Below are 102081 nucleotides of genomic sequence, written 5' to 3'. Positions count from 1 at the left end.
TACAACGGGTGTATATGCAACAGATTCAGCTAATGTTAAAGTCCCAACGGCTGGTAACTACGCAAGTAGCTTCCAGTTTGCAACGCCGAACGTTGGTACAGCGATTAGTGTGACTCCAATCTTGGTAAGTGGCGCAGGTAGTGCGGTTGCTGGTATGAGTTTAGGTGGATCAGCAGCTTCGAACTACTACATTGCTGGAATCACACCGCCACAGACTTTGGCAGCTAATATTACACCGGCACCTTTAACGATTAGCGGTTTAGTTGCTAAGAATAAGGTTTACGATGGTAATACGGCAGCTGTTGTAACGGGTACACCGAGTATTGCTGGTTTATTAGGTTCAGATGCCTCTAGTTTGACGGGCACTGTTCTTAGTGGCACATTTGCAACTTCTCAGCAAGGAGATAACATAGTTGTTACAGCGAATTTGAGTACCTTGACAATAGGTAATACCAACTACTACATAGCTGGTGTGACCTTCCCATTGATGGCGAATATTTATAGCGCGGTAACTCCTGTTGTTATGCCTAGTATTACTCCTCAGGTAACTCCTGCACCGGTCTTTAAACCGACTGTTCCTGCGAAAGTACAGATTGATAACCGCACTCCAGCTGCAACTTTGGTCATCCTGCACGATATTGACGAAGCTAAGCATGATTTGTTAGCTACTTTCAATGCAGATAATGTGAAATATAATATTCCTAGTTCTGTATTAGTTGACACAGTATTGCCTGAAACTGCTAAACCAAGGTATGTTGCAACATTGCTTAATGGTGATCCATTACCGAGTTGGCTGAAGGTTGACCCTGAAACGAAGGTTTTAACTTCTGATAATGTCCCTGTATCAGCATTACCAATTCGGATTAAAGTGAAGACCTTATTGGATGGTAAAGAGATTAAGGAAACGATCTTAACAGTGAAGGCGATGTAAATTGGTGTTAACAAGCTTTTTCTGCAGTGTACTTTATAGCTTAATTGATTTTAAAAGCATCACTCGTGAAAAAGTTTAAAAGGTATTTCCTCGTTGGCATGATGCCCCTCATTTTGATGGGGCATCATACTTTCGCTAATGATCTGGAAGTTTTAGGACTAGTGAATGGTCAAAAAATTTATGTCAAGCAGTTAGACGACTGGCTTAAAAACACTCCAAATCAAAATACTCAGGACTTATTAACTCTTCGTCAATCGATTTTGAATGAAATAGTCAGTCGTACTTTGATTTTGCAGGATGCCCAAAAAAATCTCCTAGAAGAACGTCCTGAGAATCAATTTAAATATCAAATTGCTAAAGAAAATCTAGTGATCGACATGTGGTTTGATGATTACTTTAAAACTCATCCAGTGAACGAAATGGATATAAAGCAAGAGTATGAACGTCAGAAGGCGACCACAGAACCAGGCGAAATTAACGCAAAACAATATAAATTTTCTCAAATTATCGTCAAATCTGAACCTGAAGCCAAAGAGATAATTCAAAAGTTACGGTCCAGAGCAGATTTTGCACAACTTGCTCAAACAACATCTTTAGATGAGATGAGCAGCAAACAGGGCGGGCAAGTTGATTGGCTTTTACTCAGTCAACTGCAAAAATCACTGATTCCGGTGATAAGAGAGTTAAAAGTTGGTGAAATTACCTCGAAACCAACGAAAACGCAATTTGGTTGGCATGTTTTTCGAATGGATGAATTAAGAGATTATGAAATGCCATCTTTCGAGACGGCAAAGCAGGGGATTTTTCAATCACTAGTTCAAGTGAGACGCCAAGAAGCAGTTGAAAACTTGTTAAAAAATGCAAGGATTGAGCAACCAAAGCGGTAAATCTTAGTATTTGGAATTTCGTTCATTGACTAGGACTTTAGTCACAACACGTATTTTCTAAATAGATTATTGAGGTGTGATTTAGGTAATAAATCATATTGTTTGAGTATTTAAAGAGACAAATTAGAAAATAAATGTTCATACAGGATCGAACTATTCGTGGAGAGGCATTAAAACTTGCCAGAGAAAAAGCTGGTTATAGCGAAAGTGAATTAGCTACCCTTGCGACACTTTCGACAAAACAACTAAGTCAAATAGAAAATGGTGGTGATAAGAGTTTTTATTCACCAGCTATTAAATTCAGAGCAGCCCAAAAAGTAGCTGAAATACTCAAGCTTTCAGATGATGAATGGTGTAATCGAAGTAGTTAAGATCAATTAGTATTCTTGAAAAAGAACCACTGAATTCATACACGCAGTAAGAACTCACAGAAGGCGGTCATCTTTTCGTGCTTTATTTCAGTTGTCTTACTGGGTGAATGAATTTTCGGTATCAAACTTTGAACAGAGGATGGATTGCGTTCAGCATACATGCTTAACTTAATATTTGACAATGCTCTGTTAGCGCAAATCAGAGTTAGAGTCTACGATATACCTAGGTGTTTTATCTAGTATGCTTTGAGTTGATTTTTTAACCTGAAAAGGATGTTTTGAGTTATATTTTATTAACTAGGAATAATACTGAATAAACTAATTAGATAACCATAGGAGATAGTATGAAGATTAATCCATTTTTTCGCACTTCTGTTTTAGCATTGGTTTTGGGGGTTTTTACTCTCCAAGGATATGCTGCTGATCCAATTTTGATTGGCTTATCGATTACACGCTCTCCACCAGGTTCTGTGATTCAAGGTACACAGATTAAAGATGCAATGGAAATTTATGCAGATATGATCAATGCTAAAGGTGGAGTTTTAGGTCGTCCCATTAAGTTATTGATAGAAGATAATCAAGGTTTGCCTGAGAAGGGTAGATCAGCAGTTGAAAAATTAATTACTAAAGATAAAGTGGTCGCGATTACTGGTGCACATCAAAGCTCTGTCTGCTTAAGTGAAATTGAAGTTGCTCACCGTTATCAAACTCCGTATGTGAATACTAATTGCTGGGCTGATTCAGTTAGAGTTAAAGGATACCCAGAGGTTTTTAATACTTCACCTTACAACTTTGTTGTTGCTCAATCGATGGCTCAGACTTTAGAAGCCATGAAGGTTAAAAGGGTCGTCGCTTTTGCTGAAAATACGGATTATGGAATTGGTTTGGCAAAAGGAGTTGGTGAGGCTTTAAAGTCAAAAGGCTCTAATATTGAGTACAAATTTGAGACGCTAGATCGCGCTAGTAAAGATTTTACCCCAGCGATCCTTTCATTAAAGTCAAATCCCCCAGATGTTGTTGTGTTGACGATGCTGCCACCAGGGGCTTACATTGCTTTAAATCAATTGTATGAACAAGGTGTAGCAGCTTCACCAAAAACCTTGGTTTATGACGGCGCAGGAATGGCAGATTACCCTGACTTTTGGCAAAACGTCAAAGATGCGGGGAAATATATGATGACAATTGGGATGTATCATCCGGATATGAAGCTCAATGATTTGTCTAAGCAAATTGCGGTTGAGTATAAAAAAAGAACCAATAATGATCCTAACCGTTTAATTTATCAAGCAGTTGATTCTTTGTTGGTTGTCACTGAGGCGATTCGTCAGGCTGGTTCTACCGATTCTGCTAAGATTTTAGAGGCAATGCGTAAAGGGAAGTTTGATGGTGCTCGGGGTGTAATGACTTTTGACTCAACGCCTGGTGTTGCTTTTCAACAATGGGCTGCAATCCCTTATGTTAATTACCAATTAACAGATGTCAATCAAGCTGTTGGGAAAACCACCTTACTGCAAGGTCCTGGCTTACCTTTGAATACTACAAAAATAACCTTTCCCAAAAATTAAAAAGTAATTTAATCGAATATTGACGGAAAGTTTTCCTTGTTATTTCTTGACTTAACAATAAACGGGCTCATTATGGGCCTGTTTTATGCATTGATGGCAGTAGGTTTATCCATGATTTTTGGCGTGTTGCGAATCATCAATTTTGCACATGGCGAATTTTTCATGGTTGGTGCTTACACTTATGCATTAATTTCAACAAGCTTTGGAATTAATCCCTGGTTTACACTCCCAATGGCTGCGATGGGTGGTGCCCTTTTGGGGATGATTGTTGAACGCACTTTGATTCGACCTTTATATGATGGCTATCGGAGTTGGTCATTTGTTAAAGATGAATATGCTGTTGTTGTGACCTTCGCCTTATCGTTGTTATTAGTTCATACAGTCGATAAAGTAATCGGTCCTTCGCCTTTTATGGGGCCTAGTCTTTTTGATCTTAAACGGATTGCAATTGGTCCCATTATGCTCAATGGACAAAAGCTCATGGCAGCAGGTGTATCCATCTTTTTATTAATTGGTTTAGCAATCTTTATTAAGAATTCTTTATGGGGCAAACAAATCCAAGCAGTTGCTCAAAATCGTTTTGGTGCTGCTTTAGCTGGCATTGATCCAATTAAAACGACTTCCTTAATTTTTGCTATAGCTGGAGGACTAGCAGCTTTATCTGGTGCTTTACTTTCTCCAATTGTCAATCCATCTCCGGATATTGGCTCATTTCCTGCTATTAAATCTTACATTATTGTTGTCCTTGGTGGACTTGGATCGATTTGGGGTAGCATGTTTGCAGCCTTAATCCTAGGTGTGTTGGAGTCTTATTTTGCAGTCTATCTCTCTTATGACTACCGAGATGCTTTTGGTCTACTGATTCTGATCGTGGTGTTGATTTTTCGACCTCAAGGCTTAGCAGGACAAAAAGGAAGGGAAGTTTAACTACATGAATTCCAGTTCTTTAAAAAATAGTCGTCTTTGGAGAAATCGCTTGGCGTATGATTTCAAGTGTTTCTTTGTCATTATCTTTTTTCTTTGTCTATTACCTTTATTGCAATTAAGTGATTACACCTTAGGCATCTTAGTTGTTGCAATGTATTTCGGCATCGTAGCAATGGCCTGGAATTTTTTAGCAGGTTATTGTGGTCAGTTTTCAATGGCACCTGCTGCTTTTGCCATGCTTGGTGGTTACATAGTGGGTTTACTTGATTTTCATGCGCATATTTCTTTATGGGTTTCAATGCCCTTAGCTATTGTAGGTACTGCTTTATTAGGTCTTGGTTTGGGTGGGTTAGTAATGCATCTAAAAGGTCCCTATCTTTCATTAACCACCTTATCTTTCGCTGAAATTTCTCGTGTCATCATTTCTAATTCCCATGAATATACCCGTGGTGATCAAGGATTAAATGTTCCTACTTTGATGACGGACCGTATCTCTTATTATTATTTTTTTATAGTATTAGTTGTTTTAGTCGGTGGTTTTATTTATTCACTGATGCGCTCAAAATTTGGTGGTTTTTTATTAGCTATTCGAGATGATCAAGAAGGCGCAGAAAGCAGAGGTATAGATGTCACGCGGATCAAATTAATTGCGTTTGCTATTTCTTGCGCCTTATGTGGTTTTGCTGGAGCAATGTATGGTTCTTTTAGTCAATTGGTAAGCCCTGAAATGGGTCTATTACAACAAACAGGCTTAGTTATTTCAATGGTTGTCATTGGTGGTGTAGGCTCTGTCACGGGACCTTTAATTGGGGCTCTAATCGTTTATCTTGGTTCTGAGTGGTTAAGAGATGTGGGTAATATCCAAATGATTGTTTTTGCAATTATTGTGATTGTTTTTGCCCGATTTTTTAGAACGGGCCTATGGGGATTATTTTCACAACTCATGCAACGCTATTTAGGTAAGTCGGCATCCTCATGAACCAATTATTAAAAATTCAAGATTTATCTAAATCTTTTGGTGGAAATCAAGCCGTAGACCATGTCAGTTTTAATATTTCTCCAGGAAAGATCATTGGTTTAATAGGTCCTAATGGCTCTGGAAAAACGACTGTACTGAATATGCTTTCAGGTATATTAATCCCCGATCAAGGCCAAGTATTCATTGAGGGACGAGATATCACTAATTTAAAGCCCTCTAAATTAGCCAAGTTAGGTGTCATGCGAATGTTTCAAATGACTCGGGTGTTTCCAAGAGTAAGTGCCTTTGATAATTTATTGATTGCTGGATATGCCAGAGATCTAAGTTTCGAAGAGTCTGTTGAAAAAGCAGATGCCCTGATGCAAGAGCTTGAACTAGATCATGTTAAGTTTCTTGATGCTGGAGAACTTTCTGGTGGTCAAAAAAAGTTACTCGAATTTGGCATGTGTTTTATGCGTAGTCCAAAATTAGCACTTTTGGATGAACCCTTTGCCGCAGTTCATCCCAAAATGCGAGAAATTATGGTGCAGTTTATTTCTGAAAGGCATCGCCAAGGACATACGTTTTTAGTGGTTAGCCATGATATGCCGATTGTGAAACAACTTTGTGAAGAATGTGTTTGTATGAATAATGGTCGGGTCATTGGTAATGGACTTACCAAAGAAGTTTTAGAAAGCCCTGAAGTTATAGAAGCATATTTAGGGGGGCATCATGACTGAGCCATTGTTGTCATTAAAGAATGTGACTTCCGGTTATGCCAAAGATATTGACGTTTTAGTCGATGTAAATTTAGAAGTCTTCGCTGGACAAGTTACTGGTTTAATAGGACTGAATGGTGCAGGTAAGTCTACTTTAATTAAAACAATCTGCGGATTTTTAAAGCCTAAAATTGGTGAAGTCTTTTATCGCGGAAAGAGTTTAAACGCGATTCAAGCGCATGAATTAATTGATTATGGCATCAGTTGCATTCCACAAGAATCTAGTTTATTTCCATTTTTAAGCGTGCAAGATAATCTCCTATTGCCTGTGCGATCTAGAAAATCTATGCAGGGTTGGCAACAGCGTTACGAAGAAGTGTTAGAACTGTTCCCCATTCTTAAATTAAAACGAAATCAAGCCGCTGGGGAGCTTTCAGGAGGTCAACAAAAGCAATTAGAGTTTGCCAAAGTGTGGATCTTACAACCCCAATTATGTTTAGTTGATGAGCCTAGTATTGGTCTCTCACCCAAAATAGCTGAAGAAATATTTATTTGGTTAGAAAAATTTACTCAAAATGGCATGGGCGTGCTATTGATTGACCATAATGTCAGAAGAGTGGTGCAAATGTCTCAATTTCTGTATGTATTAAGCCTCGGTAAAATTTCAGCCTCTGGCCCTCAAAGTCAGTTCACTGGAGATTTACATGAACAAGTAAAAGAATGGCTGGGGATTAATTTCTGAAAGCGTAATTAGTCCAATATATAGAGACTAAACAGTTCAATATGAATGGTTTAATCATTCTATTGAATGCTAAAATGACATCACATTTTTGGGTGTTGCTCTAAACTTCCTATTGTTTAGCGATTGACCCTATTGAGTAGAAAAATTTAGAAGAGCCCTCTTTCATTAGTAGTTGGCTGGTTTAAATTTCGACTTCCTAAATTTACGATTAGGCCTTACCAATGAAAGTACTAAGCCTCATTCCACCAATGACGCAGTTGAATACGCCTTACCCCTCAACAGCGTACCTCACCGGATTTTTAAGGTCTCGCGGCATTGAGGCAGTTCAAGAAGATTTAGCCTTAGCCTTAGTCCTCAGCTTCTTCAATCCTTTGGGATTACTAGAGGTCAAAAATCAGGCCATTGACATGCCTGAGGCCTACAGAAGTAGTAGCGTCAACTTTTTTCTTGATTTCTTTGATGATTACCATTCAACCATATCATCGGTAATAACATTTTTACAAGGTAAAGACAGCACCCTAAGTCACCGAATCAATTCTCGTGATTTTCTTCCTGAAGGTCCAAGATTTTCCTCATTAGAAGCTTTTGATGATGAGGATTCTGGAGATCCATTGGCTTGGGCTTTTGGGGCACTTGGATCACAAGATAGGGCACGTCACTTAGCAACTTTATACCTTAATGATCTATCAGATGTATTACGTGATGCGGTTGATAGTCGTTTTGAATTTGTGCGTTACGCCGAGTCTTTGGCCGGTAGTCAGCCGACTTTTACGCCGCTGAATGATGCCTTGAATGCCAAACCGAATTTAATGGATTTACACCTTAGTCATCTAACCCTTGAAGCGCTTAATCGTCATCAACCAACCTTAGTCCTCCTATCAGTTCCTTTTCCAGGTGCGATGTACGCCGCACTGAGGATTGCGCAAACGATTAAGAATACTGATCCAAAAATAAAGATTGCTCTTGGGGGTGGATACGTTAATACAGAGCTGCGCGAGATGACTGATCCTCGTGTTTTTAATTACTTAGATTTTGTTACTTTAGATTCAGGTGAGCGCCCTTTATTAGCATTGTTAGAACATTTAGCAGGAAAACGCTCAAAAAGTCGATTAGTACGCACCTTTATTAAAGGTGAAGATGACACCGTTGAATTGATTAATTGGCAAGAGCCTGATATTCCGTTTGAAGAGGTTGGAACTGCAACCTGGGATGGTTTACCCCTCGACTCCTATTTATCACTTTTGGATATGCTCAACCCCATGCACCGTCTTTGGAGTGATGGGCGTTGGAATAAATTAACAGTAGCGCATGGTTGCTACTGGAAAAAATGTAGTTTTTGTGATGTCTCTTTAGATTACATTTCTCGATATGAGACCGCCTCAGCAAGTTTACTCGTCGACCGGATTGAACAAATCATTCATGAAACTGGGCAGACAGGCTTTCATTTTGTAGATGAAGCGGCTCCGCCAAAAATCTTAAAGGCCCTCGCAGAAGAATTAATCCGAAGAAGAGTAGTGATTTCTTGGTGGGGAAATATCCGCTTTGAAAAAACCTTCACCCCTGAATTGGCTAATTTGCTCGCTAAAAGTGGTTGTATCGCGATGTCAGGTGGCCTAGAAGTTGCCTCTAATCGTTTACTGAATTTGATGAAAAAGGGAGTGTCTGTTAATCAGGTTGCTCAAGTAACGAAAGGATTTTCTGATGCAGGTATTCTAGTGCATGCGTATTTGATGTATGGTTTTCCTACTCAAACGGTACAAGAAACAGTCGACTCTCTTGAATATGTTCGGCAACTCTTTGAACAAGGTTGTATTCAAAGTGGTTTTTTTCACCGCTTTATTTGTACTGTTCACTCATCAGTTGGGAAAAATCCTGAGGAGTATGGCGTTCAATTGGTGCCATTACCTGAGATCAGCTTTGCAAAAAACGATATTAGTTTTATTGATCCAACGGGAGTTAATCATGATGTTTTGGGTCAAGGTCTTAAAAAAGCCATTTACAACTATATGCACGGAGTAGGGCTTGAGGAAGACGTGCGTTCGTGGTTTGAAAATGTTGGCAGTAAAATTCCCAAGACAACAATATCCAAACACCATATTGCTAAAGCTTTAGATTAATCAGCGCAAATTTAATTCAATTTTCTAGGATTATCAATAGCTTTAACTCTATTAATATCAGCAATTGAAGTTAAATAATAGCTGTTTTGATGAGTTCATTTTCCTCATCAATGTCACTTAGATTAACTACTGATAAACCTCATCGATTCTTTCGACTAGTTAAAAAATACATTTTTTAATTTGCTATATCATCCACTCAACGAGGTTTTTAGAATAAAACCTCAATTCTATTTTTTAATAGTTGATATCAATCGGCTAAATACAAAAAATTTCTCCAAATTTCTTCAACTAAATTTCATTGATAAATTAAAACGGGTGTGGAATAGTTGTCTCTCTGATTATTTTACTGTTACATTTAACAATTCTAAGGCTGTTATCAATTGGAAAAACTTAAGGCTGTATTATTACTTTTTCGAGCAGAGAAGGTACAAGAAGGAAATTCGGTACTTTCAATATTGATTTTGATAACTGTTTTGACTTTTGAAAAAAAGGGTATTGATTTAACTCTAAAGAATCTTTATTTAGAATTAGGACAATTTAGTGACGTAACGATTAGAAAAGATTTAAATAGATTATGTTTAGGCGGTTTTTTAACTTTAGAAGTTAGAAAAAAGGATTTACGAACCAAAGTAATCAGTTCGACACCTCGCTTGAAAGAGATAGAATCAAAAATTGCTGACCTCAATCGTGAGTATTAATTGGTAATGCAGACTACTTGTGTTGAATAACTTATCATCCAAGTATTAAATAACTTGTTTAATCGATATGAAAAAATTTATTGGAATTCAAGGTAATGATCGGGGGCATTGGGTCGGTGACGGTTTCCCAGTGCGAACCTTATTTTTTTATCAACATCTCGGCAAGCAAATGAGTCCCTTTTTGATGCTTGATTATGCAGGCCCTCATGAATTTCCCCCTACAACGGAACGCAAAGGCGTTGGTACTCATCCGCATAGAGGTTTTGAAACGGTTACGATTGTTTATGAGGGTGAAGTATCCCATAAAGACTCTACTGGTGAGGGGGGGACGATTGGTCCCGGAGAGGTGCAGTGGATGACGGCCGGCGCGGGCATTTTGCATGAAGAATACCACTCTGAAAACTTCGCAAAGACTGGTGGAAACCTAAGGATGGTACAACTCTGGGTTAACTTACCCGCCATCCATAAGATGACCAAGCCAGGCTATCAAGCAATCTTTAATCAGCAAATCCCTAACTTTTCTTTAGATAATGAGGCCGGTACTGGTCGTGTCATTGCTGGAAATTATTTACACTATCAAGGACCTGCGAACACATTTACGCCGATGAATGTAATTGACTTTACCTTGAAAAAAGGAACAAGCCTCACAATACCTGCCCCAGAGGGGTGGAATACTTCTCTAGTCATTATGCAAGGCGCAATTCAAGTTCAGGAAGGCTCGATCGCTCGGGATGCACAGATGCTAATGTTTAGTTCTGATGGTGAGGGAATTTCGATCACTGCTTTAGAAGATTCAGTGGCTTTATTTTTAAGTGGTGAGCCTATTGACGAACCCATTGTTGGTTATGGACCCTTTGTAATGAATACCACAGCAGAAATTGAGCAAGCCGTAGACGATTTCAACAATGGTAAATTCGGCCGAATTTAGTCCTTTTTTTCTTCACTTTTAGTCTTCGTATTTATCTATTTAGACTTTGCTCTCATGTTAGGATATTGTCTATAACAAAAAAGTGGAGACATCATGCAGGAAAAAAAAGAGATTGGTTTGGCCATTGTCGGCTCTGGAAAAATTGGCACCCTTCGTGGGAAACTCGCCAAAATGCATCCATCAGTCAGGTTTATTGCTGTATCAGATGCCAACCCTGAAGCCGCTGAAAAATTGGCTAAAACGATTGGTGCTGATTATTGGACTACTGATAATTTAGAAGTGATGTCCTTGCCAGAAGTCAATGCAATCAACATTGCAACCAGTGAACATGAACACACTGCTCCATTATTAGCAGCTCTTGATCGCGGCGTACCTGTCTTAGTCGAAAAGCCCATTGCCCTGTTAGAAGAAGATGCTAAACAAGTCATCGCCAAAGCAGAGCAACTCAACAGTGATTTACATATTGGTTATAGTCGGCGCTACAAAAACCGTTACTTGATTGCCAAAGAACAAATTATTCAGGGTAGGTTAGGGGTGATCACTGGTGCATGCGCGCGCTTGTACAACTCTCGTTCACAGTGTTTTGCCATGTTAAAACGTAATAAAGGTGCGACCCCTGTCGTCGACGCACTGACTTATTATGTTGATTTGATGGGTTGGCTATTAGCTGACAATCCGGTGGTAGAAGTCTTCGCCAAAGGTCAAAAAGGAGTTATCCACGCTGCTGGTTATGATACTGAGGACGTTACTTGGGCTATTCTGACCTGCCAGGACGGTGCTGTGCTGAATTTGGGGGTAAGCTACGCTTTGCCAGAAAAATGGCCTTCTGTCGGCCACTCGGCAAGAGTAGAGTTGTTGGGTACCCATGGCACGCTTTTAATTAATGATGATCATACCGATCAAATTATGCAAACTGATCTTGGCTTTCCGCATGTGTACTTAACTGATCATAAAATCGAAACCGTTTTTCTAGAAAGCTCAACCCCAGGTGATTGGGCATTAGGGGATTTCTTAGGTCCAATTGCTGACGAAACAAGGGCGTGGCTAGATTATCTGTCCACCGGTAAGCCATGTAATTTAGCTAAACCTAGAGATGCGATTAGGACCTTAGCCGTGACTTTGGCTATTGAAGAGTCGGCTAGAACTGGCAAAACTGTTTATTTAACACCTCATTAAGCCATGATGAAATTAAATAAAATATGGCTTGCAATAGCCATCTTTATTCTGGGGATGCACTCATCCATCGTCTTTGCACAGTACCCAGATCGTCCAATTAAAATGGTTGTGGCCTATCCACCAGGTGGTGGCACAGATATTATTGCTCGCTTAATTGCCCCAGAACTTGGCAAGCAATTAGGTCAAAATATCACGATCGAGAACCGAGGAGGTGCAAGTGGCAATATCGGTACCGATGCAGTAGTTCACTCTCCACCGAATGGATATACATTACTAATGGGCAATATTGGCCCCAATGCTATTAACGTGAGCATCTTTAAAAAGATGCCTTACAACCCAGAGAAGGATTTAGTGCCGATTGCGCTCGTCGGGATTACCCCCAATGTTTTAATTACTGCCCCAGAATTTCCAATTAAAAATATTCCTGATTTAATCAAACTAGCAAAATCACAACCAGGTAGGATCAATTTCCCATCAGCCGGTAATGGTACGTCTTCCCATTTGTCAGGTGTTCTCATGAATTCCATGGCGAATATCGACATGGTTCATATTCCCTATAAGGGTGGTGGACTTGCCATTACCGATTTACTCGGTGGACAAGTACAGGTTTATTTTGCAACGATTCCAGCTGCGATGCCCTTTATTAAGTCAGGTAAAGTCAAAGCAATTGCGGTGACTTCTGAGACCAGATCGAGCGCCTTGTCGGATTTACCAACGATTGCTGAGTCAGGGCTTCCTGGCTATAGTGCTTCGACTTGGTATGGTCTGTACGCACCGAAGGGTACCCCGAATGAAGTGATTGACCAAATTCATAAAGCCCTGATGGAAGTTTTAAAAAATCCGAGTGTGAAAGAGCAAATGTTACAAAGAGGCTTTGAAGTTGCGACCACTTCACCTGCTCAATTTGCCACGTTTATACACAGTGAAATTGCAAAATGGGCCAAAGTCGTGAAGCTTGCTGGCATTGAACCAGAATAAAAAAAGCCTAATTTAAGTGAATTGACTCACATAAGTTAGGCTTTGAAGTTTAATTTATCGTTTTAGTGTTAAACCATTAAAGCTTTTTTTACTCTTTCAGGTCCTAAAGGATATTGGCGAATACGAACGCCTGTAGCATCAAATACGGCATTGGCAATCGCTGCAGGAATACTAACCAATCCAGGTTCAGCAACACCACCGGACGCTTTATCCGGGCGATTAAGAAGAATCAAATCCACTTTTCCTGGAATATCTTTAATCGTTGCAATTGGATAGGTATTCCAGTCCAAACTAGTTACCTTATTTTCATCAAAATGGATTTCTTCATACAGTGCGCGGCTAATGCCTTGCATGATTTGTCCTTCAAGTGCCGCGTTGACACCCGCCGGATTAATGATGAGTCCACAATCCATCGCAATCACAATTTGACGTACCCAAATTTTGCCGGTCTTTTTATTGACTTCGACTTCACAACCAACCGCAGCGTAAGACTGATAACCGTTATATAAAGCGACACCACGACCAACTTGTAAATCTCCAGAACTTTTCCTATTGGTTTTTGTGGACCAATTAAATTTGTCAGCTACCGCCTTCAGAACATCTTTTTCACGAGGCTCCTGAATATGCTTCATTCTGAAGTCAACGGGATCAATTTTCGTAGCATGCGCAACTTCATCGATAAAACACTCTTGAGCAAAGCGGGTTTGCATTTCTTGAGGTGCTCTTAAGTGAGCTGTTCTCAGCGGGGATGCTTGATTTAAATAAGAGGGTACTGTTTCCCACCAGTGGACATGATTTGGGAATTTATAACTTTCTTCCGGAATGTTAAAGTTAAACGCAGTCCATTTTTTATGGCCTGTTTGCATTCCAACTAATGTATGCTCTGGACTCTCGGCATTAAATTTCACATCCCAGCCATTGAATCCTTTCGCCTTAAATAACCAAGCCGTTATCTCATTATTGTTTCCAATACCTGCTTTCATTGACATAATTGCGGCTGGTGCTTTCGGGTCCCAGGCTGTTCCTTCCTCCCTAGACCATTGAACTCTCACTGGTTGTCCAAAGCATTTGGATAAGAGCGCTGCTTCATATGGAGCCTCATCTGCGTCACTTCGCCCATATGAGCCCGCACCATGCATCCACTTCGCTTCTACCGTTTCAGGAGCAAGCTTTAAGAATTTGGCTATACCTTCTCTTTGATAATGTGGTTTTTGTGTATCTGTCCAAATTTGCGTTTGATCTTTCTTCACATCAACGACACCACAGGAAGGCGCAAAACGAGCATGGGATTGAAAGGGTGCAAAGTACTCCGCTTCAATCACTTTGGCGGAGGTCTTTAAGGCCGCTAAAGTTGGCTCGGCGTTGAATTCTTTTTTACCGAAAAACATGGGTACTGCATTTGTGAAGGTTGGTTTTGCATCTTTAATGTAATTGAAGACATTTTTTTCTCCACCCGGGAATGGATGATTGACTTCAGACCACTCAATCTTTAATGCTTTTGCAGCTCTGACTGCATCCCACTCCGTCTTTGCAACTACCGCCACAAAGCTACCTTCACGAAATACTCGAACACCCGGAATGGACGCTATCGATTTTTCATCAATCATGATCGGGGAGGAACCTGCTACGGGTGGTCGAATACCTCTAGCATGCAATAAATTATCGGGTCTGATATGTGCCGTAAAGTGCTCTGAGGCATTGACCACATTCAGAATATCTCTTCTGCCGTGTGATTGACCCACTAATTTGTACTCACTAGGAGACTTAGGCTTAGCTAGACCAGTGACATTCATGTCATTGCCAATCCGTTTGTTCCATTCTAGAGAGGTTGAGAAATTTTTATTGCCGATAAGTTGAGCATAGGTAATTTGTTGAGAAGGATTATTTTTATTGAATACTTTGCCAGCAACTACTTGCAGTTGATCAACTGGCGTATTGAGTTCCTTCGAAGCAAGTCCAACTAAAATACGCTTTGCTTCAGCTGCAGCGTTACGAATCGGGACCGCACCTTGGCGGATTCCAGACGAGGCGCTACCGCCACCTTGATTCGCGGATATTCTTGTGTCGCCAAAATTCACCATAACACTACTCAGTGGAACATCTAATTCCTCAGCTGCAATCATGGCATAAGCAACATCTAAGCCTTGTCCACAGTCCATTTTTCCGGAATTAATGATTACATTCCCATCTGCACCAATTTTGATCCAGGTATCTAAAGCGGATGGATTAGGTCCGAGTACTTTAGGAGCAGCTTGATTTTGCGCATTAGCTTCGATACTTGGCAAGATTCCCGAAACACCAATGACTAAAGCGGATGAGCTTTGCAAAAATTCACGACGATTTAATTGAAAATTTTTCATGATTTATCCTTAAGCCATTGCCATTTGGTCACGCGCTTTTTTAACGGCTCTTAAAATAGCGATTTGCGTGCCACAGCGGCACTGAACATTGGATAAACCATTGATGATTTGCTCATCTGAAGCTTTGGGATTGTTTTCGAGGAGTGCGATGGATTGCATGATCCAACCATTGGTGCAATATCCGCATTGCGCAGCATTCTCTTCAACAAAAGCTGTTTGCATGGGATGAAGTTTGCCATTTTTAGCTAAACCGTCCAGTGTTCTGATTTTGCTATTCGCCGCAGTACTTGTCGGCATCACACAAGATCTCACTGCATTACCGTTAATGATTACGGTACAAGAACCACACTGAGCTAGTCCACAGCCAAACTTAGGACCTTTCATTTTTAGTTGGTCGGTAAGGGTATAGAGTAATGGTTGATCAGCAGGTACTTCGACTGCTTTAAGATTCCCATCGATATTAAGTTGATACTTCGGCATATTGTCTCCTTTGAATGTCTTTACGATACAGGATGAAAAGCTTGCTAGCCATGAGGATTTTCCCCATGGCTGCCAATTAATTATTGGAAATTGGGTGGTGATACTCTGCGATGAGACGCCTTTTCATAAGCAGATGCAATTTCTAAAAGCGTATCTTCCTTACCGGGCTCTGCTCTAAATACGAGAGAAAATGGCAAGCCAGGGTAGGGGATTTCAGTTGGTATCTCGACAGATTGGCCAACATATTTCTTTTTATCAGGACTGAGTTGAAACTTTGCATCGTAGGCTTGTCGGACGTAACCAGCTGGGACCAAAATTTCCGTTAAACCCGCATTCGGTCCAAAGGTAATTTCATTACGCAGGTGGTTAATCAGTCCAGGTTCATCTGGCCAGCCAATTTTGGCTGGAGGTAATGCAGAGTGCAGTCTGACAAATACATCTAATTTATTTTCTAAAAGGACCATCATATCAACGCGTCTGAGTAGTTCTCTGAGCATAATACGTTCATCAATTCCTTGGCGGCCACCTAATGGATTTCTAGGATCTGACGTTTCTTCCCAGTTCTTGAAAGCACTGCGTTGATCATCACCCCAATATTTAGAACGCTCATTCAGATGTGCCCAGTTATTCAATTTTTCCGTATAACCTTGGTCTTTCCAATCTTGAACACGTCTACTTAAGTACTGGCTGATATGAAATCTAAAGCTATTTGCCAAAATTTCATCTTGAACCGTAGCAATCGTTAAATTCTTCGGAATAGCAATGTTTAAATCTGCCAACAGAACTAAGTAATCCATTGGATCTAAATCACCACTACCAAAAAATTGACCTGGTGCAAATTCAGTTTTTTTAATTGCGCTTGCAAACTCTGGAAACAACGGTTCGCCTGAAGGGGTTAGTCGAAATAGAATATCCGGCATAAAGATTGGTACGAGTCTGGCCAAAGACTTTTGAAAATCAATGGTCATCTGCTCACACTCTGGATCAGGAGTCCATAGAGCATCGCGAGACTCGACTAAGGTTGCACCTAATTTTTTACCCAGTACATCCTTAATTTCTTGACTGACAGCTGTAATGATGGGCGTTACAGCTAAGATCCCCGGATTTAGCATGGATTCTCGAATGACGCCAATACGTTTACCAGCAAGTTCTTGATCATGAACTTCTTTTTTAATAAATGGCGAATAAGCAGGTAAAACGCTCGAACGGGGGACAGTTGTGTAAGGATCTCTTGGATCGTAATAACCATTTTCTGGGTCTTTTAATGCATCCAAAATCCTTGCACAGTCGTCTAAAGATTTAGCAAGGATACCTGTCCTGTCACAATAAATGTCAGCACCAATGGCTCCACCATCAAAGCCAAGCATGGCTTTATGTGGCAGGATAAGTGCTACAGAATTATGATTGGAAGGACCTCGGGTAGATTGCCTTGTCTCTTCACCAAGGCTTGCTGTTACTAAATTCGCACTTACAGATACACCTGACCCAGAGCTTGACCCTAAGGAGGCTGACCTGGTCGTGTCATAAGGGTTCGAGGGATTACCAGCCCATGTTGAGCGCTGATAACCAAGTACGGATGGTAAGACTTTTTCAGGAAAGTTTTTACCCCCTGGATCACCAGCACGGCCGTTGTATTCAGTCATGGTGGCTTTGGCGTAAATAATAGCGCCTTTTTTCCTTAACTGGTCAACCAAAATGTGATCTTTGGCTGGAAAATCGATGTCATATTTTGCGTCACCACCACCCGTTGATCGCATATCTTTGGTATCGAAAGCATCTTTAAAAGAGAACACAACGCCGTAAAGTGGTAGTTGATCTAACGGTGGATTACTGCCGTATTGATCATCTAGAGCCTTTGCTTGCTCAATGGCATCTGGAAAGTGACGAAACATTTCACAAACAGGAGGCGCGCCAGGTGGCAGACTACCTAAACTTGGATGTAAGTCAAACTCTCCCTTACAGGTAACAGAGCGCTCGCCACGAATATTTAAGGTGGCCAAGGTATTTAATTGACCTGCATTATCTTTGCCCACAATCATGCCAAATTGTTGTACAACTTGATGATCTGAAGCTGTTGACTCCATGCGTCCAAACTCTAAGGGTGGACCTTGATATTCATCCAAATTAGGTAATAATTCTGAGGCTGCGAGTGTTTCAAGGGGGAACTGAATAGGACTTCCAGCTCTTGTTACACCCTGTTGTGGCGATAGCTTAGCACCATCTTTTGTGACCAATAAGCTAGAAGGGCCATTGTATTTTTTTGCTCTTTCAATATACTGCAAAACGATTTGAGTGCAAGTCACTTCTCCTGCACAAATTGCTTGTTGAATATCCGCAATACTGGCTTCAATAACGCTAAATTGCTTTTTTTCCATCTTGTCTCCGATTATTTTATTTTTTAACTCTTAAATAAGAGTGTAATACCAAGCAAAAATTTTGGAGACAAATTCAGGTACGGAATAGTGAATATTCCGTACTTTGGAAATTACTTACTTTTTAATTTTGCAAAGGCACTGGCCATCGCGCTTTGTTGTTGTGACGAAGGCATAATTTTGGGATTTTTTAAATCTTTTTTGTAATTACCATTCTGGTTAGATTGATTATTAGAACCAACCTGATTATTTTTGAATTGAGCAGAGCTGTCTGCTAAGCGCATTGTTAAAGCAATTCTTTTCCGTGCAATATCGACTTCAATCACTTTGACTTTGACAATTTGTCCTGCTTTAACAACGGTGTGAGGATCTTTGACAAAACTATTGGATAAAGCGGATACGTGCACGAGACCATCTTGATGAACACCGATATCTACAAAGGCGCCAAAGGCTGCGACATTGGTGACGACGCCTTCTAAAATCATATCGACTTTGAGATCCTTCATTTCTTGGACAGAGTCATCAAACTGCGCAGTTTTAAATTCGGGACGAGGATCTCTGCCTGGTTTTTCTAATTCAGCTAAGACATCCAATACAGTCGGTAAACCCCATTGCTCAGTGACAAACAATTCTGGGGATAAAGCTTTTATTTCGCTCGCTTTACCCAAAATTTCAGATAAGGGACGATTGATATGACGAATAATGTTTTCAACCAAAGGGTAGGATTCTGGGTGGACAGAGGAGGCATCTAAAGGATCAACTCCGTTCGGAATTCTTAAAAAACCAGCCGCTTGTTCAAAGGTTTTATTGCCTAAACGTGGGACTTGATGCAAATCACTTCTACTTTTGAAAGCACCATTCTGATCCCGATATTGCACAATACTCGAGGCTAGTGAGTTGTTTAAGCCCGATACTCTTGCTAGTAAAGGAATTGAAGCAGTATTCACATCAACCCCTACCGCATTTACACAATCCTCAACAACTGCCTCTAAGTTTTTAGCCAGTTTAGTTTGTGAAACGTCATGTTGATATTGGCCCACACCAATCGATTTAGGATCAATTTTTACTAGTTCAGCTAAGGGATCTTGGAGTCGTCTAGCAATTGATACAGCACCCCGGATGGAAACGTCTAAATTAGGGAATTCTTTGGCTGCAAGTTCTGATGCGGAGTAGACCGAAGCACCAGCTTCTGAAACAACAATCTTACTTAACTTTAAGGAAGGGTGTGTTTTGATTGTATCCAGCACCAACTTATCGGTCTCACGACTAGCGGTTCCGTTACCAATGGCAATCAAGGTTACATCATGCTTCGCGCAAAGTTGATGAATGGTGTGAATCGAGCCGTCCCAATCTTTTCTGGGTTCATGTGGGTAAATGGTGGATGTATCAAGTAACTTTCCAGTAGCATCGACGATAGCAATTTTGCAACCGGTCCTAATGCCTGGGTCAATCCCCATGGTTATATGCTGACCAGCAGGTGCTGCAAGTAGTAGATCTTTTAAGTTTTGGCCAAAAATTCGGATCGCTTCTTCTTCAGCACGCTCTTTTAATTCACCCATCAAATCAAGTTCTAAATGGATAGAAACTTTGACCTTCCAGGTCCAACGAACAGTATCTGCTAGCCATTTATCAGCAGGTAATCCTTGTGCTCGAATCCCGAATTGTCTGGCAATCATTTGCTCACACGGATTCGCTTCTTGTTTACGGAGCTCATCAAGTTCAAACGGAAGCACTAAGCCAACCTTTAAAAATCCCTCATTTCTACCACGAAGAAGTGCTAGCGAGCGATGCGAGGGAATTTGTGAATAGGACTCAGAAAAATCAAACCAATCTTGGTATTTAGCACCTTCGACTTCTTTTTCTTTCACTAACTCAGACCGAATTAAACATTGATCTTTATAAAATTGGCGTAGTTGACCGATTAATTTTGCATCCTCGGCAAAGCGCTCCATGAGGATTTGACGTGCGCCATCTAGTACCGCTTTAACATCACCAAAACCTAAATCCTCACGAATATAGTTCAGTGCAGCTTCTTCGGGAGTTAGGCTCGGATTGGACAATAAATCTGTTGCAAGAGGCTCTATGCCTGCTTCTTTAGCAATTTGCGCTTTTGTTCTACGTTTTTGCTTATAAGGTAAATAAATATCTTCAAGATCTTGTTTAGTTAACGCATTCTCAACTTGATCTTTTAATTCATCTGTTAACTTGCCTTGTTCTTGAATGCTATTGATCACGGTCACACGGCGATCTTCTAACTCTCGCAAATAAGTTAATCTTTCTAGTAGTAAACGTAATTGCGTATCGTCTAAACCTCCAGTAACTTCTTTACGGTATCTTGCAATAAAGGGCACAGTTGCTCCCTCATTTAAGAGTTCAATTGTTGCAATTACTTGAGCAGGGCGCACAGCTAATTCGGTGGCAAGACGTTGTTCAATTGGAGGAAGCATTTTATGGTCTTTTAGAAAAAAAAATATTTTACACCGATGAAAATAGTGAAATGATCAAAGGTGAAACGGTGTTTAAATGAGATAAAGTTTTTGATACTTCTATCAGTAGAGAATAAAAAACAGAAATCACCAAGAATGGAGATCTCTGTTGATCAAAATGATTGGGCTGGTATTAAAACTCGAAACCAATTCTTTTTCTGACTTCTGCAGAACCCGCACCGGTCAGAATATCAGCAAGTTGTTTAGCTAATTCAGGGTTTTTTGCATTGGTACAAATACCCAGCGTGTAATCAGTAGCAAGTTCGAACTCTGGAGGCAACAATCCAATTAGTTCGCAACCCGGCGTGATGTTAATTTCGGTTACTTGAGTACTTCCAACCAGATTATCTTCGTCACATGCCGCCATCGCTGCCATTGCGACAGCCCCGTTCGGATAAGTTCTAAATTTATCGCTATGGGTTTTATCGAGGCCAAGCGCTTTTAATACACTCATTACATGAATACCAGCCGTTGCCTTTTCAGGATCTGGGAAGTAAATTCCTTTGGCTGATAAGAAGGTTTCTAATAATTCCGCACGTGTTGAAATAGCTGGAGCAACACCACCTGATTTAATTGCTACGCCAGTTTTAACTAAGCCTAAGGACTGTTGTGAACCAGCGATAACATGACCTGATGTAATGAGTTGATCAATTAATTGTTTAGTTAAGATGATCAAATCACATGCATCACCAGCGAGAAGTTGATTACGCATTTGACCAACGGCATTAAATGTCGCATTGATTGAGCAGGAAAAGCTTTTTTCAAAGTCTGCTTGTATTCCTCTTACAACTCCAGCAGCAGCGCCGCCACTCAGTATTACTAATTCCACGTGTAGATCCTTTGATAATGAATTAATCAGGTTTAATTTGCGCTGACTTTACAATTGCAGCCCATTTTTGAATATCAGCTTCTAAATATTTATTAAATTCAGCAGGGGACATCAATAGGGGTGCAGCACCTTGCTTAGCCCATGCATCACGAACTTCTTGTGAGGAAATGATTTTCCGAATTGCAGCATTGAGGATGTTCACGATTTCTACAGGAGTTCCCTTTGGAGCCATAATCCCCAACCAAATCGTCGTTTCAAATTTTGGCACACCATCTTCAGCAACGGTCGGTATATTCGGCGTAATATTGGATCTGGTTTTTCCAGAGGTTGCCAAGGCTCTCACTTTATTTTCTTTGACAAACTCGTTCATCGTCGTTACCGCATCAAACATCATATCGACTTGACCACCAATCACATCTGTTCTAGCTCCAGAACTTCCTTTATAAGGAATATGCGTGATGTTGATACCAGCCAGAGCGTTGAATAACTCGCCCGCCATATGATAGGGAGTGCCATTACCAGAAGAAGCAAAGTTTAATTTACCAGGCTTTGATTTAGCTAATGCGATTAATTCAGGTACGGTTTTCACAGGAACGCTAGGATTGACGACTAAGATCAAATCAGAAAAGTTAATCGGTGCAACGCCAACAAAATCTCTCATTAAGTTAAAAGGCTTGTTGGGGATCAATGACTCATTAACAGTTTGGGTATTTGACATCATGAGTAGGGTATAGCCATCATTCGGAGACTTCGCCACGAAGTCAGTGCCAATAATAGAACCTGCCCCAGGTCGGTCTTCCACAATAAAGGATTGCTTTAATTCGTCTTGGAGACGCTGTGCCATAAAACGAGCATAGTTATCTGCTGGACCACCCGCAGCGAATGGAACGATTATTTTTACAGGTTTCGTTGGATAATTTTGAGCAGAACTGTTAAAACTAAAAGCAATAAAAGCAATTGCTTGTAGACTTAGCAATGTATGCAAAATTTTTCTTAGATGGTTCATGGCTGTCTCCTGATTGAATAGGTATTTTCAGAAATAACTATTAACTAAACCATTTTAAATTGCTTTTACAATCTAAGTGATAAAGTTTTATCACTCTCAATTCTGATAACCTTGCAATATGGAAATATGTCTTCGCCAATTAGCATTAAATCATCTTGCTCTCAGCTCGCCAGCTGAGAAAATTGGCGCAGTATTTCAATTATTTGATGATTTCAGAATACATCCTTTTCTGAATACTAATCAAGTTTATGATGCGTCCCATTTGACAGTTCCAGGTAAACCTGAAAAACCTGATCTTGTTCCTCCATTAGCTGTAAAAAGGAGGGCGATGCATACCGTGGAAGGTCGGGCAATTGCGATTCATGCTTTAGCCCATATTGAATTTAATGCGATTAACTTAGCTTTGGACGCCATTTGGCGTTTTCCTGATATGCCAGATTTGTATTATCAAGACTGGTTAATGGTGGCGAAAGAGGAGTCGTTTCATTTTTCATTACTAAACAATCATTTACATTCACTAGGATATCAATATGGAGATTTCCCAGCTCATAATAGTTTATGGGAAATGGTTGAAAAAACTAAAGATGATGTTTTAGCGAGAATGGCACTTGTTCCTAGAACAATGGAAGCTCGTGGGCTGGATGCGGTCCCGATTGTGAAAGATCGCTTTATTCAAGTAAAAGATGTTGAGATGGTGAAGATTTTAGAAATTATCCTCACTGATGAAATTGGCCACGTTGAAATAGGGAATCGGTGGTTTAATTACTTATGTGCAGAACGTAAGTTAGATCCGATTGATGTTTTTAAAGAACTCTGTTTGCAATATAAAGCACCTACTTTAAAAGGACCGTTTAATCTTCCAGCAAGGCTGCTCGCAGGTTTTACAGAAAATGAATTAGAAGTCCTTCAAAATCAAGCTATTACTTAAAGGAGCAATTGGATGCTGACAACTCGCTTCAAAGACCTTTTAGAGTTGAAAGAGTCAATTGGTAGGGAAGTTGGAGTGAGCGATTGGTTATTGATTGATCAGGACCGAATCAATCAATTTGCCAAGGCTACCGACGATCTACAGTGGATTCATACTGATCCAGTAAGAGCAGCTAAGGAGTCCCCCTTCGAAAAGACGATTGCACATGGATTTTTAACGCTATCCCTCATTCCACATTTTATGTATTCCTGCTTATTCTTTGAGCACTCTAAGTTAACAGTGAACTACGGTCTCAATAAAGTTCGATTTACTTCTCCAGTATTAGTTGGGAGTAAATTACGGGCCATTTTTAAAACAATCCAAGTCACCGATGTCAGTAATGGTGCTCAGATTGAATGGCAGGTGACTATGGAGATAGAAGGACAAGAAAAACCTGCGCTAGTCGCAAGTTTTTTAATTGTGGTGTATCACGAATAGCTTGTCTTGCTTTAGATATTTATTTGGGTAAGGACAAAACTTGTTCCCAAGCAAGAATCGCAATCGGTTTAGCTTTGCTGCCTGCTTCCAGTGCTTTTTCACTAGCAGCATTTCCTTGTAATGCCCTAAAAAGAACGCCTTGCAAAATAGCCGCCATTCTAAACATATTAAAAATAATGTAAAACTCCCAATCTTTACTATTTTCAATCTGCTGACCTGTTTTAGCCAAGTATTGTTCTAAATACTCTGACTCAATTGGGATACCGAGTTCTTCAAATGAACTACCGGCCAGACCACGGAATAAATCAGGCGCAAAACGCCAAGTCATCATATGATAGGCAAAATCCGAAATAGGGTGACCTAATGTAGATAGTTCCCAATCGAGTAAAGCTAGAACTTTTGGCTCAGTTGGATGAAAGATCATATTATCTAAACGGAAATCGCCATGAACTAGGCGGGTATCGTCATAGCTAGGAATATTCTTTGGCAACCATTCAATCAATTGATCCATCGCGGGAATGACTTCAGTGGCTGAAGATTGATATTGCTTAGTCCACCGTGCAATTTGACGAGGAATATAACCACCAGCTCTACCATAATCACTTAAACCAATTACATCGGTATCTAAAGCATGCAATTTAGCTATAGTGTTATTCATTTCATTGAAAATGGCGGATCTTTCCGACGGATTTAAACCAGGCAAGCGAGGATCCCAAAAAATACGACCTTCCACAAAATCCATTAAATAAAACTCAGCACCAATTACCTCGGTATCAGTGCAGTAAGCTAAGGGTTTTGCAACGGGAAAGCTAACATTATCAAGTGCCTTAATCACTTTAAACTCCCGATCAATTGCGTGCGCACTAGGCAATAAATCACCTTCGGGTTTTTTGCGTAAGACAATTTTTCTTGATCCAACAGTAAGTAAAAAAGTGGGATTAGACTGACCACCTTCGAACTGTTTAACTTCTAGTGATGTAACTTCGCTTATTCCTTCTACATGCTGAATCATCCAATCAAGCAATTGCTTTTGCTTGAAAGTAAAAGGGGTGCTGGGATTACTAGAAGTCGTCATCGCAAAATTTTAAAGGGGCTTGGCTTCGATTAAACGAAAAGTTCCCATTGATTTGGCTAGGATATCTCCAGACTCATCGTAAGCTGTAGCTTCACAAAATTGGATTGCTTTACCAGACTTTAATACTGTACCGTGGGCTTTGACTTTTCCTTTGGCAGCTTTCATAAAGCTGGTTGACATATCGATCGTCATGGCAGCACCATCATGATTCATTTTTACTTTAGCCGCCATCGCCATTGTGAAATCAAGTAATGTCATCATCACGCCACCGTGAGAAACACCAAATGAATTGGTTTGCCAAGGTTCAATATTGATCGTCACTTCAACCAAATCCTCTGAGATTTTTTCGGCTTCAAAGCCCATTTTTTCGATAAAAGGAATTTCAATTCCAAAGTATTTTTTTGTCATAGTTAATAATTAATTAGTTGTTAAGTTAAATTCTAATCACTCCATCGGAATGTAGCTCTGGAATAATATTGTATAGATTATGCCTTGCTACAAAATGGGTTTCATGATCCCAGGCACGCTCAATCATCATTTTCCCTACTCGTGCATTCGATAAAATATCGACCGCATCACCACTTACATAGACTTGCTTGGCTGCAATCGCACTATCTGTGAAGTGAATTTCTGGGCCGATTGATGATTGCATTAAAGCCTCAACAAAAGCTCCGGCACCATAAAAATCCTCCAAATTAAAGCGATTATTAGATCCGGCGCAGACAATTAAGATGGTTTGCTCAGAGTGCGTGGAAATAAGTCTTTCTACAATAGCTTGAGTATTCAATAAACTACCTACATAAACCTTCTTTGCCAGCTTACTATCATTTAAAGCCACTGTGCCATTAGTAGTGCAATACACTAAATTGCGATTCTCAATCTGGGCATTACATAATGCAATTGGTGTCGGTTGAATAAAACCCTCAAGGGTATCAGCGTTAATTTCCCCTGAATAAAGGTGATTTTGAAATTCGGCTTGGTCTTTGAGTTGTAATGCCTCATTAACATTGCGAACTGGGACAACAGATAAACATTGATGTGCAAAAGCCGTTACGATTGAGCTTGTGGCAAAAAGGATGTCGAGCACAACGACGATCTTATCCTGAAGAAGAGTTGGATTAATTTCTGCTTTCGTAGTGAGGACATGTACTTTCAAGATTTACCCACATCTCTTAAATTTTTCAAAGCAGTGAAGACACCATTTGTTTTTAGAATCAAGCGTGTACCCACCCATAAGTTACATTGGGCAAAACTTATTCTTGACCCCGCTTTGGTGAGAATAAATTCAGAATGAACCCAATCCCCAGGTTTTGGGCTAGCAACAAAATCTGCATCTAAATGAACGGTGACAAGATTCTGTGGCGGGTTAGCACAACGGGCTAAGTTATAACCTAAAGCAGAATCGGCCATAGAAATAAGCATTCCGCCATGAGCTGAACCCCATATATTGGTATGTTTATCTTCAATTGGCACACCAAAGACTCTCTCTGAGAAGCCATTGGCATGTTCTACTTGTTTGAAATACCATGGACCAAGCATAGTCAGAAATTTTTCTGACTCAGGTAACAACTCATGGGATTGAAATTCAGCAGGTATTGAACTTTGGATTTTAGTCATGATTAGATTGTATTCAATCTTAAGGATTATTAAAAATTCTTAATTATTTCTTAATTTTGACCGAACTTGATAAAATGGCGGAATGTATACAATTAAAGAAATTTTTTCTACCTTGCAAGGCGAAGGTAGTCACGCTGGTAGGGTAGCAGTATTTTGTCGTTTTACAGGATGTAATTTGTGGTCTGGACGTGAGGAAGATCGTGCGACTGCCCAATGTCGCTTCTGTGATACTGACTTTGTTGGTACCGATGGACTTTTAGGTGGTAAATATCCCACAGCTTCTGAACTAGCAGACACCATCGAAAAAGAGTGGCTCACGATGAATCCCTCAGAATCCCATCGTTATGTGGTTTTTACCGGTGGTGAACCACTTCTTCAGCTAGACCCAGATTTAATTTCGGCTCTTCACCAAAAGTCTTTTGAAATTGGTGTGGAAACGAATGGAACCATTAAACCACCCAATGGCATTGATTGGCTATGCGTCAGTCCTAAAGATGGTACTGAACTTGTCTGCCTTGTAGCCGATGAGATTAAGTACGTTGTTCCTCAATTCAACGGAGAAATTGATAAGAAAGCGATTTTGCAACGATTAAAGCGTTTTGAGAACATGAATTTTAAAAATTTCTTTATTCAGCCAATGGACGGTCCTCATCGTGATCTCCATTTGCAATTTGCAATCTCACTTTGTAAAGAGCGTCCAAAGTGGCGTTTGAGTATTCAGCAACACAAATATATCAATTTGCCTTAATCTTTGAAAGATTGCATGAAATTTTTTGAAATCACACGTCATTTAGAGTTTGACGCCGGCCACCGAATCCCCAATCATCTGGGTCAATGTCGCCATTTACATGGACACCGTTATCAAATTGAAGTGACCTTAAAAGGCGAACTCTCTGAGGTTACTGGCTCCTCAAATGAAGGCATGATCATGGATTTTGGTGATATCAAACGAATTATGCAAGAGACCATCATCGAGCCATGGGATCATTCTTTTTTTGTTGCAAAGTCGGATACTGTAATGGTGGATTTTCTAAAGACTATCCCAGGACACAAAACAACCCTGATTGATCATATCCCTACCGCTGAAAACCTTGCAAAGTATGCATTTGAATTATTAGCGCCCATCTTAAATAGTCAATTTGACGGCAAAATCAAACTGCAGCGTTTAAGGTTGTACGAAACTCCAAACTGTTGGGCAGATGTGATTGAAGATTGATATTGCTACTTCTCATGAGCATTGGATGCGCTTGGCAATGGAGCAGGCCGAGCTTGCTGCTAATAAAAATGAAATTCCAGTTGGAGCTGTGATTGTTTATCAAAATGAATTAATTGCTCAGGCTCACAATCAGCCTATCCTTGATTCAGATCCCTCTTCGCATGCTGAAATGAATGCTTTACGAATTGCAGGAAAAAAACTTTCTAATTATCGATTGCCAGATTTGGACTTATACGTTACTTTAGAGCCTTGTCTGATGTGCGCAGGAGCAATCATGAATGCCAGAATTTCAAGGGTATTTTTTGGCGCTTTCGATCCTAAAACTGGTGTAGCAGGATCGGTTTTAAATGTATTTGAGGAAACCAAACTGAATCACCATACAGACGTTCAAGGTGGTATTTTGGGTGACGATTGCGCCCATCTGTTAAAAACCTTTTTTAGAAATAAACGCGCAAATACCTAAAATATCTTTAGCCTATGTCACCAATTACCCATCCACAGACAGAGAATTTAGAAATACCTAAGACAGTTTATTGTTTCGCACCTTCTGGTCGATTAATGAATCCATCAGATACGCAAAAGGGTGTGACATTTTTAGAGCAACAAGGTTTTAAGGTTCTAAATACAGAAATCTTTTCTAGACAATTTCAACGTTTTGCTGGATCAGCCCAAGAGCGAGCAGACGAAATTAATTCGCTTGCAGACAAAGTGGATCAATATGGCCCTATGATTGCGTTAGCCACCAGGGGTGGATTTGGGCTTAATCAAATCATGCATCTTATTGATTGGCAAAAACTCGGCCGAGCAGTAGAAAAGGGTTTAAGAATTGTGGGACATAGTGACATTACGGCTCTTCACTTGGGTTTATTAGGAATAACCAACACTAGCAGTTTTGCCGGTCCAATGATAAATTTTGATTTTGCACGTTCAGATATCCAATCCAGTGACTTTACTTATCGTCACTTTATCGAAGCGGTAATCAATCATTCATTTGATATTGAGGTTTTAGGTTATCAAGAGTTGGTCGATCAACCCCATCAAATAAATAATGCCATGATTTGGGGCGGGAATCTTTCACTCGTTCAAAACTTCATTGGAACCCCTTATTTTCCGAAGCAGATTGAGCAGGGGATTCTTTTCTTGGAAGATGTAAATGAACATCCTTACCGTATAGAGAGAATGCTTTGGCAATTATTAGATGCTGGTGTTTTAAGTTCTCAACAAGCGGTAATCTGCGGTGATTTTTCTGATTATCGTTTAACTGATTTAGATCAGGGCTACGACTTGAATATGGCGCTGGCTAATATTCAAAATGAATTAAAAACCCGTGGCCATAAAACCTTGATTCTGACAGGTTTACCTTTTGGACACACTCCCAAAAAAGTGACGATTGAAGTCGGAAGTGATGTTGATTTAACGCTGAACTCAGATGGATTTCGCCTCACCAAAGCGAGTTAAGCTTTGATTCTTTGATGAAAAAACGGTAAAATATTGCTTCTCTGAAGCTGTATTTTGCTTCATCATTTCGTTCATACGGGTATTTCACGTGCTATCAACATCAAACATTACCATGCAGTTCGGCGCCAAGCCGCTTTTTGAAAATATTACCGTTAAATTTGGTAACGGAAACCGTTATGGCTTAATCGGCGCTAATGGTTGCGGTAAGTCAACTTTTATGAAGATTTTGGGTGGTGAGCTTGAACCTAGTTCTGGTCATGTCATGTTGGAACCTAATATTCGTTTGGGTAAGTTAAGACAGGACCAATTTGCTTACGAGGACATGCGGGTTTTGGATGTGGTCATGATGGGTCACAATGAAATGTGGCAAGCCGCACAAGAGCGCGATGCAATTTACGCAAATTTAGAAGCGACTGAAGATGACTATATGCACGCGGCTGAACTTGAGGCAAAGTTTGCTGAGTATGGTGGTTATACGGCAGAAGCAAAAGCAGGGGAGTTGTTACTAGGTGTTGGGATCTCGATTGATCAACATCAAGGACCCATGAGCGCTATTTCACCGGGTTGGAAGCTCCGTGTCTTGTTGGCTCAAGCACTCTTCTCTGATCCAGATGTTTTGCTCTTAGACGAGCCTACCAATAACTTGGATATTCATACGATTAATTGGTTAGAGGACGTCCTCAACGAAAGAAATTGCACCATGGTGATTATTTCCCATGATCGTCACTTCTTGAACTCTGTTTGCACCCATATGGCCGATATGGACTTCGGCACCTTACGCGTCTATCCAGGTAATTACGATGATTACATGTTGGCATCTGCACAAGCTCGAGCCCAACAAATGTCCGACAATGCCAAAGCCAAAGACAAGATTGCTGAATTACAAGACTTTGTTCGTCGATTCTCGGCTAACAAGTCAAAAGCTAGACAAGCAACTTCACGTCAAAAGCAAATGGAGAAAATTGAGGTGGCCGATATTAAGCCGTCTTCACGTCAAAATCCTTACATTCGTTTTGAAGTTGAAAAGGTTTTACACAATATTGCTGTCGAATGTGCCGACATCACTAAAACCTATGATCGCCCCATCTTTAAACAGTTCAATCTGACCATCCAACCAGGTGAGCGGGTCGCTATTATTGGTCAAAACGGTGCTGGTAAAACGACTTTACTCAATAGTATTCTGAATGAACGTTTTAATGGTGTTCCAGTTGATCACGGTAAGGTCAAATGGGCTGAACATGCCAACGTTGGGGTAATGCCGCAAGATACGAGTGAATGTTTCCCGAAGGATACTAATTTATCTGATTGGATGGGAGAGTGGGCAAAAGCAGGTGACGATGATCAAATTATTCGTAGTACCTTGGGTCGTTTACTGTTCTCCGGACCAGATATTACTAAGTCTGTCAAAGTTTTATCTGGAGGAGAAAAGGGCAGAATGATTTGGGGTAAGTTGATGCTTGGCAAACACAACGTACTAGCATTAGACGAGCCGACCAACCATATGGATATGGAATCGATTGAAAGCTTACAGATTTCTCTTGAGAAATTTACTGGAACCTTGATCTTTGTATCTCACGATCGTGAATTTGTATCTGGACTAGCTAATCGTATATTAGAGGTTGGTATGGATGGACAAATCTCTGATTTTTCAGGCAGTTATGAAGATTATTTAAGTACAAAAGAAGCTGCAAAAGTTTAAAAAATCCCCAAGTTGATACTTGGGGATTCACTTTATTTTTTCCTCTATTCTCTACTCTAATTAGATAGAGTCCTTAAACCGCATCGCCGTACCTTCGTTCGTAATTCTTTCCCAAACTTTTCTCTTCTCTTCAGCGTCCATCGCCACCCAAGTTGAAACCTCTAAGATCGTACGTCCACAACCTTTGCAGACGTCATCAAATAGAGTAGAGCAGATACCAATGCAGGGAGAATCAACCGTATTATCTTTTAATTGAATACTCATGAATTCGTGTCCGATCCATGAGTTCCTAGCTGGATGAGTTCAATTTTGTAACCATCAGGATCCTGTACAAAAGCAATCAGAGTATTTCCACCTGCCACAGGTCCAGCTTCACGCGTCACTTTGCCGCCATGCTGTTTAATCGTCTCACAGGTTTTATAGACATCCTCAACCCCAAGGGCTATATGTCCATAGTAACCGCCATGTTCATACTGATCAACGCCGTAGTTATAAGTCAATTCAATCTCAGCTTGTCCAGATTGATTCCCTTTTTCGAATCCTAAGAATGCCAAACTATATTTTTGACTTGGACGGTCCGTAGTTCTAAGAAGATTCATGCCTAACACCTTGGTATAGAAGGTGATGGATTCTTCTAAATTCTTTACTCTTAACATCGTATGTAGCATTTTCATCTAGATAATTCCTAATAACATATCTTGTTTAACATAATAAATATTATACGCACAATTATTTATATCAATAATTAAGGCTGTGGCAAATTATCCACCAAAGGCTCGTATGGCACTTTATACAACTTAAACCAGCGAGATTCTAAACCCCTGGCTATTTCACTCTGGTTATACATCTTTGCAAAGTCTATGGGTGTTAAGTCTTGTTTATTAACGGCAGATAAATCTGCTCCTTTATCTAAAAGTAACTTTACAACCCGAATGTGCCCATAACGTGCCGCATACATTAAAGGTGTTGATTCGTTCGGTGACAATGCATCGATATTTGCACCTGCATTAATTAAACTATTCATGATTTCAAGATCACCACGAATGGCCGCATAATGAATTGGACTCCAACCATCTTTATTGACCGTTGCCTTGCGATTTTCTAATAAATACTTCACGAGTTTGGTATTCCCCATGAAAGCTGCCATCATCAAAGGATTTTCTCCAAAATTATTTTCATTATTGATATTGAAATCAATGCTTTGAGAAAGGTAATACGACACTTTTTGAGAGTTTTCTTGAATAGCATAAACAAGTGCTGAATTACCGTATTTACTTTTAGTATTGTTTATAAGATATTGTTTATATTCTATTTTTTTAATTTCTTCAATATCATCTAGTTCAATAGCTTTATAAAAACGATCAATTTCTTTAATCACAAATTGATCTTTATTTGAAGCATTTAACACTTTAAAGTCATATTCTTGAAATGAATAAGCAGGCGTTGAAATGATATTCAATACAGATATTAAAGAAAGGGATAAAAGTCGAATCTGCATTAGGGTGAAACGTTAAATAATTGATAGAAATTATTACTCGTTACCCTTCCCACCTCTTCTACATTACTGTCTTTTAGGCTTGCAATATAACTAGCAACGTAACTTACATAACCAGGTTCATTCGTTTTTCCACGGTAAGGGACTGGAGCTAAATAGGGTGAGTCTGTTTCGATTAACATTCTGTCAAATGGCACGTATTTGCAAGTCTCTTTGATTTGCAGGGCATTTTTGAACGTAACGATACCTGAAAAAGAGATATAAAATCCCAAATCTAAAGCCTGTTTAGCCACTTCGATACTTTCAGTAAAACAATGCATCACACCATTGACCTGCCCTTGTCCGGATTCTCTTAAAATCGAAATCGTGTCAGCAGAGGCTTCTCTAGTATGAATAATTAAAGGTTTCTGGGTGATTTTAGAGGCTTCAATATGGACTCGAAAGCGCTCTCTTTGCCATTCGAGCTCTTCATAGGGTTTGTGTGCCATTCTGTAATAATCCAGGCCAGTTTCTCCAATACCGATAACCTTGGACTCTTTAGCCTCCTCTAATAACCAATCTAAAGTGGGTTCCGGAGTATCCTCATAGTCAGGATGAACACCAACCGTGGCATACAAATGGGAATATTGTTTTGCTAAGGCAAGAACCTTAGGAAAGTCGGGAATATCGACACTAATACAAAGTGCTTTAGTTACCAATTGTTTTTCCATCGTTTCTAAAACCTCAGGAAGGCGGTTCTCAAAATCGGGAAAATCTAAGTGGCAATGTGAATCAATGAACATAAGATGGACTTAAAGTTTATTTAACTTTTAAAAAGTTGAGCATATTTTGATAAAACAGACTCTAACTGTACTTTTGGAAACAAGGGATGGGAAGATAATTTTAACTCCTGAATCAGAATTTTTAAAAATTGATTTAACCCAATAATGTCGATATTGTTAGCCTTTTGGCGCAACACATCTACCCTACTTGGAAAATACCTAGGTAAAATTCCCGAATAAACCATGTAGAGATCAATACACCACTTTTGTAAGCATCTTAAGATATCCGCTAATTCGGCGTTACTTAAAAGCTCAACACACTTCGTATGATCGATTCCACTCGGATTGCTAAGTTCATCCAACATTTGAGAGCTATTGAAAGTCTTTCCCTCTAAGGCCTGAAGAACCTTTAAAGGAGACCTTTCCATCTCAAGAAATTTTGCTTCCAATTGAACACGCGATTGATTAGAAAGTTGACTGTGTTTGGCCATCCAATCAATCGATGCATCTTGTGATGGCTTAGGCAGAGCTAACAAGCGACAACGCGAACGGATCGTGGGTAGGATGCTTTCTAAACGATGACTTACTAATATGTAAAAAACATTTGGCGCAGGCTCTTCTAAAGACTTAAGTAAACAATTAGCAGCTTCTATTCTCATTGCCTCTACCGGGTAAATCAGGATAACCCGCATTCCACCGCGGTATGAGCTTAACTCATTGACCGATAAAATATCTCGAACTTGATCTATGCGGATGTATTTACTTTGTTTTTTATCCTCAGACGAGCTGCTGACAATATTTTCTGGATTGACCGTAAATGGCAACAAATCATATGAATCTTCCGGAAGGATAGGAAAGAAATCTGGATGATTGGCCATGGAATACCATTTACAGGCTTGGCATTCAAAACAGGGATTACCATTTTTTTTATTTTCACAAAGAAGGTAATTGGCGAGATAAAGAGCAAAGTTTAATTTACCAATATCTTTTTCACCATAAATTAGTAGTGAGTTCGGTACACCCGTATCGACAAAATTTTGATAAAACTCTTCAAACCAGGGATATAAATCTAAGCCCTGCTCGTAAGTTTGCTCCCCTTTTTTACTAGCAAGCACCGCAGTCATAGAAGTCCAACTTCTAAATCCATGATTTTTTGAATGTCATCAATACTTAAACTTGCATCAATAATTTTTATCCGATTTTGAAAAACTTCTGCTCTACGTAAATATTCATTACGAACTAGATTAAAAAAGTTGGTATCCAATTGCTCAAACTTATCTGGAGTTCTTGTTTGTTCCCTTCTTTTTTGAGCAATTTCAACTGATAAATCAAACAAAAAAGTTTTATTAGGTTGTATTTCGTAAGCCTGACCGTTGATCGTTCGTCCTTGGACCCAGTTTTCAAGAGTGTTTAATTGAGTAACTGAAATTCCACGACCACCACATTGATAAGCAAATGAAGAATCGGTAAATCGGTCTGAAATCACAATGTCTCCACTCATTAAAGCAGGCTCGATAACTTGAGCAAGGTGTTCCCTCCTTGCGGCAAACATCAAAAGTACTTCTGTTTCAGGATGCATTGGTTGATTCAATAACTCAGTACGCAGTTTTTCACCTAGATCTGTTCCGCCAGGTTCACGAGTTAAAATGATCTTCTTGTTAGGATATTTTTCTTGCAATTTTCTAGCAAAGTGATTGATGTGCGTACTTTTACCAGCACCGTCGATGCCTTCAAAAGTAATGAAAATTCCTGGGTAAGACTGTGCTTGTAGATTCATGGCATTTTGTAAAGTTTTAAAGTATTCTATCAAGGTATTGACCTTAATTCTTAAGTCTTTATTTAAACACAAACAGCTACCAATCCTTTTTTAAAAGCCCAGATGAATATAAGTAAATTTGCATTGTTGAATGATTTAAAGATCATTCGTGTTCTTGGAGTTGACGCAAAAACCTTTTTGCAAAATTTACTTACCTCAGATGTTCACAAAACGAACACCGCTGTCGGTACCTTATCAGGATTTTGCTCCCCCAAGGGACGGCTGCAGGCTAGTTTTTGGTTGACTAGCCCAACACCTAACGAATTTTTGTTGTGGATAAGTAGTGATATTTCATTCGAGTTCTCTAAAAAACTCTCCATGTACAACTTACGATCGAAGGTTGAAATTCAGTTACTCGATGAATCGTGGAAGATCTATGGAAAGATTCACGATCTTGACTTGGAGCAATCTCCAGAAATTTCTTTTAGATGTGAGTTACCGCTGGTTCAATATTTAGATGTTCAATATCAAAGAACCCTTATTGCTAGTAATCAATTGAACTTAGACGCGCAAGCTATTGATAATAATACAAATTGGCAGCTACTTGAAACAATCAGTGGAATTCCAAGAATCACAAACGGTACAAAAGATCTGTTTGTGCCACAAATGGTTAATTTTGAATCGGTTGGTGGCGTTGATTTTAAAAAGGGGTGTTACCCAGGGCAAGAAATTGTTGCTCGAAGTCAATATTTAGGTACCATCAAAAGAAGATTGATGATTGGTTTCATGACGGCTACTCTTGATTTGGGTCCCCACTTGTTGCCAGGAACCCTCATTTACTCATTTGATGATCCAGAGCAAGAAGTTGGCGTCATCTTGTTATCTGCATTTGATGAAGAAAGACAGGGTTATTTTCTTCAAATTGAAGTAATGCTAAACTTTGTAGATAAAGTTTTAATGATTCGTAATGATGCATTTGGCTTATTACAAATTACTGAAATCTTTAATCCCCCTTATCCACTGTTAGAGATTTAGTCCCAAAGATTGTATGTGTTTAATTTTATTTGCTTGGAATTCTCATCCTGAATATTCATTGGTAGTAGCTGCCAATCGAGATGAGTTTTATGAAAGACCCACTCATCCTATTGGCTATTGGAGTGACGCACCTCATATTTTAGGTTCAAGAGATGCTGCTGATGTTTTAGGTATTCCAGGTACCGCATTGGGTTTATCTATGCAGGGTAAATTTGCCGCTGTCACCAATATTCGTGCGCCTAGTGAAAAAAATCCTGAAATGCGCACTCGTGGTGAGCTGACCGCTAAGTTTTTGACACACGCGAATAGTACTCAAGATTTTATTGCGCAAAATGAAAAGTCCTTTTTGCAATATAACGGGTTTAATTTACTGCTAGGTGATATTTCACTGGGCGAGAAAAGTCATTTGAGTTGGTTGAGTAATCGACTCCTCGTCGGTGGCAAAATTAGACATAGAAAAGTAATGAATCCAGTTCCCGTGAACCCCGGCGTTTACGGCTTATCCAACGCAATGCTAGACACACCTTGGCCAAAGGTTCGCAGTGGAGTAGCCTCCTTTGCTCAAGCATTGGCAATGGATACAGGTAAATTGAATCATCCTGAACATTATTTTCGCTTATTAAAAAATGACAACCGTCCTGGCGACGATGAACTTCCATCAACTGGCGTGAATATCGAATGGGAAAGAGCCCTCTCACCTATTTTCATTAAAACTGAAAATTATGGAACGCGCTCAAGCTCTTTACTTAGAGTAAGAAAAGACGGTACTTTTCAGATGATAGAGCGAACTTATGATGCTCAATCGAATGAAGAAACATCAATTTTTGAAGGTCAATTTAGTCAATCGACGCAAACAAACTAAATTGATAGTTGATCCTCTTTAACAACTCTTGCACCATTGGCATCTCTACTCGCCATTTTTTTAAAGTATTTGAAGGTGCCGGTTGCTAAGCAACAAACTTTATTGTTTTCATCGTAGACTTTCGCTTCACAAAAAGCCATCGTGACAGAGCGTTGTACGATATTTCCCACAACTCTGATAGTTCCCGTCGGAGTCAACATAAACATATTCTTTAATTCAATGGTAACCACACTTCGATCATCAGGATCCCCCGCCCTAGCTGCGATTGCCATCGCCGCATCGGCTAATGTTAACAACGCTCCACCGTGTACGGTTCCCCAGGTATTCAAATGCTTTTCTTCGATCGAAAGACTAACAACGCCCTCACCTTCCGACATTTTATTCAGCTTTACACCTAATAATTTTAAAAATGGTACTTCTATATCTATTGGGTTGTGAGTAGTTTCGTTAGAACCGATAGTGCTTGTCATTTTGGCTGATATCTCAATTTAAAAAGTTCTTTATTTTAACGTTCTTATTATGAACGCTGTTTCTTCTGAAACATGTATGGATTCATATTTAAACAGTATCCTTTAAATATCCCTCTTGTTGAAATTTCAACCTACACGAAAACTAATATAATGACAAAGTCTTTCATCAACTTAATGAGTTTTACTATGTCAAAGAAATTGAATGAGCAATACAAAGCAGAATTAAGTCCTATTGAGTATGCAGTTACAAGAGAAGCCGCTACAGAAAGACCATTTACGGGCAAATACTGGGACTTTTGGAGCAAGGGAACTTATCATTGTATTTGCTGTGGCACTCCTTTGTTTGAGTCCGAGGCTAAATTTGACGCTGGATGTGGCTGGCCAAGTTTTTTTGTGCCAAAAGAGCATGCTCCTATTGAGGAAATTAGAGATAATTCACATGGAATGATCAGAACGGAAGTGCGTTGCAAATCTTGCGATGCACATTTAGGGCATGTTTTTGAAGATGGACCCGAACCAACCGGTTTACGTTACTGCATTAATTCAGCCTCACTCAAATTTGATTCGAATGATTAATGATTAAATTACTATTAGAAATCCTCCCTATTGCTGCATTTTTTGTGGCGTTCAAGTTATTTGATATTTTTATTGCTACGGCAGTGGCGATGATTATCAGCCTTTTGCAAATTTTTTGGCTTAAATATCAAAAACAAGACGTCCCTAAAATGCAGTGGTTTAATTTAATCATCATTATGGTTTTTGGTGGCCTAACCCTAGTTCTTCATGACAAAAGTTTCATCATGGTGAAGCCGACGATTTTATATTGGTCTTTTGCTTCAGTTTTGGCGATAAGTTGGTTTGGATTTAAGAAAAATTTAATTAAAGCTGTTCTCGGTAAAGAGATTTCACTTCGACCAGAAGTTGAAAATGCAGTATGGTTTAAGCTGAACTTAGGATGGGTAATTTACTTTACTATTTTAGGTTTTCTCAATTTATGGATTGCCCATCATTTTTCTGAAGAAACCTGGGCTGACTTTAAGCTGTCAACCATTGGACTATTATTCATTTTTGTTATCTGCCAAGGAGTCTGGTTAAATAAGTACATTGATCACGATTCAACTAAATCCCCTTCCTAATTATTCCTATGCACCCAGACATTGAGCGTTACCTTACAGCCTTGGCCAAACTTCAACCCACCGCAATTGAATTTCTCGATGATTCTGCTGATCATGCTGGGCACTCAGGTCATCATGGCGATGGCCCAAGTCATTTGACACTAAACATTACAAGTGAAGTATTTGGCGGATTAAACCGAGTCTCACGGCACCGCCTAGTGTATGATATCCTCAAAGATTGGATGCCAAATCCAATCCACGCTCTAGTTATTAACGCAAAAACCCCAACTGAAAAATGAAAATTATATTAAAAACTACTATCGCTATTTGCTTACTCGGTTCTTACACACTAGTTAACGCTCAAAATGCAGCTGTCGTCAATGGCAAACCCATTTCTTCTGCCAAATTAAATCGTTTAATTGAACAGTCTGGCCAACCTAACTCTCCTGAATTACGTGAAAAAGCACGTGATATTTTGATTACTAAAGAATTAGTCTTACAAGAAGCTGATAAGAGAGGAATTACGAAAAGCCCTGAAATTCAAGAAGCAATTGAACAGGCTCAATTATCTGTTTTAGTATCCGCAGTCTTTGAAGACTTTGTATCTAAAGAAGGTATTTCAGATGCAGAATTACAGCCCGTCTATGAATCAATGAAAAGTCAAATGGGTGGCAAGGAATATAAAACCCGCCATATTCTAGTCAGCGAAGAAAAATTAGCCAAATCTCTTTTAGCCAAGATTAAAGGAGGTGCTAGCTTTGCCGAATTAGCAAAAGCAAACTCTAAAGATCCCGGATCTGCAGTAAAAGGTGGTGATTTAGATTGGGTATCAGCCAATAGTTTGGTTCCTGAATTTTCTAAAGTGATGACTACTTTGTCAGCCGGTCAATTAGCTCCAGAGCCCGTTAAAACAGAATTCGGCTGGCACATCATTCAAGTGGATGAAATTAGAGAAACACCGATTCCAACCTTGGCTGAAGTAAAGCCAAAGTTAGTTCAAATGCTAACTCAAGATCAAAATTGGCAGAAAGCTAAATTTGCTGAAATGATGGAAAAATTTAAATCTAAAGCAAAAATTCAGTAAAGAATTTAGTTTGTTTAGACAAAAAACCTTTCTAAATAGAAAGGTTTTTTTTCGGCTGAAGATTGTTTCCCTTAATGGACTCAACCCATCCTTCAGTTGGTAATTTCCAACACTTTTGAACATCCACTGCCCGGCGCTCTAAGTCATCCCAAGATACTTCAAGATGTGGGCCTTTAAAGGCAATGGCCACGACATTGTTATCGTGGACTTCTTTAAATAACAATACCCGATTATCGAAAGCGTCGCACAAGTTATTAATATTTTTTTTGTAACTGGAGTGTCGACTAAATAGGTTTACGGTTAAAACACCTGGTCCTTTGAGTACATCAAAACATCCTTGATAAAAGGACTTAGAACTTAAGGAGGGGCCAGAGGCTTCGCCATTAAATAGATCAACTGCTAGGACATCAAATTGATCATGGTTTTTCTGGTTCTGAACAAAATCTAGTGCGTCGGCCTGTAGAATCAACAATCGTTGGTCCATGGTGTTTAGTCCGAACATGGATTGTGCAGCAACGATCACAGATGGATTGAGTTCAACTGCAGTCGCTTTAATTGTACGATCAAGACTAAGAGAAAACTTGGTAATTGAACCTGTCCCTAAACCTAGTTGCAAAGTATTAAATGAGGGATTTGGCTCTAAAAATAGCAACCAAGCCATCATTTGTTGAGCATACTCTAACTCTAGCAAATCGGGTTTTTTAATCCGCATCGCTCCCTGAATCCAAGGTGTGCCAAGATGTAAATAACGAACTCCGTCAATTTCAGAAAACGTGACAGGTTCAAATCGATGCTTAATTTTTTTCTTTTTCAATTGATCGCTTTTCTTGCATTTCTAAACATCCGCATCCATGGACTTAAACCGTCCTGGAAGTCGGCCCAAGAAGACGGGGCCCAACTCATTTGCGCCGTTCTAAAGACACGCTCAGGATGAGGCATTAAGATTGAGAATCGACCATTCTCAGAAGTCACTCCAGTAATTCCATCTACAGAGCCATTTGGATTGAATGGATAAGTCAGAGTAGGTTTACCCTGATGATCAACATAACGCATAGTCATTAATTGTTGATCTTTTAAACTTTGTAAAGAACCCTTCTCACTGAAATTGGCATAACCCTCTCCATGAGCAACAATAATTGGCAATTGGCTTCCTGCCATACCAGAGAAAAAGAGACTCTTTGATTCTAGAATTTCAACTTGCACTAAGCGAGACTCATACTGCTCGGAAACATTGCGCGTAAATTTCGGCCAAGCCTGCGAACCTGGAATGATTGGAGACAAATTACTCATCATTTGGCAACCATTACAAACTCCAAGAGCGAAGGTTTCACTTTGATTAAAAAAGGCTTCAAACGAATCTCTCAAACTAGGATTGAAAAGGATGGTACTGGCCCAGCCCTCACCCGCTCCCAATACATCACCGTAACTAAATCCTCCACAAGCAATAAATCCTTGAAATTGATCTAGAGTTAACCGACCTGAGATTAAGTCTGTCATATGGACGTCAATCGATTCAAAGCCAGCTAGGCTCACTGCTCTTGCCATTTCGATATGAGAATTAACACCTTGCTCTCTTAAAATAGCTACCTTCGGTTTTAAATTCAAGGATAAATAGGGGGCTGCTGGATTCTCATTCGGATCGAAAGTAAGTATCGGTGAAATACCAGGATCAGTACGATCATTTACGATATTTTTCTCTGATGCAGCGCATTCAGGATTGTCCCGCAGTGAGGCAATGATTGAGCTATTTTGTTCCCATAGCGTTTGTAATTCAATACGAGATTTTTGGAAAACAATTTTGGCATCACGCCAAATTTCAATTGCATCAGAAGTGTTGATTTTTGCAATGACGTGAGAGTTGGCGCTCAATCCGAATTTACGCAAGTTTGCAAATACTTGATCACGTTGTTGACGTTGAATCTGAATGACTACGCCCAACTCTTCGTTAAATAATGCTTTGATGGTACTTTCATCACGTCGGCCAGAAATCTGTGATGCCCAATTCTTGGCATCACCATAATCTGATTCATGCCCTTTTTCCATCACAAGTAAATCAATATTAATGGACAAACCTACTCTTGAACAAAATGCCATTTCACACAAGGAGGCAAATAAACCACCATCTGAACGATCATGATAAGCCAGGATTAACTGCTCATTTTTTAAAGCTGTGAGGGCTTCGGTAAACCGAATTAATAAATCGGGAGATGCCAGATCTGGACAGTTTGAGTCTTCTTGATTAGTAATTTGAGAAAGAACACTGCCTCCCATCCGATTTTCTTGAAGGCCTAAATCGATAAAGATGAGTTCAGTATCTGGATTTTTTTGCAATAAAGGCGTTAATGTTTTGCGCACATCAGATACTGGTGCAAAGGCCGAAATAATGAGTGATACAGGAGAGGTTACACTCTTTTTTTGATCATCAGCTTGCCATTGTGAACGCATCGATAAAGAATCTTTGCCTACCGGTATAGAAATACCTAAAGCAGGACATAGTTCCATACCCACAGCTTTAACTGCTTCATATAATTTAACATCTTCCCCTTCGGTGCCACAGGCGGCCATCCAATTTGCAGAAAGTTTCAAATGAGAAATTGATGCAATATTAGCACTCAATATATTCGTTACCGCCTCACTAACCGCCATTCTTGCGGCTGCTGCGGAGTTATAAATGGCAATCGGAGATCTTTCCCCCATGGCCATCGCTTCGCCTTGATAACCTTGATAGTCCATCATCGTGACGGCACAATCTGCCACTGGAACTTGCCATGGACCAATCATTTGATCACGATGGGTTAACCCTCCAACAGATCTATCTCCAATCGTGATTAGAAAAGACTTACTCGCAACGGTAGGATGAGAAATTACAGAGTGAATCGCATCACCTAAGGCAATTAAACTCCAATCCGAAGCGTGTTGTGGAATGATTGGAGACTTAACATCTCGGTGGGTCAATGGAGGTTTGCCCAAAAGAACTTCCATTGGAATATTAATCGGAGTGAACTGACTATCTGTTGACTGATATTTAGTATCTTTCAGAAGTAATTGACGCTCTTGAGTAGTTTTGCCAACCACGGAAAATGGACAACGTTCTCTTGCACAAATCTCTGAAAAAAGAGCAAGGCTCTCTTCTTTGATTGCTAGGACATAACGTTCTTGCGATTCGTTACACCACATTTCAGCAGGACTTAAGCCCGACTCCTCAATTGGAATCTTGCGCATGTCAAAAATCGCGCCGAGCCCTGCACCATCTGCAAGTTCAGGAAATGCATTGGATAGGCCTCCTGCCCCCACATCATGGATAGATACAATCGGATTATTTTCCCCCATATGAATACAGGAGTTAATGACTTCTTGAGCACGACGTTCAATTTCAGGGTTACCACGTTGTACAGAATTAAAATCTAAATCACTTGCATTCGTGCCAGTAGTCATGGAGCTTGCTGCGCCTCCACCCATACCGATTTTCATGCCAGGTCCACCCAATTGAATGAATAAATCACCACTGGTAATTTCTTTTTTATGGGTATGAATATCATCAATGGAACCAATCCCACCAGCAATCATAATCGGCTTATGGTAGCCCCATCTCTTACCGTGAATAGTTTGTTCGAAGACTCTGAAGTAACCACCTAAAATTGGTCTTCCAAACTCATTATTAAATGCTGCCCCGCCGATTGGACCATTAATCATGATCTCAAGTGGGTTTGCGATTAAGTCAGGTTTACCAAAGGATGGCAGTTCCCAAGCGTTGGTAAAGTTAGGGATTTGTAAATTGGAGACAGAGAAACCAGTTAAACCTGCTTTGGGTCGACCGCCAATACCTGTTGCACCCTCATCTCTAATTTCTCCACCAGCTCCTGTTGAAGCACCTGGAAATGGGGAAATTGCGGTTGGATGATTATGGGTTTCTACCTTCATTAAGGTATGAATTAAGCGAGATTTTTCTTCATACACTTTTGTTTCAGGATTGGGAGAATATACCTGGCTTTCGACACCCTCCATAATGGCGGAGTTATCAGAGTAGGCAACAATGGTTCCAGTTGGATGTAATTGGTGCGTATTACGAATCATGCTAAACAGGGATTTTTCCTGTGGAACACCATCAATGGTCCAGCTAGCATTAAAAATTTTGTGTCGACAATGCTCACTATTTGCTTGCGCAAACATAATCAGTTCTACATCGGTAGGGTTTCTTTTTAGGAGCTGGAAATTTTCATCCAAATAATCTATTTCATCTACCGACAATGCCAACCCCAACTCAGTATTTGCTTTGATTAAGGCTTCTTTACCTTCCGTAAATAAAGCAATTTCATGAAATGGCTTATCTGGTAAAACTTGATATAAAGTCTCTATTTGAGCCAATTCATCAAAAACCGATTCTGTCATTCGGTCATGGGTCAAACGATACAAACTCATCAATTGTTCTGCTGTTAATTCCTTGCTAGTTTCGTAGGTAAAACAAATTCCTCGCTCTAAACGAAGGGGATCAATTTGACAAATTTTTGCGATATCAGTAGCTTTACTTGCCCATGGAGAGATGGTCCCAAGTCTTGGCGTAATAAAAAACGACTTTTGTTTTTTATTTTTTACAAACAACTCCTCTTTAGGACTTTTTAATAAACTCTTTAATTGGTTCAAGGTGTCTTCAGAAACATCACCTTCGGTCCAAATAAAAAACTGATATTGAGATTCGATTGATTTAATCGGTAATTGATTTGCTTTAAAAGAATCAAGAAGTTGAATTTTTCTAAAGTTGGAGAGAGCAATAGCTCCGGGTAAATGATGAAATTTAGGCATTTGTTAATTATACGAAATGCGCAAAGTAAAAGGTTTAAATTAAGATAGGTTCATCAGAAAGTTCATTGGGTGTAATCTCAGAAGCTGGATAAAATTTACGTAAGATTTGATCAATTTCATGGATACCTGTTAAAACACCCTCCTCAAAATCACTGTTTTTAAGGTGTAATTCCATCTTTTCACACACTTTTTTCCAGAATTCATCCCCTACCTTTTGGTGAACTCCACGATCGGCAATAATCTCAAATGCATGGTCTGCCATCAATAAATAAATCAAGACACCATTGTTGTTTTCTGTATCCCATATTTTTTGTAAGGAAAACACCTCAATAGCTCTTTCACGGCTAGATTGTTGATGCCATATGGCATAAGGTGATAAGGTGGTTTCAATAACAACTCTAATTTGACCAGAGTGACCAATTTCACTCTCTGCAATCCGATCTTCAATCAGTTGAAGTCCAGACGAGGGAAAGTACTTTTTCGTTTGTCTAGTGGTTGCAAATAAATGTTTAAATAATCGTGAAAAATGAATCATCACCAACTCCCAGAAGAACCACCACCACCAAAACCACCACCTCTTCCGCCTCCGAAACCACCACCGCCGCCGCTAAATCCTCCACCCCCACTAAATCCTCCAAAGCCTCCTAGGCCTCTACCACCCAGTCCACCCATCAGGGTTGCAAAAAATCCAATTACCGCAGCAATAATTGCAATCCCAATAGTACCGGTAATTAACCAAGCCAAAATACCCGTAATTCCGGCAGTTAAACCACCACCGAGTAAATTACCGAGAAGTTTTTTCAAAATAGAACCAACAAAAATTGCCACCATAAAGGCAATCATCAGTACGCCTTCAAAACCATCGTTCTGAGAATTTGCGGAGGCGTTGTTTGCTGGTGGTGGTAAAGCTTCACCATTAATAATTTGCATCGATTTAGCAAGGCCAGAAATAATACCCTCGTAAAACATGCCTTGTTTAAAGAAAGGGGTCATCACTTCACTAATGATTCTTTTCGTAGTCACATCTGTAAGGGCTCCTTCTAGACCGTAACCTACTTCAAAGCGTAACTTTCGATCATTCTTGGCAATAATCAGTAAAAGACCATCATCAACCTTCTTACGTCCAAGCTTCCATTGATCGACTACTCGAATTGAAAATTGCTCAATAGCTTCTGGTTGTGTAGTTGGAATAATTAATACAGCAATTTGCGTTCCACGTGACTTTTCGTAAGCATTTAATTGATTTTCTAGGCTACTTTTTTGCTCAGGCGTTAAGGTATTAGTTAAGTCCGTTACTGAGCTGGTTAATGGAGGAACTGCAATCAGTCCATCCACAGCATCATTGGTTTTACTATTACAAACCAATGTTGAAAAGAGTAAAACGAGAAGGAGCGTCCATTTGGAAAAAACAGACGCTACCAGGGTGTTATTCATTTTTTACTTCGAAGAATTAAAGTCAACGGTTGGCGCCTTCGAAATAGCTGCTTCATTTTCAACCGTAAAATTAGGTTTAGCTTTGTAACCAAAAATCATTGCCGTCAAATTATTCGGGAAAGTTCTAACATTCACGTTGTATTCCTGAACAGACTTAATGTACCGATTTCTAGCAACCGTAATGCGATTTTCAGTGCCTTCTAATTGAGCAGAAAGATCTCTAAAATTCGCATCTGACTTTAATTGAGGATAGTTTTCTGAAACGACCATCAAACGAGACAAGCTACCTTTTAATTCGTTTTGGGCGGATAAGAATTTCTTGAAAGCCTCTGGATCATTCACCAGTTCAGGACTTGCTTGAATAGTACCAACCTTCGCCCTTGCTTCCGTCACTTGCGTTAGGACATCCTTTTCCTGTGTAGCATAACCTTTGACGGTATTAACTAAATTAGGGATCAGGTCAGACCTTCTTTGATATTGATTGATTACCTCAGCCCAATCAGCTTTAATTTGCTCATCAGATGACTGAAAACTATTGTAGCCACAACCAGATAAAACAGATGTCATCAATAACGTGAGGCTTAAAGCACGTAATGTTTGAATTAAGTTCATATTTCGTTCCTTTTAAATATTAAAAACTAAGGTTATAAAAAGCTTTGCGATTAATCTTTTTTTAGACACTCACTCATAAACTCAGAGAAATCAGCTTTTACTCTACCAGCACCTCTTTTTGAACATTCTTTCATTTTTAAATTCTGTGAAGTCAATTGTTTGCCATTTTTATCAAGGTCGTTTGGGCCAGGTACTAACTCACCAATCTCTCTTCTGGCAGCAGCACCTTCTGCAGCAGCTTTGCCTTTTGGTTCTGCAGTAACTTTTTTATCGCTGGAACTTGACTTCGTTGCAGGCGCCTCTTTAGGAAGTGACTTTTCTTCTGCTAGACGTTCTTTCTTTTGTGGGGCAGTTTCTTTAACTGATTTTTCAGCTTTTGCATCATTTGCTGGAGCAGTTGGCTTCTCATTTACCTTCTCAGTTGCTTCAACTTTCTTTTCTTCTGCTAAGCGTTCCTTCTTTTGAGCTGCGGTTTCCTTAGCTGGTTTTTCAGTTTTCACATCGGCTGAAGTGGCTGTAATACTAGCTGTTTTTTCTTCAGCTTTAGCTTTCTTTTCTTCTGCCAAGCGCTCCTTCTTTTGCGCTGCGGTTTCTTTAGCTGGTTTTTCCGCTTTCACATCGGCTGTTGTACTAGCTGTTTTCTCTTCAGCTTTTGCTTTCTTTTCTTCAGCTAGGCGCTCTTTTTTCTGTGCAGCTGTTTCTTTCGGGGTCTTATCATCTTTAGCGGAAGCCGATGCCTCGGATTTAGCTTTTTTCTCTTCTGCTAGCCTAGCCTTGCGCTCTGCCGCTGTTTCTTTTTTATCTGTTACGGTAGCCTCAGAACTTGAAGTTCCAGAGCTTGCTTGGGCGAAAACTTGTTGTTGATGTGTAAATATAAAGAGTGTGAGTATCAGACCTAAAAGACTTTTCATGATTAATCCCCTGAATCGTGTTAAAAATATTTATTTATTAAACTAATGTACCACTATTTAATTGCAATATCCTGTCGCATTGTTTCGCCAAATCAAGATCATGGGTCACTAAAATAATCGTTGTCTTGAATTTCTCATTTAACTGAAATAACAAATCCGTTACAACACTACCATTTAGTTCATCCAAACTACCCGTTGGCTCATCAACGAATAATATTTCAGGATCATTAATAAAGGCTCTTGCTAATGCAACTCTTTGTTGTTCGCCACCAGATAAAGTATTAGGGTAGGCTTTTACCCGATTACTCAAGCCCACTTTTTCTAATAATAGTTTCGCTTTAATTTCAAAATCACTATTTAATTTGCCCCCAATTTCAATGGGTAGTAATACATTTTCCAAAACGTTTAATTCTGGAATGAGTAAAAAGTTTTGAAATAAAAATCCAACTCGGTTTTTTCGTAGGTTGGCTCTCTCATCCTCATTTAATTCAGAAAGTAATTTCCCAAATAACCTCACTTCACCCGTATAGTCAGAGTCTAAACCCGCTAAAATACTTAGTAAGGTTGTTTTACCCGATCCTGAACTTCCTAAAAAAGCAATTTTTTCTCCAGGTAATATTTCTAAATTGATATCCTTGAGAATTTCAATTTTTCCAGTTCCTTGCTTTACTTCCTTAGCAAGATGTATTGCTGAGATATATGAATTGTTCATGTTTGATAGGATATTAATTTAAGATAAGGTATTAGGGATGTTAAACAGATTTTCATATTCACTCATTGTATTGCTAAGCTTTATTATTCCATCTTCCGAAAATTTTGCCCGAGAAGTTCAGGCAGAAAAATCATCGATTTTGGTACTTGGCGATAGCATTTCAGCAGGTTACGGTGTGATTACGGGTAAAGCTTGGGTTGATTTAGTACAGCAACAAATAATGGCCAAACAATTACCCTTTGCGATGGTTAATGCCAGTATTAGTGGTGACACTTCATCTGGTGGGTTATCACGAATTCGTCCCTTATTAGAAAAGCATCATCCGAAAATTGTGATTCTTGAATTAGGCGCAAATGATACATTGCGGGGATTTCAGATTGAGCAAACTGAGGGTAATCTGCAAAAAATCATCGACCTCAATAAACAATATCAAGCTAAAACAATCTTAGTCGGCATGAAAATTCCGAATAATTACGGTGCAAAATATACCGAAAGCATCGAACAAATGTATCAAAGGCTGGCTAAACGGAATCAATTGGTATTTATCCCGTTTTTACTTGAAAAATTTGCCCTAAAAAGAGAGTTTTTCCAAGACGATGGTATCCATCCTACTACTTTAGCTCAACTAATGATCGCCCAAACCGTAACTGAAAAATTGTTACCAATGTTGAAATAGTTTAGAAGTTAGTTTTTAGATATTTAACCGTTGCACGTTCTTTGATGTTGTCCAAATAAGCAGAAATCTCTGCTTGATTAGTTAAAACACCAATCTGTTGATACTGTTGCAACAAAATATTGGGATTTGACTTTTCACCAGGACGTACTTGATTTATCTTGTAAATTGCAAAACCACTACCAGGAATGTTACTGGAGACTACGAGTGGAAAACTACCCTCTTTGGCATTAAAGATTCTCTCAAATGGCTCACCTGATAAATCTGCAGGACGATTTCTAGAGACCCAAATTGGTTTTGAGAATTCCTTAGAATCCACTTTTTGGATAGGATCTTTTTGTAACTTAGCAAAAACATCCATACCCGTTTTTATTGCTATTTCCTCAGCTTTTTTAAGAGTCACGATCTTTTCAATATCGTTTTTAACCTTGTCAAAAGGAAGGGTTGAAGCTGGGCGACTTTGCTGAACTCGTGCAGCTACTAAAATGCCTGGACTAACTTCAATAGCTTCAATGTTCTTACCTGATTTAATTGCATCCTCTTTAAAAAGTGCCTGTAGTAGTTTTGGCTGATTTAAAGGATGCGTTTTAGGAAGGCTCGTGATACCTGTAGATGTAACATCTGCCATCGTTTCAATTTTTAGCTTAAATGTATCAGCAGTTGCCTTTAGGCCATCAGCTTGTTCATAGACCATATTGGCAAATTGATCTGCTTTTTTGGCGAAGGACGTTTCATCTTCACCTGTTTGCTTGCTTAAAATAATGTATTCGACATCAACTGATGGAATTGATTGAAATTGTGCAGAGTTCGCCTGGTAATAATCAGATAAATCATTCGCTTGAATTTGGACGTTCTTTAAATATTCATTGGAAGTAAAGAACATCGCTTGAACTTCTCTTTCCGAACTCATGGCTGTAATAATTTGGTCAGAAATTTTACTAGAAGTAATCATCTGTCCATTGCCACTTAAAGCATTTTGCAATGAAATATTCATGATTTCACCACGTTTAATTGCTTCAAATTGCGAAACCGTCAAACCATTTCTTTCCAGCAACTGACGATATTGATCTGCATCAATAGAACCATCACTTTTTTTCAGAGCGATAATTTCAGGAAACTTAAGTAACTCTTTTGCCAACATTTCCTGAGATACTTGTAAATTCAAATCCTTAACATCAAAGGCCAATAGTTTTTGCTGAATTAATTGATTAAGTATGGCATTTTTAAACGCCGGAGTTTGGGCAAGGTTTTGATTTGAGCCTAAGCGACTTGATTGACTTTTTACGGCATTATCTAATTCAACTTGAGAAATAGAGAGGCCACCAATCTTAACAATATCACTATCATTCGTTGAAAAGCCCTTGTAACTTTGAATTCCAAAAAAAACAAAAGAAGGAAAAATTAAAACCAGGAGAACTGCTTGTAGAATTTTTTGGTGTTGACGAACGGAATCAAACATAGGGATGAACTTAATTATTTAGTAAATTGATGGAACAAGAATATTTGGTGGGTGCTGACGGGATCGAACCGCCGACATTCTGCGTGTAAGGCAGACGCTCTACCATCTGAGCTAAGCACCCTTGTCTACTGATTGTTAAATTAATTGTAAAAGATTGATGATACATGAACTCGCAATTGCACCAAACTTTTTAATTATTTAATCTTGAGATTGGAATAACTAAGAAAAATATTATACCCCAATCTCAGTCAATAAATCAATGCTTAATCACTCCAGTTTCATCTTTAATTACTGGCGCGTCTTTAGTAATTGCCGCAACCTCTTCTGGAAGTGCTTCCGGTTTTCTTTCTAAGGCTTTTTCAAGTACTTTATCAATCCAACGTACTGGAATTATTTCAATAGAATTTTTAACGTTATCTGGAATCTCTGTCAGATCTTTAACGTTCTCTTCTGGAATCAAGACAACCTTAATGCCACCTCTATGAGCTGCTAACAGTTTTTCTTTAAGACCACCGATTGGTAACACTTCTCCTCTTAGAGTAATCTCACCCGTCATTGCCACATCTGCGCGAACGGGAATACCGGTTAGTATTGAAACTAAAGCAGTTGTAATAGCAATACCTGCGGAAGGACCATCTTTCGGAGTAGCACCCTCTGGAAAGTGAATATGGATATCTTTTTTCTCAAATAGTTCTTCTTTGATCCCTAACTCTCTAGAACGTGATCGCACCACAGAACGAGCAGCTTCGACAGATTCTTTCATGACATCACCAATCGAGCCGGTTCGAGTAATAACTCCTTTACCAGGCATCAATGCAGCTTCAATCGTTAACAAATCTCCACCGACTTCAGTCCAAGCCAACCCGGTCACTTGACCAAGCTGATTTTCTTTACTTGCAAGTCCATAGTCATAACGTTTTACCGATAAGAATTTTTCTAAATTATCTGAATTAACAATAATTGGAGCAAGTTCTGTCTTCAATAAAAGCATTTTTACAACTTTACGACAAATCTTACTAATTTCTCTTTCTAATGAGCGAACTCCAGCTTCACGAGTATAGTAACGAATAATGTCTAAAATTGCTGACTCTTGAACTTCAATTTCATCTTTTCTTAAGCCATTATTTTTGATTTGTTTTTGCAATAAGTATTTCATCGCAATATGCGTCTTTTCATCCTCGGTATAGCCTGATAGTCTAATCACCTCCATACGATCTAGTAACGGAAGAGGAATATTCAAGGAGTTTGAAGTTGCAACAAACATTACATCAGATAAATCAAAATCTACCTCAACATAATGATCTTGAAAAGTATGATTTTGTTCCGGATCTAATACCTCTAACATGGCACTAGCTGGATCACCACGGAAATCAGATCCCATCTTATCGATTTCGTCGAGTAAGAATAATGGATTTCTTACACCTGACTTGGACAGGCTCGATAAAATCTTACCTGGCATAGAGCCAATATAAGTTCTCCGATGTCCACGAATTTCAGATTCATCACGAACACCTCCGAGCGCCATGCGAATAAATTTACGGTTTGTCGCTTTAGCAATGGATTGCCCCAAAGAGGTCTTACCCACGCCTGGAGGACCGACTAAACAAAGGATTGGCGCTTTTACTTTATCAACGCGTTGTTGAACTGCTAGATATTCAAGAATTCGTTCTTTTACCTTATCTAAACCATAATGATCATCATTCAATACATTTTCTGCATTGACTAAATCATTATTCACTTTACTTTTCTTTCTCCAAGGCAAATTAATTAGCGTATCTAAATAATTGCGAACCACCGTTGCCTCAGCTGACATTGGAGACATTAGTTTTAGTTTTTTAAGCTCAGACTCCGCTTTTTTCAAAGCCTCTTTAGGCATCTTTGCAGCGATGATATTTTTTTCTAACTCTTCGAGGTCAGCACCCTCCTCGCCATCACCTAACTCTTTTTGAATGGCTTTTACTTGCTCATTGAGATAATATTCGCGCTGACTTTTTTCCATCTGACGTTTTACACGACCTCTAATCCGTTTTTCAACTTGCAGAATATCAATTTCACTCTCAAGTTGACCTAAAAGACTTTCAAGGCGCTTAATCACATCAGCCATTTCTAAAAGTAGCTGTTTTTGATCAAGCTTAATCGGAAGATGGGCACAAATTGTATCTGCAAGGCGACTAGCATCATCAATACTACTTAAAGAGGCCAATATTTCTTGAGGAATTTTTTTATTAAGTTTTACATATTGATCAAATTGAGCAACGATTGCTCTTTTCAATGCTTCCGTTTCCGATTGATCAACAACTGTCACCGAATGCGGCGTTGCCTCGCAACTAAAGTAACCTAAAGAATCTTCGATATGATTAATCTGGGCACGTTGAGTGCCTTCAACTAACACTTTAACAGTTCCATCAGGGAGCTTGAGCATTTGTAAAATGTTAGCTATGCAACCTACTTCATAGAGGTCAGCAACGGTTGGCTCATCCTTAGAGGCTGTTTTTTGGGCAACGAGAAGAATGCTTTTACCACTTTCCATGGCAGCTTCCAGAGCTTTAATGGATTTTGGTCTGCCAACAAACAAAGGCATAACCATATGTGGAAAAACCACAACGTCCCTTAAAGGTAATAGGGGCAATTGAATAGGTTGAGAAGGTAATAACAAGTTGCCTGGCATTTAAATCTCCAAAAGTCGGATTTTTGTAAAAATATTGAACTTGCTCTATAAAGTATGGTCAAAATTGGGGATTACAAGTATAGAATACACTTTTTTATTGAATATTAAAATTATGGAAGCTTTATTTTGATGCTTTTAATATTAAAAAGAGGCTATGCAACTGAGCTAGCTGATTTGTAAACAATTACCGGATCGCCACCTTCAATACATGGAAGATCAATCACAACTTTTTCCACGTCTTTTTGGGAAGGCAAATCATACATGATATTCAGAAGAGTAGCCTCAACAATCGATCTAAGTCCTCGAGCGCCAGTATTTCGGACCATCGCTTTTTTCGCAATAGCATGAAGGGCCTCATCTCTAAACTCTAAGGCAACTCCCTCGAGATCAAACAAGGCTTGATATTGTTTTACAAGTGCATTTTTTGGTTCGGTTAAGATTTGAATCAACGCCGCTTCATCGAGTTGCGTAAGAGTAGCAGTTACCGGTAGGCGGCCAATTAATTCTGGAATTAAGCCAAACTTAATTAAATCTTCTGGCTCAACATTTTTAATCAACTCACCAAAGTTTTTGACATCTTTGCTTTGAACTTCAGCGTTAAAGCCAATGCCTGTTTTCGTATTACGTTGGTTGATGATCTTTTCAAGTCCATCAAAGGCACCGCCACAAATGAACAAAATATTCGTGGTATCAATTTGTAAGAACTCTTGATTAGGATGTTTTCTACCACCTTGTGGTGGAATCGATGCCATCGTGCCCTCAACTAGCTTCAATAAAGCTTGTTGAACACCCTCACCAGATACGTCTCTAGTAATTGATGGGTTTTCTGACTTACGTGAAATCTTATCAATTTCATCAATGTAAACAATACCCTTTTGGGCTTTTTCTACATCATAATTACAAGCTTGTAACAGTTTTTGTATGATATTTTCTACATCTTCACCAACGTATCCTGCTTCAGTCAGAGTCGTTGCATCAGCCATTACAAAAGGAACATCGAGCATTCTCGCAAGGGATTGCGCTAATAATGTTTTACCTGAGCCTGTTGGACCAATCAATAAAATATTACTTTTGGCTAATTCAACGCCGTTAATCATGGCAGATTTTTTTACAACGGGAGCATCTTTTGAGTCTTTACCATCCTTGGACTCATTTTTTTGCCCTTGAGATGCAGCTATTGGCTTTAGATTATTGAGTCTTTTGTAGTGGTTATAAACCGCTACTGCAAGCGTTTTCTTGGCCTGATTTTGACCAATTACATATTGGTCGAGATTATTTCGAATCTCTTGAGGAGTAGGTAAAGCTTGACTTTGACTACCATTGTTTAGATCGGCATCAGCATTTTTTTTACCGCCCTCAGCAATCACTTCGTTGCATAAAGCAACACATTCATCGCAAATAAAAACTGAAGGTCCAGCAATCATTCGAACAACTTCATCGTGGTTTTTGCCACAGAATGAACAAATTAAATTACTATTTGAATTATTAGATTTGTTACTCATTGAATCGTATCAATTACCTAGAAGTAATAACTTTGTCAATCAAACCATATTCTTTTGCTTGTTCAGCAGACATAAAATTATCTCTATCCGTATCTTTAGCAATAGTTTCAATGGTTTGGCCCGTTCTGTTGGCAAGAATTCCATTCAGTTGCTCGCGAAGATATAAAATTTCTCGTGCTTGAATTTCGATGTCGGAAGCCTGCCCTCTTGCACCGCCCAAAGGTTGATGAATCATCACCCTAGAGTTTGGTAGCGCGAAACGTTTTTCTTTAGTTCCAGCACAAAGTAAAAAAGCGCCCATACTTGCTGCCATTCCCATACACAAAGTACTAACTTCAGGCTTAATGAAATTCATGGTGTCAAAAATTGCTAAACCTGCAGAGACTGACCCACCTGGAGAATTAATATAAAGTGAAATATCTTTCTCAGGATTTTCACTTTCCAAAAAGAGCATCTGAGCGATCACCAAATTGGCAGTTTGATCATTTACTTCGCCTACCAAAAAAATCACTCTTTCACGCAATAAGCGAGAGTAAATGTCATAAGCGCGCTCACCCCTACCTGACGTCTCAATAACCATTGGCACAAGGCCTAATGCCTGAGGTGATTGGTAAAAATCTTGATAGTTATTTGAAGTCATGTTAATTTCCGAGTAAATAATATTGTAATAGTAGTAACTTTAGCACTATTAATTACTTCAATTGACTGAGCTCTTCAAAAGTAACTTGTTTGTCGTTCACTTTTACTTTATCCATGACATATTTCACAACATTGTTTTCTAGAACCAAAGATTCAATATCAGCTAAACGACTTGGATCGCTATAGTACCAACGCATTACTTCCTGTGGATCTTCGTAACTCGCTGCTTGTTCTTCAATTTCAGATTTGATTTGTTCCGGCGTTGCCTTTAAATCAAATTCTTTAACTAATTTATTAAGAATCAAACCTAGTTTTACACGTTGTTGTGCTTGTGGAGTAAACATCCCTTCTGGGATTGGTGCGTTTTTAGCGTTTGGAACACCACGCTGCTCGAGATCTTTTCTAGCTTGCTCGATTAAACGCTCTTCTTCTTGAGAAACTAAAAACTTTGGCAAATCAAACTGGCAGGCATTTGACATCACATCCATTGATTGATTTTTTAAGAGAGATTGTTGACGACGAGTAATCTCTCTTGTTAAATTTTGGCTAATTTCTTCACGAACTTTAGCGATACCACCTTCAGTAACTCCTAGACTCAAAGCAAAATCATCGTCTAGAGTTGGTAAATGGGGCCACTCAACTTTTTTCATTGTGATAGTAAATTCAGCTGTTTTACCGGCAACTTCTTTGCCGTGGTAATCAGCTGGAAAACTCAAAGGAAATACTTTTTCTTCACCGACTTTTAAACCCAGTGAAGCTGTTTCAAACTCAGGCAACATCTGGCCTTGGCCAAGTACAAAAGTGAAATCATCAGCCTTACCACCAGCAAATTCAACACCATCAATTTTTCCAACGAAATCAACGATAACTTGATCTCCGCTTTGTGCACTTTGATCACTTCCACCATCGCCATGCTCACCAGCTTCTCCGCGTGGATGATAGTGGACACGCTGCTTAAGCAACATATTAATTGTTTTGTCAATTTCAGCTTCAGTCACTTCAGTGGTGTAATTTGTAATTTCTGCGCTTGTAATATCACCAATTACTACTTCTGGAAATACTTCAAAAAAGGCGTCAAATTCGATATCGGCAGCAGAGATCTCACTCTTTGGCTCTAGTCTTGGTTGACCAACTAACTCAATTTTTTCAGTTTTAGCAAATTCAAAAAACTTCTCGGAAGCATAATCAAACGATAGTTCGAAATCGACTTGCATACCGTATTGTTGTTCGATCATTTTAGTCGGCACTTTGCCTGGTCTAAACCCAGCCATTTTCATATTTTTACCGAGCTGCCTTAATTTAGCCTCACGTTTTGGCAAAAGATCTGCTTTGGAAAACTGTAAAGTGATTTTGCGCTCAAGGGCGCCAAGATTTTCAATAGTTAGGGACATAGTAAAAATTAATAAAAATAGCTAAAAAAAAGGAACTTAAACAAAACTGTTTAACTTCCTCACTAAACAATACCTTCGTATTGCTAAATACTGATACTCGTGTAAAGCAATTCAACTAGTGTTTCAGTTAGAATTTGGTGCGAGGAGGGGGACTCGAACCCCCACACCATTTACGGCGTCAGGACCTAAACCTGGTGCGTCTACCAATTTCGCCATCCTCGCATCTTATTTCAATTAGGTAATCCAATATTTTAACTCAAACCATCCTTTGAGCTGTGAATTGTTATGGAAGCACTTATAACAAAGCTATTTAGCTGGCTTAAATACCCCATCGACTGATAGCCCTCAAGAAATTTTTGCAATTAAAACAGTTGTTTGCGTTTCAATCGCCAGATATTCTCCTAAATACCCCAGGCCCTCGTTCGTTTTAGCCTTTAAGTTAATTTGTTCTGCATTCACTTTAATCAGACTCGCAATTCGATCTTTCATAGCACTTAAATAAGGCATTAATTTGGGTTTCTGGCAGATAATAGTGGCATCCAAATTGACTAATTCATAGCCAGTCTCTAAAACTTTTGCATATGCATGTTGTAAAAGTACTCCACTATCTGCTCCCTGAAAAGCGGGATCTGTATCAGGAAAATGCTGACCTATATCGCCAAGTCCTGCAGCACCCAATAATGCGTCGATGATAGCGTGTAGTAAAGCATCCGCATCGGAATGTCCTAATAAACCTTTTTCATAAGGTACTGTTATCCCACCTAAAATCAAAGGTCGACCATCAACTAAACGGTGAACATCATATCCCTGGCCAATTTTGAAAAGACTTTTGTTCAATAATCGCTCCATATTCATTAAATCCTTTGGGTAAGTCACCTTAAAATTTTGAAAATCACCTTCAATCAGCAATACCGAGTGACCACAATTCTCCATCGCGCTTGCTTCATCTGTTACATCTAATGACTGTTCAAGTGATGTATAAATAGATTTTCTTAAATCATTGATTTTAAACATTTGTGGAGTTTGTGCTACCCACAAACCCGTGCGATCAATTGTGGACTCAGATCGATTTAAACTAGTATCAGAAGATGATTTTTTCACAGTATCGGCAATAGGAAGTGCCAAAATCCCCCCTGCCTGCTTTGATTGACTGACCACATCAATTAATTGTTTGACGAACTTGGCTTGAATACCGGGTCTTGCAGCGTCATGCACTAAGACCCAATCATTTGCAAAAACAGCATCTGTGTTTTGTGACAACAAATAATCTAAAGTATTTAAAACCGTCAGCGCCCTAGTTTCACCACCGGTTACACAAAGTCTTAACTTTGGGTGCTTCGGAAAGACACTTCTCAACTCTTGATTTTGGAAAATTGATTCAGACAACCCAACCCATACCGTTTTAATCTCAGGCATGTTTAAAAAAATATTGAGACTATATAAGACAATCTCTTGATGATGCAGTTTTTGAAATTGTTTAGGTATATCTCCACCAATTCTGGTTCCTGTTCCTGCGCAAGGTATTAAAACGTGAAAATTTGAACTCATAAATTGAAAAAAATAATTATCATTGCATTCATCTTAAAGCAAGTCTCCTCCTTATAATGTTGCAAATGCCAAAAAATTCTAAAGCCCTCGATTCTCTGCAACCAATCAGCGCACTTGTTGATACCTTTCCTGAGCCAAAAATAGGGAATAAATTTACTTGGACTGATATTGTTGGTTCTGCAGATGCAGGAATTATTGCTCAGCAAGCTAAACATTACGAAAATGCATTTTCAGTAATGATGATTATTTGTAGTGATTCAGCATCAGCTCAACGACTTGCCCTAGAAATACCTCAGTTTGATGCTTCACTTCGAGTTAGTGTTTTGCCAGACTGGGAAATTTTGCCCTATGATCAATTTTCACCTCATCATGATCTCATTTCTGAACGCTTAAAAACACTTCACGAACTAAGTTTAGGCCAATTAAATATCGTTATTGTGCCTCTTTCAGCTGCAATTCAAAAGATTTCACCACCGCAATTTTTAGCGGCGAACACTTTTTTCTTTAAACAAGGCGAAGTGATCAATGAACAATCCCTTCATCACCAATTGCAACAAGGGGGATATGATCCTGTCTCAGCCGTTGTGCGGCCTGGAGAATATAGTATCCGTGGAGGCCTGATTGACCTTTTTCCCATGGGTGAACCACTGCCCTTTCGAATTGACTTATTTGGTGATGAAATTGATCAAATTAAAGTTTTCGACCCGGATACCCAGCGTAGCCTCTACCCTGTTAAGGAAATTAAATTATTGCCGGGTCATGAGTTTCCTTTTACTGAAAATGCTAGAAAAGATTTCAGAGGAAAATGGCGCGAAGTTTTCGAGGGAAACCCCGCCAAATGCCCTCTTTATAAGGATGTTGGCTTAGGCATTCCTGGTGCTGGTATTGAGGCTTATCTCCCGTTATTTTTTGATGCACTTGCAACTATTTTTGATTACTTACCCGTTTCCAATCAGCCAGCATGGATTTGGACACATGGCAACTTGCAAGAATCAATTAATGAATTTTGGAAAAGCGTTAAAGAGCGCTATCAATTTCTTTCCCATGACACAGAGCACCCTCTTCTTCTTCCCGAGGAGTTGTATCTAAAGGAAGATACTTTTTTTAGTCTCTTAAAACCATTTGCAAAAGTTGCTCTAGAACAAAAAAAACAAGTCATCATAGATTCTATTTTCTTACCTCCTCCCAATGTTTCCGTTGTTCGTAAAGAAAAAGATCCGGTTGCTTTACTGAGAAATTTTTTGGAAACCACCAAGGAAAAAGTTCTAATCTGCGCTGATAGCGCTGGCAGAAGAGAGTCGATCAAACAGTTATTAGAGGATGCTGAATTTTTAGGCAGCCATGCCAAAATTCACTTTTCTTATCCTCAGTCTATTCAAGATTTTTTGAAGGGTGATGCACAACTTGGGATGGTCGTTGCTGCTTTAAATGATGGCTTTTATTCAAAACTAGGCCAGATTTACTTCCTGACAGAGTCGGAAATTTTTTCAAGTTCCGCAGATCAAAGAAAAGCCAGGAAATTAGGTAAAAAAGACCAAGTAACTAATATTGAGGGGATGGTCAGAGATCTGGCGGAACTTCAAGTTGGTGATCCAGTCGTGCACTCTGAGCATGGCATTGGTCGTTATAAGGGGCTCATCATGCTGGAGCTAGACGGCATTGAAGATGAGTTTTTATTTCTAGAGTATGCCAATAGTGCTAGTTTATACGTACCAGTCCAACAGTTGCACTTGATTTCTAGGTATGCTGGATCAGATCCAGAATCAGCTCCGCTGCATAACTTAGGTTCTGGGCAATGGGAAAAAGCAAAACGCAAAGCAGCCGAACAAATTCGTGATACCGCAGCAGAACTTCTTAATATTTATGCTAAACGTGCACTTCGTAAAGGACATGCCTTTGAATATTCTAGTCATGACTATGAGGCCTTTGCAGAAAGTTTTGGCTTCGATGAAACGCCTGACCAAATGTCCGCTATCACTTCTGTAATTGAAGATATGACAAGTGGTAAACCTATGGATCGATTGATTTGTGGGGATGTTGGCTTTGGTAAAACGGAAGTTGCTCTGAGAGCTAGCTTTGTGGCAGTCATGGGAGGTAAGCAAGTAGCAGTTCTAGCACCTACCACTCTTTTATCAGAACAACATGCAACTACTTGGAAAGATCGATTTGCAGATTGGCCAGTAAAAATCGTTGAAGTTTCAAGATTTAAGTCAGGTAAAGAAATCTCTAGTGCTTTGAAGGCTTTGGAAAGTGGTGACGCAGATATTATTATTGGGACGCATAAACTCCTATCTCCAGATATTAAATTTAACCGCTTAGGCTTAGTCATTATTGATGAGGAACATCGTTTCGGAGTTAGGCAAAAGGATGCTTTTAAAGAACTCCGGGCAGAAGTTGACGTCCTAACCTTAACTGCCACGCCCATTCCAAGAACACTTGGTATGGCTTTAGAGGGTCTTCGAGAACTCTCAGTCATTGCAACGGCACCGCAAAAGCGTTTGGCTATCAAAACATTTGTCCGCCGTGAAAGTGATGGCGTTATTCGTGAAGCGATTCTAAGAGAAATTAAACGCGGCGGTCAGGTTTATTTTTTACATAATGAAGTGGAAACCATTCAAAATCGTCGCTTTGCACTCGAGGAATTGGTTCCTGAGGCACGTATTGGTGTGGCCCACGGGCAAATGCACGAACGTGATTTAGAGCAAGTAATGCATGATTTCGTGGCGAAACGTTGTAATGTCCTTCTTTGCACCACCATTATTGAAACAGGAATCGATGTACCTACAGCGAATACCATCATCATGCACCGTGCAGATCGATTTGGTTTAGCTCAATTACATCAATTGCGAGGCCGGGTTGGAAGATCTCATCATCAAGCCTATGCCTACCTATTAGTTGCTGACCCAGAAGCGCTATCCAAGCAAGCTAAATTGAGACTAGATGCCATCCAATCGATGGAAGAATTAGGCTCAGGGTTTTATCTTGCTATGCATGATTTAGAGATTCGAGGCGCTGGAGAAGTCTTAGGAGATAAACAGTCTGGTGATATTCATGAAATTGGCTTCCAACTCTACACAGAAATGTTAAATAAAGCAGTTTCTGAACTCAAAAAGGGCAAAGAGCCTGACTTATTAAGTCCGATGCATGCCATTACAGATATTAATTTAGGGTGCCCTGCCTTATTGCCAAATAATTATTGTCCAGATGTTCACGAGCGACTTTCACTATACAAAAGACTATCCAGTGTCCAAGATATTGAGCAAGTAGAAGATTTGAAAATGGAAATTATTGATCGTTTTGGCGACCTACCAAATCAGTCGATAACGCTACTCGAAAATCATCGCTTACGGATACAAATGGAAACCTTAGGCATTAGTAAAATTGAGGCAAGCATAGAAATGCTAAAAGTCCAATTTATTCCCAACCCGCCCATTGATTCTTTAAAGATTATTAAGTTAATTCAAAATGATAAAAAGGTGCAACTGTTTGGTAAAGATCGTATAAAAATACTCCCCTCAAATCCCCAAGGCTTTATTGAACTCAATCAACGGATTGAAGCGATTAAGCGCTTTATCGCCTACTTAAAAAGTTAAATAAATGAAAATGATCATCCTCCATCAAATGCAAATTCCTAAAGTTTTCTTGCAGGAAATTGCAGATAAATATCCTATCTTAGAAAGTAAGGAGTATTCGCTGAAGGCCATAGAGATTCAACTTTCTAAAAATCTTAGCCCGCAGGATAAAGAGCATTTTCGCAATCATGCGGCCCTGCACGCTTGTGACCTTATTTTTCCAAAGCCTCATTTTGATTTTCAACAAGTCAAAATGATTGCATTTGATATGGATTCCACCTTAATTAATATTGAATGTATTGACGAAATTGCGCGCGCTGTTGGCAAGATGGATCAAGTTTCAGCGATTACAGAGGCTGCCATGCGCGGCGAAATTAAAGAATTTTCCAAAAGTTTAATAGATCGGGTGGCACTTTTAGCAGGAACCCCTGAAAGCGTTTTAGAAGATGTTTATCAAAATCGTTTGCGTTTAAATCCTGGCGCCTTTGAACTGCTAACGAGTGTTAAAAGCTTGGGTTGGCATACTGTATTGGTATCAGGTGGTTTTACTTACTTTGCCAATCGATTAAAAAATCATTTAAATATGGATTTTGCTCAATCAAATACTTTAGAGATTGAAATGGGTTACTTGACTGGTAAAGTCATTGGTCATATTGTCGATGGTCAAGCCAAGGCACAGATCGTTTCGAATCAGGCACTAGAACATGGTATTCGACCAGACCAAGTCATTGTGATGGGAGATGGCTCTAATGATTTACCAATGATGGCTTATGCTGGATTGTCTATTGGTTATCGAGCGAAGCCGATTGTCAAAGAAAAAGCCGACGGAGCTTTCGATCACGTCGGCCTTGATGCTATTTTAGATTTACTAAAATAGTTTCTAAAAATTATTACAGACGCTCGAAAATCACTGCAATACCTTGACCACCACCAATACACATAGTTGCTAAAGCATAACGACCATTTGAACGGTGAAGCTCATAGATTGCTTTAGTAGCAATTACTGCGCCAGAAGCACCAATTGGATGACCAATAGCAACAGCACCGCCGTTGACATTCGTCTTGGATAGATCTAAACCTAAACCTTTTGCAACAGCTAAGGACTGAACAGCAAAGGCCTCATTAGATTCAACCACGTCTATTTGATCAATTGTTAATCCAGCACGACTTAAAGCGAGCTTAGAGGCCGGAATTGGACCTTCACCCATGACATCATTAGGAACACCAGCAACGGCGTAAGACACAATTCTAGCTAAGGGCTTTTGTCCTGCTTTTGCAGCAGCATCAGCAGATGCCAAAACAAAAAAGGATGCGCCATCATTAATCGATGAAGCATTACCAGCAGTAACCGTGCCATTTTCTTTCAAGAAAACAGGTCTTAATTTTGATAATGATTCAAAAGTTGTTTCAGCTTTTACGCCTTCATCACTCTCAAATACGATGTCCCCCTTACGAGTTTTGATGGTAATCGGTACGATTTGAGATTTAAAACGGCCCTCAGCTTGCGCTGCTGCAGCTTTACGATGAGAATCTGCAGCAAAAGCATCTTGCTCTTCGCGTGTAATGCCCCATTTTTTAGCTAAGTTTTCTGCAGTGATACCCATATGACCAACTCCAAACGGGTCAGTTAAAGCAGATACCATTAAATCAATCATTTTTGTATCCCCCATACGAGCACCAGAACGCATCGCAGGAGATCCATACAGACCTCGAGACATCACTTCAACACCGCCACCAATTGCATAATCACAATCACCAAGCATAATTTGCTGGGCAGAGGTCACAATGCCTTGCAGCCCAGAACTACACAAACGGTTTACAGCCATTGCGACCGATTGCATTGATAAACCCGCCTGAATGGAGGCAACTCTAGCTACATAAGGATAGCGATTTTCCGTTGGAATACAATTTCCAACGGTGACATAATTGATGAGTAAAGGATCAACATTAGACCGAATTACGGCTTCCTTCATTACCATGCCACCGAGTTCAGCTGGCTCAATAGTACTCAAAGATCCATTAAAAGATCCGACTGCTGATCGCACTGCACTTAACACTACAACATCTTGGCTCATAAATCCCCCTTGTTAGAAATATTAATTACTGAAATACAAAATCAATAGTGTATTGCGGACATTTCTATTTAAGAAACATTCGCTAATAAATCATGTCCACTTACATCTGAAATATTTACCTTTACAAACTCACCCATACGATATTTCTTAGAAATCTTTTGGGCTGGAGCGACAAAAATTACTCCATCAATCTCTGGAGCATCTGCGTAAGACCTTGCAACACCGCCTTGGGTGTTTTGGCTATCCACAAGCACTCGTGTTTTTTGTCCAATCCGTTGCTCTAATTTATCAACCGAAACCCGCTCAGCAATTGCCATAAAGCGTTGCTGACGATCTTCACGGATCGTTTGTTCAAGGGCACCTTCAAGCTGATTAGCCGTTGCTCCTTCAACTGGAGAATAGGCAAAGCAACCCACTCTATCCAATTTAGCAGTCTGGATAAAATCTAATAAATATTCAAACTCTTCTTCTGTTTCTCCAGGAAAACCAGCAATAAAGGTACTCCGAATGACGATATCTGGACAATCAGAGCGCCATTTTTCAATCCGATGCAAGGCTTTTTCGCCACCAGCAGGACGTTTCATCCGCTTCAAAGTATCTGGGTGAGCATGCTGTAATGGAATATCTAAATAAGGTAATAATCCATTACCATGTTCAAAAAAATCACTCATTAAAGGAATGATTTCATCTACAGATGGGTAAGGATAGACATAATGTAATCGAACCCAGGCATCGAATTGCCGAGCTAAAATCTTCAATTCGTTGGCTAGCTCAAATAAGCGTGTTTTGATGGGGCGGCCATTCCAAAAGCCTGTCCGATACTGAATATCAACTCCATAAGCACTGGTATCCTGTGACACCACCAACAGTTCTTTCACACCAGATTGAAATAGTTGTTCAGCCTCTTTGAGAACATCTGCAATAGGCCTTGAGACTAAATCACCACGCATTTGGGGGATGATACAAAACGTACAAGAATGATTACAACCCTCAGAAATTTTTAAGTAAGCGTAATGCTTTGGCGTTAGCTTGATACCAATTGGAGGGATTAAATCGACAAATGGATCATGTGGTTTGGGCAAGTTCAAATGAACTGCATCTAAAACTTCATTAGTGGCATGAGGACCGGTCACTGCCAGTACCTTGGGATGGTGTTTGAGAACCATATTCTCACCATTTTGCTCACTTTTGGCACCAAGACATCCCGTCACAATTACGCGACCGTTCTCAGAGAGCGCCTCACCAATTGCGTCTAAACTTTCTTGCACTGCAGAATCAATAAATCCGCAGGTATTAACAATGACTAACTCAGCATCTTCGTAATTTTTAGAAATTTCATATCCCTCAGCACTCAGGCGCGTCAAAATAGACTCTGAATCAACCAAAGCTTTGGGACAACCAAGCGAAACAAAACCGACTTTAGACAAGGGATTCCTTTTTGAAAATAGAACAATGCTCCATTTTAGTTTTATTTTTTAAATGGAAAGGAATTTATTACTCCAGATGACTGGGACTGTATCTGTTCGAGTATTTTTGAACCCGTTTCAAATAGAAAACTCATTGGATGGGTAAATTCCACCGTATTTTGCTTATTCACAAAACTGACCCAAGTTTCTGGGCTGACTAAGCCACCCACTTTTTGACAGTGAGCAACATATTGATTTTGCAACTCAATAAATTGATTGAGATTTTGCTCTAAAAATGGCGACATCATCCCCTGTAAGGAATTACCATAAAAACGGATCATCTTGAGTAAACTTTGTTTAGAAAGAATGGGCTGTCCCCCAGACTCCTCTTCTAAGATAATTTGCATCAAGATACTTCTAGTTAAGTCTTCTCCCGTTTTTGCATCTACCACATGAAACGGAATATTCGACATGACTAAACCTTTAATATCAAACAGCGTTACATACGTACTATGAAGCGTATCGTAGAGACGACGGTTAGGATATTTTTTAATAATTCTGGATTTGGATTGTGTTGAGCTAGAAGGAGTCTCAGAATGGCTCGGAACGAATGGTTCACTATCAAGATTCGGCGGAGTAACTGCTTTAACGGACTTTTTGACTCGAAAAGTTTCTGAACTCGTGGTTTTTTTTACGGCAGGTTTCTTAACGCTGGGTTTTTCTGAAATCGAATTTGTTTTTTTAGTGGTAGCCATAATAAATAAGTAAGGAACATGCTGAAAGCATATTCCTTACTATCATAGTAGATATTACTTAAAATGTATCAATTTAGTGGTTCAATGCGGGCACTCTTCCATCAAATTCAGCGCCCGTGTAGTTAACCCATATGTAAACCACCATTTAATGAGAAGTCTGCACCGGTTGAAAAACCAGACTCATTTGAGGCTAACCAAGCTACGATCGATGCAATTTCATTGGGAGTTCCCAAGCGTTTTACTGGAATCGTTTCGATAATTTTATTAAGAACATCCTCACGAATCGCTTTAACCATGTCAGTTCCAATATAACCAGGTGAAACCGTATTAATGGTTACTCCTTTAGTTGCAACCTCTTGAGCAAGCGCCATAGTAAAACCTCTCAATCCAGCTTTTGCAGTTGAGTAGTTAGTTTGTCCAAATTGGCCTTTCTGGCCATTTACAGAGGAGATATTAATGACTCGCCCCCACCCTTTTTCGACCATACCGTCAATCACTTGTTTGGTCACATTAAATAAAGAATTCAAATTGGTATCAATCACTGCACGCCAATCTTCAGGAGTCATTTTTCTAAAAACAGTATCTCTAGTAATACCAGCGTTGTTCACCAACACATCGACTTGACCAATCTCTGCTTTTACTTTATTGAAAGCTTGGACCGTACTATTCCAATCACCGACATTGCCTTCGGAAGCATGAAAATCAAAACCTAGAGCTTTTTGTTCAGCTAACCAACGATCTTTTCTAGGTGAGTTTGGACCACACCCAGCAACCACAATAAAACCGTCTTGATGAAGTCTTTGACAGATTGAAGTTCCAATTCCACCCATACCACCAGTTACATAAGCAATTTTTTTAGACATTTTATTTCTCCCGTTTTAAATTTAAATCTTGCTAGCTTTTTCTTTGACAAATGATCCAGGGGCTGGCTCTATTACTTTAAAGTTAGAGTTCCCTAATTTATTTGGAGCTTTAATCTGTTTACCACTTTGGGTAGCGAGCCAATCTCTGAAATCACCCCACCAACTTCCCTCAATTGACTTCGCACCATTGAACCAAGTATCAGGGTTCTTGGTTTTTATGTGATTAACCCAATAATTCCGTTTATTTTTCTTTAATGGATTAATCACTCCAGCGATATGTCCCGAGGCACCTAGTACAAATCTATTTTTCCCTTTCAGGATTTGAGTACTGGTAAAAGCTGATTTCCAAGGGACAATGTGATCTTCTTTAGAGGCGTAAATATAACTAGGACAGTTGATTTTAGATAAGTCAACTGGTTGATTACAAATCAAAAGTTTCCCTGAATCCTTTAACTCATTGTTGAGGTACATGTGCCTTAGATACCAAGAAAACATTGGACCGGGCAAGTTAGTTGAATCACTATTCCAATACAGCAAATCAAAAGTGGGTGGTGTTTTTCCTAAAAGATAATTACTAACAACATAATTCCAAACTAATTCATTAGGACGCAAAAAGGAGAAGGTATTTGCAAGTTCAACACCACTCAGTAGTCCAAAGTTACCCGTTTTACCACCAATGGTTTTTTCTCTCATATCCACCATGGTTTCATCGATAAAAACATCTAAAACACCGGTATCTGAAAAATCTAAGAATGACGTTAGTAATATCAAACTTGCTGCAGGGTGAATTCCTTGATTGGCTAACACAGCAAGTGCACTGGCCAAAATTGTGCCGCCAACGCAAAAACCTAAAACGTTAATCTGAGGAACCTTCGAAATCTCAATGCAAACTTGCATTGCCTTGATTACACCAGTTGCCACGTAATCATCCCAAGTTACGTGACTCATCGATTCATCAGCATTTTTCCAAGAAATCATGAAAACAGTGAATCCTTCTTCCAGCAAAAAACGCACCATTGAAGACTCGGGCTTTAAATCGAGAATATAAAATTTATTGATGCAGGGAGGCACCATTAAGATTGGCTTTTCAAAAACCGTTGCTGTTAAAGGTTTGTATTGAATTAACTGAAATAGTTCATTTTGAAATACAACACTACCTTCAGTAGTTGCTAAATTCACTCCCACCTCAAAAGTATCGGAAGTAGTTTGGGAGATTTTACCCTGCTGCATATCTGCTAATAAATGCGTTAGGCCATTCGTCAAGGACTGACCACGAGTAGCAATTAACTCATTAATTGCTTCAGGATTCGTTGCTAAAAAATTACTAGGTGCCAGCGTGGAGACTAATTGCTCGGTTGCAAAAATAATCTTATTTTTTACTTTAGGCTCAGCCTCAACCGCATTTGCGAGAGACTTTAGATGTTGGGCATTGACCAAATAGGTTTGATAAACAATTTCAGACCAACCCTCATTCCAGATATTCGATTTAAACCGGTTATCTACTTCTATCTCTGGCTTTTTGCCACTCCATACCATCAACATATCAGCCAAATATTTTTTTTCAATGGCGGCTAAACGCTCTGGAGGGATTAATGTCATATCTGTTGGTGATAAACGAGGTATCGACCAATTTGGCGGCATAACAAATCCTTGGTTTGACAAATTTTTCTCCATAAATTAATCCTTAAGGCTACCAATTTAATCTTTAAAAGTCAAAAAGGTCATGGGGTTATACCCTTAGAAGCAACAAAAAACCATGAAACCTATTCCATCCAGATGCAACTAGCGAAGCGCCCGGTTATTGTTTCTCTTCGGTATGAGTAAAAATATTCAGATTGATTATATGAACATAATTTTTCGGTATGCACTTGATAGATACCAATCTGGTTCAATTTTGCAGTAGCTATGCCAAAAAGATCCGCATAGTATTTATTGGTTTTTTGACCTGTGGTAAAGAGGGAATTCAGTAAATCGACCCGAAACCGAGAATCTCTACTAAATGGATCTCTTACTTCCTCCCCCACCTCATAGTTGAACTGACTAATAGCGGGTCCAATATAAACGTGCAGCCCTTCAATAAATTTCTTAGCGGAATCGGGTTGCATCCAGTTCACCATTGCCTGAATGGTCTTATCAATGACCCCATTTGCTAGCCCTCGCCACCCAGCATGACAAGCAGCAATTAAATCCCCTTTGGCATCGCACAGTAAGATGGGTAAACAATCCGCTGTCAGGATGGCCAAAAAGTGGGAATCTAAACTGGTAATGACCCCATCCACAGTAGGGGTTATTAATGAAGAATCGTTTGGGGTGGTAAATGTTGAGGGGGTTAATGAAAATACATCCGTACCGTGGACTTGATTTAAGAAAAAAGCCTCTTTACCGATTTGATTACTTAGTAATTGACGATTCTGAGTTACGGTATTGACCTCATCGTCAACATGTAAAGCCAAGTTCCAATGATTGTAAGGATGATGACTTTGCCCCCCTTGTCTGGTTGTCACGAGCGCTTTGACATGCTTTGGGATATCCCACTTTGGGACATGAACTTGGCAATTCTCAAGTCCCGTTTGTAAATTCAAACCAAAAGATGCTGCCATGCCTGCTCCTGAATGCCAAGATATCCCATCAATTTTAAAAAAAGTATAGGGGGTGGACAGGACCATTTTACTTCTTGGCCACTTTCAGGATGCGTTAAGCCAAGTTGCGTCGCATGAAGCATTTGTCCAGGTATTACATTTTGTTGATCTGTACCATAGGTGTCCATTAAGACTTTTTGTAATTGTAGGGGTGCTCTTAATTGATAAATAGGATCATTTAATAGCGGAAAACCAAGATGTTGGAGATGCACTCGTATTTGATGTGTTCTTCCTGTCTGTAATTTACATTCAATCAAACTAATCTCTTTGTTTTCATAATGTACCGTTTGCAGCACTTTAAATGATGTAATCGCCTCTTTTGCGCCTTGCGCTTCAGTGACTGCCATTTTGAGACGATCCCTAGGGTCGCGACCTATCGGTGCGTTGATGACTTTATTCATCGGTGGTTTACCCCAGACTAGTGCTAAGTATCTTCTTGAAACAGTTCTAGATTGGAGTTGTCGAACTAAGTTTGTTTGAGCAATGATGCTTTTAGCTACGACCAATAATCCCGAGGTGTCTTTATCTAAGCGATGCACAATACCCGCTCTTGGCACTTGATCACATTCGGGGAAGTGGTATAACAAAGCATTAAGTAAAGTCCCGCTCCAATTACCAGCAGCAGGGTGAACTACCATACCTGCTGATTTATTAATCAGGGCAATTGATTCGTCTGAATAAATGATTTCTAGTGGAATATTTTCCGGCTCAAAAGCTTTATTTTGCGGATCTTCTGGAATCGTTACTAATAGAATCTGTTCACCCGTAATTTGGTCTTTGATTTGAGCAAACTTACCATCAAGATACCTTACGAGCTTTGCTTCAATCCAGCTTTGTAATTTGCTTCTCGAATACTGAGGCATACAAGCAGCCAAAGACTTATCAAGTCGATCACCACGCCATTGTGAAGGAATTATGACCCTTATTTCATTACTTAACGGGATTTCTTCCGTTATCTCAACTTCATCGATATAATCTTCACTAGACATAAATATTGTCGTATTTCCCAACCTAGTTTATTAAAAAAGAGAACTAATTTGTCTTCTATATCTTTCAGTTTAAAACGCCTTGTAAGATTTTCTTTGTTTTTTATCTTTACCTTAGGTATTCCTCAATTTTTGTCTTCATGTGCAAGCTCTGAAGCCGATATTACCTCAGGCTGGTCGCAACAAAAATTAATGGATGAAGCGAAAACAGCCTTGGCAGATAAAGACTATGCCAATTGTGTCAAGTATCATGAAAAACTGGAATCAAGGTATCCATTTGGCCCTTCCGCAGAACAAGCACAATTGAACACAGCTTACTGTAATTGGAAAAAGAATGATATTGAACTAGCTTTAGTCTCCATTAATCGTTTTATTCAATTACATCCAGGTCATGCTGACATAGATTATGCCTACTACTTAAAAGGTTTAATTACATTTAACGATAATTTAGGGTTTTTTGCTTCATTCTCTGGTCAGGACTTAAGTGAGCGTGATCCTAAAGCGTCAAAAGATGCTTATGAGGCATTTAAAATCCTCAGTACGCGTTACCCAAATAGTAAATATACGCCAGATGCAATCGATCGGATGCGTTACATCGTTAATTCCTTAGCAGAAAGTGATGTTAATGCTTCCCGTTTTTACTTTCGGAAAGGTGCTTACATCGCATCAATAAACCGCGCTCAAAATGCGATTAAGGAATATGACAGAGCACCAGCGATTGAAGAAGCTTTATATTTAATGGTGAAGTCTTATGACGCCCTCGGCATGAAAGATCTAAGTGAAGATACTATGCGTGTTTTTAACACCAATTTCCCTGATAGTAATATTTTTAAAACAGGTAAACGTGTCTCTGTAACAGCTAGAGAAGGCTCTTGGTGGCAGATTTGGAATACTCAATCCCCATAAACTCTAAGGTGCTGAAGTCTTTAAAACACTACAGCACCTTCATTGGCACGCGTTGTGTCACGGCACACATCAGTTCATAGCCAACCGTATCGCTAAACATTGCTACATCATCGATAGGATTATTTGCACCCCAAAGTTCCACTTTAGTTCCAATGCTTGCTTGAGGAATGGTCGTTAAATCAATCGTGATCATATCCATGGATACACGTCCAATTAAACCCACTTTGACCCCGCTTTGATGATCAGTAGGACTTGGCAAATGGACCCATACAGGAGTACCCTCTTTGGCATGCCTTGGATAGCCATCGGCATATCCACATGCTACGATGCCGACCCTTGTGTTTTGTTTAGCAACAAACCTTGATCCATAACCAACGGTATCCCCTTTTGTGATTTCCTGAATAGCTATAATCTCCGAGCTTAAAATCATGCCAGGTTTTAGAGCTAAATGAGCAATATCTTGATGTTTTCCTGTGGGAGAAGCGCCATACAACATAATTCCAGGCCTAACCCAGTCTGCATGAACATGAGGGGAATTTAAAATTGCTGAAGAATTAGCTGCAGATTTAAACCCATCCATCCACTGTGTCGTATGTTCAAAAATTGCCCATTGATCTTCAACTGTTGGAAAAATGTTAGCTTCATCAGCATTTGCAAAATGAGTAAGGTGATGGACTTTGAAACCAAGATGAATTAAATGGTTATATGCTAAGCCATACTCGCCCGATTTAAAGCCTAGTCGATTCATCCCAGAATTTAGTTTTAACCAAATTTCTACTTTGGATTTAAAGTTTTCAGCCTCTAGCGAAGACAAGTTAGAAAGATATTGTTCAAGCCATTCTAGTTGTAAAAACTGATGCACTACAAGGTTACATTCATGTTCGATAACTTGTGGTATTTCATGGGCAGAAAAAATGCCTTCAAGTAGCAAAATTCTCTTGGTCCACCCCATTTCACGGAGTGCGTGCACATCTTGAAGATCCAGCAAGGCAAGACCATCTGCTTGGGAAAACCCATCAATAGCAGATTTTATAGAATGCCCATAGGCATTAGCCTTGATAACAGCCCATACAAATCGTTGATTTGTGATGTTCTTCACTATATTCAAGTTATCTTTTAAATTCTGTGTAACAATCGCTGCTAGTATTGGTCGATTCATCAACTTCCGTTTATCATTGAAAATTAGTTTATAAATAATATTGTACGAATGAAACCTGGATTTTACGCAATTATGTCAGCACAGTTTTTTTCCTCACTGGCTGACAATGCTCTCTTAATCGCTGCTATCGCGCTTCTATTACAGCTAGACTCGCCAGCTTGGATGACGCCTTTATTAAAGTTGTTCTTCGTCCTATCTTATGTTCTTTTGGCTGCTTTTGTTGGAGCTTTTGCCGATTCGAGGCCAAAAGGCAAGGTGATGCTAATGACTAATGCTATCAAATTATTTGGTTGTTTAGTAATGCTTTTTGGGGTTCATCCTTTGGCAGCTTACGCGATTGTTGGATTTGGCGCAGCTGCATACTCTCCAGCTAAATATGGCATATTAACAGAGTTACTGCCCCCTGAAAAGTTGGTTGCCGCCAATGGTTGGATTGAGGGACTGACAGTTGGATCTATTATTCTAGGCACTGTTCTTGGTGGTATCCTCATCAATCCTTCTGTTGCCGCAAGTCTTTTAGCAATTGACATACCGGTATTCGACTCACATATTGATACCCCTCCTGAGGCGGCTATTACCATCATTATGTTTCTTTATTTCATTGCCGCCTTAATCAATTTAAAAATCCCTGATACCGGTGTGGTTTATGAAAACATCAATAAAAATCCAATCAAATTAATTCTGCATTTTTCATATTGCTTTAAGGTTTTATGGAAAGATCGACTAGGTCAAATTTCTCTCGCTGTCACCACTTTATTTTGGGGAATTGGTGCTACCCTTCAGTTCATCATCCTTAAATGGGCTGAAAGTGCCCTGGAAATGGATTTATCTAGAAGCGCCATATTACAAGCAGTAGTTGCTCTTGGCGTAGCTGGCGGCGCAATTTGGGCGGCAGCAAGAGTACCGTTAAAGAACTCTTTAGTTGTTTTGAAGTACGGTGTGATTATGGGATTTTTTGTGATTACACTGGCTGCTTTTCAAAAGCATCAGTTCGGTGATTATGTAATTCATTTGTCCTTTATTCATGTTCCGGCACACTTGCTCTTTATTTATATTTTCTTGTTTACGATTGGTTGGATGTCTGGCTACTTTGTAGTGCCGATGAATGCACTTTTACAACATCGAGGCCATGTTCTCTTGTCTGCAGGTCATTCGATTGCTGTCCAAAATTTAAATGAGAACTTATCAGTATTAGTCATGTTAGGAATATACTCATTGCTCATTTCTTTGAACGTTCCTGTTCAAGTGGTTATCTTATGTTTCGGCTGCTTTGTCATTATTTCTATGGCATTGGTCATTCATTGGCATAAATCTAATCAAAAAGAATACGATTCCTTGCATTTAATTGGTGAGGAAAAACACTAGTAGTAATCAACTCAGGGTTATCTTTTGAGTCTCAGTGCATTTCTAAATATACTGAGCGGGCCATGACTAAGTCATCCCATACTTCTTTTTTCTTGATTGGGGTATTCCTTAACACCTCAATATCATGCGTAATGATGACCGGAATATCATCACCTGTATGGTTTTGAGTTTCAAAAATAATTTCTCGAAGTTCTTGTGCTGAGGTGGGTTCGTTTGAGAAAAACTGAGCGGCACCGTCACCGAACGCAATCACTAAATCCCCCTGCACAGCTTCGGGTCGCCAATTTGATGGATTCAATTCTAAAGTTAAAGTATCAACGCCAAACTTTTTAATCGTCGCAATAATTTTAATGAATATGGGAGTTTGAATCACGTTGGCTTTAGCCACAATAATCCAGGTAGGTTTAAGCTCTTTGGAAGGCATGATATTTTGTTTAGATAAGGTTGGAGAAACCGGTTTGATGAGTTGAGGCGCATCAGATTCAGTCTCTTGAGACGGCTTAGAGTCAGGAGTTTTTAAAACCCAAGGTGTAACTCCTAATTCTTTTAGTATTTGAGTACGGTTCATGAAAGATCGATTTTTGTTGTTAAGGTTTTCTGCATCACAATTGCATCTTCTCTAGCATTTTGTTGATGAGTCAATGGTAATGGATAATATCCCTTTCTAATACCGACCTGCTGAAAACCTACAGCTTGATAAAGAGAAACTGCTTCTACATTACTTTGTCTAACTTCTAAAAGAATACGGCCAAAATTTCTCTCAATGCAAGTTTGTTCAATAGCCTGTAGCGCTTTTTTAGCAATCCCTAATCGTCGATAGTCTGGATGAATCGTAATATTCAGCAAATGTGCCTCTTCAAAGCCTGGCATTACTACACAGTGTCCGATTAAAGCAAATGGCGCATTGCAATCAACCAATACATAATTCCAATAATTTGAGTCGATACAGTCTAAAAAATGAAGCTCTTTCCACGGTGTCAAATGGGAACTTGTCTCAGTTATTAAGACCTCTTCTAAATCATCTGCTTGCATGATTCGAAATTGAAAATTCACCATGGTTGAATTAAGACAAATTTAGTTGTGTTCGTTCAAGAGTTGTTTGAGCAACCTTATCACGAACATAGATTGGCTGACAATATTCGGGTGAATAACTCTCTAGGTTACTCAATAAACTAGCAAGGTAAGCAATCCCAAGGGCATGCGGCGTAGCTTCAATTACCGATTTAAATGCTGATCCAAATAATTCATATTGGGTGCACTGATAAGAAACCAGTAATTTATGATCAGATTGGGATTGAGCAATATCATCCTGTATTTGAATAGGACCAATACAATGAGGAACATCTCCTTCATATTGCTGATATTCACCTGTATACATTTGATTCATGCGAGCATCAATTGCAACTGTCACAGGCTGATTTTGGAATAACTCTGGCTGAGTAAGCCATGTATGGGCAAGCATCCCATCAAGACTAGAAATGGGAATCAGGGGTTTATTTTGCGCAAAGGCGATACCTTGCGAAACACCAATGCCTAATCTAATGCCAGTAAAGGCCCCAGGTCCTTGAGAACAAGCAAAGGCAGAAATATCTTCTAGTGTGAGCTGTGCTTGATCAAGAACGTCTGCAACAAAATCGAGCAATCGTTGACTAGCTGTATTGCCGAGTTGCTCATGCTTAAAAAAATAATTCTGTTGATCCAAGTAAATAGCCACCGAACACCATTGTGAGGTTGTATCGATGGCTAAAATGGTCATTACAGCGGTTGTTTACTTAGATTTCTTCGTATAAAGGTAAGGTTAAGAACTCTTCGAAATTCTCGCCCGTAGACATCACATCAAAAATTGCTGCAGCACGCTCAAAGTGTCCAATAGCACCTGATGCAGTTATTTTTGCTAACTCTTCTGGAATCATTGATTTAACTAATTCAGCAGTGACTTTACGACCATCATCCAAGACACCCTTGGGTGAACGAATCCATTGCCAAACTTGTGAGCGACTAATTTCAGCAGTCGCAGCATCTTCCATCAAGTTATGAATCGGTACGCAACCGTTACCAGCCAACCAAGCGCCTAGATAATGAATACCGACGTTAATGTTCATCCGTAAACCAAATTCAGTAATCGGCGCCTCAGGTTGGAAATTCAATAAATCAGCTGCAACAACTGATACTTCGGGCTTTTGCTTTTCAAACTGATTTAATTTGTCGCCTAATACCTTCTTGAACTCAATCATGGCAGGCTCAACGAGTCCTGGATGAGCAACCCAGCCACCATCGTAGCCATCTTCAGCATCACGTTTCTTATCAGAAATAATGCCACCCATCGCAATTGCATTTTTCTCTGGATCATTTTTGATCGGAATTAAAGCACTCATACCGCCAATCGCAGGTGCACCACGATGGTGACAAGTCTTTAATAAAAGTAAGGCGTAAGCACGCATAAACGGCGCTGTCATTGTGACTTTTGCGCGATCCGCTAAGCAGAAGTTTTTGTCGACTTTGAACTTTTTAATGCAAGAGAAAATATAATCCCAACGTCCTGCATTTAAACCTGCGCTATGCTCACGAAGTTCATAAAGAATTTCATCCATTTCAAAAGCAGCAAGAATCGTTTCAATCAGGACAGTTGCTTTAATAGTTCCTTGTGGTAAACCCATTTCATTCTGAGCCATCACAAAGATGTCGTTCCATAAACGCGCTTCTAAGTGACTTTCCATTTTTGGTAGGTAGAAATAAGGGCCTGCTCCGCGAGCTAATAGTTCACGAGCATTGTGAAATAAGAACAAGGCAAAATCGAAAATACCGCCAGAGACTCTCTTACCATCAATCGTTACATGCTTTTCATCCAAATGCCATCCACGTGGACGAACTTGAAGCACTGCAATTTTGTCATTTAAAGCATATGTTTTGCCATTTTGCTCGAGCGTCAATTCTCTTTTAATGGCACTTCTTAAATTAATTTGACCTTGAATTTGGTTCGACCAGCTTGGGCTATTCGAGTCCTCAAAGTCAGTCATGTAGGAATCTGCACCGGAATTGTATGCATTAATGACCATCTTGGCATCAACTGGACCAGTAATTTCAACTCGACGACATAAAAGTGCCTCAGGAATCGGAGCAATTTTCCAATCACCATTACGAATCGCTGCTGTTTCAGGGAGAAAATCAGGAATTTCACCAGCATCTAAACTTTTTGTTCTCTCAACACGCAACTGAAGTAACTCTTGGCGACGAGGTTCAAAAGTATGGTGTAACTTTGCAACTAAAGCTAGAGCTTCTGGGGTCAAAACTGTTGCAAAATCAGGGGTGACTTCAGCGTGGATTTGCATTCCGTTTGGCAATTGGGACATTGTTTCTCCTAAGTTGAGCAAAAAAATAATTATAAATCAAACTTCAATTATGCCTTGAGTCATTATGCTTGGTGGCTATTGATGACCTCTTCAGGAGCTTGCACCAATTCAATCAATACACCACTGCCTGAAATAGGGAATTCATCATTACTTTTTGGGTGAATAAAAATGATATCGTGACCATCTCCACCACGCCGAATCCCCCCAGGAGCAAAACGAACACCCTGCTGGGTTAACCACTCAACGGCGACAGGTAAATCGTCGACCCATAAACCGATATGATTAAGGGGCGTTAAATGAACCGCAGGCTTTTTATTAGGATCAATGGGTTGCATTAAATCAAACTCGATTGGATGAGCGCCGCCACCCAAAGTGTAAATGTCCTCATCCACATTTTCGCGTTCAGATCGAAAAGTAAGCTTATAGTCTAAACCCAGCATATCAGCCCATAAGGTTTTTAAATGGTCTTTATTTTCGGCACCAATTGCTACTTGTTGAAGCCCTAGTATTTTGAATGGTCGTTGATTCATAGATTTTCAGTTTTTTCTAGTTTAGTTAAATTGAATAATAGGTTGATCGACAGCAAGACTTTCTCCTTGATTAGCCAAAATATCAAGCACCTCAGCATCTTGAGAAGCAAATAAGACATTTTCCATTTTCATCGCCTCAATGGAGGCTAATCGCTCACCTGCTTGTACTTTCTGTCCTTTTTTAACTGCGATATTCACTAGTAAGCCAGGCATTGGAGATAGTAAAAATTTTGATAAATCAGGTGGAGCTTTAAATGGCATTAACTTTTGGAGATTTGCTGCAGATTTACTCATCACCATGGCATTAAATTGCATACCAGAATGACATAATTGATAGAACAGACCAAACCTTTCAACTTGCAAGATGACAGGATGGGCATTTACAGTGCCCTTAAAAATGAGCTCCCCTGGATTCCAATTCGATTGAATCGCAAAATTTTTGTTGGCAATATTGACCTCAAAAACTTCACTCTTCACATTCCTAACAGCGGGAGTATAAGACTGTTTACCATTCTCGCCTTCGACTACGACAAATTCATTCGGTATTTGAAATTGATGCCCATCTAACTGACCTGAGATATTTGCAGCTCTGGCAAGAAAGGCTGTATGGATAAAAGTAGATATGGCGCAAAAGAAATCATGAAAACCACTGTCGATCTCTGCTCCCTTAAAGCCATTTGGGAAATGGTTCGCAATAAACCCAGTATGAAAATGACCACTTTGAAAATCTGGATGCTGCATGAGTGCACCCTGAAAAGGAATATTCGAATGGATCCCTTTAATGACAAATTGATTTAAAGCGTCTTGCATTTTTAAGATGGCTGCTGGTCTGTTTTCAGCGTGTACGATCAATTTTGCAATCATCGAATCATAGAACATGGGGATTTCACCACCTTCGTAGACACCTGTATCAACCCGCACCCCGCCTTCTTCTGGAGGAGGAGAATACTTTACCAGGCGTCCTGTGGAGGGTAAGAACTGTCGGTAAGGATCTTCTGCATTAATACGGCACTCCATTGCCCAACCATCTCTCTTTATTTCGTCTTGAGTAAAGCCCAATTTTTCACCCGCCGCAACTCGGATCATTTGCTCTACCAAATCTAAGCCTGTAATGAATTCGGTAACTGGATGTTCAACCTGCAGACGAGTATTCATTTCTAAAAAATAAAAAGACTGGTCTTTGCCGACCACAAATTCTACTGTGCCAGCGGACTGGTATTGAACCGCCTTAGCCAAAGCAACTGCTTGTTCGCCCATCGCTTTTCGTGTTTGCTCACTGATAAAGGGCGAAGGAGCTTCTTCAATCACTTTCTGATGACGTCTTTGAATCGAGCATTCTCTTTCCCACAGATAAACCACATTACCAAAACTATCACCTAGGATTTGAATTTCGATGTGACGCGGTTCTTCAACAAATTTCTCAATAAAAACTCGGTCGTCGCCAAAGGAGTTTCTTGCCTCATTTTGACAAGCAGAAAAACCTTCAATCGTCTCTTTATCTGAGTAGGCAACTCGAAGACCTTTGCCACCACCACCAGCAGATGCTTTAATCATCACTGGATAACCAATACTATTCGCAATTTGAACTGCTTGTTCGGTAGATTCAATGACATCGTTGTAACCTGGAATGGTATTTACTTTTGATTTCATCGCCAATTTTTTAGAAGCAATTTTATCGCCCATTGCGGCAATTGAAAAATGCTTGGGACCGATAAAAACTAAACCCTCCTCTTCAACTCGTTTTGCGAATTCTTCGTTCTCTGATAAAAAACCGTAGCCTGGATGAATGGCATTAGCCCCTGTATCTTTACAAGCTTGTAAGATATTATCCATCACCAAATAGGATTCTCTGGAAGGGGCTGGACCGATATAAACCGCCTCATCAGCTAATTCAACATGTTTGGCTTCACGATCAGCATCTGAATAAACAGCTACTGTTTTGATGCCCATTTTTTTTGCTGTACTAATAATTCTGCAAGCAATTTCACCGCGGTTGGCGATTAAGATTTTTTCAAACATAAATTGATCCTTAATTAATATGCATCAAAGAGGAATGTTGTTGTGTTTACGCCAAGGGTTTTCTAGTTCTTTGCTCTTCAGCATCACTAATGATCTAGAAATTCTTTTACGAGTCTCATGCGGCATGATCACATCATCGATGTACCCTCTTCGGCTCGCTACAAAAGGATTAGCAAATTTACTCTTATACTCGGCTTCCCTTTCAGCTAGTTTTCCTGGATCACCTTTTTCTTCTCTAAAAATAATTTCAACGGCACCTTTAGGACCCATAACAGCAATTTCAGCAGAAGGCCATGCAAAGTTCACATCGCCCCGTAAATGCTTAGATGACATCACATCATAGGCACCGCCGTATGCTTTACGTGTAATTACAGTTATTTTGGGAACTGTACATTCCGCATAAGCAAATAATAATTTAGCTCCATGCTTGATAATTCCACCATATTCTTGAGCGGTTCCTGGCATAAATCCTGGCACATCTACAAAAGTCACAATCGGAATATTAAAGGCATCACAAAAACGGACAAATCTGGCTGCTTTAATTGAGGACTTAATATCTAAACAACCAGCTAGAACGAGAGGTTGATTAGCGACAATGCCAACTGTTTGACCATCAACTCTTGCGAATCCAATAATGATGTTTTTGGCATAGTCAGGTTGAATTTCAAAAAAGTCAGCATCATCTATTGTTTTATGGATCAACTCCATCATGTCATATGCTTTATTCGGATTAGACGGAACTAATGTGTCTAAGGAATAATCTAAACGCTCTGAAATAGAGGTACTAGGACGATGCGGTGCAGATTCTCGATTAGAAAGAGGCAGATAATTGAAGAATCTTCTCAACATCATGATCGCTTCAATATCGTTCTCAAACACGCGATCACAGACACCTGACTTTGTCGAATGAGTTAAAGCTCCGCCCAGCTCCTCGGCAGTCACTTCCTCATGCGTCACTGTTTTAACAACTTCTGGGCCAGTTACAAACATATAGGAGCTATCTTTGACCATAAAAATAAAGTCTGTCAGTGCTGGAGAATAAACAGCTCCACCGGCACAGGGACCCATGATCAAAGAAATCTGAGGAATCACTCCAGAAGCCATTACATTACGTTGAAAGATTTCAGCATAACCACCAAGCGATGCAACTCCTTCTTGAATCCTAGCACCACCTGAATCATTAAGACCAATGATGGGAGCTCCAACTTTCATCGCTTGATCCATAACCTTACAAATTTTTTCGGCATGCGCCTCAGAGAGAGAGCCTCCAAATACAGTGAAATCTTGTGAGAAGACAAATACTAAGCGACCATTAATCATGCCGTATCCAGTGACCACGCCATCACTGGGAATAGTTTCATCTGCCATACCAAAATCAGTACAACGATGCTCAACAAACATGTCCCACTCTTCAAAGGAACCCTCGTCGATTAATAGTTCAATTCGCTCACGAGCGGTTAACTTACCTTTGCTATGTTGAGCATGAATCCGTTTTTGGCCACCGCCTAAATAGGCTTGTTCTCTTTTAGCCTCTAATTGTCGAATAATATCGTTCAATCTATCTCCTCCTAAATTATTTACTTTTTAATGCTTAAAAATTTCTAATAAACTTCTCGCAGCAACCGATGGATCTAATAAACCTAAATGAACATCCGCTTGATACTGCAAGTATTTATCTTGCACGCCGGGATGCGTTTTAAATAAAACTTTTAAGCTTTGATTAATCTGATCATCTAACCATGCTAAAGATTGTTGAGCTCTTCGGGCTGTGAAACGACCATTCTTCTTTTGAATTTTTTCAAAGTTAAGAATCAACTGCCAAAATGAATCAATTTGCTTTTCATCTAAGGCACTAATACACATCACATCAGGATGCCAAACCTCTTGATCATGCAACTGATGGTGGGGGTTGCCTTGATAACCAAAAATTCGCAGAGAGCTTTTGATATGGGCTTGCGCACGAGTTGCCGCATTCAAATCAATATCAGATTTATTAATGAGCACCAAATCTGCTACTTCCATCACCCCTTTTTTGATGGCTTGTAGATCATCACCCGCGTTGGGTAATTGCAATAAAACAAAAATATCTGTCATTTTTGACACGGCGATTTCACTTTGACCCACTCCAACAGTTTCTACAATGATGAGGTCAAAGCCTGCTGCTTCAAGCACCAGTATTGCCTCGCGGGTCTTTTCTGCCACCCCTCCTAAATTTCCAGAGGATGGACTAGGACGAATATAGGCATGCTCGTTAACAGATAGTTTTTCCATTCGGGTTTTATCACCGAGAATAGATCCACCCGAAATGGTTGAAGATGGATCAATTGCAAGTACAGCTACCTTAAAACCTTTTTCAATTAAATAAATACCAAAAGTTTCAATTAAAGTAGATTTTCCAACACCAGGAACTCCTGAAATACCAATCCTTAAGGATTTGCCAGTCATTGGTAGCATTCGCTGTAATAAACCATCGGCTCTTTTTCGATGGTCCAATCGGGTAGATTCAAATAAAGTAATTAATTTTGCAATAGCTCTTCTTTTCAGCAGGATACTTTTGGTATCTTTACTGATTAGTTGCGAAAACAACTCTTCGTCTGTTAGGAGCATTCGATTGATAGGCTGTTAATTAATCTAAAGATTGTTGGCTAACTAGATGTTCTCGAATTCTTTCTAAAACATCTTTTGCTGAAGCCGGTATCGGAGTACCTGGCCCGTAAATTCCCTGAACTCCTGCTTCATATAAAAATTGATAATCCTGCCTTGGGATAACTCCGCCCACAAAAACCACAATATCCTCGCCGCCTTGACGCCTTAATTCAGCGATGATCTCAGGTACCAATGTTTTGTGACCAGCTGCTAAAGTCGAAACTCCGACAGCATGAACATCATTTTCAATTGCTTGTCTTGCACATTCTGCAGGGGTCTGAAATAGAACACCCATATCCACATCAAACCCTAAATCAGCATAAGCGGTCGCAACTACTTTTGCGCCACGATCGTGCCCATCTTGCCCTAGTTTAGCAATCATCACCCTTGGCCTGCGACCAAAATCTTCTGCAAATTGGTTAATTTCTTGTTGTAGCTTCTCCCAACCCTCAGCAGAATCATAGACTCTAGCGTAGACTCCAGTGACCTTTTGTGTATCAGCCCGGTGTCGTCCATAAATTGACTCAAGTGCATCTGAAACCTCCCCAACTGTAGCCCTCAGTCGCATCGCCTGCACGGTTAAATCTAATAAATTACCATCACCACTTTGAGCAGCTGAGGTTATTGCCTCTAAAGCTTTTTCCACAGCTTGACTATCTCTGTTTGCTTTGATTTCTTTCAAGCGAAGCACTTGGGATTCACGAACTTTATTGTTATCAACTTCTCGTACTTCAAGATCATCTTGCTCTGTTAATTGATATTTATTAACCCCAACAATCACATCCTTACCTGAGTCAATATTGGCTTGCTTTTCAGCTGCAGCAGCTTCAATTTTCAACTTAGCCCAGCCGCTATCCACCGCTTTAGTCATACCACCCATTGCCTCAACCTCTTGAATAATTTCCCAAGCTTTATCTGCCATTTCTTGGGTTAACTTTTCCATCATATAAGAGCCAGCCCATGGATCTACAACGCTGGTAATGTGTGTTTCTTCTTGAATAATTAATTGTGTATTTCTGGCAATACGAGCAGAGAATTCTGTTGGAAGTGCAATTGCCTCATCAAATGAATTCGTGTGCAAAGATTGTGTTCCACCAAAAACAGCAGCCATCGCTTCAACGGTTGTCCTAACGACATTATTGTAGGGGTCTTGTTCGGTTAAAGACCAACCAGAAGTCTGGCAATGGGTTCGCAACATTAAAGACTTAGGATTTTTAGGAGAGAATTCACTCATAATTCGCCACCAAAGTAACCGAGCCGCTCTCAACTTTGCTATCTCTAAATAGAAATTCATGCCAATGGCAAAGAAGAAAGATAAACGACCAGCAAACTCATCAACATCCAATCCCTTAGCAAGAGCCGTCTTAACGTATTCTTTACCGTCTGCTAGAGTGAATGCAAGTTCTAAAGATTGATTCGCACCTGCCTCTTGCATGTGATAGCCAGAAATCGAGATGGAATTAAACTTTGGCATTTTTTGGGAAGTAAATTCAATAATATCGCCAATAATTCTCATTGAAGGTTCTGGTGGATATATGTACGTGTTACGGACCATAAACTCTTTCAAAATATCATTTTGAATAGTTCCTGAAAGTAAGTTTATCGCTACGCCCTGTTCTTCAGCGGCCACAATATATCCAGCTAAAACGGGTAGAACTGCCCCATTCATCGTCATTGATACTGAAACTTTATCTAATGGGATTTGATTAAATAAGATTTTCATATCTTCGACGGTATCGATGGCTACACCGGCTTTACCAACATCTCCAGTTACTCTAGGATGATCTGAGTCATATCCCCGGTGAGTTGGCAAATCAAAAGCGACCGATACCCCTTGACCACCTGCCGCAAGAGATTTACGATAAAACTCGTTTGACTCTTCTGCAGTAGAAAATCCCGCGTATTGGCGGATTGTCCAAGGACGAACGGAGTACATGGTTGCTTGGGGACCTCGAATAAATGGAGCAAATCCGGGTAAGGTATTTGTAAATGGTAGGTCTTGAGTATCTTTAGCTGTGTAAAGCGCCTTTAAATGAATGCCATCGGGGGTTTGCCAGCCTAATTGTGATGAGTCTTGATTGGGGGCTGATTTATTGGCTAACTTCTTCCAATCTTCCACTTTTACACCTTCGACCTTAGGCCAATCCCGTGAAACACCGTCATCATTACTCATAAAACCCTACCTTTTAAAAATAGTTAATTTTCATTTATTCCTCTAGGATAACATTGACAGACAAGAAAAGAAATAGCAAAATGAATTCATAATTATGCATTCAAAATTGCTATTCAAACTTCGTTCAACGAAACTCTACCAAAAGGAATATAAAAATGAGTCTTTCATCAAGACCTCTTTATCTTGATATTGCAGATGTAATTCGTGAAAAAATATTTCAACATCAATTAAAACCTGGCGCCTGGATCAATGAAAAAGAGATTACTCAAGAGTTAGAAATTAGTCGCACGCCCCTGCGAGAGGCAATTAAGGTTTTAGCTGCAGAAGGCTTAGTGACCATGAAACTAAGACGTGGTGCTTACGTTACTGAGGTAGACAACCAAGACTTGGTGAATATTTTTGAGGTCATTTCAATCCTGGAGGCTCAAGCCGCATTTGATGTTGCAAGCAATGCAAATGAGAGCGAGCTTGAACAATTAGATAAATTACATACGCGTCTAGAAAAGGCAGCCGCTGATCGTGATATAGATGGGTTTTTTGAGTTAAATCAAGAGTTTCACGATTTAATACAACAAATAGCAGGTAATCCTTGGATGAGAAAAGTAATTCAGGACCTCAGGCAGGTTCTGAAATTACAAAGAAAAAATTCGCTAAGAAAAATTGGCCGAGTAGAGCAATCTTTGCTGGAACATCGGAAAATAATGTCTGCATTAATTGACCGAAAACCAGAAGAAGCAAAATCACTAATGAAGAGCCACCTTTTACAGGGACAAAAAGCAGCTGGTTAAAGCAGTTGGTTATAGCACCTGATTAAAGCAGCTAGTTAAGGAAGGCACATTACCTTCCTTGATTAGCAAATTTACTTTTTAACGACGAAATCGCCAGGTAAGGAAGCTATATAAGCAGCCAGATCTTTCAATTGCGCTTGTGTAAATTGCTTAGCTTGACCACCCATGATGGCGTTGGCCCGACCGACATGAGGATTATTTTCCACTTGATAAGACTTTAATGCGTAAAAAAGGTAATCTTCGTGTTGACCAGCAATCTTAGGATAACCGGGAGCAATAGGTTGCTTTAAATCAGGACCATGGCAAGAATTACAATTATTTTTTGCAACTAATTCTTTTCCTGCTGCAATATTTCCTGCAAATACAGGAGTTGCTATGAAAAAGGAGGCTATCAAAGTAAAGATGATTGAATTTTTCATTTTGGGGCTTTCTTAATTCTCGTAGATTATTTTAGTTTGTTGGGCTTTGTGTCTAAATTTTGTGCTGAATAATAAACAGCAATATCAGCCATATCTTGATCAGATAAAGAACCAGCAATACCCCTCATGGTTGGGTGCTTACGCTCCCCTTTTTTGTATGCGCTCAGTGCTGAAACGATATAAGAGGCAGACTGACCACCAATCATCGGCACTGAGTAAATTTCAGGAACTGAAGAGCGATAACCAGGAATTGCATGGCAACCGGCGCATAAACTTACTTTAGTTGCACCCTTTTCAGCATCACCTTTGACATCTTGTTGAGCAAAAGCATTTGAGGAAAGCGCGAAGGTAAACAAAATCAAGCTAGTTAAGCGCAATTTGTCTTGAGAACATATAGTTTTTGTCATAATAAAAAGTGTGTTGTAGTGTAAAAAATCTGTAACGAATAATAGTATAGTGGACTATCTTTAATTTATTGTTGAGTTATTGTTAATAATCAGAATTGAACCAATTTATTATTATAAAGATAAAGGTGCTAAATATTTTTATTACGACAACTATTTTTTACAACATTATTTTTTAAATTATGAATAACCCCGACCAAACTCCAACCCATCGTTTTAGTGGTTCAGAGCAGTACGTAGCCACGGATGATTTGCAACTTGCTGTCAATGCAGCAATGATTTTACAAAAGCCTCTTCTGATTAAGGGAGAACCGGGCACTGGTAAAACGATGTTAGCTGAAGAAGTGGCTAATTCGCTTGGGTTGCCATTATTACAATGGCATATTAAATCCTCGACGAAAGCGCAACAAGGGCTCTACGAATATGATGCTGTGAGTCGTTTGAAGGACTCACAACTAGGAGATGCCAAAGTACACGAAATTTCTAACTACATTGTTAAAGGTGTTCTATGGCAAGCTTTTGAGGCAAACCAACAGACCGTTCTTTTAATTGACGAAATTGATAAAGCAGACATTGAGTTTCCCAATGACCTATTAAGGGAAATTGATAAGATGGAATTTTATGTCTATGAAACGCGGCAATTAATTCAAGCGAAATTTCGCCCGATTGTGATTATTACCTCGAATAATGAAAAAGAATTACCTGACGCTTTTTTAAGAAGGTGTTTTTTTCATTACATTGCTTTTCCAGACGCAGTAACAATGCTTAAAATTGTCGACGTTCATTATCCAAATATCAAAAAAGACCTTTTATCTGCCGCTCTGCGAATTTTCTATGAAGTTAGAAATATGCCCGGGATTAAAAAAAAGCCCTCTACCTCCGAATTCATTGATTGGCTAAAACTTTTAATGGCCGATGATATTCCTTCTGAACTTTTACAATCAAAAGAACAAATGAGTTCTATCCCTCCTTTACAAGGAGCCTTATTAAAAAATGAGCAGGACATTCGACTTTTTGAACGTTTAATGATGATGAATAAAAACCATCGGTAATCATGCTGATTGAATTTTTCTTTCAACTTCGAAATCAAAAAATCCCAGTTTCTATTGGTGAGTACTTAACCCTACTCAGCGCATTGAAGAATGAAGTAATCCCACCCTCGATTCAAGATTTTTATTTTTTAGCTCGACTGACTTTAGTCAAGGATGAAAAATTTTTTGATCGATTTGATCAAGTTTTTTCAAAATACTTTGCGGGGGTTGAATCGATCATTGAGTTGTCTGGGCAGATTGAAGATGATTGGTTAATTAAGCAACTCCAAAAAGAATTAACGCCTGAGGAAAAGGCGAAGATTGAAAAATTGGGCGGTTTAGATGCCTTAATGAAACGACTTGATGAATTGATGAAAGAACAAAATAGTCGTCACGAAGGCGGCAGTAAATGGATCGGCACGGGTGGATCGTCTCCCTTTGGTCATAGCGGCTATCACCCTGAGGGCTTTAGGATGAAAGGTGAAAGTGCTGGAAATCGAACAGCCCTAAAGGTCTGGGAAAAAAGAACTTTCCAAGATTATGATGATCGGCAAGAGTTAAATATACGTAATATTAAAATGGCTTTACGACGTCTGCGCCAATTTACTAGAACAGGCATTGCCGATGAATTTGATTTAGATAATACGATTCATTCGACGGCAGCCAATGCAGGCTACTTAGATATAAAAATGCGCCCTGAGCGTCATAACAATATTAAGGTCATCTTGTTAATGGACGTAGGTGGCTCGATGGATGATCACATTCAACGTGTTGAAGAATTGTTTTCAGCAGCAAAAACTGAGTTAAAACACCTTGAATATTATTACTTTCATAACTGTTTATATGATTATGTTTGGAAAAACAATCAAAGAAGACATTTAGAAAAATTCGATACGATGGATATTCTTAATAAGTATAGTTCTGAATATAAAGTCATTTTTGTTGGTGATGCGACGATGAGTCCTTATGAAATTTTATCTGTTGGTGGATCAGTTGAGTACAGCAACAGTGAAGCTGGCGCAACTTGGATCAATCGAATCCTTGAGCACTTTAAAAAAGTAATTTGGTTAAATCCTGAACCAGAAGGAGTTTGGCAATACCGCCAATCTGTTGGTATTATCAAAGAATTAATGCGTGGAAAAATGTATCCCGTGACCTTAATTGGTCTTGAAACTGCCATGAATGAATTATCCAAGTAGTCCTTTATAATATGAATGACAAATATTAAGGTTGATATATGAAAAAAATAATGGTCGACACACATTCACAGATTTCCAAACGCCTTGAAAATCTTGGCATTGTTTTAACAAAGCCCTCGGCGCCCGCAGCTTCTTATGTCATGTCAACCCACGTTGGTAACCTAGTCTATTTATCAGGACATATTGCTAAAAAAGACGGTATTCCTTGGGTTGGCAAGCTAGGACGGGAATTAACTACTGATGAAGGTAAACTCGCCGCAAGATCAGTTGCAATTGATTTGTTAGCAACCTTAGAAAAGCATTTGGGAGATTTAGATTCTGTCCAACGCATTATTAAAGTAAGTAGTTTCGTCAACTGTACACCAGAGTTTACCGAACACCATTTAGTTACCAATGGCTGTTCCGAACTTCTCGTCGAAGTGTTCGGAGACGCAGGCAAACATGCCAGAAGTGCTGTGGGAGTAAATCAGTTACCGATGGGAGTGTGCGTTGAGATTGAACTCATTGCAGAAATTTCGAAACAATAATCAAATATCATTAATGACGATCAGTTCATCCTGAAAAGTTAAGTTCAATCAAACCTAACTTTGTTGAACTGGATGAACTGATTTAGTTAAGCTAAGTTCAACTAACCGATTAGACTGGCTTCAAGACTGCTTCTTTTAACCTCGGCTCGACAAATTGACCTTTTTTGGCTCTTGAAGTCTTATAGGTCAACAATGTCTTCATGCTTAATGTTACTGAGCTTGGCTTATTAGCGCGACCTAAACCTTCTATTAACAAGCCTTGTTCATCAAAGCAAATAGCACTTAATAATTGTGCTTTGTCACCTAAATCCATCAAAATAACGCCTTTTCCTCCAGACGGTAATCGTTTCAATTCGGTAAGATCGAAAGTTAGTAATTTCCCGTCGGATGAATAACATGCAACCTGCTTCATCGAATCACGTATCTTGTACAGGGGCAGAATACTATCTGCTGGTAAAAACTTCTCGTTAAGCCCTACAAAGGATTTACCTGCTTTATTTCTGGTAACCATATCAGCAACATTGGCTAAAAACCCATTACCAGATGACATTGCGATAAGAACTAAATCATCTAACTGACCGGCATAAAAAGAGACCATTTGTGTCCCTGAAACCATACTGACCAGTGATGTCATCGGTACACCATCTCCTCTAGCACCGGGCAGATCGGAAACAGCCACGCTGTATACGCGGCCATTACTGCCCATACCTAAGATAAAATCGACCGTTCGACACTCAAACACGGCGTATAAATTATCACCCGCCTTAAATGAAAATTGGAGGGGATCATGTCCGTGACCTAAACGAGATCTTACCCAGCCTTTTTGAGAAACAATCACCGTCACAGGCTCATCTATCACTTTGGTTTGAATAATAGAACGTTTCTCTTCTTGAATTAAGGTTCTTCTGGAGTCGCCAAACATCTTACTATCAGCTTCAATTTCTTTGATGATGCGACGACGCATCACAGAATCATTACCTAATAAATTGGTTAAGTCTTCCTTCTCTTGATTCAACTGACTTAGTTCTTGTTCAATCTTAATTGCTTCAAGTCTTGCTAATTGACGTAATCGAATCTCGAGAATGTCATCCGCTTGGCGCTCAGATAAATTAAAAGCCTCCATCAAATCTTTTTTAGGCTCGTCACTCGCACGAATAATTTGAATGACTTCATCAATATTTAAAAGAATTAATTGACGCCCTTCTAGGATGTGAATACGATCTTCAACCTTCTTTAAGCGAAAAGCAGTTCTTCTTGTAACCGTCTGAATCCGGAATTGGGCCCATTCCTGCAGAATGGCCAACAAACCCTTTTGTCTCGGACGACCATCGGTTCCAATCATGACCAAATTAATGGACGCATTCGACTCAAGAGAGGTGTGAGCAAGTAAAAAATTAGCAAATTCATTTACATCAATATTTTTTGATTTAGGTTCAAAAACCAAACGAACAGCAGCATCTTTACTCGACTCATCGCGAACGCCATCAAGCATGGCTAATGCGGCTTGCTTTAAGGAGTTTTGGTCAGCAGATAAAGATTTTTTACCAATTTTTACTTTTGGATTCGTTAGTTCTTCGATTTCTTGAAGCACTTTTTGAGTAGAGGCATTTGGAGGCATTTCTGTAATAACAAGCTTCCATTGTCCACGGGCTAATTCTTCAATGTTCCAACGTGCTCTCATTTTGAGACTGCCACGACCTTGCTTATATATTTCTTGGATTTCTTGAATTGGCGAAATAATTTGTCCACCACCCGGAAAATCAGGCCCAGGAATGATATTTAAAATTTCTTGCTCAGAAATTTTAGGGTTTTTTAAGATTGCTACGCTAGCTGCCGCTACTTCTACTAAATTATGTGAGGGAATTTCTGTTGCCATCCCAACAGCAATTCCGGAAGCACCATTTAACAAAACAAAGGGTAGTCGTGCCGGGAGTAAAGCTGGTTCAGTAAAAGAGCCATCATAGTTTGGAATGAAATCAACTGTACCTTGATCAAGCTCGTCTAATAATAAACTCGAGATTTTCGTGAGTCGAGCTTCTGTATATCGCATTGCTGCGGCACCGTCGCCATCCCTTGAGCCAAAATTACCTTGCCCATCAATAAGGGGGTATCGAAGACTAAAACTTTGTGCCAATCGCACCAATGCATCATAAGCAGATTGATCGCCATGCGGGTGAAACTTACCCAATACATCCCCAACAACCCTTGCACTTTTCACGGGTTTAGAGTCAAACCTTAGACCCATTTCGCTCATTGAGTAAAGAATTCTTCTTTGAACAGGTTTTTGACCATCAGCCAACTCAGGTAATGCACGACCTTTAACTACGCTAATTGCATAATCTAAATATGCTTTTTCAGCAAAATGTCCCAAAACCAAAGAATCATTAGGATCCTCTGGTTGGATATTTGAAAAAAGATCTAATTCATTATTTGCCATAACTTAAATATCCGCCTCTACTTCGTTACCACGTTCCTCTAACCAAGACCTGCGAGCCGATGATTCTGATTTACCCATCAGCATATCCATCAACTTGTTTGTGTCTTCAAGACCTAAGCTACCAGTTAAGATAGGTAGCAATCTTCTAGTATCAGGATTTAATGTGGTCTCCCATAACTGTTCAGGACTCATTTCACCTAAGCCTTTAAACCTTGAAATTTGCCAACTACCAACTTTTAGGCCATCTTTAATTAATTTGTCTTCAATACTTTTTAATTCAGGGTGATCTAAAGCATAAATCTTTTGAGCAGGTTTTTTTCCTCTGGCGGGCGCATCTACTCTAAATAAGGGTGGTCTCGCTACATAAATATGACCACGTTCAACTAATTTGGGGAAGTGTTTATAAAATAGCGTTAATAAAAGAACTTGAATATGAGAGCCGTCAACGTCAGCATCGGACAATATACAAATTTTCCCGTAGCGAAGATTCGTTAAATCAGGATCATCACCAACTCCATGGGGATCAACACCGATTGCCACTGCAATATCATGAACTTCATTATTAGCAAATAATCTATCTTTATCTGCCTCCCAAGTATTGAGAACCTTTCCTCTTAAAGGTAAGATCGCCTGATACTCTTTATTTCGCCCCATCTTGGCAGAGCCACCAGCTGAATCGCCTTCTACTAAAAAGATTTCATTGATGATGATATCTTCACTTTCACAATCGGTTAACTTGCCGGGAAGAACAGCAACGCCAGATGATTTCTTCTTCTCAACTTTTTGACCAGCCTTGGTTCTTGCCTGCGCTTGCTTAATTACTAAATCGGCAAGTTTCTTACCCAAATCAACATGTTCATTTAGCCATAAATCCAGTGCCGATTTTACAAATCCAGAGACCAGACGTACTGCATCTCTAGAATTTAAACGTTCTTTAATCTGTCCTTGGAACTGAGGATCCAGAACTTTAGCTGAAAGTACAAATGATGCCCTTGCAAACACATCATCAGGCATTAACTTAACGCCTTTTGGAAGTAAAGCGTGCATTTCAATAAAAGACTTCACAGCGTTAAAGAGTCCTTCACGCAAACCACTTTCATGGGTGCCACCAGCTGTTGTAGGAATTAAGTTAACATAACTCTCACGCACTGGATTACCGAACTCAGTCCAAGCCACCACCCAAGATGCACCCTCACCCTGAGCAAAACTTTCTTCACCTATAACATCTGGATGTGCAAAATGCTCACCTTCAAATGGAGGAATAATCGATTCACTATGACCCAGTTGAACCATTGCCTCATCGAGATACCCTCTTAAGCCTTTTTCATAAATCCAGGATTGAGTATCATTGGTTTTTTCGATGGTTAAGTTAACCTTAACACCCGGCAGCAATACAGCTTTTGATCTCAACAAACGCTGTAATTCATTCAATGGAATAATCGCGGAATCAAAGTACTTTGGATCTGGCCAAACACGAACCTTTGTACCGTTTTGTTTACTTCCCTTAATAATCGGATTTGACTGAATGTTTTCGACTAAAAAGCCGTTTTCAAATGCCAAAGTAGAAAAAAACTTTTCTCTACAGACTTGAACTTCGAGACGCTTTGATAATGCATTCGTAACTGAAACACCAACGCCATGAAGCCCACCCGAAAATGCATAAGCACCAGCAGAGCCTTTTTCAAATTTTCCACCAGCGTGGAGTTGGGTAAACACAATTTCAACAACTGGTTTTTTTTCATCTGGGTGCATTCCAACAGGAATACCCCTGCCGAAGTCTTCTACACTGATACTGCCATCAATGTGGATCGTCAATGAAATTTCCTTGCCATGACCTCCTAATGCTTCATCGGAGGCGTTATCAATGACCTCTTGAATAATATGCAAAGGATTATCTGTCCGCGTGTACATCCCTGGTCGTTGTTTTACCGGCTCAAGGCCTTTTAACACTTTGATGGATGATTCGCTGTAATTTTCTTTATTTGTTGCCATGGAAATAACTAAGGTAGCTTGCCGTATTTGAATGATTGAATTTCAAGATGATATTCTAAATGGATAACCATCTTATCAATATTCAAAACGAATTATCACCATTTATCTTTACAAAATCAGACTTTTTTAAACTAAGCTATTGATCTAAAGAGGAAATAATTTTTTTAACTTAATTGAAAATTAAATATTTTCAGCATTCATTGTAAAATCAAGTTACCTCGCCGTAGTTCAATGGATAGAACGTATGCCTCCTAAGCGTAAGATACAGGTTCGATTCCTGTCGGCGGGACCAAATTTTAAAATAATTTCCAAGAAAAAATCATTCACTTTTTTACGCATAAATTATTTTTTTATCATTGTCAATCTTTTATGTTTTTTTTAGAAGAGAAACTTATCCACAAGTTTTGTGGATAAGTAGCATAAAATAGTCAAAATCATTAGATATGGTAGGACATGGGCTGACTTGCACAATTTTTAAGCACAGTCGATTCCCTCTAATGGGGGTAGGGAAAATCCCAATTCAATTAAAAGTATTGTGAAAATGAATCAGAAAATAGTTTAATCATTAAATCGACTGCGAGTCGAGCCGTCATAACCGAATTTTTAGTATTACATTTCCCCCTAAAGTGGGCATTGAAAAAATAAATAATTTTTTAAAGAAATCTGTATGGACAATAAGATATGAAATTAAATTATGTAATTTCTGAATCGACTCAATCAGCCCTGATGGAAATCATTGAAACTGCTTATCGTTCAATCCCTAATAATTTCCCCCCTGTCTTCTACAACAATCAAGTAATAGGATGCATCTCTCCAACGTGCTTAATGTATATTCAGGAATTGTTAGACCAAGATCAAAATGAGTTTTTCTTGATACAGGTAACAAAAGATGCACTTATATTATCCAATGCCTCTTCCCATGATTTAAGTTTAGAGCTGAAAATTCTTGCTGAATTTTTACGTACAAAAAAAGTTTTTTCACACTGGCGTAATGAAAATTTTTCATTCTTAAGAGAAGATTCTCATGAGGCATTTCAATTGGAGCGAGCTGCTTTTAGAGGCTTCGGATTGATGAGTCATGCTGTTCATATCAATGGCTATACTGAAAATGGTCTACTTTGGTTAGCAACAAGAAGCGATAATAAAAAGGTAGATCCAGGATTGATGGATAACATGACTGCTGGTGGGATTAGCGCCCAAGAAACTATTCAAACTTGTGCTATTCGAGAACTTTGGGAAGAAGCAGGTGTGACTTCGTATCATCTAAAAAATCTTTATCCTATTGGATCGATCGAAATCAGAAGACCATTACCACCAAATGAAGTCCATCATGAAAAATTATTTACTTTTGACTTGATTGTCGAAGATGACTGGACTCCAAGCAACAATGATGGCGAAGTCCATCATTTTCAAAAATGTACTTTAGAAGAAATTGTGAATCTAATATTTGAAGAAAAGATGACTCAAGATGCTGCTGTCGTTACAGCAGACTTCATCTTGAGACACTTGAAAAAAGAAACGCTTTTTTAAAACTTAGAAACTGAATCCATAACCAATTAAAGCCATTTTTGAATCGTAGCTATAGTTGAGGTTATGAGTTGCAGTAGCGCCGTTGATATATGTTGTTGGATATGAAGTTTGATCTCCATATACTGAATAATTTACTTCACCAAAAACATACATATTTGGATCAAGTGCATATTTGTATCCTGCACCAAAGGTGTAACCTTTGAAATTAATCGTATCACCTAATAATTCAGCCCTAGAGGATGATAAGCCGAACTTAGCATAAGCAAGACCATCGTTACCAACCACATAACCCGGTGTTAAAAAGAAATCATAAGAGTTCTTTTTGACATAACCACCGATAATTGCTGTGGTATTTCCAGTACTGATAGTTGCATCCTGTTTTGGCACTGCAATCATGACGTTGTATTCAAAACCAAGACCTAAACGAATTTTCGGATCAATAACATAGTTGTAACCAACTGCAATAGACTCATTGAAATTATAGGCTTTACCAATGTTGTAATTGCCATAGACAGTACCAATATTGCCAGTTGAAGAACCTGTTGCAGATGGGGAGGCTCCATCATATCCAATTCCAATTTGACCGAATAGGCCCGAAAAAGGTAACTTTTGAGCATATAAATTGGCAGATATGGTTAGAAGACAAATAAGAGCTAATTTAGCGGAGGTCTTTTTCATGAAATGATTTTAAAGTTTAAAAGAATAGTAAAAATTCGGAATTTATTTTAATTCATATTACTACAAATATTCTCTCAAGTTAATGAATTTATTGAAACATTCTTCAACAATTGGAGCAATTTATGGATCTCTTCGGCAAGTTTGGAGAATACACAATATCGATTAGCAGTAAATCCTCTTCAAAATGCTTTTTCGACTAACTTCAATTTATAAATTGGTAGGAATTTGCCTGGAGACTCTTATTACCGTAGATGGATTGTACGGTTTAAGCAAAGAGAAGATCTTTTCAAGCACCATCAACTTGTATTCCCCTTTCTTTTACTAACTTCTTCCATTTATTTAAATCTTTATCGATATAAGTTGTAAATTGTTGGGGAGTCATTGGCATTAGAGTAAGGGTCTCTGCTTCAAACCTTGCAACGATTTGAGGTTCCTTAAGAATTCGATTAATTTGACTATTTAAGTTATTCACGATTTCAACTGGTAAACCTGCAGGACCTGATATTCCATACCATTGCAGGCTTGAAAATTCAGACATACCAATTTCTGTAAAAGTTGGTACATTAGGGATTTGAGGCATTCGAGATTGAGATGAAACGGCAAAAGGTTTTAAACGACTACCTTTAATAAACTGTAAAGCAGCTATCAGGCCGGGAAAAGCAACATCAACTCTACCGGCCATGACATCCACCATAGCAGGACCAATCCCTCGATAAGGAGCATGTAAAAAAGGAATACCAGTTGCTACACTCAGCTCTTCAACCAGAAGATGTGAGGAAGTACCTGGACCAGCTGAGCCATAACTGATTGGCCTTCCTCTTTTTTTGAACTCCATCAATAAAGCCTCTAAAGAGTCAAATTTACTAAACTCTGGTCCGACTACTAGAACATTTGGGGACCCACCCACCATTGCTATGTGGGTGAAATCTTTCATTGAGTCGTAGGGAAGATTTCTAATTGCCGGGTTAGTACCATGGGTACTAATATTAACTACCATGAATGTCTGACCGTCTGGAGTGGCTCTAGAAGTTGCAAGACTTGCAATTGTGCCCCCACCCCCGCCAATATTCTCTGAAATAAAAGAAGTTCCAGTGGCTTGGGAGAGCCTATCTGCCATAGTTCGAGCAATTAAGTCCAAGCCACCGCCAGGTTGTGCAGGAACAATCATCTTAATTGGCTTTGTGCTAGGCCATGCATCCTTAGCAAGTAATTTCTCACTGGTAAAGAATGAAGAACCCAAAGAAGCAATCACAAATCGCAATAGAGTTCTTCTATTCTCAGAAATACGTGGCATCTTATCTCCCAAGTGCTTCAATATTTATTAAGCTAATACTTCTCCATGAACTCCGGCAGCTAAAGTTTCAGCTTCCCAACGTTTCATAGGCACCACTTCAGCTACTGGTCCGCCTGGTGATCTAAACTTCACCGGCAAATGGCCAGGCTCAGTTAGGATTTCTCCACCACTGTCTTTAACCCCTTGAATAAAAGCATCTAAATCTTCAACTTCCATACCAATATGATGAATACAAGGAGCTGGACCAGCAAAATTTGCCTCATCAGCATCATCAGATTCATAATGAATCAAGGTTAAGTCCATATATCCATCGGTCATATGGCAAGAAATATGGTCGCCATGCTTGCCTTTACGCAATACAGTATTTACATGTTTGTAACCAAATACCGTTTCATGGAATTTTTTTGATTCTTCAATGTTAATGACTCGCATTGCAATGTGTTTGATTAAATTTGGCATCGTTTTTTCCTTATAAAAGAGTTAATAATATTTAATCATATTAATCATATATATGATTAATATGATGTCAAGAACTATTTTCAATTAAAATTACAAATAAACCACCTTTTTAAAGGAACGTTTTGATGATTAAACGCGGCAGTTTAGATCAACCCCTATACAACACAGTGAGAAGCCTCATTCTGATTAAACTCAGAAATGGCGAATGGAAGCCGGGAGATAAAATTCCGACAGAGCCTGAGTTAGCGAAACTATTTTCTGTCAGTGTTGGAACAGTTCGAAAAGCGGTTGAAGATCTTGTTTCTGAACAAGTACTAATCAGACGAGCCAGGATCGGAACCACCGTTTCTACACATGAAAAACATAACCAATTTAGTACTTTCTTTAACTTTTTTAATCGTTCGAATAGCGAAATGCTTGTAGAACCCAAATTGCTTTCCTTTAAGAAGGTATTGGCAAATAAAGAGATTGGAACAGCATTAGGTGTTATGGGTGGTGAGGGATTGTTTGTAATTGACAACCTTAGACTCATTGAAGGCAAAGCTGTCATGTTTGATCGTATTTGGTTGCCTCAAAAGAAATTTACGAAGCTCACTGAAAATGGCTTTACAAATAGAAAAGGTTCCATTTATTCACTCTATCAATCACAATTTATGATGACTATTGTAAGGATCAATGAACAAGTCGAAGCGATTCAAGCTCCTGAGTTTGTGAGATTAGAATTAGGTCTAAAAAAATCAGATCCAGTTTTGAAAATTAGCCGTTATGCATACACTTACGGCGATGAAGTTGTTGAATTTCGAAATCGATACGTTAATACATCGATTTGTCTCTATCAAAATGAAATTGGGCTTAGAGAATAATTCAAAGACTGAGTTATAAGCTAAAAAGAGTTAGCTTTGGATAGACAAAATGAATAAATGAATCCTGTTTGATTAATGCTCGTCCACCGGTTATAGTTGAAGAGCCGAAACATAGAATTGCAAATAAAAAAACCACTTTTAGAAAAGTGGTCTCTTTACAATAAAAATCTGGCTCCCCGACCTGGACTCGAACCAGGGACCTGCGGATTAACAGTCCGTCGCTCTACCGACTGAGCTATCAGGGAACAGTTGAGTATTATAGCTTTATTTTTAATAGGATTGCAAATAAATAATCAAAATGTATCAATATATTTTTAAAACTTGGGAAGAAGCCCATCTACTAGCCTACCCAATCAGATATCAAGTTTTCGTTATTGAACAAAATATTCCTGTTGATTTAGAAATTGATGAGCATGATCCCGCTGCTCAACATTTGATCCTTCTATTAAATCAAACGCCAATTGGTACAGCCAGAATTTTCAAAGCAAATAAAAGTGAAGATGAGCATTTTAAGATTGGTAGGCTTGCAATCTTAAAGGAACACCGTCGTCAAGGATTGGGGTCAAAAATGATGGGGGGATTATTGAATTATGCAGAAAAACTTCAAGCCAAGAAAATTACACTGCATGCACAGCTTGATGCTTTGAGATTTTATGAAACGTTTGGATTTATTGCTGAAGGTCAAGACTTTGATGAGGGAGGCATCTTACACAAAAAATGTATCAAATTAATCAGTAAAACAAATTAAAATTTCATAAATAAGATTGCGGAACAACTGAAATTGCCAAATTCTATTGAAAATTCATTAAACTAACATCACTTTTTATTGTTTATATTGTAGAATAACCCTAACATTTAAAGCTTTGAATTCAAATATCCCAATAAAACATATAAAGTGATAATTTAATTTATAAGAAATTGAGCTTTTTTGGTCTTCTATGTCCAATTCGAGCAATTTCTTAAGGCTTTTGACTTAATTTTCATGTAAATTAGTGCATTAGTGTTTAAATTTATTTAACTTTTTTCATCAATGGAAGATTGCAATGTTTAGTCCAAAAAAAATTGATTATCGTATTACACGTCAAAGCTCACGTCTTTGGAGAAGCCTTTTAACAGCCTTCGCGAATGAATTTGCAAGCAATCCAAATGCCGGCAATATTAATGAAACGATGTATAAAATTGGTTATCGTTTTGCAACCCAGTCTGCACTTCCAACTTGTAATTCACTAGATGAATTCAAAACAGCGATGAATTCAGTTTGGCAAGATCTGGATTGGGGTTGGGTCGATTTAGAAGAAACTCCTTCTTCACTGCGAATTATTCATCATCAATCAACCAATGCATCTTTAATTAATGATGTATTTGGTGATCAAACTAAAGCTTGGGGACCAACAATTTTGGAAGGTGCTTACCAAAAATGGTTGTCTGCAATGGGGGCTGGCACATCGTTGAAAGTAACCCAATCAGATCCAACTGATGAGTTTGGCACAACTGAATATCAACTTAAAGCGTAAATTATTGGCAATAAAGAACTAATGGCTCTTCATTGAGCCATTTTTTTTGTGAGTATTTCATTACGCACCCTAGTTTAATGACAATTCAATCTTGTTTTGATTCTATAAATAAGATTTAATGAAATCTTTATTTCTTCATTTATCTCACTCATATGTTGCAACATTTTATTTACTAATTTAAATGGTCAATTACTCCACCATAAAAGAAAATAAGCTTTTAATAAAGATTGGGGTTTTGACTGCCCTATTTTTTGTATTTATGGGTAGCACTATCTCTTTACTTTCCTATGAAAGTAATATTAAAACTTGGCAGAGTGAGTTGGATAGTTTTACCCTCGTAAATAGTGAACACGCTAGTCAAATTTTGCAAAATGGCAACCGGGTTTTAGAAAACTTAATAGATGTCCTCGAAGTATCAAAAATAGAGAATGAAAGACAGTACCTTCAATTTGCAGCAAACTATAAACAGTTCAGTCTTTTAAAAGAAAAAACTCTTTCTAATGCCATTATTGACGTAGCTACATTCGTAGACAGTCAGGGTAATGTGATTAATTTTTCTAGGGCTTATCCTCCACCAAAAATTAATTTATCGGACCGAGATTACTTTGTTTATTTAAAAAACAATAATGATCTGAATATTTTTTATAGTGCCCCTGTTCAGAATCGAGGAACTGGTAATTGGGTTTTTTATCAAGTAAAACGAATCAATGATAAAAATGATCAATTTTTGGGAGTTGTTTTAGTTGGTATTTCTTCGAAGGTGTTTTCGGAATACTATGAGATTTTAGCTAACAACTTCAATTCTAAAATTGCTTTTGGTCTATACAAAAGCGACCACAAGTTAATGACACGATATCCATTTAGAGAAAATTTGATTGGAAAAGCCAATCTTGAGGGAGGAGCTAAACATATTTTAGACCTAGGAATACCATTTGGTAACATGATTGTAAAAAGTCCAAGGTTTACTGAGAATAATGCTATCGAAGAAAGGTTCGTTGGTGTAAGAAAATTAGAAAAGTTTCCCTTTTATGTAACGGTTACAGCTAATAAAGATATTTATTTAAAATCTTGGGTTAATTCCTTATGGTGGATTTGGGGATTAACAGGGAGTGGTGTCATTCTTGTTGGATTAGCTGTGGTACAAATTTCAAAAGCACAAAAAAATCTTCAAGAAGAGTTAATTACCAGGAAAGCGATTGAAAAAGAACTTTTCAAAGCCAAGGAAGAACTTGAAATTAGAGTGAAGTATCGAACGAATGAACTCACCAATGAAATCTCAGAAAGAAAACTTGCACAACAAGAACTACTTCGGATTAATTCAAACATCGCCTCAATCTCGCGCCGAGCAGGGAAATTAGAAGTAGTTAATAGTATGTTACACAATGTCGGTAATGTTTTAAACAGTTTAAATATCTCAATGGGTCTATTAAGAGAGAAATTAAAAGATACACCTATCAAAAATCTGCCCAAGCTAAATGAGTTAATCCAACAAAATAAGGGAAATCTACCCGAATTTCTAACCAACGAGGAGAAAGGTAAACAAATCCCAGATTTCATCAATGAAATGACCTTGCAATGGCAAAAAAACAATGGGGTTATTACCAAAGAGGCTAATAATGTAATCGAATCGATTCAGCACATTAATGAAATCATTAGTCGATATAAATTAAAAGATTTTGATGGTGAAGCAGAGTTAGGTGTTCAAGAGCAATATATATTGAGCGAAGTAATTGACAGCACATTATTGATTACATCACCCGGACTCATGAAAACAGGTATTCAACTATTTCTGGATTATGAAACAAAAATTAACTGGGTGGGCGATCGGGTGAAGCTTTCTCAAATCATTCTCAACTTAATCTTAAATGCAAGCGAGGCTTTGTTATTTAGTGATAGGACTGATAAAAAAATTACGATTAGTTCTGAAATAAACGAAAATCAAATCATTGTCAAAGTAAGTGATAATGGCACAGGAATTAACCAAGAACTTCTAGATAAAATATTTACCTATGGATTCACGACAAAACCGACAGGCCATGGCTATGGTCTTCACTCTAGTGCCCTCGCTGCACAAGAAATGGGTGGCAAACTTGAGGTACATAGCCTTGGAGTGAATCTTGGTGCGGAATTTACATTAACACTCCCACAAAATACAAGCATTATTAAATGAATAATACCCTCTTAAACCCAGAAAAAATATATAGAGTTCTTGTTGTTGATGACAATGAAATGATTTATGAGGACTTTAATAAAGTATTAGTTTCGAGTTCTGAAAATAGCGTACAGTTAGATCAACTTATCTTAAATCTGTTTGGGGAATCAAAAACCAATTTATCAAATATCAAATATAAAGTTGATTTTGCAATTAACGGTCAACTAGGTTTAGATTTAGTAAAAAAAGCTTTAAATGAGAACAATCCTTATTTAATGAGCTTTATTGATATGCGTATGCCCAATGGTTGGAGTGGTCTTAAAACTATTCAAGAAATATGGAAAGTTCAGCCTAATCTAAATATTGTTTTATGTACTGCACACTCTGATATTTCTTGGGACGATATCAATTCTTCTTTGCCCA

At 39.1% G+C, this 102081-nt stretch carries 95 protein-coding genes and 4 tRNA genes (1 of these 99 only partly in view); 42 read left to right on the top strand and 57 right to left on the bottom strand.

The features are described from left to right. From AOC35_RS05270 to AOC35_RS05210, 13 genes are all read left to right on the top strand, one after another. Positions 1-931 (top strand): YDG domain-containing protein (locus AOC35_RS05270; RefSeq protein ID WP_245898436.1); only part of this gene is annotated, 931 nt, incomplete at its 5' end. Between the two features lie 65 nt (positions 932-996). Then, positions 997-1818, top strand: coding sequence for a peptidylprolyl isomerase (locus AOC35_RS05265; protein ID WP_159077488.1), 822 nt, complete (start codon positions 997-999; stop codon positions 1816-1818). A 134-nt stretch (positions 1819-1952) separates the two neighbouring features. Continuing rightward, a complete protein-coding gene (locus AOC35_RS05260) occupies positions 1953-2189 on the top strand; it encodes a helix-turn-helix transcriptional regulator (RefSeq protein ID WP_108646096.1) in 237 nt (78 codons plus the stop codon). Between the two features lie 344 nt (positions 2190-2533). Next, on the top strand, positions 2534-3754 hold the full coding sequence (locus tag AOC35_RS05255; RefSeq protein WP_108646095.1) for an ABC transporter substrate-binding protein: 1221 nt from the start codon (positions 2534-2536) through the stop codon (positions 3752-3754). A 36-nt stretch (positions 3755-3790) separates the two neighbouring features. After that, on the top strand, positions 3791-4681 hold the full coding sequence (locus AOC35_RS05250; protein ID WP_108646094.1) for a branched-chain amino acid ABC transporter permease: 891 nt from the start codon (positions 3791-3793) through the stop codon (positions 4679-4681). Between the two features lie 4 nt (positions 4682-4685). Then, a complete protein-coding gene (locus AOC35_RS05245) occupies positions 4686-5660 on the top strand; it encodes a branched-chain amino acid ABC transporter permease (protein WP_108646093.1) in 975 nt (324 codons plus the stop codon). Then, positions 5657-6379 carry an ABC transporter ATP-binding protein gene (locus AOC35_RS05240; protein WP_108646092.1) on the top strand — a complete coding sequence of 241 codons (723 nt, stop codon included), beginning with the start codon at positions 5657-5659 and terminating at the stop codon, positions 6377-6379. Before AOC35_RS05245 ends, AOC35_RS05240 begins: the two co-directional genes overlap by 4 nt. Next, complete coding sequence (locus AOC35_RS05235; protein ID WP_108646091.1) at positions 6372-7100, top strand: ABC transporter ATP-binding protein; 729 nt, start codon at positions 6372-6374, stop codon at positions 7098-7100. Before AOC35_RS05240 ends, AOC35_RS05235 begins: the two co-directional genes overlap by 8 nt. Before the next feature lie 221 nt (positions 7101-7321). Beyond that, positions 7322-9217 carry a B12-binding domain-containing radical SAM protein gene (locus tag AOC35_RS05230; RefSeq protein WP_108646090.1) on the top strand — a complete coding sequence of 632 codons (1896 nt, stop codon included), beginning with the start codon at positions 7322-7324 and terminating at the stop codon, positions 9215-9217. 380 nt (positions 9218-9597) lie between these two features. After that, a complete protein-coding gene (locus tag AOC35_RS05225; protein WP_108646089.1) occupies positions 9598-9915 on the top strand; it encodes a hypothetical protein in 318 nt (105 codons plus the stop codon). A gap of 67 nt (positions 9916-9982) precedes the next feature. Beyond that, entirely contained in the window at positions 9983-10843 is an 861-nt protein-coding gene (locus AOC35_RS05220) for a pirin family protein (protein WP_108646088.1), read from the top strand. Between the two features lie 93 nt (positions 10844-10936). Then, entirely contained in the window at positions 10937-12019 is a 1083-nt protein-coding gene (locus AOC35_RS05215) for a Gfo/Idh/MocA family protein (RefSeq protein ID WP_108646087.1), read from the top strand. Positions 12020-12022: 3 nt separating this feature from the next. Then, positions 12023-12997: a Bug family tripartite tricarboxylate transporter substrate binding protein gene (locus AOC35_RS05210; protein ID WP_108646086.1), complete on the top strand. Its 975-nt coding sequence runs from the start codon at positions 12023-12025 to the stop codon at positions 12995-12997. A 68-nt stretch (positions 12998-13065) separates the two neighbouring features. On the opposite strand, the gene AOC35_RS05205 is transcribed toward AOC35_RS05210, so the two are convergent. The 6 genes from AOC35_RS05205 to AOC35_RS05180 all read right to left on the bottom strand — a co-directional run bounded on the left by AOC35_RS05205 (position 13066) and on the right by AOC35_RS05180 (position 22530). Beyond that, complete coding sequence (locus AOC35_RS05205) at positions 13066-15357, bottom strand: xanthine dehydrogenase family protein molybdopterin-binding subunit (protein ID WP_108646085.1); 2292 nt, start codon at positions 15355-15357, stop codon at positions 13066-13068. 9 nt (positions 15358-15366) lie between these two features. Further along, positions 15367-15837, bottom strand: a complete 471-nt coding sequence (locus tag AOC35_RS05200) for a (2Fe-2S)-binding protein (protein WP_108646084.1) — start codon at positions 15835-15837, stop codon at positions 15367-15369. Positions 15838-15917: 80 nt separating this feature from the next. Then, on the bottom strand, positions 15918-18212 hold the full coding sequence (locus tag AOC35_RS05195) for an amidase family protein (protein WP_108646083.1): 2295 nt from the start codon (positions 18210-18212) through the stop codon (positions 15918-15920). A 110-nt stretch (positions 18213-18322) separates the two neighbouring features. Further along, positions 18323-20656 carry a Tex family protein gene (locus AOC35_RS05190; RefSeq protein WP_108646082.1) on the bottom strand — a complete coding sequence of 778 codons (2334 nt, stop codon included), beginning with the start codon at positions 20654-20656 and terminating at the stop codon, positions 18323-18325. Between the two features lie 172 nt (positions 20657-20828). Then, positions 20829-21524 carry a molybdate ABC transporter substrate-binding protein gene (locus AOC35_RS05185; protein ID WP_108646081.1) on the bottom strand — a complete coding sequence of 232 codons (696 nt, stop codon included), beginning with the start codon at positions 21522-21524 and terminating at the stop codon, positions 20829-20831. A 22-nt stretch (positions 21525-21546) separates the two neighbouring features. Continuing rightward, on the bottom strand, positions 21547-22530 hold the full coding sequence (locus AOC35_RS05180; RefSeq protein ID WP_108646080.1) for a tripartite tricarboxylate transporter substrate binding protein: 984 nt from the start codon (positions 22528-22530) through the stop codon (positions 21547-21549). A gap of 118 nt (positions 22531-22648) precedes the next feature. Between AOC35_RS05180 and AOC35_RS05175 the strand changes: the two genes are divergently transcribed. Then, positions 22649-23458 (top strand): ferritin-like domain-containing protein, encoded by an 810-nt coding sequence (locus AOC35_RS05175; RefSeq protein WP_108646079.1) that lies wholly within the window; start codon positions 22649-22651, stop codon positions 23456-23458. A gap of 12 nt (positions 23459-23470) precedes the next feature. Continuing rightward, positions 23471-23935: a MaoC family dehydratase gene (locus tag AOC35_RS05170; protein ID WP_108646078.1), complete on the top strand. Its 465-nt coding sequence runs from the start codon at positions 23471-23473 to the stop codon at positions 23933-23935. Positions 23936-23954: 19 nt separating this feature from the next. Here the strand turns inward: AOC35_RS05170 and AOC35_RS05165 are convergent, their stop codons facing one another. The 4 genes from AOC35_RS05165 to AOC35_RS05150 are packed head-to-tail and all read right to left on the bottom strand — an operon-like array spanning position 23955 to position 26627. Then, positions 23955-25010: a phosphotransferase gene (locus AOC35_RS05165; protein ID WP_108646077.1), complete on the bottom strand. Its 1056-nt coding sequence runs from the start codon at positions 25008-25010 to the stop codon at positions 23955-23957. Between the two features lie 9 nt (positions 25011-25019). Continuing rightward, positions 25020-25418, bottom strand: a complete 399-nt coding sequence (locus AOC35_RS05160) for a PaaI family thioesterase (RefSeq protein WP_108646076.1) — start codon at positions 25416-25418, stop codon at positions 25020-25022. Positions 25419-25443: 25 nt separating this feature from the next. Beyond that, positions 25444-26166 carry a 2-phosphosulfolactate phosphatase gene (locus AOC35_RS05155; RefSeq protein WP_159077487.1) on the bottom strand — a complete coding sequence of 241 codons (723 nt, stop codon included), beginning with the start codon at positions 26164-26166 and terminating at the stop codon, positions 25444-25446. After that, entirely contained in the window at positions 26163-26627 is a 465-nt protein-coding gene (locus AOC35_RS05150; protein WP_108646074.1) for a PaaI family thioesterase, read from the bottom strand. The genes AOC35_RS05155 and AOC35_RS05150 overlap by 4 nt, the downstream gene beginning before the upstream one ends. Before the next feature lie 82 nt (positions 26628-26709). Between AOC35_RS05150 and queE the strand changes: the two genes are divergently transcribed. From queE to AOC35_RS05125, 5 genes are all read left to right on the top strand, one after another. Beyond that, a complete protein-coding gene (gene queE / locus AOC35_RS05145; RefSeq protein ID WP_108646073.1) occupies positions 26710-27375 on the top strand; it encodes a 7-carboxy-7-deazaguanine synthase in 666 nt (221 codons plus the stop codon). Between the two features lie 15 nt (positions 27376-27390). Next, the gene (gene queD, locus AOC35_RS05140; RefSeq protein WP_108646072.1) at positions 27391-27843 is read left to right on the top strand and encodes a 6-carboxytetrahydropterin synthase QueD; all 453 of its coding nucleotides are present in this window, start codon (positions 27391-27393) and stop codon (positions 27841-27843) included. Further along, a complete protein-coding gene (gene tadA / locus AOC35_RS05135) occupies positions 27833-28306 on the top strand; it encodes a tRNA adenosine(34) deaminase TadA (RefSeq protein WP_245898434.1) in 474 nt (157 codons plus the stop codon). Before queD ends, tadA begins: the two co-directional genes overlap by 11 nt. A gap of 14 nt (positions 28307-28320) precedes the next feature. Further along, positions 28321-29301, top strand: coding sequence for an LD-carboxypeptidase (locus tag AOC35_RS05130; protein WP_108646071.1), 981 nt, complete (start codon positions 28321-28323; stop codon positions 29299-29301). 88 nt (positions 29302-29389) lie between these two features. Further along, positions 29390-31000: an ABC-F family ATPase gene (locus AOC35_RS05125; protein WP_108646070.1), complete on the top strand. Its 1611-nt coding sequence runs from the start codon at positions 29390-29392 to the stop codon at positions 30998-31000. A gap of 60 nt (positions 31001-31060) precedes the next feature. Here AOC35_RS05125 and AOC35_RS05120 read toward each other — a convergent pair whose 3' ends face one another. The 6 genes from AOC35_RS05120 to tmk all read right to left on the bottom strand — a co-directional run bounded on the left by AOC35_RS05120 (position 31061) and on the right by tmk (position 35033). Then, positions 31061-31264 carry a DUF1289 domain-containing protein gene (locus AOC35_RS05120; protein ID WP_108646069.1) on the bottom strand — a complete coding sequence of 68 codons (204 nt, stop codon included), beginning with the start codon at positions 31262-31264 and terminating at the stop codon, positions 31061-31063. Next, entirely contained in the window at positions 31261-31674 is a 414-nt protein-coding gene (gloA, locus tag AOC35_RS05115) for a lactoylglutathione lyase (protein WP_108646068.1), read from the bottom strand. Before gloA ends, AOC35_RS05120 begins: the two co-directional genes overlap by 4 nt. A gap of 71 nt (positions 31675-31745) precedes the next feature. After that, on the bottom strand, positions 31746-32459 hold the full coding sequence (locus AOC35_RS05110) for an ankyrin repeat domain-containing protein (protein ID WP_159077486.1): 714 nt from the start codon (positions 32457-32459) through the stop codon (positions 31746-31748). A gap of 38 nt (positions 32460-32497) precedes the next feature. After that, positions 32498-33277 carry a TatD family hydrolase gene (locus tag AOC35_RS05105; RefSeq protein WP_108646066.1) on the bottom strand — a complete coding sequence of 260 codons (780 nt, stop codon included), beginning with the start codon at positions 33275-33277 and terminating at the stop codon, positions 32498-32500. 20 nt (positions 33278-33297) lie between these two features. Further along, positions 33298-34380 carry a hypothetical protein gene (locus AOC35_RS05100; protein ID WP_108646065.1) on the bottom strand — a complete coding sequence of 361 codons (1083 nt, stop codon included), beginning with the start codon at positions 34378-34380 and terminating at the stop codon, positions 33298-33300. Further along, complete coding sequence (tmk, locus tag AOC35_RS05095; protein ID WP_108648728.1) at positions 34377-35033, bottom strand: dTMP kinase; 657 nt, start codon at positions 35031-35033, stop codon at positions 34377-34379. Before tmk ends, AOC35_RS05100 begins: the two co-directional genes overlap by 4 nt. A 102-nt stretch (positions 35034-35135) precedes the next feature. Between tmk and ygfZ the strand changes: the two genes are divergently transcribed. Together ygfZ and AOC35_RS05085 are read left to right on the top strand one after the other, a co-directional pair. Further along, positions 35136-36047: a CAF17-like 4Fe-4S cluster assembly/insertion protein YgfZ gene (gene ygfZ, locus AOC35_RS05090; protein ID WP_108646064.1), complete on the top strand. Its 912-nt coding sequence runs from the start codon at positions 35136-35138 to the stop codon at positions 36045-36047. A gap of 13 nt (positions 36048-36060) precedes the next feature. Further along, positions 36061-36909, top strand: coding sequence for an NRDE family protein (locus AOC35_RS05085; RefSeq protein WP_108646063.1), 849 nt, complete (start codon positions 36061-36063; stop codon positions 36907-36909). On the opposite strand, the gene AOC35_RS05080 is transcribed toward AOC35_RS05085, so the two are convergent. Continuing rightward, a complete protein-coding gene (locus AOC35_RS05080) occupies positions 36906-37379 on the bottom strand; it encodes a PaaI family thioesterase (protein ID WP_108646062.1) in 474 nt (157 codons plus the stop codon). The two genes, AOC35_RS05085 and AOC35_RS05080, sit on opposite strands and share 4 nt — an antisense overlap. A gap of 186 nt (positions 37380-37565) precedes the next feature. On the opposite strand from AOC35_RS05080, the gene msrB reads away from it, so the two are divergent. The 4 genes from msrB to AOC35_RS05060 are packed head-to-tail and all read left to right on the top strand — an operon-like array spanning position 37566 to position 39578. Beyond that, a complete protein-coding gene (msrB, locus tag AOC35_RS05075; protein WP_108646061.1) occupies positions 37566-37955 on the top strand; it encodes a peptide-methionine (R)-S-oxide reductase MsrB in 390 nt (129 codons plus the stop codon). Beyond that, complete coding sequence (locus AOC35_RS05070) at positions 37955-38515, top strand: septation protein A (protein ID WP_211307477.1); 561 nt, start codon at positions 37955-37957, stop codon at positions 38513-38515. Before msrB ends, AOC35_RS05070 begins: the two co-directional genes overlap by 1 nt. A gap of 8 nt (positions 38516-38523) precedes the next feature. Further along, positions 38524-38793 (top strand): BolA family protein, encoded by a 270-nt coding sequence (locus AOC35_RS05065; RefSeq protein ID WP_108646060.1) that lies wholly within the window; start codon positions 38524-38526, stop codon positions 38791-38793. Then, complete coding sequence (locus AOC35_RS05060; RefSeq protein ID WP_108646059.1) at positions 38790-39578, top strand: peptidylprolyl isomerase; 789 nt, start codon at positions 38790-38792, stop codon at positions 39576-39578. The genes AOC35_RS05065 and AOC35_RS05060 overlap by 4 nt, the downstream gene beginning before the upstream one ends. A 31-nt stretch (positions 39579-39609) precedes the next feature. Here AOC35_RS05060 and AOC35_RS05055 read toward each other — a convergent pair whose 3' ends face one another. From AOC35_RS05055 to AOC35_RS05025, 7 genes are read right to left on the bottom strand one after another with little or no spacing between them, the layout of a single operon-like run. After that, positions 39610-40392, bottom strand: a complete 783-nt coding sequence (locus AOC35_RS05055; RefSeq protein WP_245898433.1) for a spermine/spermidine synthase domain-containing protein — start codon at positions 40390-40392, stop codon at positions 39610-39612. Beyond that, positions 40389-44378 carry a phosphoribosylformylglycinamidine synthase gene (gene purL, locus AOC35_RS05050; RefSeq protein WP_108646058.1) on the bottom strand — a complete coding sequence of 1330 codons (3990 nt, stop codon included), beginning with the start codon at positions 44376-44378 and terminating at the stop codon, positions 40389-40391. Before purL ends, AOC35_RS05055 begins: the two co-directional genes overlap by 4 nt. Positions 44379-44412: 34 nt before the next feature. Continuing rightward, positions 44413-44913 (bottom strand): TPM domain-containing protein, encoded by a 501-nt coding sequence (locus AOC35_RS05045; protein WP_108646057.1) that lies wholly within the window; start codon positions 44911-44913, stop codon positions 44413-44415. Further along, positions 44913-45812, bottom strand: a complete 900-nt coding sequence (locus tag AOC35_RS05040; RefSeq protein WP_108646056.1) for a TPM domain-containing protein — start codon at positions 45810-45812, stop codon at positions 44913-44915. The genes AOC35_RS05045 and AOC35_RS05040 overlap by 1 nt, the downstream gene beginning before the upstream one ends. 3 nt (positions 45813-45815) lie before the next feature. Continuing rightward, entirely contained in the window at positions 45816-46424 is a 609-nt protein-coding gene (locus AOC35_RS05035) for a LemA family protein (protein WP_108646055.1), read from the bottom strand. A gap of 50 nt (positions 46425-46474) precedes the next feature. Further along, on the bottom strand, positions 46475-47335 hold the full coding sequence (locus AOC35_RS05030; RefSeq protein ID WP_108646054.1) for a hypothetical protein: 861 nt from the start codon (positions 47333-47335) through the stop codon (positions 46475-46477). A gap of 37 nt (positions 47336-47372) precedes the next feature. Next, complete coding sequence (locus AOC35_RS05025; protein WP_108646053.1) at positions 47373-48047, bottom strand: ABC transporter ATP-binding protein; 675 nt, start codon at positions 48045-48047, stop codon at positions 47373-47375. A gap of 37 nt (positions 48048-48084) precedes the next feature. Between AOC35_RS05025 and AOC35_RS05020 the strand changes: the two genes are divergently transcribed. After that, entirely contained in the window at positions 48085-48723 is a 639-nt protein-coding gene (locus AOC35_RS05020) for an arylesterase (RefSeq protein WP_108646052.1), read from the top strand. A 1-nt stretch (position 48724) separates the two neighbouring features. On the opposite strand, the gene AOC35_RS05015 is transcribed toward AOC35_RS05020, so the two are convergent. From AOC35_RS05015 to ispF, 8 genes are all read right to left on the bottom strand, one after another. Next, on the bottom strand, positions 48725-50179 hold the full coding sequence (locus AOC35_RS05015; protein WP_108646051.1) for a peptidylprolyl isomerase: 1455 nt from the start codon (positions 50177-50179) through the stop codon (positions 48725-48727). A gap of 45 nt (positions 50180-50224) precedes the next feature. Beyond that, positions 50225-50300 (bottom strand) — tRNA-Val (locus tag AOC35_RS05010). Between the two features lie 135 nt (positions 50301-50435). Continuing rightward, the gene (gene lon, locus AOC35_RS05005; protein ID WP_108646050.1) at positions 50436-52847 is read right to left on the bottom strand and encodes an endopeptidase La; all 2412 of its coding nucleotides are present in this window, start codon (positions 52845-52847) and stop codon (positions 50436-50438) included. Positions 52848-52999: 152 nt separating this feature from the next. Next, positions 53000-54349, bottom strand: coding sequence for an ATP-dependent Clp protease ATP-binding subunit ClpX (gene clpX / locus AOC35_RS05000; protein ID WP_108646049.1), 1350 nt, complete (start codon positions 54347-54349; stop codon positions 53000-53002). Between the two features lie 13 nt (positions 54350-54362). Then, positions 54363-54989 carry an ATP-dependent Clp endopeptidase proteolytic subunit ClpP gene (clpP, locus tag AOC35_RS04995; protein ID WP_108646048.1) on the bottom strand — a complete coding sequence of 209 codons (627 nt, stop codon included), beginning with the start codon at positions 54987-54989 and terminating at the stop codon, positions 54363-54365. A 52-nt stretch (positions 54990-55041) separates the two neighbouring features. Beyond that, positions 55042-56379, bottom strand: a complete 1338-nt coding sequence (gene tig / locus AOC35_RS04990; protein WP_108646047.1) for a trigger factor — start codon at positions 56377-56379, stop codon at positions 55042-55044. Positions 56380-56514: 135 nt separating this feature from the next. Beyond that, positions 56515-56601, bottom strand: a tRNA-Leu gene (locus AOC35_RS04985). A 123-nt stretch (positions 56602-56724) separates the two neighbouring features. Further along, complete coding sequence (gene ispF, locus AOC35_RS15810) at positions 56725-57927, bottom strand: 2-C-methyl-D-erythritol 2,4-cyclodiphosphate synthase (protein ID WP_108646046.1); 1203 nt, start codon at positions 57925-57927, stop codon at positions 56725-56727. 65 nt (positions 57928-57992) lie between these two features. On the opposite strand from ispF, the gene mfd reads away from it, so the two are divergent. Then, the gene (gene mfd / locus AOC35_RS04975) at positions 57993-61520 is read left to right on the top strand and encodes a transcription-repair coupling factor (protein WP_108648725.1); all 3528 of its coding nucleotides are present in this window, start codon (positions 57993-57995) and stop codon (positions 61518-61520) included. 4 nt (positions 61521-61524) lie between these two features. Then, positions 61525-62376, top strand: coding sequence for a phosphoserine phosphatase SerB (gene serB / locus AOC35_RS04970; RefSeq protein WP_245898432.1), 852 nt, complete (start codon positions 61525-61527; stop codon positions 62374-62376). 13 nt (positions 62377-62389) lie between these two features. Here the strand turns inward: serB and AOC35_RS04965 are convergent, their stop codons facing one another. From AOC35_RS04965 to AOC35_RS04935, 7 genes are all read right to left on the bottom strand, one after another. Further along, a complete protein-coding gene (locus AOC35_RS04965; protein WP_108646044.1) occupies positions 62390-63574 on the bottom strand; it encodes an acetyl-CoA C-acyltransferase family protein in 1185 nt (394 codons plus the stop codon). Positions 63575-63642: 68 nt separating this feature from the next. Beyond that, positions 63643-65001: a 30S ribosomal protein S12 methylthiotransferase RimO gene (rimO, locus tag AOC35_RS04960; RefSeq protein WP_108646043.1), complete on the bottom strand. Its 1359-nt coding sequence runs from the start codon at positions 64999-65001 to the stop codon at positions 63643-63645. Between the two features lie 41 nt (positions 65002-65042). Continuing rightward, entirely contained in the window at positions 65043-65735 is a 693-nt protein-coding gene (gene phaR / locus AOC35_RS04955; RefSeq protein WP_108646042.1) for a polyhydroxyalkanoate synthesis repressor PhaR, read from the bottom strand. A 122-nt stretch (positions 65736-65857) separates the two neighbouring features. Beyond that, positions 65858-66598, bottom strand: a complete 741-nt coding sequence (locus AOC35_RS04950; protein ID WP_108646041.1) for a 3-ketoacyl-ACP reductase — start codon at positions 66596-66598, stop codon at positions 65858-65860. A 21-nt stretch (positions 66599-66619) separates the two neighbouring features. Beyond that, positions 66620-68239, bottom strand: coding sequence for a PHA/PHB synthase family protein (locus AOC35_RS04945; protein WP_108648724.1), 1620 nt, complete (start codon positions 68237-68239; stop codon positions 66620-66622). A gap of 122 nt (positions 68240-68361) precedes the next feature. Beyond that, the gene (gene pgeF / locus AOC35_RS04940) at positions 68362-69198 is read right to left on the bottom strand and encodes a peptidoglycan editing factor PgeF (RefSeq protein ID WP_159077485.1); all 837 of its coding nucleotides are present in this window, start codon (positions 69196-69198) and stop codon (positions 68362-68364) included. Beyond that, positions 69177-70226 (bottom strand): RluA family pseudouridine synthase, encoded by a 1050-nt coding sequence (locus tag AOC35_RS04935; RefSeq protein ID WP_108646039.1) that lies wholly within the window; start codon positions 70224-70226, stop codon positions 69177-69179. The genes pgeF and AOC35_RS04935 overlap by 22 nt, the downstream gene beginning before the upstream one ends. A 93-nt stretch (positions 70227-70319) precedes the next feature. Between AOC35_RS04935 and AOC35_RS04930 the strand changes: the two genes are divergently transcribed. Then, complete coding sequence (locus AOC35_RS04930) at positions 70320-71129, top strand: outer membrane protein assembly factor BamD (RefSeq protein WP_245898431.1); 810 nt, start codon at positions 70320-70322, stop codon at positions 71127-71129. Positions 71130-71157: 28 nt separating this feature from the next. On the opposite strand, the gene alr is transcribed toward AOC35_RS04930, so the two are convergent. Continuing rightward, positions 71158-72288, bottom strand: a complete 1131-nt coding sequence (alr, locus tag AOC35_RS04925) for an alanine racemase (protein ID WP_108646037.1) — start codon at positions 72286-72288, stop codon at positions 71158-71160. 48 nt (positions 72289-72336) lie between these two features. Here alr and lplT point away from each other — a divergent pair, with 48 nt between their 5' ends. Then, on the top strand, positions 72337-73653 hold the full coding sequence (gene lplT / locus AOC35_RS04920) for a lysophospholipid transporter LplT (RefSeq protein ID WP_108646036.1): 1317 nt from the start codon (positions 72337-72339) through the stop codon (positions 73651-73653). A gap of 31 nt (positions 73654-73684) precedes the next feature. On the opposite strand, the gene AOC35_RS04915 is transcribed toward lplT, so the two are convergent. The 9 genes from AOC35_RS04915 to scpA all read right to left on the bottom strand — a co-directional run bounded on the left by AOC35_RS04915 (position 73685) and on the right by scpA (position 84371). Next, on the bottom strand, positions 73685-74221 hold the full coding sequence (locus tag AOC35_RS04915; protein ID WP_108646035.1) for a uracil-DNA glycosylase family protein: 537 nt from the start codon (positions 74219-74221) through the stop codon (positions 73685-73687). Continuing rightward, positions 74218-74709: a ribosomal protein S18-alanine N-acetyltransferase gene (rimI, locus tag AOC35_RS04910; RefSeq protein ID WP_108646034.1), complete on the bottom strand. Its 492-nt coding sequence runs from the start codon at positions 74707-74709 to the stop codon at positions 74218-74220. Before rimI ends, AOC35_RS04915 begins: the two co-directional genes overlap by 4 nt. 7 nt (positions 74710-74716) lie before the next feature. Further along, on the bottom strand, positions 74717-75409 hold the full coding sequence (gene tsaB / locus AOC35_RS04905; protein ID WP_108646033.1) for a tRNA (adenosine(37)-N6)-threonylcarbamoyltransferase complex dimerization subunit type 1 TsaB: 693 nt from the start codon (positions 75407-75409) through the stop codon (positions 74717-74719). A 16-nt stretch (positions 75410-75425) separates the two neighbouring features. Further along, positions 75426-77003, bottom strand: coding sequence for a malate synthase A (gene aceB, locus AOC35_RS04900; RefSeq protein WP_108646032.1), 1578 nt, complete (start codon positions 77001-77003; stop codon positions 75426-75428). A 62-nt stretch (positions 77004-77065) separates the two neighbouring features. After that, positions 77066-77533 (bottom strand): VOC family protein, encoded by a 468-nt coding sequence (locus tag AOC35_RS04895; protein WP_108646031.1) that lies wholly within the window; start codon positions 77531-77533, stop codon positions 77066-77068. Positions 77534-77554: 21 nt separating this feature from the next. After that, on the bottom strand, positions 77555-79552 hold the full coding sequence (gene accC, locus AOC35_RS04890) for an acetyl-CoA carboxylase biotin carboxylase subunit (protein WP_108646030.1): 1998 nt from the start codon (positions 79550-79552) through the stop codon (positions 77555-77557). Between the two features lie 24 nt (positions 79553-79576). Continuing rightward, positions 79577-81109, bottom strand: a complete 1533-nt coding sequence (locus tag AOC35_RS04885) for an acyl-CoA carboxylase subunit beta (RefSeq protein WP_108646029.1) — start codon at positions 81107-81109, stop codon at positions 79577-79579. Positions 81110-81136: 27 nt separating this feature from the next. Then, positions 81137-82159, bottom strand: coding sequence for a methylmalonyl Co-A mutase-associated GTPase MeaB (meaB, locus tag AOC35_RS04880; protein ID WP_108646028.1), 1023 nt, complete (start codon positions 82157-82159; stop codon positions 81137-81139). Between the two features lie 19 nt (positions 82160-82178). Then, on the bottom strand, positions 82179-84371 hold the full coding sequence (scpA, locus tag AOC35_RS04875; RefSeq protein WP_108646027.1) for a methylmalonyl-CoA mutase: 2193 nt from the start codon (positions 84369-84371) through the stop codon (positions 82179-82181). A 155-nt stretch (positions 84372-84526) separates the two neighbouring features. Between scpA and AOC35_RS04870 the strand changes: the two genes are divergently transcribed. After that, a complete protein-coding gene (locus AOC35_RS04870; protein ID WP_108646026.1) occupies positions 84527-85159 on the top strand; it encodes a GntR family transcriptional regulator in 633 nt (210 codons plus the stop codon). A gap of 71 nt (positions 85160-85230) precedes the next feature. Here AOC35_RS04870 and AOC35_RS04865 read toward each other — a convergent pair whose 3' ends face one another. Together AOC35_RS04865 and AOC35_RS04860 are read right to left on the bottom strand one after the other, a co-directional pair. After that, on the bottom strand, positions 85231-85578 hold the full coding sequence (locus AOC35_RS04865; RefSeq protein ID WP_108646025.1) for a c-type cytochrome: 348 nt from the start codon (positions 85576-85578) through the stop codon (positions 85231-85233). A gap of 26 nt (positions 85579-85604) precedes the next feature. Next, the gene (locus tag AOC35_RS04860) at positions 85605-85985 is read right to left on the bottom strand and encodes a c-type cytochrome (RefSeq protein WP_245898430.1); all 381 of its coding nucleotides are present in this window, start codon (positions 85983-85985) and stop codon (positions 85605-85607) included. 179 nt (positions 85986-86164) lie between these two features. Between AOC35_RS04860 and AOC35_RS04855 the strand changes: the two genes are divergently transcribed. Genes AOC35_RS04855 through AOC35_RS04845 form a run of 3 tightly spaced genes read left to right on the top strand, consistent with a single transcriptional unit; the run spans position 86165 to position 88739 of the window. Next, entirely contained in the window at positions 86165-87034 is an 870-nt protein-coding gene (locus AOC35_RS04855) for an AAA family ATPase (RefSeq protein ID WP_108646024.1), read from the top strand. Between the two features lie 2 nt (positions 87035-87036). Further along, entirely contained in the window at positions 87037-88212 is a 1176-nt protein-coding gene (locus AOC35_RS04850; protein ID WP_108646023.1) for a vWA domain-containing protein, read from the top strand. 38 nt (positions 88213-88250) lie between these two features. Next, entirely contained in the window at positions 88251-88739 is a 489-nt protein-coding gene (locus AOC35_RS04845; protein WP_245898429.1) for a RidA family protein, read from the top strand. A gap of 109 nt (positions 88740-88848) precedes the next feature. Here the strand turns inward: AOC35_RS04845 and parC are convergent, their stop codons facing one another. Continuing rightward, entirely contained in the window at positions 88849-91176 is a 2328-nt protein-coding gene (parC, locus tag AOC35_RS04840; RefSeq protein ID WP_108646021.1) for a DNA topoisomerase IV subunit A, read from the bottom strand. A 3-nt stretch (positions 91177-91179) separates the two neighbouring features. Further along, the gene (locus AOC35_RS04835; protein ID WP_108646020.1) at positions 91180-93168 is read right to left on the bottom strand and encodes a DNA topoisomerase IV subunit B; all 1989 of its coding nucleotides are present in this window, start codon (positions 93166-93168) and stop codon (positions 91180-91182) included. A gap of 217 nt (positions 93169-93385) precedes the next feature. On the opposite strand from AOC35_RS04835, the gene AOC35_RS04830 reads away from it, so the two are divergent. Continuing rightward, positions 93386-93460: transfer RNA gene (locus AOC35_RS04830), tRNA-Arg, on the top strand. Positions 93461-93894: 434 nt separating this feature from the next. Next, a complete protein-coding gene (locus AOC35_RS04825) occupies positions 93895-94698 on the top strand; it encodes an NUDIX hydrolase (protein WP_211307476.1) in 804 nt (267 codons plus the stop codon). 3 nt (positions 94699-94701) lie between these two features. Here the strand turns inward: AOC35_RS04825 and AOC35_RS04820 are convergent, their stop codons facing one another. The 3 genes from AOC35_RS04820 to AOC35_RS04810 form a co-directional block, all read right to left on the bottom strand. After that, positions 94702-95376 carry an outer membrane protein gene (locus tag AOC35_RS04820; RefSeq protein WP_108646018.1) on the bottom strand — a complete coding sequence of 225 codons (675 nt, stop codon included), beginning with the start codon at positions 95374-95376 and terminating at the stop codon, positions 94702-94704. Positions 95377-95662: 286 nt separating this feature from the next. Beyond that, positions 95663-96670 carry a Bug family tripartite tricarboxylate transporter substrate binding protein gene (locus AOC35_RS04815; RefSeq protein ID WP_108646017.1) on the bottom strand — a complete coding sequence of 336 codons (1008 nt, stop codon included), beginning with the start codon at positions 96668-96670 and terminating at the stop codon, positions 95663-95665. A 27-nt stretch (positions 96671-96697) separates the two neighbouring features. Continuing rightward, positions 96698-97129 (bottom strand): VOC family protein, encoded by a 432-nt coding sequence (locus tag AOC35_RS04810; RefSeq protein ID WP_108646016.1) that lies wholly within the window; start codon positions 97127-97129, stop codon positions 96698-96700. 125 nt (positions 97130-97254) lie between these two features. Between AOC35_RS04810 and AOC35_RS04805 the strand changes: the two genes are divergently transcribed. Continuing rightward, positions 97255-97992 carry a GntR family transcriptional regulator gene (locus tag AOC35_RS04805; RefSeq protein WP_108646015.1) on the top strand — a complete coding sequence of 246 codons (738 nt, stop codon included), beginning with the start codon at positions 97255-97257 and terminating at the stop codon, positions 97990-97992. Positions 97993-98161: 169 nt separating this feature from the next. On the opposite strand, the gene AOC35_RS04800 is transcribed toward AOC35_RS04805, so the two are convergent. Then, positions 98162-98237 (bottom strand) — tRNA-Asn (locus tag AOC35_RS04800). Between the two features lie 53 nt (positions 98238-98290). On the opposite strand from AOC35_RS04800, the gene AOC35_RS04795 reads away from it, so the two are divergent. The 4 genes from AOC35_RS04795 to AOC35_RS04780 all read left to right on the top strand — a co-directional run. Further along, a complete protein-coding gene (locus AOC35_RS04795) occupies positions 98291-98740 on the top strand; it encodes a GNAT family N-acetyltransferase (RefSeq protein WP_108646014.1) in 450 nt (149 codons plus the stop codon). Between the two features lie 295 nt (positions 98741-99035). Continuing rightward, positions 99036-99506, top strand: coding sequence for a cellulose biosynthesis protein BcsD (bcsD, locus tag AOC35_RS04790; RefSeq protein WP_108646013.1), 471 nt, complete (start codon positions 99036-99038; stop codon positions 99504-99506). Positions 99507-100233: 727 nt separating this feature from the next. Continuing rightward, a complete protein-coding gene (locus AOC35_RS04785; protein WP_211307475.1) occupies positions 100234-101676 on the top strand; it encodes an ATP-binding protein in 1443 nt (480 codons plus the stop codon). Further along, positions 101673-102081, top strand: partial view of an EAL domain-containing protein gene (locus AOC35_RS04780; RefSeq protein ID WP_108646011.1) — the start only. Its footprint extends 2216 nt past the window's final position; only the first 409 of its 2625 coding nucleotides appear in the window; its start codon is at positions 101673-101675; the stop codon falls past the right edge of the window. The genes AOC35_RS04785 and AOC35_RS04780 overlap by 4 nt, the downstream gene beginning before the upstream one ends.

It is taken from the genome of Polynucleobacter rarus (assembly GCF_003072505.1).
Lineage (GTDB): Bacteria > Pseudomonadota > Gammaproteobacteria > Burkholderiales > Burkholderiaceae > Polynucleobacter > Polynucleobacter rarus.
Note: the sequence above shows the minus strand (reverse complement) of the source record. Positions and strands in the feature narration are given on the sequence as shown.

Excerpts from the sequence above, each read along its gene's own strand:
- clpX (WP_108646049.1), bottom strand. The coding sequence starts at position 54,349 with ATGAGTAACAAATCTAATAATTCAAATAGTAATTTAATTTGTTCATTC.
- ispF (WP_108646046.1), bottom strand. The coding sequence starts at position 57,927 with ATGAGTTCAAATTTTCACGTTTTAATACCTTGCGCAGGAACAGGAACC.
- alr (WP_108646037.1), bottom strand. The coding sequence starts at position 72,288 with ATGAATCGACCAATACTAGCAGCGATTGTTACACAGAATTTAAAAGAT.
- AOC35_RS05030 (WP_108646054.1), bottom strand. The coding sequence starts at position 47,335 with ATGAAAAGTCTTTTAGGTCTGATACTCACACTCTTTATATTTACACAT.
- AOC35_RS05070 (WP_211307477.1), top strand. The coding sequence starts at position 37,955 with ATGATTAAATTACTATTAGAAATCCTCCCTATTGCTGCATTTTTTGTG.
- AOC35_RS04805 (WP_108646015.1), top strand. The coding sequence starts at position 97,255 with ATGATTAAACGCGGCAGTTTAGATCAACCCCTATACAACACAGTGAGA.
- AOC35_RS04945 (WP_108648724.1), bottom strand. The coding sequence starts at position 68,239 with ATGCCGCCAAATTGGTCGATACCTCGTTTATCACCAACAGATATGACA.
- AOC35_RS05045 (WP_108646057.1), bottom strand. The coding sequence starts at position 44,913 with ATGATTCATTTTTCACGATTATTTAAACATTTATTTGCAACCACTAGA.
- scpA (WP_108646027.1), bottom strand. The coding sequence starts at position 84,371 with ATGAGTAATGATGACGGTGTTTCACGGGATTGGCCTAAGGTCGAAGGT.
- AOC35_RS05215 (WP_108646087.1), top strand. The coding sequence starts at position 10,937 with ATGCAGGAAAAAAAAGAGATTGGTTTGGCCATTGTCGGCTCTGGAAAA.
- AOC35_RS04845 (WP_245898429.1), top strand. The coding sequence starts at position 88,251 with ATGAAAAAAATAATGGTCGACACACATTCACAGATTTCCAAACGCCTT.
- AOC35_RS05245 (WP_108646093.1), top strand. The coding sequence starts at position 4,686 with ATGAATTCCAGTTCTTTAAAAAATAGTCGTCTTTGGAGAAATCGCTTG.
- queE (WP_108646073.1), top strand. The coding sequence starts at position 26,710 with ATGTATACAATTAAAGAAATTTTTTCTACCTTGCAAGGCGAAGGTAGT.
- serB (WP_245898432.1), top strand. The coding sequence starts at position 61,525 with ATGAAAATGATCATCCTCCATCAAATGCAAATTCCTAAAGTTTTCTTG.
- AOC35_RS05190 (WP_108646082.1), bottom strand. The coding sequence starts at position 20,656 with ATGCTTCCTCCAATTGAACAACGTCTTGCCACCGAATTAGCTGTGCGC.
- AOC35_RS05200 (WP_108646084.1), bottom strand. The coding sequence starts at position 15,837 with ATGCCGAAGTATCAACTTAATATCGATGGGAATCTTAAAGCAGTCGAA.
- AOC35_RS05015 (WP_108646051.1), bottom strand. The coding sequence starts at position 50,179 with ATGTTTGATTCCGTTCGTCAACACCAAAAAATTCTACAAGCAGTTCTC.
- rimI (WP_108646034.1), bottom strand. The coding sequence starts at position 74,709 with ATGGTGAATTTTCAATTTCGAATCATGCAAGCAGATGATTTAGAAGAG.
- meaB (WP_108646028.1), bottom strand. The coding sequence starts at position 82,159 with ATGCTCCTAACAGACGAAGAGTTGTTTTCGCAACTAATCAGTAAAGAT.
- AOC35_RS05080 (WP_108646062.1), bottom strand. The coding sequence starts at position 37,379 with ATGACAAGCACTATCGGTTCTAACGAAACTACTCACAACCCAATAGAT.
- AOC35_RS05130 (WP_108646071.1), top strand. The coding sequence starts at position 28,321 with ATGTCACCAATTACCCATCCACAGACAGAGAATTTAGAAATACCTAAG.
- AOC35_RS05105 (WP_108646066.1), bottom strand. The coding sequence starts at position 33,277 with ATGTTCATTGATTCACATTGCCACTTAGATTTTCCCGATTTTGAGAAC.
- gloA (WP_108646068.1), bottom strand. The coding sequence starts at position 31,674 with ATGAAAATGCTACATACGATGTTAAGAGTAAAGAATTTAGAAGAATCC.
- AOC35_RS05025 (WP_108646053.1), bottom strand. The coding sequence starts at position 48,047 with ATGAACAATTCATATATCTCAGCAATACATCTTGCTAAGGAAGTAAAG.
- tmk (WP_108648728.1), bottom strand. The coding sequence starts at position 35,033 with ATGAATCTACAAGCACAGTCTTACCCAGGAATTTTCATTACTTTTGAA.
- AOC35_RS05255 (WP_108646095.1), top strand. The coding sequence starts at position 2,534 with ATGAAGATTAATCCATTTTTTCGCACTTCTGTTTTAGCATTGGTTTTG.
- AOC35_RS04865 (WP_108646025.1), bottom strand. The coding sequence starts at position 85,578 with ATGAAAAATTCAATCATCTTTACTTTGATAGCCTCCTTTTTCATAGCA.
- tig (WP_108646047.1), bottom strand. The coding sequence starts at position 56,379 with ATGTCCCTAACTATTGAAAATCTTGGCGCCCTTGAGCGCAAAATCACT.
- AOC35_RS04810 (WP_108646016.1), bottom strand. The coding sequence starts at position 97,129 with ATGCCAAATTTAATCAAACACATTGCAATGCGAGTCATTAACATTGAA.
- AOC35_RS05195 (WP_108646083.1), bottom strand. The coding sequence starts at position 18,212 with ATGGAAAAAAAGCAATTTAGCGTTATTGAAGCCAGTATTGCGGATATT.
- AOC35_RS05260 (WP_108646096.1), top strand. The coding sequence starts at position 1,953 with ATGTTCATACAGGATCGAACTATTCGTGGAGAGGCATTAAAACTTGCC.
- AOC35_RS05040 (WP_108646056.1), bottom strand. The coding sequence starts at position 45,812 with ATGAATAACACCCTGGTAGCGTCTGTTTTTTCCAAATGGACGCTCCTT.
- aceB (WP_108646032.1), bottom strand. The coding sequence starts at position 77,003 with ATGTCCCAATTGCCAAACGGAATGCAAATCCACGCTGAAGTCACCCCT.
- AOC35_RS05220 (WP_108646088.1), top strand. The coding sequence starts at position 9,983 with ATGAAAAAATTTATTGGAATTCAAGGTAATGATCGGGGGCATTGGGTC.
- AOC35_RS04935 (WP_108646039.1), bottom strand. The coding sequence starts at position 70,226 with ATGTCTAGTGAAGATTATATCGATGAAGTTGAGATAACGGAAGAAATC.
- AOC35_RS04815 (WP_108646017.1), bottom strand. The coding sequence starts at position 96,670 with ATGCCACGTATTTCTGAGAATAGAAGAACTCTATTGCGATTTGTGATT.
- AOC35_RS04915 (WP_108646035.1), bottom strand. The coding sequence starts at position 74,221 with ATGAACCGTACTCAAATACTAAAAGAATTAGGAGTTACACCTTGGGTT.
- AOC35_RS05085 (WP_108646063.1), top strand. The coding sequence starts at position 36,061 with ATGTGTTTAATTTTATTTGCTTGGAATTCTCATCCTGAATATTCATTG.
- AOC35_RS04820 (WP_108646018.1), bottom strand. The coding sequence starts at position 95,376 with ATGAAAAAGACCTCCGCTAAATTAGCTCTTATTTGTCTTCTAACCATA.
- tsaB (WP_108646033.1), bottom strand. The coding sequence starts at position 75,409 with ATGACCATTTTAGCCATCGATACAACCTCACAATGGTGTTCGGTGGCT.
- AOC35_RS05065 (WP_108646060.1), top strand. The coding sequence starts at position 38,524 with ATGCACCCAGACATTGAGCGTTACCTTACAGCCTTGGCCAAACTTCAA.
- phaR (WP_108646042.1), bottom strand. The coding sequence starts at position 65,735 with ATGGCTACCACTAAAAAAACAAATTCGATTTCAGAAAAACCCAGCGTT.
- AOC35_RS05210 (WP_108646086.1), top strand. The coding sequence starts at position 12,023 with ATGATGAAATTAAATAAAATATGGCTTGCAATAGCCATCTTTATTCTG.
- AOC35_RS05060 (WP_108646059.1), top strand. The coding sequence starts at position 38,790 with ATGAAAATTATATTAAAAACTACTATCGCTATTTGCTTACTCGGTTCT.
- mfd (WP_108648725.1), top strand. The coding sequence starts at position 57,993 with ATGCCAAAAAATTCTAAAGCCCTCGATTCTCTGCAACCAATCAGCGCA.
- AOC35_RS04850 (WP_108646023.1), top strand. The coding sequence starts at position 87,037 with ATGCTGATTGAATTTTTCTTTCAACTTCGAAATCAAAAAATCCCAGTT.
- AOC35_RS05175 (WP_108646079.1), top strand. The coding sequence starts at position 22,649 with ATGGAAATATGTCTTCGCCAATTAGCATTAAATCATCTTGCTCTCAGC.
- msrB (WP_108646061.1), top strand. The coding sequence starts at position 37,566 with ATGTCAAAGAAATTGAATGAGCAATACAAAGCAGAATTAAGTCCTATT.
- AOC35_RS04855 (WP_108646024.1), top strand. The coding sequence starts at position 86,165 with ATGAATAACCCCGACCAAACTCCAACCCATCGTTTTAGTGGTTCAGAG.
- AOC35_RS05150 (WP_108646074.1), bottom strand. The coding sequence starts at position 26,627 with ATGACTAAAATCCAAAGTTCAATACCTGCTGAATTTCAATCCCATGAG.
- AOC35_RS05020 (WP_108646052.1), top strand. The coding sequence starts at position 48,085 with ATGTTAAACAGATTTTCATATTCACTCATTGTATTGCTAAGCTTTATT.
- lon (WP_108646050.1), bottom strand. The coding sequence starts at position 52,847 with ATGCCAGGCAACTTGTTATTACCTTCTCAACCTATTCAATTGCCCCTA.
- purL (WP_108646058.1), bottom strand. The coding sequence starts at position 44,378 with ATGCCTAAATTTCATCATTTACCCGGAGCTATTGCTCTCTCCAACTTT.
- ygfZ (WP_108646064.1), top strand. The coding sequence starts at position 35,136 with ATGAATATAAGTAAATTTGCATTGTTGAATGATTTAAAGATCATTCGT.
- AOC35_RS04950 (WP_108646041.1), bottom strand. The coding sequence starts at position 66,598 with ATGTCTAAAAAAATTGCTTATGTAACTGGTGGTATGGGTGGAATTGGA.
- AOC35_RS05035 (WP_108646055.1), bottom strand. The coding sequence starts at position 46,424 with ATGAACTTAATTCAAACATTACGTGCTTTAAGCCTCACGTTATTGATG.
- AOC35_RS04795 (WP_108646014.1), top strand. The coding sequence starts at position 98,291 with ATGTATCAATATATTTTTAAAACTTGGGAAGAAGCCCATCTACTAGCC.
- AOC35_RS04895 (WP_108646031.1), bottom strand. The coding sequence starts at position 77,533 with ATGAATCAACGACCATTCAAAATACTAGGGCTTCAACAAGTAGCAATT.
- AOC35_RS04870 (WP_108646026.1), top strand. The coding sequence starts at position 84,527 with ATGAGTCTTTCATCAAGACCTCTTTATCTTGATATTGCAGATGTAATT.
- AOC35_RS05100 (WP_108646065.1), bottom strand. The coding sequence starts at position 34,380 with ATGACTGCGGTGCTTGCTAGTAAAAAAGGGGAGCAAACTTACGAGCAG.
- AOC35_RS05120 (WP_108646069.1), bottom strand. The coding sequence starts at position 31,264 with ATGAGTATTCAATTAAAAGATAATACGGTTGATTCTCCCTGCATTGGT.
- AOC35_RS04825 (WP_211307476.1), top strand. The coding sequence starts at position 93,895 with ATGGAAATCATTGAAACTGCTTATCGTTCAATCCCTAATAATTTCCCC.
- queD (WP_108646072.1), top strand. The coding sequence starts at position 27,391 with ATGAAATTTTTTGAAATCACACGTCATTTAGAGTTTGACGCCGGCCAC.
- AOC35_RS04860 (WP_245898430.1), bottom strand. The coding sequence starts at position 85,985 with ATGACAAAAACTATATGTTCTCAAGACAAATTGCGCTTAACTAGCTTG.
- AOC35_RS05170 (WP_108646078.1), top strand. The coding sequence starts at position 23,471 with ATGCTGACAACTCGCTTCAAAGACCTTTTAGAGTTGAAAGAGTCAATT.
- AOC35_RS04965 (WP_108646044.1), bottom strand. The coding sequence starts at position 63,574 with ATGAGCCAAGATGTTGTAGTGTTAAGTGCAGTGCGATCAGCAGTCGGA.
- parC (WP_108646021.1), bottom strand. The coding sequence starts at position 91,176 with ATGGCAAATAATGAATTAGATCTTTTTTCAAATATCCAACCAGAGGAT.
- AOC35_RS05235 (WP_108646091.1), top strand. The coding sequence starts at position 6,372 with ATGACTGAGCCATTGTTGTCATTAAAGAATGTGACTTCCGGTTATGCC.
- bcsD (WP_108646013.1), top strand. The coding sequence starts at position 99,036 with ATGTTTAGTCCAAAAAAAATTGATTATCGTATTACACGTCAAAGCTCA.
- AOC35_RS04835 (WP_108646020.1), bottom strand. The coding sequence starts at position 93,168 with ATGGCAACAAATAAAGAAAATTACAGCGAATCATCCATCAAAGTGTTA.
- accC (WP_108646030.1), bottom strand. The coding sequence starts at position 79,552 with ATGTTTGAAAAAATCTTAATCGCCAACCGCGGTGAAATTGCTTGCAGA.
- AOC35_RS05230 (WP_108646090.1), top strand. The coding sequence starts at position 7,322 with ATGAAAGTACTAAGCCTCATTCCACCAATGACGCAGTTGAATACGCCT.
- AOC35_RS05205 (WP_108646085.1), bottom strand. The coding sequence starts at position 15,357 with ATGAAAAATTTTCAATTAAATCGTCGTGAATTTTTGCAAAGCTCATCC.
- AOC35_RS05160 (WP_108646076.1), bottom strand. The coding sequence starts at position 25,418 with ATGACAAAAAAATACTTTGGAATTGAAATTCCTTTTATCGAAAAAATG.
- lplT (WP_108646036.1), top strand. The coding sequence starts at position 72,337 with ATGAAACCTGGATTTTACGCAATTATGTCAGCACAGTTTTTTTCCTCA.
- clpP (WP_108646048.1), bottom strand. The coding sequence starts at position 54,989 with ATGACTTCAAATAACTATCAAGATTTTTACCAATCACCTCAGGCATTA.
- AOC35_RS05165 (WP_108646077.1), bottom strand. The coding sequence starts at position 25,010 with ATGACGACTTCTAGTAATCCCAGCACCCCTTTTACTTTCAAGCAAAAG.
- AOC35_RS05240 (WP_108646092.1), top strand. The coding sequence starts at position 5,657 with ATGAACCAATTATTAAAAATTCAAGATTTATCTAAATCTTTTGGTGGA.
- AOC35_RS05180 (WP_108646080.1), bottom strand. The coding sequence starts at position 22,530 with ATGAACCATCTAAGAAAAATTTTGCATACATTGCTAAGTCTACAAGCA.
- pgeF (WP_159077485.1), bottom strand. The coding sequence starts at position 69,198 with ATGGCAGCATCTTTTGGTTTGAATTTACAAACGGGACTTGAGAATTGC.